104 protein-coding genes, 5 tRNA genes, 3 rRNA genes and 3 pseudogenes (2 of these 115 only partly in view) are annotated in these 115,343 nt (G+C 39.9%); 96 read left to right on the top strand and 19 right to left on the bottom strand.

What is annotated here, in order from left to right; genetic code table 11:
- The 8 genes from BMX69_RS20715 to BMX69_RS20750 form a co-directional block, all read left to right on the top strand.
- A 16S ribosomal RNA gene (locus BMX69_RS20715) occupies positions 1-273 on the top strand (it extends 1,259 nt beyond the left edge of the window).
- Positions 274-368: 95 nt separating this feature from the next.
- Positions 369-486, top strand: a 5S ribosomal RNA gene (gene rrf / locus BMX69_RS20720).
- 7 nt (positions 487-493) lie between these two features.
- Positions 494-567 (top strand) — tRNA-Ile (locus BMX69_RS20725).
- Between the two features lie 81 nt (positions 568-648).
- Positions 649-721, top strand: a tRNA-Ala gene (locus BMX69_RS20730).
- 278 nt (positions 722-999) lie between these two features.
- Positions 1,000-3,891, top strand: a 23S ribosomal RNA gene (locus BMX69_RS20735).
- Together the 16S, 23S and 5S rRNA genes with 5 tRNA genes alongside form the textbook arrangement of a ribosomal RNA operon.
- A gap of 79 nt (positions 3,892-3,970) precedes the next feature.
- Positions 3,971-4,043 (top strand) — tRNA-Asn (locus BMX69_RS20740).
- A 46-nt stretch (positions 4,044-4,089) separates the two neighbouring features.
- Positions 4,090-4,161, top strand: a tRNA-Glu gene (locus BMX69_RS20745).
- 13 nt (positions 4,162-4,174) lie between these two features.
- Positions 4,175-4,245 (top strand) — tRNA-Cys (locus BMX69_RS20750).
- A 95-nt stretch (positions 4,246-4,340) separates the two neighbouring features.
- Here BMX69_RS20750 and BMX69_RS20755 read toward each other — a convergent pair.
- Positions 4,341-5,126, bottom strand: a complete 786-nt coding sequence (locus BMX69_RS20755; protein WP_054792166.1) for a tyrosine-type recombinase/integrase — start codon at positions 5,124-5,126, stop codon at positions 4,341-4,343.
- Positions 5,127-5,240: 114 nt separating this feature from the next.
- Between BMX69_RS20755 and BMX69_RS20760 the strand changes: the two genes are divergently transcribed.
- From BMX69_RS20760 to BMX69_RS20805, 10 genes and pseudogenes are all read left to right on the top strand, one after another.
- Entirely contained in the window at positions 5,241-5,513 is a 273-nt protein-coding gene (locus BMX69_RS20760; RefSeq protein ID WP_054792165.1) for a hypothetical protein, read from the top strand.
- A gap of 294 nt (positions 5,514-5,807) precedes the next feature.
- On the top strand, positions 5,808-6,143 hold the full coding sequence (locus BMX69_RS24965; RefSeq protein WP_278280700.1) for a DUF5688 family protein: 336 nt from the start codon (positions 5,808-5,810) through the stop codon (positions 6,141-6,143).
- Positions 6,144-6,147: 4 nt separating this feature from the next.
- A complete protein-coding gene (locus tag BMX69_RS24970; RefSeq protein ID WP_054792163.1) occupies positions 6,148-6,453 on the top strand; it encodes a DUF5688 family protein in 306 nt (101 codons plus the stop codon).
- A gap of 671 nt (positions 6,454-7,124) precedes the next feature.
- Positions 7,125-8,237, top strand: a complete 1,113-nt coding sequence (locus BMX69_RS20775) for an HNH endonuclease domain-containing protein (protein WP_330387501.1) — start codon at positions 7,125-7,127, stop codon at positions 8,235-8,237.
- Between the two features lie 207 nt (positions 8,238-8,444).
- Complete coding sequence (locus tag BMX69_RS20780; RefSeq protein ID WP_054792162.1) at positions 8,445-10,091, top strand: DNA cytosine methyltransferase; 1,647 nt, start codon at positions 8,445-8,447, stop codon at positions 10,089-10,091.
- On the top strand, positions 10,057-11,352 hold the full coding sequence (locus BMX69_RS20785; RefSeq protein WP_100043397.1) for a hypothetical protein: 1,296 nt from the start codon (positions 10,057-10,059) through the stop codon (positions 11,350-11,352). Before BMX69_RS20780 ends, BMX69_RS20785 begins: the two co-directional genes overlap by 35 nt.
- A gap of 7 nt (positions 11,353-11,359) precedes the next feature.
- Positions 11,360-13,348 (top strand): DEAD/DEAH box helicase, encoded by a 1,989-nt coding sequence (locus BMX69_RS20790; RefSeq protein WP_100043398.1) that lies wholly within the window; start codon positions 11,360-11,362, stop codon positions 13,346-13,348.
- Positions 13,323-14,270, top strand: a complete 948-nt coding sequence (locus tag BMX69_RS20795; RefSeq protein WP_100043399.1) for a protein NO VEIN domain-containing protein — start codon at positions 13,323-13,325, stop codon at positions 14,268-14,270. Before BMX69_RS20790 ends, BMX69_RS20795 begins: the two co-directional genes overlap by 26 nt.
- Before the next feature lie 15 nt (positions 14,271-14,285).
- Complete coding sequence (locus tag BMX69_RS24830) at positions 14,286-14,552, top strand: very short patch repair endonuclease (protein ID WP_242941309.1); 267 nt, start codon at positions 14,286-14,288, stop codon at positions 14,550-14,552.
- 689 nt (positions 14,553-15,241) lie between these two features.
- A pseudogene (locus tag BMX69_RS20805) lies at positions 15,242-16,459 on the top strand (IS256 family transposase).
- A gap of 19 nt (positions 16,460-16,478) precedes the next feature.
- Here the strand turns inward: BMX69_RS20805 and BMX69_RS20810 are convergent.
- Positions 16,479-16,958: pseudogene (locus BMX69_RS20810) on the bottom strand (transposase); the annotation flags it as partial.
- 217 nt (positions 16,959-17,175) lie between these two features.
- Here BMX69_RS20810 and BMX69_RS20815 point away from each other — a divergent pair.
- The 8 genes from BMX69_RS20815 to BMX69_RS20850 all read left to right on the top strand — a co-directional run bounded on the left by BMX69_RS20815 (position 17,176) and on the right by BMX69_RS20850 (position 28,043).
- Positions 17,176-18,981, top strand: a complete 1,806-nt coding sequence (locus tag BMX69_RS20815) for a cache domain-containing sensor histidine kinase (protein WP_100043400.1) — start codon at positions 17,176-17,178, stop codon at positions 18,979-18,981.
- A 27-nt stretch (positions 18,982-19,008) separates the two neighbouring features.
- Positions 19,009-19,743, top strand: coding sequence for a response regulator transcription factor (locus tag BMX69_RS20820; RefSeq protein ID WP_054791071.1), 735 nt, complete (start codon positions 19,009-19,011; stop codon positions 19,741-19,743).
- 246 nt (positions 19,744-19,989) lie between these two features.
- Entirely contained in the window at positions 19,990-21,330 is a 1,341-nt protein-coding gene (locus BMX69_RS20825; RefSeq protein WP_100043401.1) for an ABC transporter substrate-binding protein, read from the top strand.
- A 90-nt stretch (positions 21,331-21,420) separates the two neighbouring features.
- Positions 21,421-22,323, top strand: coding sequence for a carbohydrate ABC transporter permease (locus BMX69_RS20830; RefSeq protein WP_242941310.1), 903 nt, complete (start codon positions 21,421-21,423; stop codon positions 22,321-22,323).
- A 1-nt stretch (position 22,324) separates the two neighbouring features.
- Positions 22,325-23,182 (top strand): carbohydrate ABC transporter permease, encoded by an 858-nt coding sequence (locus BMX69_RS20835; protein WP_100043402.1) that lies wholly within the window; start codon positions 22,325-22,327, stop codon positions 23,180-23,182.
- Between the two features lie 10 nt (positions 23,183-23,192).
- Positions 23,193-25,208: a glycoside hydrolase family 31 protein gene (locus BMX69_RS20840; protein WP_100043403.1), complete on the top strand. Its 2,016-nt coding sequence runs from the start codon at positions 23,193-23,195 to the stop codon at positions 25,206-25,208.
- 77 nt (positions 25,209-25,285) lie between these two features.
- The gene (locus tag BMX69_RS20845) at positions 25,286-25,933 is read left to right on the top strand and encodes a YesL family protein (protein WP_100043404.1); all 648 of its coding nucleotides are present in this window, start codon (positions 25,286-25,288) and stop codon (positions 25,931-25,933) included.
- 58 nt (positions 25,934-25,991) lie between these two features.
- Entirely contained in the window at positions 25,992-28,043 is a 2,052-nt protein-coding gene (locus tag BMX69_RS20850) for a glycoside hydrolase family 31 protein (RefSeq protein ID WP_100043912.1), read from the top strand.
- A gap of 151 nt (positions 28,044-28,194) precedes the next feature.
- On the opposite strand, the gene BMX69_RS20855 is transcribed toward BMX69_RS20850, so the two are convergent.
- Together BMX69_RS20855 and pdxR are read right to left on the bottom strand one after the other, a co-directional pair.
- Complete coding sequence (locus BMX69_RS20855; protein ID WP_100043405.1) at positions 28,195-29,298, bottom strand: glycerol dehydrogenase; 1,104 nt, start codon at positions 29,296-29,298, stop codon at positions 28,195-28,197.
- 329 nt (positions 29,299-29,627) lie between these two features.
- Positions 29,628-31,034: a MocR-like pyridoxine biosynthesis transcription factor PdxR gene (gene pdxR, locus BMX69_RS20860; RefSeq protein WP_100043406.1), complete on the bottom strand. Its 1,407-nt coding sequence runs from the start codon at positions 31,032-31,034 to the stop codon at positions 29,628-29,630.
- 114 nt (positions 31,035-31,148) lie between these two features.
- On the opposite strand from pdxR, the gene BMX69_RS20865 reads away from it, so the two are divergent.
- Together BMX69_RS20865 and BMX69_RS25150 are read left to right on the top strand one after the other, a co-directional pair.
- Positions 31,149-31,622 carry a pyridoxamine 5'-phosphate oxidase family protein gene (locus BMX69_RS20865; protein WP_054791066.1) on the top strand — a complete coding sequence of 158 codons (474 nt, stop codon included), beginning with the start codon at positions 31,149-31,151 and terminating at the stop codon, positions 31,620-31,622.
- A gap of 13 nt (positions 31,623-31,635) precedes the next feature.
- A complete protein-coding gene (locus tag BMX69_RS25150; RefSeq protein WP_054791065.1) occupies positions 31,636-32,046 on the top strand; it encodes a YbaN family protein in 411 nt (136 codons plus the stop codon).
- Positions 32,047-32,109: 63 nt separating this feature from the next.
- On the opposite strand, the gene BMX69_RS20875 is transcribed toward BMX69_RS25150, so the two are convergent.
- From BMX69_RS20875 to BMX69_RS24840, 4 genes are all read right to left on the bottom strand, one after another.
- Positions 32,110-32,904 carry a sirohydrochlorin cobaltochelatase gene (locus BMX69_RS20875; RefSeq protein ID WP_054791064.1) on the bottom strand — a complete coding sequence of 265 codons (795 nt, stop codon included), beginning with the start codon at positions 32,902-32,904 and terminating at the stop codon, positions 32,110-32,112.
- A 39-nt stretch (positions 32,905-32,943) separates the two neighbouring features.
- On the bottom strand, positions 32,944-33,981 hold the full coding sequence (locus BMX69_RS20880; RefSeq protein WP_242941311.1) for a YeiH family protein: 1,038 nt from the start codon (positions 33,979-33,981) through the stop codon (positions 32,944-32,946).
- Positions 33,982-34,079: 98 nt separating this feature from the next.
- A complete protein-coding gene (locus tag BMX69_RS24835; protein ID WP_100043407.1) occupies positions 34,080-35,033 on the bottom strand; it encodes a (4Fe-4S)-binding protein in 954 nt (317 codons plus the stop codon).
- A gap of 33 nt (positions 35,034-35,066) precedes the next feature.
- Positions 35,067-36,722 carry an FAD-dependent oxidoreductase gene (locus BMX69_RS24840; RefSeq protein ID WP_330387504.1) on the bottom strand — a complete coding sequence of 552 codons (1,656 nt, stop codon included), beginning with the start codon at positions 36,720-36,722 and terminating at the stop codon, positions 35,067-35,069.
- 99 nt (positions 36,723-36,821) lie between these two features.
- On the opposite strand from BMX69_RS24840, the gene BMX69_RS20895 reads away from it, so the two are divergent.
- From BMX69_RS20895 to BMX69_RS20930, 8 genes are all read left to right on the top strand, one after another.
- Positions 36,822-37,724, top strand: a complete 903-nt coding sequence (locus BMX69_RS20895; RefSeq protein ID WP_100043409.1) for a LysR family transcriptional regulator — start codon at positions 36,822-36,824, stop codon at positions 37,722-37,724.
- A gap of 130 nt (positions 37,725-37,854) precedes the next feature.
- Complete coding sequence (gene hemA, locus BMX69_RS20900; RefSeq protein WP_100043410.1) at positions 37,855-39,087, top strand: glutamyl-tRNA reductase; 1,233 nt, start codon at positions 37,855-37,857, stop codon at positions 39,085-39,087.
- Between the two features lie 48 nt (positions 39,088-39,135).
- Positions 39,136-39,621 carry a precorrin-2 dehydrogenase/sirohydrochlorin ferrochelatase family protein gene (locus BMX69_RS20905; protein WP_100043411.1) on the top strand — a complete coding sequence of 162 codons (486 nt, stop codon included), beginning with the start codon at positions 39,136-39,138 and terminating at the stop codon, positions 39,619-39,621.
- Between the two features lie 8 nt (positions 39,622-39,629).
- Positions 39,630-40,535, top strand: coding sequence for a hydroxymethylbilane synthase (gene hemC, locus BMX69_RS20910; protein WP_054791077.1), 906 nt, complete (start codon positions 39,630-39,632; stop codon positions 40,533-40,535).
- A complete protein-coding gene (cobA, locus tag BMX69_RS20915; protein WP_100043412.1) occupies positions 40,532-42,031 on the top strand; it encodes a uroporphyrinogen-III C-methyltransferase in 1,500 nt (499 codons plus the stop codon). Before hemC ends, cobA begins: the two co-directional genes overlap by 4 nt.
- 66 nt (positions 42,032-42,097) lie before the next feature.
- Positions 42,098-43,378, top strand: coding sequence for a glutamate-1-semialdehyde 2,1-aminomutase (hemL, locus tag BMX69_RS20920; protein ID WP_054791062.1), 1,281 nt, complete (start codon positions 42,098-42,100; stop codon positions 43,376-43,378).
- Between the two features lie 105 nt (positions 43,379-43,483).
- On the top strand, positions 43,484-44,713 hold the full coding sequence (locus tag BMX69_RS20925) for an MFS transporter (protein WP_100043413.1): 1,230 nt from the start codon (positions 43,484-43,486) through the stop codon (positions 44,711-44,713).
- 25 nt (positions 44,714-44,738) lie between these two features.
- Positions 44,739-46,040: an alkaline phosphatase family protein gene (locus tag BMX69_RS20930; RefSeq protein ID WP_100043914.1), complete on the top strand. Its 1,302-nt coding sequence runs from the start codon at positions 44,739-44,741 to the stop codon at positions 46,038-46,040.
- A gap of 391 nt (positions 46,041-46,431) precedes the next feature.
- Here the strand turns inward: BMX69_RS20930 and BMX69_RS20935 are convergent, their stop codons facing one another.
- A complete protein-coding gene (locus BMX69_RS20935; RefSeq protein WP_197678680.1) occupies positions 46,432-46,881 on the bottom strand; it encodes a LysM peptidoglycan-binding domain-containing protein in 450 nt (149 codons plus the stop codon).
- A 365-nt stretch (positions 46,882-47,246) separates the two neighbouring features.
- On the opposite strand from BMX69_RS20935, the gene BMX69_RS20940 reads away from it, so the two are divergent.
- Complete coding sequence (locus BMX69_RS20940) at positions 47,247-47,792, top strand: hypothetical protein (protein ID WP_100043415.1); 546 nt, start codon at positions 47,247-47,249, stop codon at positions 47,790-47,792.
- A gap of 179 nt (positions 47,793-47,971) precedes the next feature.
- Here the strand turns inward: BMX69_RS20940 and BMX69_RS24535 are convergent, their stop codons facing one another.
- The 3 genes from BMX69_RS24535 to dpsA all read right to left on the bottom strand — a co-directional run bounded on the left by BMX69_RS24535 (position 47,972) and on the right by dpsA (position 49,612).
- Complete coding sequence (locus tag BMX69_RS24535) at positions 47,972-48,121, bottom strand: amidohydrolase (RefSeq protein ID WP_166433217.1); 150 nt, start codon at positions 48,119-48,121, stop codon at positions 47,972-47,974.
- A gap of 67 nt (positions 48,122-48,188) precedes the next feature.
- Entirely contained in the window at positions 48,189-48,767 is a 579-nt protein-coding gene (locus BMX69_RS20945; RefSeq protein ID WP_025230955.1) for a dipicolinate synthase subunit B, read from the bottom strand.
- A gap of 11 nt (positions 48,768-48,778) precedes the next feature.
- On the bottom strand, positions 48,779-49,612 hold the full coding sequence (gene dpsA / locus BMX69_RS20950) for a dipicolinate synthase subunit DpsA (protein WP_100043416.1): 834 nt from the start codon (positions 49,610-49,612) through the stop codon (positions 48,779-48,781).
- Positions 49,613-49,732: 120 nt separating this feature from the next.
- Between dpsA and dapA the strand changes: the two genes are divergently transcribed.
- Positions 49,733-50,638 (top strand): 4-hydroxy-tetrahydrodipicolinate synthase, encoded by a 906-nt coding sequence (dapA, locus tag BMX69_RS20955; RefSeq protein WP_100043417.1) that lies wholly within the window; start codon positions 49,733-49,735, stop codon positions 50,636-50,638.
- A gap of 108 nt (positions 50,639-50,746) precedes the next feature.
- Here dapA and BMX69_RS20960 read toward each other — a convergent pair whose 3' ends face one another.
- Entirely contained in the window at positions 50,747-50,989 is a 243-nt protein-coding gene (locus tag BMX69_RS20960) for an HPr family phosphocarrier protein (RefSeq protein ID WP_100043418.1), read from the bottom strand.
- Between the two features lie 182 nt (positions 50,990-51,171).
- Between BMX69_RS20960 and BMX69_RS20965 the strand changes: the two genes are divergently transcribed.
- From BMX69_RS20965 to BMX69_RS21010, 10 genes are all read left to right on the top strand, one after another.
- The gene (locus BMX69_RS20965) at positions 51,172-52,101 is read left to right on the top strand and encodes an AraC family transcriptional regulator (protein WP_160117890.1); all 930 of its coding nucleotides are present in this window, start codon (positions 51,172-51,174) and stop codon (positions 52,099-52,101) included.
- Between the two features lie 90 nt (positions 52,102-52,191).
- On the top strand, positions 52,192-52,596 hold the full coding sequence (locus BMX69_RS20970) for a hypothetical protein (protein WP_100043420.1): 405 nt from the start codon (positions 52,192-52,194) through the stop codon (positions 52,594-52,596).
- Between the two features lie 24 nt (positions 52,597-52,620).
- On the top strand, positions 52,621-53,541 hold the full coding sequence (locus tag BMX69_RS20975) for a DUF2156 domain-containing protein (protein ID WP_100043421.1): 921 nt from the start codon (positions 52,621-52,623) through the stop codon (positions 53,539-53,541).
- Between the two features lie 2 nt (positions 53,542-53,543).
- Positions 53,544-54,593 (top strand): GNAT family N-acetyltransferase, encoded by a 1,050-nt coding sequence (locus tag BMX69_RS20980; protein WP_100043422.1) that lies wholly within the window; start codon positions 53,544-53,546, stop codon positions 54,591-54,593.
- 136 nt (positions 54,594-54,729) lie between these two features.
- Positions 54,730-55,719 carry an aldo/keto reductase gene (locus BMX69_RS20985; RefSeq protein ID WP_054791055.1) on the top strand — a complete coding sequence of 330 codons (990 nt, stop codon included), beginning with the start codon at positions 54,730-54,732 and terminating at the stop codon, positions 55,717-55,719.
- 49 nt (positions 55,720-55,768) lie between these two features.
- A complete protein-coding gene (locus BMX69_RS20990; protein WP_025230965.1) occupies positions 55,769-55,966 on the top strand; it encodes a DUF951 domain-containing protein in 198 nt (65 codons plus the stop codon).
- Between the two features lie 151 nt (positions 55,967-56,117).
- Positions 56,118-56,405: a 30S ribosomal protein S6 gene (gene rpsF, locus BMX69_RS20995; protein ID WP_054791054.1), complete on the top strand. Its 288-nt coding sequence runs from the start codon at positions 56,118-56,120 to the stop codon at positions 56,403-56,405.
- Between the two features lie 22 nt (positions 56,406-56,427).
- A complete protein-coding gene (locus tag BMX69_RS21000) occupies positions 56,428-56,883 on the top strand; it encodes a single-stranded DNA-binding protein (RefSeq protein ID WP_054791053.1) in 456 nt (151 codons plus the stop codon).
- A gap of 21 nt (positions 56,884-56,904) precedes the next feature.
- On the top strand, positions 56,905-57,171 hold the full coding sequence (gene rpsR, locus BMX69_RS21005) for a 30S ribosomal protein S18 (RefSeq protein WP_025230968.1): 267 nt from the start codon (positions 56,905-56,907) through the stop codon (positions 57,169-57,171).
- 556 nt (positions 57,172-57,727) lie between these two features.
- Positions 57,728-59,041 carry a DNA methyltransferase gene (locus tag BMX69_RS21010; protein ID WP_100043423.1) on the top strand — a complete coding sequence of 438 codons (1,314 nt, stop codon included), beginning with the start codon at positions 57,728-57,730 and terminating at the stop codon, positions 59,039-59,041.
- A gap of 12 nt (positions 59,042-59,053) precedes the next feature.
- Here BMX69_RS21010 and BMX69_RS21015 read toward each other — a convergent pair whose 3' ends face one another.
- Positions 59,054-61,858, bottom strand: a complete 2,805-nt coding sequence (locus tag BMX69_RS21015; protein WP_160117891.1) for an ATP-dependent helicase — start codon at positions 61,856-61,858, stop codon at positions 59,054-59,056.
- Between the two features lie 887 nt (positions 61,859-62,745).
- Here BMX69_RS21015 and BMX69_RS21020 point away from each other — a divergent pair.
- A complete protein-coding gene (locus BMX69_RS21020) occupies positions 62,746-63,018 on the top strand; it encodes a hypothetical protein (RefSeq protein ID WP_054791047.1) in 273 nt (90 codons plus the stop codon).
- On the opposite strand, the gene BMX69_RS21025 is transcribed toward BMX69_RS21020, so the two are convergent.
- Positions 62,987-63,280, bottom strand: coding sequence for a helix-turn-helix domain-containing protein (locus BMX69_RS21025; RefSeq protein WP_054791046.1), 294 nt, complete (start codon positions 63,278-63,280; stop codon positions 62,987-62,989). The genes BMX69_RS21020 and BMX69_RS21025 overlap by 32 nt on opposite strands.
- 218 nt (positions 63,281-63,498) lie before the next feature.
- Here BMX69_RS21025 and BMX69_RS21030 point away from each other — a divergent pair, with 218 nt between their 5' ends.
- From BMX69_RS21030 to BMX69_RS21105, 19 genes and pseudogenes are all read left to right on the top strand, one after another.
- Positions 63,499-64,023, top strand: a complete 525-nt coding sequence (locus BMX69_RS21030; protein ID WP_054791045.1) for a hypothetical protein — start codon at positions 63,499-63,501, stop codon at positions 64,021-64,023.
- Between the two features lie 150 nt (positions 64,024-64,173).
- The gene (locus tag BMX69_RS21035) at positions 64,174-64,692 is read left to right on the top strand and encodes a hypothetical protein (RefSeq protein ID WP_054791044.1); all 519 of its coding nucleotides are present in this window, start codon (positions 64,174-64,176) and stop codon (positions 64,690-64,692) included.
- Positions 64,693-64,760: 68 nt separating this feature from the next.
- A complete protein-coding gene (locus BMX69_RS21040) occupies positions 64,761-65,945 on the top strand; it encodes a hypothetical protein (RefSeq protein WP_054791043.1) in 1,185 nt (394 codons plus the stop codon).
- 724 nt (positions 65,946-66,669) lie between these two features.
- Positions 66,670-67,179: a hypothetical protein gene (locus BMX69_RS21045; protein WP_100043425.1), complete on the top strand. Its 510-nt coding sequence runs from the start codon at positions 66,670-66,672 to the stop codon at positions 67,177-67,179.
- Positions 67,180-67,292: 113 nt separating this feature from the next.
- Positions 67,293-67,694 (top strand): hypothetical protein, encoded by a 402-nt coding sequence (locus tag BMX69_RS21050; protein WP_100043426.1) that lies wholly within the window; start codon positions 67,293-67,295, stop codon positions 67,692-67,694.
- 116 nt (positions 67,695-67,810) lie between these two features.
- Positions 67,811-68,758 (top strand): DUF4365 domain-containing protein, encoded by a 948-nt coding sequence (locus tag BMX69_RS21055; RefSeq protein ID WP_100043427.1) that lies wholly within the window; start codon positions 67,811-67,813, stop codon positions 68,756-68,758.
- Positions 68,759-69,068: 310 nt separating this feature from the next.
- On the top strand, positions 69,069-69,236 hold the full coding sequence (locus BMX69_RS24540; RefSeq protein WP_166433218.1) for a hypothetical protein: 168 nt from the start codon (positions 69,069-69,071) through the stop codon (positions 69,234-69,236).
- A gap of 166 nt (positions 69,237-69,402) precedes the next feature.
- Positions 69,403-69,696, top strand: coding sequence for a hypothetical protein (locus BMX69_RS24545; RefSeq protein WP_054791038.1), 294 nt, complete (start codon positions 69,403-69,405; stop codon positions 69,694-69,696).
- A complete protein-coding gene (locus tag BMX69_RS21060; protein WP_100043428.1) occupies positions 69,657-69,884 on the top strand; it encodes a hypothetical protein in 228 nt (75 codons plus the stop codon). Before BMX69_RS24545 ends, BMX69_RS21060 begins: the two co-directional genes overlap by 40 nt.
- Positions 69,885-72,116: 2,232 nt before the next feature.
- Positions 72,117-72,737 (top strand): hypothetical protein, encoded by a 621-nt coding sequence (locus BMX69_RS21065; protein ID WP_054791035.1) that lies wholly within the window; start codon positions 72,117-72,119, stop codon positions 72,735-72,737.
- Positions 72,734-73,666: a DNA adenine methylase gene (locus BMX69_RS21070; RefSeq protein WP_100043429.1), complete on the top strand. Its 933-nt coding sequence runs from the start codon at positions 72,734-72,736 to the stop codon at positions 73,664-73,666. The genes BMX69_RS21065 and BMX69_RS21070 overlap by 4 nt, the downstream gene beginning before the upstream one ends.
- Positions 73,667-73,802: 136 nt before the next feature.
- Positions 73,803-74,003: a hypothetical protein gene (locus BMX69_RS21075; RefSeq protein WP_054791032.1), complete on the top strand. Its 201-nt coding sequence runs from the start codon at positions 73,803-73,805 to the stop codon at positions 74,001-74,003.
- Positions 74,004-74,084: 81 nt separating this feature from the next.
- A complete protein-coding gene (locus BMX69_RS21080; RefSeq protein WP_160117892.1) occupies positions 74,085-75,395 on the top strand; it encodes a tyrosine-type recombinase/integrase in 1,311 nt (436 codons plus the stop codon).
- A 281-nt stretch (positions 75,396-75,676) separates the two neighbouring features.
- A complete protein-coding gene (locus BMX69_RS21085; protein ID WP_054791029.1) occupies positions 75,677-77,218 on the top strand; it encodes a PIN domain-containing protein in 1,542 nt (513 codons plus the stop codon).
- 760 nt (positions 77,219-77,978) lie between these two features.
- The gene (locus BMX69_RS21090) at positions 77,979-79,166 is read left to right on the top strand and encodes a helix-turn-helix domain-containing protein (protein WP_100043431.1); all 1,188 of its coding nucleotides are present in this window, start codon (positions 77,979-77,981) and stop codon (positions 79,164-79,166) included.
- A gap of 353 nt (positions 79,167-79,519) precedes the next feature.
- Positions 79,520-79,762: a type II toxin-antitoxin system Phd/YefM family antitoxin gene (locus BMX69_RS21095; protein ID WP_100043432.1), complete on the top strand. Its 243-nt coding sequence runs from the start codon at positions 79,520-79,522 to the stop codon at positions 79,760-79,762.
- A complete protein-coding gene (locus tag BMX69_RS25055) occupies positions 79,759-79,917 on the top strand; it encodes a hypothetical protein (protein WP_330387509.1) in 159 nt (52 codons plus the stop codon). Before BMX69_RS21095 ends, BMX69_RS25055 begins: the two co-directional genes overlap by 4 nt.
- A gap of 12 nt (positions 79,918-79,929) precedes the next feature.
- A pseudogene (locus tag BMX69_RS25155) lies at positions 79,930-80,097 on the top strand (type II toxin-antitoxin system death-on-curing family toxin); the annotation flags it as partial.
- A gap of 264 nt (positions 80,098-80,361) precedes the next feature.
- Positions 80,362-80,880: a GyrI-like domain-containing protein gene (locus BMX69_RS21105; RefSeq protein ID WP_242941312.1), complete on the top strand. Its 519-nt coding sequence runs from the start codon at positions 80,362-80,364 to the stop codon at positions 80,878-80,880.
- Between the two features lie 408 nt (positions 80,881-81,288).
- Here the strand turns inward: BMX69_RS21105 and BMX69_RS21110 are convergent, their stop codons facing one another.
- Complete coding sequence (locus tag BMX69_RS21110) at positions 81,289-82,557, bottom strand: M20/M25/M40 family metallo-hydrolase (RefSeq protein ID WP_100043434.1); 1,269 nt, start codon at positions 82,555-82,557, stop codon at positions 81,289-81,291.
- Positions 82,558-82,574: 17 nt separating this feature from the next.
- Positions 82,575-84,473, bottom strand: coding sequence for a PfkB family carbohydrate kinase (locus BMX69_RS21115; RefSeq protein ID WP_100043435.1), 1,899 nt, complete (start codon positions 84,471-84,473; stop codon positions 82,575-82,577).
- Positions 84,474-84,724: 251 nt separating this feature from the next.
- Between BMX69_RS21115 and BMX69_RS21120 the strand changes: the two genes are divergently transcribed.
- The 22 genes from BMX69_RS21120 (at position 84,725) to BMX69_RS24245 (ending at position 106,067) form a co-directional block, all read left to right on the top strand.
- Positions 84,725-85,660, top strand: a complete 936-nt coding sequence (locus tag BMX69_RS21120; RefSeq protein ID WP_147297041.1) for a nucleoside hydrolase — start codon at positions 84,725-84,727, stop codon at positions 85,658-85,660.
- Positions 85,657-87,036 (top strand): MATE family efflux transporter, encoded by a 1,380-nt coding sequence (locus tag BMX69_RS21125; protein ID WP_054791026.1) that lies wholly within the window; start codon positions 85,657-85,659, stop codon positions 87,034-87,036. Before BMX69_RS21120 ends, BMX69_RS21125 begins: the two co-directional genes overlap by 4 nt.
- 39 nt (positions 87,037-87,075) lie before the next feature.
- Positions 87,076-88,230, top strand: a complete 1,155-nt coding sequence (locus BMX69_RS21130) for a BMP family ABC transporter substrate-binding protein (protein ID WP_100043436.1) — start codon at positions 87,076-87,078, stop codon at positions 88,228-88,230.
- Between the two features lie 66 nt (positions 88,231-88,296).
- Positions 88,297-89,847: an ABC transporter ATP-binding protein gene (locus BMX69_RS21135; protein ID WP_100043437.1), complete on the top strand. Its 1,551-nt coding sequence runs from the start codon at positions 88,297-88,299 to the stop codon at positions 89,845-89,847.
- On the top strand, positions 89,844-90,989 hold the full coding sequence (locus BMX69_RS21140) for an ABC transporter permease (protein ID WP_100043438.1): 1,146 nt from the start codon (positions 89,844-89,846) through the stop codon (positions 90,987-90,989). The genes BMX69_RS21135 and BMX69_RS21140 overlap by 4 nt, the downstream gene beginning before the upstream one ends.
- A gap of 19 nt (positions 90,990-91,008) precedes the next feature.
- Entirely contained in the window at positions 91,009-91,953 is a 945-nt protein-coding gene (locus tag BMX69_RS21145; protein WP_054791021.1) for an ABC transporter permease, read from the top strand.
- A gap of 3 nt (positions 91,954-91,956) precedes the next feature.
- Entirely contained in the window at positions 91,957-92,925 is a 969-nt protein-coding gene (locus tag BMX69_RS21150) for a nucleoside hydrolase (protein ID WP_054791020.1), read from the top strand.
- Between the two features lies 1 nt (position 92,926).
- A complete protein-coding gene (locus BMX69_RS21155) occupies positions 92,927-93,838 on the top strand; it encodes a ribokinase (RefSeq protein WP_100043439.1) in 912 nt (303 codons plus the stop codon).
- Positions 93,839-93,842: 4 nt separating this feature from the next.
- Positions 93,843-94,574, top strand: coding sequence for a purine-nucleoside phosphorylase (gene deoD / locus BMX69_RS21160; RefSeq protein WP_054791018.1), 732 nt, complete (start codon positions 93,843-93,845; stop codon positions 94,572-94,574).
- Positions 94,575-94,773: 199 nt separating this feature from the next.
- Positions 94,774-95,613, top strand: coding sequence for a GNAT family N-acetyltransferase (locus BMX69_RS24235; protein WP_157724443.1), 840 nt, complete (start codon positions 94,774-94,776; stop codon positions 95,611-95,613).
- Positions 95,614-95,637: 24 nt separating this feature from the next.
- Complete coding sequence (locus tag BMX69_RS21170; protein WP_054791017.1) at positions 95,638-96,021, top strand: hypothetical protein; 384 nt, start codon at positions 95,638-95,640, stop codon at positions 96,019-96,021.
- Positions 96,022-96,131: 110 nt separating this feature from the next.
- The gene (locus tag BMX69_RS21175) at positions 96,132-97,064 is read left to right on the top strand and encodes a GNAT family N-acetyltransferase (RefSeq protein ID WP_100043440.1); all 933 of its coding nucleotides are present in this window, start codon (positions 96,132-96,134) and stop codon (positions 97,062-97,064) included.
- A gap of 60 nt (positions 97,065-97,124) precedes the next feature.
- Positions 97,125-97,874, top strand: a complete 750-nt coding sequence (locus BMX69_RS21180) for a MurR/RpiR family transcriptional regulator (protein ID WP_054791016.1) — start codon at positions 97,125-97,127, stop codon at positions 97,872-97,874.
- A gap of 167 nt (positions 97,875-98,041) precedes the next feature.
- On the top strand, positions 98,042-99,448 hold the full coding sequence (gene ascF / locus BMX69_RS21185; RefSeq protein ID WP_054791015.1) for a PTS cellobiose/arbutin/salicin transporter subunit IIBC: 1,407 nt from the start codon (positions 98,042-98,044) through the stop codon (positions 99,446-99,448).
- Between the two features lies 1 nt (position 99,449).
- Positions 99,450-100,880, top strand: coding sequence for a 6-phospho-beta-glucosidase (ascB, locus tag BMX69_RS21190; protein ID WP_100043441.1), 1,431 nt, complete (start codon positions 99,450-99,452; stop codon positions 100,878-100,880).
- A gap of 332 nt (positions 100,881-101,212) precedes the next feature.
- Positions 101,213-101,866, top strand: coding sequence for a response regulator transcription factor (locus BMX69_RS21195; protein ID WP_054791076.1), 654 nt, complete (start codon positions 101,213-101,215; stop codon positions 101,864-101,866).
- Complete coding sequence (locus BMX69_RS21200) at positions 101,867-103,285, top strand: sensor histidine kinase (RefSeq protein WP_100043442.1); 1,419 nt, start codon at positions 101,867-101,869, stop codon at positions 103,283-103,285.
- A 130-nt stretch (positions 103,286-103,415) separates the two neighbouring features.
- Positions 103,416-103,817, top strand: coding sequence for a hypothetical protein (locus BMX69_RS21205; RefSeq protein ID WP_166433219.1), 402 nt, complete (start codon positions 103,416-103,418; stop codon positions 103,815-103,817).
- 71 nt (positions 103,818-103,888) lie between these two features.
- Positions 103,889-104,641 (top strand): hypothetical protein, encoded by a 753-nt coding sequence (locus BMX69_RS21210; protein ID WP_100043444.1) that lies wholly within the window; start codon positions 103,889-103,891, stop codon positions 104,639-104,641.
- Positions 104,642-104,923: 282 nt separating this feature from the next.
- A complete protein-coding gene (locus tag BMX69_RS21215; RefSeq protein WP_054791008.1) occupies positions 104,924-105,184 on the top strand; it encodes a GlsB/YeaQ/YmgE family stress response membrane protein in 261 nt (86 codons plus the stop codon).
- Positions 105,185-105,584: 400 nt separating this feature from the next.
- On the top strand, positions 105,585-105,722 hold the full coding sequence (locus BMX69_RS24240) for a hypothetical protein (protein WP_157724444.1): 138 nt from the start codon (positions 105,585-105,587) through the stop codon (positions 105,720-105,722).
- Positions 105,723-105,881: 159 nt separating this feature from the next.
- The gene (locus tag BMX69_RS24245) at positions 105,882-106,067 is read left to right on the top strand and encodes a hypothetical protein (RefSeq protein ID WP_054791007.1); all 186 of its coding nucleotides are present in this window, start codon (positions 105,882-105,884) and stop codon (positions 106,065-106,067) included.
- Positions 106,068-106,070: 3 nt separating this feature from the next.
- Here BMX69_RS24245 and BMX69_RS21220 read toward each other — a convergent pair whose 3' ends face one another.
- Positions 106,071-107,210 carry an ROK family transcriptional regulator gene (locus tag BMX69_RS21220; protein ID WP_100043445.1) on the bottom strand — a complete coding sequence of 380 codons (1,140 nt, stop codon included), beginning with the start codon at positions 107,208-107,210 and terminating at the stop codon, positions 106,071-106,073.
- A 107-nt stretch (positions 107,211-107,317) separates the two neighbouring features.
- Here BMX69_RS21220 and BMX69_RS21225 point away from each other — a divergent pair, with 107 nt between their 5' ends.
- Together BMX69_RS21225 and BMX69_RS21230 are read left to right on the top strand one after the other, a co-directional pair.
- Positions 107,318-108,388 (top strand): SIS domain-containing protein, encoded by a 1,071-nt coding sequence (locus BMX69_RS21225; protein WP_054791005.1) that lies wholly within the window; start codon positions 107,318-107,320, stop codon positions 108,386-108,388.
- 11 nt (positions 108,389-108,399) lie between these two features.
- Positions 108,400-109,323 carry a BadF/BadG/BcrA/BcrD ATPase family protein gene (locus BMX69_RS21230; protein WP_100043446.1) on the top strand — a complete coding sequence of 308 codons (924 nt, stop codon included), beginning with the start codon at positions 108,400-108,402 and terminating at the stop codon, positions 109,321-109,323.
- 172 nt (positions 109,324-109,495) lie between these two features.
- Here the strand turns inward: BMX69_RS21230 and BMX69_RS21235 are convergent, their stop codons facing one another.
- Complete coding sequence (locus tag BMX69_RS21235) at positions 109,496-110,140, bottom strand: GntR family transcriptional regulator (RefSeq protein WP_100043447.1); 645 nt, start codon at positions 110,138-110,140, stop codon at positions 109,496-109,498.
- Positions 110,141-110,451: 311 nt separating this feature from the next.
- On the opposite strand from BMX69_RS21235, the gene BMX69_RS24975 reads away from it, so the two are divergent.
- From BMX69_RS24975 to BMX69_RS21250, 4 genes are all read left to right on the top strand, one after another.
- Entirely contained in the window at positions 110,452-110,574 is a 123-nt protein-coding gene (locus BMX69_RS24975; protein ID WP_278280701.1) for a hypothetical protein, read from the top strand.
- A 144-nt stretch (positions 110,575-110,718) separates the two neighbouring features.
- Positions 110,719-112,125, top strand: a complete 1,407-nt coding sequence (locus tag BMX69_RS21240) for a tyrosine phenol-lyase (RefSeq protein WP_054791075.1) — start codon at positions 110,719-110,721, stop codon at positions 112,123-112,125.
- A 327-nt stretch (positions 112,126-112,452) separates the two neighbouring features.
- Positions 112,453-113,292: a BglG family transcription antiterminator LicT gene (gene licT / locus BMX69_RS21245; RefSeq protein ID WP_100043448.1), complete on the top strand. Its 840-nt coding sequence runs from the start codon at positions 112,453-112,455 to the stop codon at positions 113,290-113,292.
- A 211-nt stretch (positions 113,293-113,503) separates the two neighbouring features.
- Positions 113,504-115,343 carry the 5' portion of a beta-glucoside-specific PTS transporter subunit IIABC gene (locus BMX69_RS21250; RefSeq protein WP_100043449.1) on the top strand. Its footprint extends 32 nt past the window's final position, so only the first 1,840 of its 1,872 coding nucleotides appear in the window; the start codon lies at positions 113,504-113,506; its stop codon lies beyond the right edge, outside the window.

The raw sequence follows: 115,343 nt of genomic DNA on the forward strand, positions 1-115,343 counted from the left end.
TCTGGAGCAAACCCCAAAAATAACGTCTCAGTTCGGATTGTAGTCTGCAACTCGACTACATGAAGCTGGAATCGCTAGTAATCGCGGATCAGAATGCCGCGGTGAATACGTTCCCGGGTCTTGTACACACCGCCCGTCACACCATGGGAGTTGGTAACGCCCGAAGTCAGTGACCCAACCGTAAGGAGGGAGCTGCCGAAGGCGGGACTGATAACTGGGGTGAAGTCGTAACAAGGTAGCCGTATCGGAAGGTGCGGCTGGATCACCTCCTTTCTAAGGAAGAAGAAGTAAGGGTTTTATATACTGTTGAGTCTTAAGTTTTCAAAGAAATAAAAAAGAATATGGAAACACCAAGAAGACAAAAGATTTCTGGTGCCGATGCGCTTAGGGGAGACACCCGTTCCCATCCCGAACACGATGGTTAAGACTTAAGCGGCCGATGGTACTATGCTGGAGACGGCATGGGAGAGCAGGTGGGTGCCAGATTATTTATGGGCTTATAGCTCAGCTGGTTAGAGCGCACGCCTGATAAGCGTGAGGTCGGTGGTTCGAGTCCACTTAAGCCCATTGGTTTATGAAACCAGATGATAAACATATAAAAAGAATATAGGGATAGCCTTTACAGGGTAGACCCACATCCAAGTTTCTGGGGGTGTAGCTCAGTTGGGAGAGCACCTGCCTTGCAAGCAGGGGGTCAAGAGTTCGAATCTCTCCATCTCCATTTGGTGTAATTGCGAAGTTTATTATAATTAATAGCACTTCAGATTGCATCACGCATGTACCTTGAAAACCACATATTGAAATATATCTAGATAGAGTTTTTATATGTTAAAGTATAAAGACGACATCAAGACATCCGAGGTGTTACATCTAACGATGTAACCAAACAAAACTCGTTAAAGTAACCGTAACGTACGGTGAAATAACAAACCTAAGACCAGAGATACAACGCTATGTATCTTAGATAAGTAGCCCGCACCCGCAGGTGAACATCGAATTGGTTAAGCTAATAAGAGCGCAGGGTGGATGCCTTGGCACTAAGAGCCGATGAAAGACGTGATAAGCTGCGAAAAGCTTCGGGGAGGAGCAAATATCCTTTGATCCGGAGATATCTGAATGGGGAAACCCAACTGAGCAAACCTCAGTTGTCGTATGGTGAATACATAGCCATACGTCGGGAACCCGGGGAACTGAAACATCTAAGTACCCGGAGGAAAAGAAAGAAAACTCGATTTCCAAAGTAGCGGCGAGCGAAATGGAAGGAGCCTAAACCAGTATGCGTGCATACTGGGGTTATGGACTGCAATAAGTGAGACGATTTGTTACCAGAACGGTCCTGGAAAGACCGGCCATAGAAAGTGAAAGCCTTGTATGGGAAAGCAATAGTCAGCGAGCAGGATCCAAAGTACCACGAGACACGAGAAACCTTGTGGGAATTCGGGGGGACCACCCCCCAAGGCTAAATACTACTTAGTGACCGATAGCGCATAGTACTGTGAAGGAAAGGTGAAAAGGACCCCGGGAGGGGAGTGAAAGAGAACCTGAAACCCTGTGTTTACAAGCTGTGGAACCACGTTTAAGGTGGAACCGCGTACTTTTTGTAGAACGGTCCGGCGAGTTACCGTTACTGGCAAGGTTAAGCACTTAAGGTGTGGAGCCGAAGGGAAACCAAGTCTTAATAGGGCGTAGAGTCAGTAAAGGTAGACCCGAAACCGGGTGATCTACCCATGTCCAGGTTGAAGTTTCCGTAAAAGGAAATGGAGGACCGAACGCACATCCGTTGAAAAGGGTGGCGATGAGGTGTGGGTAGGGGAGAAATTCCAATCGAACCCGGAGATAGCTGGTTCTCCTCGAAATAGCTTTAGGGCTAGCCTCGTATTAGTCTGCCGGAGGTAGAGCACTGAATTTCCTAGGGGGCGTCAAAGCTTACCAAAGAATATCAAACTCCGAATGCCGGCCAGATGATGTACGGGAGTCAGACTGCACGAGATAAGTTGGGTAGTCAAAAGGGAAAGAGCCCAGACCACCAGCTAAGGTCCCAAAGTGCGTGTTAAGTGGAAAAGGATGTGGGATTTCACAGACAACTAGGATGTTGGCTTAGAAGCAGCCACACATTCAAAGAGTGCGTAATAGCTCACTAGTCGAGAGGTCCTGCGCCGAAAATGTCCGGGGCTAAAACACGACACCGAAGCTGTGGAATGTATATTTATATACATTGGTAGAGGAGCATTCTTAACGCACAGAAGCATTACCGTAAGGAGATGTGGAGTGTTAAGAAGAGAGAATGCCGGAATGAGTAGCGAGATGGAGGTGAGAATCCTCCAGGCCGAATATCTAAGGTTTCCAGAGTAAAGCTGATCTGCTCTGGGTAAGTCGGGGCCTAAGGCGAGGTCGAAAGACGTAGTCGATGGACAACAGGTTGAAATTCCTGTACCGCATATTATCAGAACTGTGGGGACACAGAACCGAAGAAGAACCCGGGAATGAAAAGACCGGGGCAAGCACTGGACTGGCTGGAATGGCAAATCCACCCAGCAACAGGAAGGTGTGACGCGTACCGAACATAAGTAGGGAAGTCTTCGTAGGGGCTGTCAAGAAAAGCCGCTATTGTGTAATATGTGCCCGTACCGTAAACCGACACAGGTGGATGAGGAGAGAATCCTAAGGCCGGCGGGAGAAGCATTGTTAAGGAACTCGGCAAAATGACCCCGTAACTTCGGGATAAGGGGTGCCTGGGAAACCAGGCCGCAGAGAATAGGCTCAAGCAACTGTTTAGCAAAAACACAGGTCTATGCAAAACCGAAAGGTGAGGTATATGGGCTGACGCCTGCCCGGTGCTGGAAGGTTACGAGGAGGGGTTAGCGGCAACGCGAAGCTCTGAATTTAAGCCCCAGTAAACGGCGGCCGTAACTATAACGGTCCTAAGGTAGCGAAATTCCTTGTCGGGTAAGTTCCGACCCGCACGAAAGGCGTAATGATTTGAGCGCTGTCTCAACAATGCACCCGGTGAAATTGAAGTACCAGTGAAGATGCTGGTTACCTGCGCCAGGACGGAAAGACCCCATGGAGCTTTACTCCAGCTTGATACTGGGATTCGGTACTGCATGTACAGGATAGGTGGGAGGCTAAGAAGATAGGACGCCAGTCTTATCAGAGCCGATGTTGGGATACCACCCTTGCGGTATTGGATTTCTAACCTGCAGCCATGACCTGGCTGGGGGACAATGTCAGGCGGGGAGTTTGACTGGGGCGGTCGCCTCCGAAAGGGTATCGGAGGCGCTCAAAGGTTCCCTCAGAATGGACGGAAACCATTCGAAGAGTGCAAAGGCATAAGGGAGCTTGACTGCGACACCGACGGGTGGAGCAGGTAGGAAACTAGGACTTAGTGATCCGGTGGTATAAAGTGGGATTGCCATCGCTCAACGGATAAAAGCTACCCTGGGGATAACAGGCTTATCACTCCCAAGAGTTCACATCGACGGAGTGGTTTGGCACCTCGATGTCGGCTCATCGCATCCTGGGGCTGTAGTAGGTCCCAAGGGTTGGGCTGTTCGCCCATTAAAGCGGTACGCGAGCTGGGTTCAGAACGTCGTGAGACAGTTCGGTCCCTATCCGGCGTGGGCGTAGGATATTTGAGAGGAGCTGTCCTTAGTACGAGAGGACCGGGATGGACTGACCTCTGGTGTATCTGTTGGCTATCAAAGCCATGGCAGAGTAGCCAAGTCGGGAAGGGATAAACGCTGAAGGCATCTAAGCGTGAAGCCCCCCTCAAGATGAGATATCCCATCGCAAGAGTAAGACCCCTTGAAGACGACGAGGTAGATAGGGCAGAGGTGGAAGCATGGCAACATGTGCAGCTGACTGTCACTAATAGGTCGAGGGCTTAACCAGGTTGGTTTAGGTAAGAGGAAAGAACGGATGAAAATAGATATGTAGCAATGTGTGGTTTTGAGGGTATATGCCTCAGTAATCCTCGATAGCTCAGTCGGTAGAGCAAACGGCTGTTAACCGTTGGGTCGTAGGTTCAAGTCCTACTCGGGGAGTTCGTGATACTCAGGCGAGACTATGAGGAAAACGAAATGCAAGTTAGGCCCCATGGTCAAGCGGTTAAGACATCGCCCTTTCACGGCGGTAACACGAGTTCGAATCTCGTTGGGGTCACTTAACAATTTATGGCGACATAGCCAAGTGGTAAGGCGTGGGTCTGCAACACCCTGATCACCAGTTCAAATCTGGTTGTCGCCTCTTCTAAGAAGTGCTTCAAATCCTTATTTTACAAGGGTTTGAAGCATTTTTTGTTTTTGATTTTTGGTATGTAGATGTATGCAAGGTACTTTTTACTATCCTAAAACAGCTTTCATGGCATTAACGGTATCCTCTTCTGGTGTGATATCTCTAAGATAGTGAAGTGTCATAGCCAAAGTGGAATGTCCTAACAAGCGTTGCAAGGTGGTTGGCGGAACACCATTCTTATAAAGCAGAGAAGCCACCGTAAAACGGATTTTGTGACTGGTACGGGGTTCAATGCCAACTGAATTGCAATAGGCCTTTAAATGCCTGTTAAATGTAATTGTGGTTAGCTGGTTACCCTCGTTCATTAAGATAAATTCACCGTTTGGATTGATGGCCTTAATACGTTTCAGCACCTGTTTTGCACCATCTGTCAATGGCATATAACGATAGCCATAATCAGTATTCCCTTTTATATGGGTAACATTTTCATATGTACGGGGATTAAATGTGAGGTCATCATTCATTGTTTGGTCATCTAAGAGTTTGTCGGGGTTATCATATACTCTTACTTTATGGATTCTTCTCATTAAGGCATAGTATGTTTCAGGCTGTTCTAAGCGGATATTATAATACTGATCTTCAAGTTTCCAATTGGATACGATATAGACGAAGTTATAACATGCTTGGCGGTTGTTATATCGAGCAGGAAGTTGTAGAGGGTATATATCAAGATAGTTTAGCACATTGCCGATAGGTAAATCGCTTCTGAACTCTTCAAATACAAGCACATCTTCCCCGGAATAAGTGTCAAAGGGGTGCTTATAGTCTGTTACTCGATATACATTTGAGTAGAGCTTATCCCGGACTATCCAGATGTTACTGTAGTCTGGCATTCGTGCGAATCGCATCCCAGACCGGATCGGTATGGCCCCCACAGTGTTCTGTGCATACAAGAATATTTTTATGCTATTAATCATGGAGTTGATATTTCAGAATACCATGAACGAATGTATCAGGCAGCTCTGAAAGAGCATATTGATATTGAACGTATTGATGTTCTTACTGAGTACGTCAGTGATCTGGTTGATGCAGATGACTTCCGGCTGTCACTTCAGCGGGAAACTTATCGCAGCAAGCTGGACGAGGCCAATAAGCTTGCTTTTGAAAAGTCTGGTGTATGGGCAGTTACTGCATATAGAATGGGAGCTTTAAAGCTTGATGCAGTTGAAAACGTGGGTATATCCAAAGAACAGATCCGGTATCTTTTAAAGAACCCCTGAATGTGAATTTTCTTGAAAACAGGGTTTTCTATTATAAAAATATAAATTATAGGAGACCTGAAAATATGTATGCTTCGTATGTAGCATTTCTGTTTTTCAAAAAGGCAATGCAGTTCGGAAAATTGTAAAATTAATGCCAATTGTCGTACTACCTGGACTACCATTCAAAATTGTATGCCCGAATTGTATGGATACAGGATTGCTATTAATTTGTTTGATTCATTATAGAAAGTGCATGAAACCTCTGCGGATTGGAAATTGAGACCAATCTGTTAGAGTGCTGGGTTTATATTTTTGTATAAATACGCTGAGACTTTTACCCATGGTATGTCAATGCAAGAAATTCTGGAAGATATTATATCTGCGTATAAAGAGAATAATGACGTGGTTTTGGGGGATATGAGAGAGCTTTTGGATTTTAGTAATGTAAGGGATAAGGTGGCTTTTAAGCTGATTCAGAGTGAAAAGAATAAGGAGCTTTTAAAGGATGTTCTATATATTAAATTTCTTGACTTGGCAGTGGTGTTCTATTTGGTTTTGGATGAACATAAAGGAGGACAAATGACGGCTTTGATTCATAACTCTCATAGAAGAGTAGAATACTCCCATTTTGCTGCCGCTGGAAATTAAAACGATGAAAGAGATTATGTGTGATATTTTGAAGAGGCATTTAGAGGGAGTGGAAATGGAGGAGATGGTAGATAATCTGCTGAATTTTGAATCACAGAACCCCCCCTTATATATGCTTTCGAATAAAAAGCAGATTAACGGAGCTGGGTGCATTTTATATGATGGGTGTCTGAAGGATTTCGCTGATTCTCAGAATTCAGATGTTGTTATATTGCCATCTAGTACACGCGAAGTTATATTGGTTCCTGATGATGGGAAGTTTGATTATGGGGAGTTGAGAAAAATGGTTGGTGTGATAAATGAAAGTTAAGTGCCGGAGGAGGATGTGTTATCGGATAGGATTTATAAGTAATCTCGGAATGATTGTAGAATTAGTCTTATTAAATAAAAGTGGATTCATTGTATGTCATTCATTGCTCCTATGGCTGAAGTCCATAGGGGCAATATGCAAATGGAGTTTATTTTTTATATAAGAAAGTAGATAGGATATTATTATTAAAGCGGGAAAAGTATGTTATAATGTCTACAGGCCATTAAGGAAAATGCAGGGGTTTATAGGGAGGTACATGTCGTTATTATAGGTTATCTTATACGGTTTGTACACCGGATAAGATAGGACAGGGAATAAAATATCTATGTTATTGGATAGAGAAAGAGTGAAACAAATATGATCCTATTACTTTTGCTGCAGCATTACATCGGAGGTTCATTTTTATCCCTCCATTTGAAGTTGGGAATTGGGGGCGACTAGGCTGCTGATGAATACGGCTTTAATACAAAAGGGGTATTTGCCTTGCGTTATCTCTCCTTTAAGAAATGACTATATTCAGGCTTTGAAAGGAGTGCACGCAGAGCCGGAGAAATTTATCCGGTTTATTGCAGAGGCGAGTTGGAGACAGAAAAGGACTTTATCAGGGCATTGGGGCTTGAGATGCCGGAACTGAAAGAAATTTAAGGGAAATAATTGCGGCGGAGAATACTATGATGCAGTTACCATATTCAGAAAATTTGAGTATTGAGCGTTTAGGAAGATTGTTTGATAAGATGAGTGAGTCTTATAAGATATTTTGGTTTCAGGCAATCGTGAATAAAGTGATATCCGGGAAAGAGACGCTAACATATCAAGAATTGATAAATGAAATGCTTGCAGACTCCTGGTATATGGTATCAGAGTATAAATTAAATCTGGGACCATCAGATACATTGGAAGCTTTAGTTCATTATATCTATGATATCAGCGGTCTGAAAGCTAGTGAAAAGAAAGCTAATATTATTAACTACCTGGAACAGTGTAAAAATAAGAGAGTGGTTAATATGAAGCGGACTTTGACTTATTTTGTTCCTTATCGTTTGCAGGCTCCTTTTGTTGAAACTTTTACAGGGAGTGAATGGAATATTTCAAAACAAAATCTTGTAGCGAGAATGAATCAGGAAAAAAGGCTGATGTATTATTATACTGATATCTGCGGACTGGATACTTCTATTTGTTTACGACCTGAATGGTGTATTTATATAAGAAAAAATCATGAGATTTTGAAGGGCTGGATTCAGTATAATTTGATTATGTACTTGCAAAGGCGAAATCCTAATATTCCAGGAATTTCCAATAAATTAGAGCCGCCCCAGGACAGGAAGCTGAATAAAGTCATTAAGTATTGGAAGACAATTATGGAGATTACTCCTGTTTCTGATATTTATGGAAATGAGATATTGATGCAAGAAACGCTTTCGATTGACCATTTTATCCCTTGGTCGTATGTGGCTCATGATGAGTTTTGGAATTTACATCCGACTACGAAAAGCATAAATAGCAGTAAAAGCAATAACCTTCCGGCTTGGGAGAGGTATTTTCCAGCATTGTGTGAGAAAGAGTTTTTTTCTTATCAGATGATGTGGAGGTATGATGTTGTGCATAAGGAATTTTTAAAATGTAGTAAGGAGCATATAAACAGTGGTGATGTGATGATGAAGCTATACCGGGAGGATATATCAGAGGTTGAATTTCGGGTAAATCTTGAAAATATTTTATTACCACTATATAATGCGGCTCGAAATGCTGGATTTAAAGATTGGTTTTATTTAAATACAAGGTGACATAAATGCAAGAAGCGTTGCTATTGATGAAGATGACAAAATAGTGGAGATAAAAACAATGATAAAAATAGATTGATTGTTTTGAACTCTTAGATATTTGACATCATTATATCATTATTATATAATTATATAAAATGTCAAATCGTAGGGATATTTTGTATCTTAAAAATTTTACTAACAGTAATACGTTAGAATGGAGTAACTTAAATGAGAGTAGCAGATTTTTTTTGTGGCGGAGGAGGGTTTTCAGAGGGATTTCGTCAAGCTGGTTTTAAAATAAGCTTTGCGGTTGATAAATGGAAGCCTGCGGTCGATACATTTAAGGCAAATAAACCGGAGGCAAAGGTTATTTTAGATGATGTGATAAGATTATCTAATTTACCAGAGGAAGAGTTTGAAGCCATTATACCCGATACAGAAGTAATAATTGGATCGCCTCCATGTGTTGCTTTTTCTAATTCAAATAAATCAGGTAATGGTGATAAAGAGCTAGGTATTAGTTTACTTGAAGCATATTTAAAAATTATTGCTCGCAAAAAGTTTAAGGAGAATTCTATACTTATTTATTGGGCATTAGAAAATGTTCCTAATATTAAAGAGTACATAAAGTATGAATACAGACCATCTGACTTTGGACTTACTGGGGATTGGGTATTAAGACCTTTAAATGATTTATCAAAAATATATAATGCAAAATATTATGGAGCACCTACAAATCGAAAGCGATTTTTATGTGGAGAATTCCCAGAATTGGTTGAGACTCATAATGATGACACAGTAGTTCCGCTAAAAGCTGTATTAGAGAGTTTAGGTGATCCAACAGATTTTGAAGATATAATAATTTGGGATTGTAATTATCCAGAATTGGGTATAAATTCGCATATGATATCAGATCATCATTATGAACATGTTTTACAAAGATTTGAGTGGGAAGCAGCAAAAAGGCTTAAGCAAGATAAGGGTTATATGGGACGAATGTCTTTTCCGGAAAATCCCGATAATCCAGCTAGAACAGTTATGGCAACTCTTTCTTCTAGTTCACGAGAATCAATGATATTAGGTCGGAAAAATGGTGGATATAGATTACCTACGGTACGTGAAGTTGCTTGTATGATGAGTTTTCCAAATGATTATCGTTTTTGCGGCACAACAGAGGGTACCAAATACCGGTTAGTAGGAAATGCTGTTCCTCCAAAGCTTTCTTATGCATTAGCGAAAGCTATCATGATAGATTTGGGAGAATCTGTTCCAAGTAATTATATTAAAATAAAGTATGACTTAAAAGTTCCATTTGTTGATCTTAATAATGCGAATATACCTCCTAAAACAGAGTGTTCAAAAAGAGCAACAGCAAAATTTAAATATCATATTCCATATTTAATCTATTCAGCTTATAGAGTCGAATTAACAAATTATAATTCTGATTTTAAGAGCTTACAATTTAAATGGAATGTTGAAATTCATTATAGTCAAGGGAAAAAAAAGGCTAATAAATTTATGCCTGTTCCTAATATAGAATTTCTTGATAATTATAAAAAGGAGAATATAGAAAAGTTCATAAAGTCGATGCAATCAGAACTTGTCGGTTATAATGATTTTCAAAAGAGATATTGTATGACCTCCTTAGAGAGAAATAATATGTTAGGTCCATATGAATTGCTTTCACGAGTGAGAGAATTTATTGATGAAGTATATCCGACAGATGAATTTAGGGCTAATATAATAAGAATTTCAGAAATGCCATATGAGTTGCCTATATCTATAGTAGTGGGATACTATATTCTTTGTAGATTAGTAGAAAACATGGGGGATAAAATTGATGGATACAATGACAAGGAAAGCAAAACTTATTGAACTCAAGCAGAATCAAAATAATGTTGCAATGACAGGTATTCCACTTCGATATCGTGGTGAAACACGTACAGAGGAGGTATATCGTATTCCTTTAGATTTTTTGATATATAATAAATATAATGGACGTATTGGTAGTGAAGTTTTATCTTTTGAAAGACAAAATGGAAATTTAGATGCTGAGAAAGAACACGATAAAGAACTAATAGAAAGATTTTTGTATGAATCTAAAAAGGATCGTAATCAAACGACCATGACTAATCTACTTATTAATGGGCAGCAACGATATGGGATTGTCACTGCAGATGGAATAATTGTTGATGGAAACAGGCGTGCAATGCTTTTAAATAGATTGTTTTATAAGCATGAAGAACTTGGTTATTCATTTGCTCAAGTTGAACGCTGTCAATACTTTTTGGCAATTATTCTTCCTGATGATGCAACTGAAAAAGATATTCAACAACTCGAAACTATATATCAAATGGGAGAAGATGATAAGCTAGATTATAATCCAATTGAAAAATATTTGAAGTGTAAAGAATTAAAAAGGTTAGGTTTTTCAGATCAAGACATAGCTGGATTTATGAGTGAAGAGCCTGGTCAAATAAGAAAATGGCTTGAAATACTTCAGTTAATGGAAGCATATTTGGATGAATACGAATATAATGGAATTTATACTAGGCTAGAAAAAACAGAAGGCCAATTTGTTGATTTACAAGGATATATTGATTCGTATAAAAAGTGTGGTTCGAATGTACAGAAGGTTGATTGGTCTTTTACTGATTCAGATATATCTGATTTGAAAACGGTTTGTTTTGATTATATTCGCGCAAGGTATGAAGGTAAAGAGTTTCGTGATATTGCTAAAACTGGGAAAGATGGGAGTATTTTTTTCTATAAAGATTTATGGGAGGCTTTTTTTTCGGCGCATGTGGATAAAACCCCTAAAGATGAGGAAACTGTTGATGAATTGAGGGAAAAATATCCAGATGAGGATTTAAGTAAATTACTTAAAAGAAGAGATAATGAGTGGGTTGAGCGTTCTAAAGGGCAAATTAAAGGCAATTTACAACGTTATACAAGGAAACTTGAGGATAAAAGAGCGTCAAATAAGCCAGCTGATTTGCTTGATCGAGCACTCAGTTCTTTGCAAGCGGTAGACTGTGAACAACAGAGCTTTTTGACAGATCCTAATGTGAGGGATTTGGTAAAAAAAATAAATGCTATTATATGGGATATGAAGAAGTGCTTAGATCGGGGGTGAACTATCTATGCCAACAATTTCAATAGATCTTGATGTTATGAATAAAAAAATTTTTTTGTATGGAGATATTGAAAAATTAAAAAGTCATAGATTTGCATGGAGATATATAAAGGATTATTTGAAGCCACTAGTTGAAACGGATAAAATAGTTATCCCAATTAGCGAGAAAGATACCATTACATTACTGTCCGATATAAGGGAAATGTTAAAAAAGTATGGATTTAATGAGAAACAGAGTAATACATCTGAACAGGCGCTATTGGATTTTTATAAGGAAGAAGAAAAATTTTCAGAATTTTCAGAAAAAGCCTTTGATATTAGAAACAATAAATGCGTATTTGAAGAATTCAAAAGTTTTAGTGATTCTGTAGCAATCAGGTTACCTAATAGGTCTCTTTATCCGCTTCAGTTACTTTCGGCCTATCACCTTGCTTTTGCACAAAATGCGTGTAATTTTTCTGTGCCTGGCGCTGGAAAAACTAGTATTGTGTATGGTGCATACGCTTATTTAAAACATCTTCCAGAAGGCGATTTAAAAAAGATAGATAAGTTATTGATCGTTGGACCATTAAGTTCTTTTGGACCCTGGGAGCTTGAATATGCTGAATGTTTTGGAAAGAAACCAAATGCTAAGAGACTTATAAGCGGTTTATCACATGAAGCAAAAACTGATTATTTATATTCTCGCAATACAGCAGAAATTACATTGATTTCTTATGCATCTCTTGTCCCATTAAAGAATGAATTAGAATTTTATTTGAAATATAATAGAGTAATGATGGTTCTTGATGAAGCACACAAAGCAAAAAATACTTCTGGAGGTATCACTGCAGAAACGGTATTATCTCTTTCTAAAAATTGTTCTGCACGAGTTGTTTTAACAGGCACCCCAGCTCCAAATGGTTATGAAGATCTTTATAACATGTTTAAATTTATATGGCCCAATAAGAATATAATTGGATTCCAAGTCAACCAGTTAAAAGATATGACTTCACGAATTAATGATTTACGAGTTGATCGTCTAATAAATAATATAGCTCCTTTTTTCATGCGTATTAAAAAAAGCGATTTAAATATTCCTTTAGCAACTGTTCATCCGCCAATTGAGGTCGAAATGGGTCCTATACAACGAAGAATTTATGATTTTGTTGAGAAAAAGTACATTAATTCGTTGCTTAATGATGGAATTCCAGATACATCTTCTAGGTTTAAATCTCTTCTTGCCCAAGCAAAGGTACTAAGGTTAATGCAAGTTGCTACAAATCCTGCTATGCTTAAAGAACCATTATGCGAATTTCTGCAAGATGATGATTGCTGTCAGGAGGTATATCGGTCGGTTGATGATGTTGATGTGCTTAAAGAAATTGGCGAATATGAAATACTAGAAACTCCATCAAAATATGTGGCTGCAAAAGAGTTAATTGAAAGAATCATTAATGGGGGTAGTAAGGTTGTAGTATGGGCTACATTTATTCATACTATACATGAATTTAAAGATTATCTATCAATTAATGGTATTGCTTCTCAAGAATTGTATGGAGCTATACCCGTAGAGCAAGAGGGGATAGAAGGTGAAACAAACCAGCAAATTGTTACTCGAGAAAAAATAGTAGCAGAATTTCAGAAAGAAGATTGTCCATATAAAGTAATAATTGCAAATCCCTTTGCTGTTGCAGAATCTATTTCTCTTCATAAGGCTTGCCATAATGCCATATATTTGGAACGGTCGTTTAATGCTGCTCATTTTGTCCAATCAAAGGACCGCATACACAGATATGGTTTGAAACCCGGAACAGAGACTCATTATTTTTTTATAGTTTCAAAAGACTCTATTGATGACACAATTAATGAAAGATTAACTGAAAAAGAACGTAGAATGACGGAAATAATGGAGAATATGCCTATTCCATTATTTGATAATATTTCTTTCGACCTAGGTGATGAAGATATAAAGGCGTTGATTAAAGACTATGTTAGAAGAACTAAAAAAAATTAACCGTTTAGGTGATAAAGGTGATATAATTTTATTCCTAAAGTCTGTAATTGGAAGGCAGAGATTATACCGTAAGGATATTCAAAAAATTTGTGAATATTCTTCTGAGAGGATATTTCAAAATATTAATTCAATATTATTATATTGTGAATATTTAGAACTGATTATTGTCGAAGAGAAAATATACATTTCTCCAGTTATTGGAAGGGTACTTGATGATCCAATTAAATTGAATGATACTATTATTTCAAATACCATATCGAAAATGTTTAGTGTTCAAGCATTTGAACAGAATATGTTTATATTTGATGTATTAGAAAAGCGTTTTATATTTAAAAATGAAAAACTATCGTTAGATTATTTTATTTTTAGAAATTTACTTATCAGTCAGGGATTTTTTGAAGTTATTCGCACTAATACGAAATTTAAGTTTTTTGTTGCCTCTCAATATGAAGTGCTAATTTCTTCTTTTTGTAAAGAGAGAAATAAAGCTTTTACTATTGAGCAATTACGGAAAAAGCTTGAAGAAAACGAATTAGCAGGCGAAATGGCTGAATGTTTTGTTTTATCGTTTGAAAGGAAAAGAATAACGAATGTGAATTTGAAAGATTTGATTAAAAGGATATCAGATATAGATGTAGGTGCGGGTTATGATATCGTTTCTTTCAACTCTAATAATTCGGTAAGTATTGATCGATTTATAGAAGTAAAAGCAATTTCAGATTTAGAATCTTTTTATTGGTCAAAAAATGAATACGATATTGCAAAACTAAAAGGTAATGAGTATTGCTTATATCTTGTTGATTTAAAAAGAATTACTGATAATGAGTACATTCCCATGATAATAAAAAATCCTGCTAATACATTGTTTAAGTCCGATGATTGGTTAGTGGAATCTCAATCATTTCATGTTTGGCATGTTTGATTAGGAGTAAGTTAAATGAAGCATCCTAAATTTAGTACTACACCTGAAGTATCTTTACGGATGTCAAAGGTACATCTCAAAGGTGGGAAAGCAGAAGATTTATTGGTTAAAGCCTTATGGCATAAAAAAATTAGGTATCGTAAAAATTATAAGCCTCTTCCAGGGTCACCTGACATAGCTATTACAAAACATAAAGTTGCTGTTTTTGTAGATGGAGAGTTTTGGCATGGATATAATTGGTCGGAACGCAAAGAGAAGATTAAATCAAATAAAGAGTATTGAATTGAAAAAATTGAGGAAAATATTGCACGTGATAGAAGAAATGATATATTATTAGTTGAAAAAGGATGGATACCAATTCATTTTTGGGAGAAGGAAGTCATAAAAAATGTAAGTGAGTGCTGTAAAATAATTTTGGAAAAATGCAGACACTCTGATACTTTCTGAAAGATTCAAGATAAAATCATGAATTAATCAATGGTAATGGGCATAAGCAAACTCCATGAGTATCTTTGGAGAAATCAACATCTACGGTCTAATTAAGTAAAATGTATTAAGGTATTCTCAAGGCTGTTTTAATATTCATATAATTAAAATTACTGCAGTTTATGTTTTGGTGTTTAGTGTTTGTCCCTCGATGCGCAGCCCCCTCCCGGCACGCCAAACCCTCCTTTTTCCTACATTTTTTAGGCGATCTCCAGTTCAAATCTGGTAGTCGCCTCTCTTATGAAAGCCTCAGAAACCTGATAGAATAAGGGTTTCTGGGGTTTTTACTTTGTGTTTTAGGTGTTTGTGCTTGTTTGCGTGGGCATTTTTTGTGTTTTAGAGGATGATTAATCTAGGATTGCCCTCATTTTTGGATAAGGTATAATTAATTTCGCAAATTCAATTTCATAATAAATAGACATGGTCTATAGCCGTTTGGTAGAATTAAGTTACCACACAAAACCCATCAAAGGAGGCTATAGAACATGTCTGATAACATTATACAATTAAATCAGGAACTTATCCATAATGAATTGAAAGATTTAGTACGCAACAGCGTTGAGGAAACCCTCAATGCTTTGCTCGATCATGAAGCAGATGAACTCGTCAATGCTGAAAAATATGAGCGCTCGGGTGATCGCAAAGGGTATCGTTCCGGCCATTACAACCGAAACTTTCAGACCACATCTGGCGAGGTCAACCTAAAGATGCCCAAGCTAAAGGGGGTTCAGTTTGAAACCGCCATCATCGAACGCTATCGTCGCAGAGAATGCTCTGTAGAAGAAGTACTCATTGAAATGTATCTTGCGGGTGTTTCTGTTCGCCGTGTTGAGGACATCACCAAGGCATTATGGGGAACCAAAGTTTCTCCTGGAACAATAAGTAACCTAAATAAGAAAGCTTAACAGCACATTGAAACATGGCGAAGCCGCAAACTTACCAGTTCTTATCCATATGTCTATGTTGATGGTGTCTACCTAAAGCGAAGTTGGGGAGGTGAGATCCAGAACGTCTCAATCCTGGTCGCCATCGGCGTCAATGAAGATGGTTGTCGCGAAATCATAGGTGCTGCTGAAGGAATGAAAGAAGATCGAGAAAGCTGGAAGACATTCTTTATATGGCTAAAAGAACGTGGGCTTTCAGGAGTCCGCCTCATTGTCGGCGACAAGTGCCTTGGAATGCTGGAATCCATTCCAGAAGTATTTCCAGAAGCTATGTATCAACGGTGTACCGTTCACTTCTACCGTAATATTTTTTCCGTAACACCCCGGAACAAAATGAAGGAAGTATCTATGATGCTAAAAGCCATTCATTCCCAGGAATGTAAATCATCTGGTCGCGAAAAAGCTGCACAGGTAGCAGAAAAACTACGTGAAATGAAGCTAACATCAGCTGCCAAAAAAGTTGAAGATGGTATTGAAGAAACCCTGTCTTATATGGATTTCCCATTTCAGCACTGGACAAGAATCAGAACTAATAACACGATCGAACGTCTCAATCGTGAGATCAAACGAAGGACAAGAGCGATCGGGGCTTTTCCCGATGGTCAGAGTGCCTTAATGCTAGTATGTGCTAGGCTCCGTCACGTAGCGGGAACCCAGTGGGGAATCAAACGCTATATGAATATGAACCATCTCCGAGAAATGGATATCCAGAAAAAGTCTGATATCATAGCCGGCTACCTAACGGCAAATTCATTTTAGCCATTTGGTTACCAGATAGTTAACCGGCTATGTGATCTGCTTCTTCAGCAGATTGCATTTGATCAAGATGTTTCATATTCATATATAGTTTAGCCCCCCACCAGGTCCCTGCCACATGGCGTAGACGAGCACATACTAGCATTAGGGCGGATTGGCCATCCGGGAATGTCCTACTACTTTTGTGCGTCGCTTTATTTCACGGTTCAGACGTTCTATGGTATTGTTTGTTCTTATACGATTCCAGTGTTAATAGGGAAAGTTCATGTATGTTAATGTTTCTTCAATTCCATTTTCCAGTTTTTTAGCTGCCTATTTAAGCTTCATTGTACGGAGCTCTTCTATCACCTGTTTTGCTTTTTCGTACTACTTCGTGGGGGGGGGCAGAAAATATGTTTCGATAGAAATGTACGGTGCAGCGCTGATATTTGGCATCTGGAAACACTTGTGGGATTGATTCTAACATTCCAAGGTTTTTGTCCCCAACAATTAAGCGGACACCTTTAAAGACGATATAGTGCCTCATTGACACCTATAGCTATCAGAATGATTTTTTACCTGTATGTGATATACGTTCTTCATAAATTGATCCCATGGCGGAATATGCCTGTATTGACAACCGCGGGCCGGCGGACCTATAATTTAGGCAGACATCCCTTGAAATATGAAAAAATGGACAAGCCTGGAAAAAGAAAAAAAGGAAACGGGTAATCGTACAGATGAGCAGAATAAAACTGTTTTTGCACTATTTAAGAACCCATATCTGGATACAGATAAGCTTTATTTTTATGATGTCCCTGGTGATGATTATTTTCTGTTATCAGGTCTATATGAGAAAGGCTTATGAGAATTTCCTGGTGAAAAAGAACCATCTGATGGAATCTGCTGTGCTGGACGCTATGCAGATGAATATTGACTATACTATGATGGAATATATCAATATGGGGGTTCAGATTGCGGTTGCCCCGGCTGTTTATGATCTGGCCGGCCGGCTGACGGGGACACGGGAAGACCCGGAACGGGATTTCATGATACTGAAAGCAACCTTTGCAAACATGGCCAATTATTCCAAGAATGTGATTAATATTTCCGTTGCTTCGGAAGAGGGAGAAGTCTATCAGTATGACCGTCTGTATCAGATTGATGCCATCATGTGGAGGCCGAAGGACTCCGGTTTTTTAAAAGAGATGTATAAGAAGATCTATGAGCGGGCCAATGACAGCATAGTGCCTAAGTATCTGGTGAGTACAGAACATGGCAGTCATCCGACGAACAAAGAACCGGTATTCCATATTTTCTATCCGATTGTTGGTAAGGAGAACAGTTTTTCCAAGATGCACGGGATGCTCTGCGTGACTTTTCGGCTCGATATGCTTCAGCCCTTTATGGATATTTTATCAGGGGAGGAGGGGACATACTCGCAGGCGTACGTGACGGAAGAGGGAGGAAGGATCATCTGCCACTCCAATCCAGAATATACGGGAAAACCGGAGTCGGTGTATCGGGAGGATGGAATGCTGTTTATCCTGGACAAACCTCTGGAAAAGGTGAACTGGCAGCTGCACGTTTCCCTTGATAAGGATCAGCTAGACAGAAGCGTGATGGGAATTATTGCTCAGGGTATGGGAGTTTATGTCTTTCTACTCCTTGTGGTGGCTGGGATATTTTATCTGATTATCAGAAAAGTGAATAAGCCGCTGCGCAGTATTGAGACCGCTATGGAGCTGACCGCCTCTGGCAGTGAAAAGCTACGCAATAAAGTTGTTGTGGAAGGCGAACACGAAATCTGGCAATTGGCCATAGGATACAACGATATGATAGACAAGCTGGTAAAGCAAGAAAAAGAGGTGGAGAAGAATTATCAGTTGTGCATAACAGCAATGGAACGGCAGCATCAGGCAGAGCGGGAAGCCCTGGAGACACAGATCAACGCTCATTTTCTGTGTAATACCCTAGGGACAATCAACTATGAGGCCATGGAGTGCGGCAATTTTAAGGTCTCAGAACTGATAAAGAAGCTGTCAAATATTCTGCGTTACACATTTGACCAGAAGTGCCAGAATGTATACATGTACCAGGAATTTGCTTGGATTGAGCAGTATTTATTCCTGCAGAAGGCGCGTCTTGAGGATGCCTTCGATTATGAGGTGGAGTTCCCGGAAGAATGTGTCAACTGGAGCTGCTGCAAGCTGATGCTTCAGCCATTTGTGGAGAATGCCATCCTACACGGGTTTGAGGGCAGAGAGAGCGGCGGGACGCTGTCCATTCAGGCCCGAAAAGAGGGGGAGCGGCTGACTGTTTCCATCAGGGATAATGGCTGCGGTATCTCTCCGGATAAGTTGGAGCGGATTCGGAAAGTCCTGACGGGGGAAGAAGGGGTGGAGATGAAGGAGATCGGAATCGGAATACGGAATGTGGCCGCCAGAATGCGTCTGTTTTATGGGGCCGGAATTTTGATGGAGGTCACTTCGGTAGAAGGGGAGGGGACTGAGTTCCGGTTCTTTATCCCTGAAGTAAAAAGGTAACAGGCAAAAGCGGGGAGGTATATAGCCATGAAGCTGATGATTGTTGAGGATGAACAGCGGGCGAGACGGGGACTGAAGAATATTATCTTATCTATTTCACAGGAAGATGAGATCGTGGCAGAGGCAGCTAACGGAAGAAGCGCTTTGGAGCTGATTAAGACTGTGAAACCGGATGCGGTATTTACGGACATTAAGATGCCGTTTATGGACGGACTCACACTGATTAAAGAAGTGCGGAAACTGGGAATGGGCACAAAATTTGTGATTATAAGCGCCTATGAGGAATTTGAATATGCAAGACAGGCGATTACGTGCGGCGTATCCGAATATCTGGTAAAACCGCTGATTATGGAAGACATCCGAAAGGCTCTCGACGCCGTCCGCGACAGGGGGGAACAGGATAACTGCAAGGTAAGTCTGTCTGAGTGCTATCCGGAAGTCCATCCGATTATCTTAAAGGCATTGCGAAAGATTGAAAATGAGTATTTGACACCAATGAACCAGAAGGATATGGCAAATGACTTGGGGATCAGCCCGGAATATTTTTCAGGGCTGTTCAGCAAAAATATGGGAGAATCTTTCGTACATTTTCTGAGAAATTACCGTATTGAGATAGCAAAATCCCTCTATCTCCACAGTGACATTCCGAGAGAGGAAGTACCTTTTAAAGTAGGATTTGTAGATGAGAAGTATTATAACCGGGTTTTTAAGAACGCTACAGGGATGAGCGTAGGGGAATATATTCGTGAAAACAGAAGATAGCAGTGTAAGGAGAAGAGATGGATTCCTGATTCAGGGGATCCATTTTCTGATTTATGGGGGAAATCAGGAGAAAGTTACATTAAAATCATGCTAAAATATTAAAATTTTATCTTAAAAATGGGGCCGAATCTTAAAGATATCGGTTAATTTTTTTTCTGCGATTGTTTATAATGGTCATATCGATAAAGTGACGGTCACAAAAAGTATTCCGGAGACATCCGGCGGCAGAAAAGGAGGAAATAAGACATGACAACAGGTTGGGGAAAGTTGGCAGCGGTTTTGACAACTGGGGTGCTGGCAGCAGCAGTGCTGGTTGGATGTGGCAGCAAAAGCAGTAACAGCAGCGACGGCGTGACAAGCGCGGCTTCAGGAGGAAAAAGTACGGAGCAGGCAAAGGCAGAAACGAAAGGCAGTGGAGACCGGAAAGAGATATCCATCTGGCATTATTTCGAACATGAGGCGGCAGCTTTGGAAAAGGTCGCGGATAAATATAACGAGTTGCAGGATGATGTCCACATTACATGTACGTATGTATCCCGGGATGAGCTGATGAACCAGTACACGATCGGCGCGGTATCAGGGGAACTCCCGGATATCGGTATGGTAGATTCTCCGGACATGGCTTCCTATATATCTCTGGGAGTTTTTGAAGATATCGACGACGAATTGAAGGCATGGGGGGATTTAGACCAGTTTTATGAGGGACCTCTCAACAGCTGTCGGGATTCCGAAGGAAGGCTGCATGGTATTCCCAATAATTCCAACTGTCTGGCGCTGCTTTGCAATATGGATATCTTAAATGCTGCGGGGATCAAGGAAACACCGACCACCTGGGACGAGTTCTATGAGGTGTGTAAAGCGACCACAAATCCGGCGGATTCTGTATATGGATTTGCAATGTGTGCGGTTGGCAATGAGGAGGGAACCTTCCAGTATATCCCCTGGCTCTATGCGGCGGGCGCAGACGTGACGACCCTCACTTCCCCGGAGGCGGCCGAATCCCTCGATTTTCTCGCAAAGCTTGTGAGTGAAGGATTGATGAGTAAGGAAGTCGTAAACTGGGGACAGGGGGACGCGCTGAACGCCTTTGCGGCGGGAAAAGCTGCGATGCTGGAATCCGGTACCTGGCAGATCGCTCAGTTTGATAGCGGGGATGTAAAGCTGGATTGTAATTACCAGTACGCCATGCTTCCTAAGGGCAAGCAGAACGCCTCGGTTATCGGCGGCGAGAATTTCGGCGTTTGTACCGGTACAGAAGCCAAAGAGGAGTGTGTGGAGTTCTTAAAATATATGATGACTGCGGAAAATAACGCAGACTGGTGCGAGATTGCCGGCAAGCTGCCAGTAAGGGGTGACGCCACAAAGCTGAAGGATTTCTGGACGGAGGACGCCCGATATGCGGTATTCAATGAATCCATGGATTATGCGGTAGCGCGAGGCCCTCATGAGTCCTGGCCGACCATATCAGAAGCGATCTATACGGCTGAGCAGTCCGTACTTCTGGGAGAGAAGACGGGCACGGAGGCCATGGCCCAGGCAGCAGGAATCGTGGATCCAATTCTGACTGAAGTCCCTATTGCAAAATAGAAGACAGTAGCAAATGATCGTTACAGGGGGCGTTTCTGCGCCCCCTGTATGAAAATGGCATAAAAGTTTGAGAGAAAGGAGTGTGCGGTCTTGAATAGAAAAAAGATGACAATAGCCGAAAAGAAGACGCTTGAGGGCTATGGTTTTATTCTGCCTGGATTTTTTTACGTCATGTTGATTCTTGGCTATCCGCTTGTCTATAACGTAATTCTGAGTTTGAAAAACACGAACGTTAAGAATTTTGCGAAGGGAACCTCTGAATTTGTGGGATTTTTGAATTATATCACACTGTTCCACGATCCTACGTTTTTACTGGTCTTAAAAAATACGTTTGTTTTTACGGTGTTCTGTCTAGTCATTCAGTTCACCATTGGATTCATGTTCGCCCTGTTCTTTTCCCAGCAATTTACGCTGTCGGGGCCGATTCGCGGATTAATTCTGGTTGGATATATGATGCCGATGTCTGTCACCGCCATGCTGGGAAAGAATTTATTCGGGGTATCGGAGGGCGTCATCAATGATCTGCTCTTAAAGACCGGATTGATTCAGCAGCCGGTGGAATGGCTGGTGGGAGGAAGCACGGCTCTTGCCGCGGTTATCGCGGTCAACTGCTGGGTCGGCATTCCATTTAATATGCTGCTACTGACCTCGGGCCTGACTGGAATTTCACAGGATGTTTATGAGAGTGCTTCCATGGATGGGGCGAACAAAATTCAGCGTTTCTTATACATAACACTCCCGCTTATGAAGTCTTCTATTTTAGCAGTGCTGATGTTAGGATTTATCTATACCTTTAAGGCGTTTGATTTAATGTTTATTATGACAAGCGGCGGACCGCTGAACGCCACGGATGTCCTGGGGACATACGCTTACAGCCTGTCATTTACTAAATATGAATTTTCGTTGGGTTCTGCAGCGGCTATGGTGCTGTTTGCCTGTCTCTTCGTCATCGGATTGTTCTATCTGCGGCTGATAACAAAGGAGGATGATTAGTATGGGAGAAAAAATCAGATATGCCGTGTGTACAAGCAGCGGCAGAAAAGATATTTTAAACTGCCTGCTGGCAATATTCATTGCAGTGATCTTCCTCTTCCCGATCTACTGGTTGCTGTCCATGTCCTTCAAGACAGACGGGGAGTCTTTCGGGAAAATAGTGACGTATTATCCCCACACATTTACGCTTGAGCCATGGATCAAGAACTTCTCCGACAAGGATTTTCTGTTCTCTTTAAGGAACAGTTGCCTGATTGCCTTGCTGTCTATGACGATTTCTATCTGCTTCGGTGTACCGACGGCGTATGGGATGGGGCGGTATAAGGTGCCGGGAAGCAAAGGCTTTCTGCTGGCCTTTCTGGTGACGCAGATGATGCCTGCCTCCCTGATGCTGACTCCCATGTATTTAATCTTCAACAAAATCGGTCTTTTGGGTACGTATTTAGGCCCTGCGCTGGCAATCTCTTCGGGATCAATCCCATTTATTGTGGTGACACTGAGACCGTATTTCAAGGGGGTTCCCAGGTCTCTGGATGACGCTGCAAGAATTGACGGCTGCGGTGTGGTCCGCTCATTTTTTTCTATCATGATACCGGCGATCAAGACCGGTGTGATCACAGTGGTAATTATCTCGTTCCTGAATGGCTGGAACGACCTGGTCTATTCCATGACCTTTAACGTCAAGCCGGAGATGCGTCCGCTGACTGCCAATATCTATAAGTTCCAGAGCAAATACGGAACAAAATGGAACTGTATCATGGCGTACGGCGCGATTCTTGTCATACCGGTTGTTCTGCTGTTTGTATTTCTGCAAAAATATATCGTCAGCGGCTTAACAGCCGGAGCGGTCAAAGAATAGGAGGAAAGAAATGCTGAAACAGATTGGAAATGCAGTTATAAGGAGGCAGGAAAAAGAAATCCTGCAGATTGAGCCGTGGGGGACCAATGCCCTAAGGGTCCGCGCTACCCAACTTTCTGCAATTAGGGAGGAAGAATGGTCGGCTCTGTTGGAACCGGAAAATGAGGAATTAAAAATCAGCATCGTGCTGGACGGCATGGGTGCCAGGATTGAAAATGGAAACATTCGATGTGAACTGATGGCTACCGGGAAGTTAAAATTTTATAACCGGAGAGGCGAGCTGCTTTTGGAGGAATACGACAGAAATCGTTTCCGCAAGGAGATTGAGGGGGAATTTAACAGCGCTCTGGAAATTGATCCCAGGACCTTTGAACCAATCACGGGTACGGATAATTACCGTCTAAAAGTCCGGTTTGAACCGAGTGACGGAGAGAAAATCTACGGCATGGGCCAGTATCAGCAGCCGTATCTGGATGTGAAGAACTGCCGTCTTGAGTTGGCGCACCGCAATTCCCAGGCAAGTATCCCCTTCGCACTTTCCAGCCGCGGCTACGGATTTTTATGGAACAATCCAGCCATCGGCAGCGTTACATTCGGAAAGAACGTCACGGAATGGACGGCGGAGTCCACAAAAGTGATGGACTACTGGATTGTGGCCGGGGATACTCCGGCTGAAATCGAGGAGGCTTACGCGAATGCGGTAGGTAAGGTACCGATGATGCCGGATTACGGCATGGGCTTCTGGCAGTGCAAGCTGCGCTATCAGACGCAGGAAGAGCTATTAGAAGTAGCGAGGGAGTATAAGAAGAGGGGCATTCCACTGGATGTCATCGTCTGCGACTATTTTCACTGGCCCAATCAGGGGGACTGGAAATTTGATGAGGATTACTGGCCCGACCCTGAGGGCATGGTGCGTGAACTGAAGGAGATGGGGGTCAGGCTGATGGTGTCTGTCTGGCCAACCGTTGAGGAAAGCAGTGAGAACTATCATAAGATGGTCCGGGAAGGATATTTAGTCCGTAGCGAGCACGGAAAAGCGATCGGTCAGTTGGGAAATGCGGCATTTTTTGACGCCACGCATCCGGACGCGCGCAGCTTCGTGTGGGAGAAACTGCGTCGGAATTATTATGACAAAGGTATTGAGTTGTTCTGGCTCGATGAGGCGGAGCCGGAATTTACCGGATATCAGTTCTCTCACTACCGGTATTATCAGGGAACCGATTTAGAGACAGGTAATATTTATCCGAAGGAATATGCCAGAATGGCGTATGAAGGCCTCCGACAGGCGGGACAGGAAAACATATTGAGCCTGCTGCGTTGTGCATGGGCCGGAAGCCAGAAATACGGGGCGCTGGTGTGGTCGGGAGATATCGATTCATCTTTCCGCTCACTGCGCAGCCAGCTGGCAGCCGGGCTCAACATGGGACTGTCCGGAATTCCATGGTGGACGACAGACATTGGCGGATTTCACGGAGGTAATATACACGACGAAGGATTTAGAGAAGTGTTTGTGCGCTGGTTTGAATTTGGCGCCTTCTGCCCTGTCATGAGGCTGCATGGATACAGAGAACCGATCAAGGAGCCGATCGGTACTGCCGGAGGAGGAAAACACAACAGCGGAGCGGAGAATGAGATCTGGTCCTATGGGGAAGAGATTTACGCTGTCTGCAGGAAATATATTTACCTGCGGGAGAAGATGCGGCCATATATTACGGAACTGATGCGGGAGGCCCACGAAAAGGGAACACCATTGATGCGCCCTCTTTTTTATGACTATCCGGAAGACGGTAGATGCTGGGAAATTGAGGATGAATACTTATTCGGCCCGGACGTTCTGGTTGCACCGGTTCTCTGGGAGGCTGTGACGGAGCGGAAGGTCTATCTGCCGGCCGGCCGCTGGAAAAACTTAAATGATGCTTTGGTATATGAGGGGGGAAAGGAAATTATAGCCGCGGCCCCCATTAACGCTATCCCGGTGTTCGTAAAGGAAGGGACGTTGGACTATCTGTTCGAAACCGCAAAGTGATGCGAAACTGCGGGGAATTATTGTAAGAGTATCACATGGGACTACGTGGAAAGCAGCGATGACGGAGGAGATAGGATATGGATAAAAGCAGAAAAAGGGTTGGTTGCAAAGGGTTATTCTCCTACGGAGGAGACTACTTTTACTACATGGAGAAGATCTTTGATACGGCGGCGCTTAACCTGCTTTGGCTGCTGTTCTGCTTGCCTGTGATTACCATCGGTGCTTCTACCACGGCGCTGTATGATACGGTCCATAAACAGGGAGTGCAGGATGAGGGGTATGTCGTAAAGGTGTTTTTTCAATCCTTTATGCGGAACTTCAAACCTTCCTGCGGACTATGGGGGATTCTTGCGGGTGCGGCTATCATTTTTCAGCTCAATCTTGGAATTGTTTCGGCAAAGATGGAGGGAGACGGGGCTGTTTTTCTGCTGCTTTTGTACAGTATGTGCCTGCTTTTTGTAATAGGGACGCAGCTTTACGCATTTCCTGCTCTTTCCCGTTTTTCCATGCCCGCGGGGTGGATTCTGAAAGTATCGATTTATATGTGTTTCCGTCATTTACCGCGCACCATACTCCTGGTACTGGTTACGGCGGTCAGTGTCATGCTTGTCTGGTGGTGTCTACCGCTTGTTCTGATTCTGCCGGCCCCTGTCCACAGGATATACCATTGTCTGATGGAACCGGTACTAGCGGAACACACACCGCAGAGTAAAAAAATTCATTAATATTCAGTTAAGTAAAAGGAGGAACACGCAGATGGACCAAAAAGAGGAGATGCAGAAAATGGAGAAAGCCGGAGATTTCCGTTCCGATAACCGGTTTTTACTGGGGTATTTTGAAGAGAAGGACGGGGCGCTCTATTATCGCTATGACGCGGAACGCTTAATTGTGGAGCCGTGGGGGACCAATTCTCTGCGAGTGCGTGCGTCAAAGATGGCGCAGATGCCGGAGGAGCTTTGGGCGCTGGAAGGAAAGCCGGAGTTGTCAGGATCGAAGGTGACAATTCATGATTATACGGCGGAGATCACGAATGGAAAAATTAAAGCGGTTATCAATAATATTGGAAAGCTTTCTTTCTATAACCAGAAAGGGGAGCTGCTTCTGGAAGAATACATACGCAACCGGGAGGATATGTTTGCCGATACGTGCAGTTCCCTGGAGATGGAAGCTCGAGAATTTAAGCCGATTATCGGCGGGGATTACGCTTTGACAATGCGCTTTGTATCTGACCCTAAGGAGAAAATCTACGGGATGGGGCAGTATCAGCAGGATTTTCTGGATTTGAAAGGTGCAGACCTGGAACTGGCGCACCGAAACTCCCAGGCCAGTGTACCGTTTGCCCTTTCCTCGCTGGGGTATGGTTTTCTGTGGAATAACCCGGCAGTCGGGCGTGTCAATTTCGCCAGAAATATTACCACATGGGAAGCGAAGTCCACGAAAAAGCTGGACTATTGGATTACTGCGGGAGACTCTCCTGCAGAGATTGAGGAGGCGTATGCGAACACCGCGGGGAAGGTGCCGATGATGCCGGAATATGGTCTTGGATTCTGGCAGTGTAAGCTGCGCTATCAGACACAGGAGGAACTTCTGGAGGTCGCCAGAGAGTATAAGAGACGGGAGCTTCCCATCGACGTGATTGTCGTAGACTTCTTCCACTGGCCCAAACAGGGGGACTGGAGGTTTGATCCTACGTACTGGCCGGACCCGGACAGCATGATTGCGGAACTGAATGATATGGGGATCGAACTGATGGTATCCGTATGGCCAATGGTCGATTATTTAAGTGAGAATTTCGAGGAGATGAAGGCGAAGGGGCTGCTGACTCGGGTGGAGAAGGGCGTGCGTATCGACAATGTCTATATGGGCAACACGATCCAGTATGACCCCACAAACCCTGAGGCGCGGGATTATGTCTGGAAGAAATGCAAACAGAATTATTATAATAAAGGTATAAAGATATTTTGGCTGGACGAGGCAGAACCGGAATATTCCGTCTATGATTTTGAAAACTACCGCTATCATTTGGGGCCGAATGTGCAGATCGGGAATATTTACCCGGCGATGTACGCGAAGACCTTCTTCGACGGGATGCGTGGGGAAGGACAGGAGAATGTGGTAAACCTTCTGCGCTGTGCCTGGGCGGGCAGCCAGAAATACGGGGCGCTGGTTTGGTCCGGCGATATACATTCCAGCTTCGACAGCATGAAAAATCAGGTTGCAGCCGGACTCAACATGGGTTTGGCGGGTATTCCATGGTGGACTACGGATATAGGAGGATTTTTTGGAGCCAACATTACCGACGAGAAATTTCATGAGGTGCTGGTACGCTGGTTTGAATATGGAACCTTCTGCCCTGTTATGCGGCTTCACGGTTATCGGATGCCGTATCAGCCTCAGCAGGGGACTACCGGAGGGGCAGCATGCGTGTCTGGCGCGCCCAATGAGATCTGGAGCTATGGTGATAAGGTGTACGAAATTTGTAAGAAGTACTTATGGATTCGTGAAAATATGCGCCCCTATACGCGGAAATTGATGAAGGAAGCTCATGAAAAAGGAACCCCTGTGATGAGGCCGCTGTTCTATGATTTCCCAGAGGACTGTGCGTGCTGGGAGAAAGAAAATCAATATATGTATGGCCCGAATGTCATGGTAGTACCGGTTATGGAGGCAGGAGCTGAAAAGATCGGAGTTTACCTTCCAAAAGGTGCAGTATGGATGAATGTCTGGACGAAGAAAACTTGGGAAGGCGGCCAGAGTATCGAGGTAGAGACGCCGCTGGATCAGATGCCGCTCTTTGTGAGGGACGGATTCGTTCTGGATGTTTGTGAACCATAAAACCGGTTTTTCCTGAAAGTAATTGAATCATTATATGAAACCCGGGAGGGGAGCGGTTTAAGAAAAATCATGACCGTTCCTCTCCTGTTTTCAGTTCCATATGCATTTAGACAATGGAAGATTTAGATTTATTTCAGTAAAGGGCCTTTAATTAAAGCCGCTTTGCTTTATAATAATGACCCAGCTTATCTGTGGCAATAATTGCATCACAAACGATTTCAGGTGTTAATGTTAATGGCATGTTCCCCATTGTATCATTAGGGCTGCATGCTAATTCTGCAACTTTCATTATTTCATCTATTTTAATCTCATGAATTCCAAGATCCTCCAGAGTTGTTGGCAATCCGACATCTAAACAAAAATTTATCACTTCTTCAAATTCTTCCGGAGAAGCATTTTCAAGTACTAATTGAGTTAAGGTACCAAAAGCCACTTTCTCACCATGATAACACTGATGTGTTTCATGGATAGCTGTAAATCCATTATGAATCGCATGGGCTGCTGCGATACCACAGCTTTCAAAACCAATACCTGAAAGATATGTATTTGCTTCAACAATATTTTCCAGTGCTTTTGTACATACTTTCGCTTGCGCAGAAACAAGAGCCTGAATACCGTTTGCAAGTAATGTATCATAACATAATCTGGCAATTGCCATAGAGGTGATGGTATAGTAGCCGCCAATAAAATTAGGACTGTTTGACTGCTTACATGCACGGGCTTCAAAATAGGTTGCCAATGCATCTCCCATACCGGATACAAGTAAACGTGCCGGAGCAGAACTAATTACCTCAGTATCGACCAAAACCATGTTTGGATTTTTAGGAAGAAAAAGATAATCTTCAAATGCGCCGTCGTCTGTATAGATAACTGATAAAGCACTGCATGGAGCATCTGTTCCGGCAATGGTAGGAACGATTACTACAGGAGCTTCTGCGTAAAAAGCAAGAGCTTTTGCTGTATCGTGGATCTTTCCTCCTCCAATTCCAACAACTACATCACAACCAGATTCCTTATATACGTTCACTAAGCGGTCAATTTCATTACGAGAGCACTCACCTTGAAAGGTTTCGAAAAATAGTTTTGTATTATATTCTTTTGCACTCTTTTCGATAGGTTCTTTAACACGTCCCTTACCAGATTCGCTAACTAAAATAAAGGGCGCCTTTCCTATATTTTGCAAATGTTTACATAGCTCACCTAATATCCCTCTGCCTTGAACGTAACGTTCAGGACTGCCAATTATATTAGCCATGTTAATTCCTCCTTAGATTGTTAGATTGTTTGTTTGATAATTATATATCGATAATTATTTACCGATATAATGTATTATATTTTTATTACACATAAATGTCAATCCAGATAAGCAATTATAGTTAATTTTTTGTCAAAGGATATTAGGGATCCAGGACTAGCAGCAGTTTTACAGACAGTAATTAAGCGTGATCCTTTGCCAGGATTGGTTCAATAGCATTCCCTTTATTTTGTTCCTTGCTCTCCGGGGGGATTTTTTTATTCCAAGCATCGCAAACGCTAATTTATTCTATAGGCAGTGTTTGGCTTTACTTTTATTTTCAATATATTCTAAAACCAAGCGGAGGATAGCCGGGTGATACCGTCCACAATTTCTTCTTCTGTTAAACTGCTGTATCCCATGAGAACCAAATTATCCGAGTAGCTTTGCAGGTTCATCCAATAATCGGATACCGGATAAACTCCAACCCCCGCCCTTTGTGCTGACGCAATGAGTTCTTTTTCAGACATCCCATTATAAACCTCCAGCAGAATGTGCAGACCGGCATTTTTGCCATGGATGTATACCCTCCCTGCCATCTGACTTTGGATTGTGCTGATTAACATATCATGCTTTCTTTTATTGGATACAGAGGATTTGTTCAGCATCCGATTCCAATGTCCCTGCTGGATAAAGTGATACATGACTTTCTGCTCCAGCCAGGGAATAGAACAATGATAATTTGAGAAATTAGCATGGTATTGCTTCAGTAATTCCTCCGGCAAAACGAGAAACCCCATTCTTAGGCCGGGAGCAAGCACTTTGGAAAAGGTGTTGACATAAATCACCCGTTCATTCTTGTCGAGGGAATGGATAGAGGGGATTGGTCTGCTGTTATAACGAAGCTCACTGTCATAATCGTCCTCGATAATATAAGCGTGATTCTGTTCCGCCCATTCTAACAGCTTGAGCCGTTTGTTGATTGACATGACAATACCTGTTGGAAACTGATGGGAGGGCGTGGTATAGACTAGCTTTGTACCGGAAGCCGAGAGTTTCATCAAATCAATGCCATCAGCCTGTAATCCAATAGGCATCACATCATAACCATGATTGATGAAGGTTTCTCTGGCACTGTCATAGCAGGGATCTTCCACAGCGACAATGTTGGTTTCCTGCATGAGCAACTGGCAGACTAAACTCAGGGCTGACATAGCTCCGGAGCAAAGAATAATTTGTTCCGGACGGCAAACAACCCCTCTGGAGTTGGTGAGATATTTCATAATCTGTACCCGAAGTGCCGAATCTCCCTTTTTCTCATGATAATCAGCGATATGCCCAATTTCATCGGATAGCAATACCTGATTCAGCAGTTTACGCCAGATACGAAGGGGAAAATTCTTAATATCAAGTCGGCAGTATTTGAAATCATACTGTATGGTATATGTTTCTTCTGATTCTTGTGTAATGGGCTTTTCAGAGTCAGTTTGTTTTATATGGGACGGAGCAAGGCTGTTTATCGCTATTTTCTGCACTTTATAGCCGCTGCCAACCTTGCTTTGAACATAACCTTCGGAACAAAGCTGCTGATATGCACTGTCAACCGTATTTTTTGCAACTAAGAGTGTACTGGCCAATGTTCTGATAGGTGGGAGAATGCTTCCCTCACATAACTCTCCGGATATTATCTTTTCCCTTAGTTGATGATAAATTTGCATATATAACGGTTCATCTGAATGCCTGTCTATGATTAACATATGCTCTCTCCTTGATTGTACCTATTAAATATTTGATAATTGTCGCTTTTGATAGATACAATTATACGATATACTTGATAAGAAATAAAGTATCTTATTATGGAGGAATAAATCATGCAACACAGAATGAAAACACATATGATGACCAAGGACAAGATGGAGGATTTGCTGAATCGGACTGCAACGTGTAGTCTTGCTATGCTGAATGAGGATAGTACACCGTATGTCATACCAATGCACCATGTCTATCACAATGGCTTTATTTATATGCACGGCTTACCCAAGGGTAAAAAAATCAACAACATCAAAGCAGACCCACATGTGAGTATCACCGCTTATGAAATGCAAGACTTACTCCTTGACCCGGACGGCAAGGCTTGCGATACCAACACAAAATACGAAAGTGTGATACTTTCTGGTATGGCTACCTTGGTGGATGATATTGACCTGAAAAGGGAGGCTCTGATGGAGGTTGTAAAAAAATATACCCCTCACCTATCAGGGACTACGCTGCCTGAAAATATGGTAAGAGGTACAGCTGTCATTCAGGTAGAGATTCTTGAAATGACAGGAAAATACTACGATTAAGGATATGCCGCACATGAAGAAAATCCTTAATCTCGTCTTTTTGTTCATTGGGCTTCTTGCGGTTGGCCTGGGAACGGTTGGCATTATCCTTCCGATTTTGCCAACCACCCCGTTTTATCTGATGGCTTGTTTCTGTTTCGCAAAAGGTTCGCCACAGTTTCATAAGTGGTTTACAGGCACGAGGTTATATCAGAAATACTTGGCGGAGTTTGTAAGAACACGAGCCATGACGCTGAAGGCAAAGCTCGGCCTGTGCATTCCGGTGAGTTGTATCCTAATCATTACCTTGGTGCTCATTTCGTCATGGACTCTCCGAACAGGAATTGCTTGTATTATGGTATTCAAATGGTGGTATTTTACTTTCAGAATCAAGACAATACCAAGCAAAATACCACCTCATAAGACAGTGCAGGAGGACACATAAAAAAACAGAAATCAAATCACAGTAGTTGAACGCAAGGGTAAATGGGATGCCACAGTTTGGGGATTAATAAAGTAAATTATCTTTATTAATTTGTATTAGAAGCTGATCTATCAATATTTGCTGAATGATAGGCTCATTTCCAAGTCCAGACAGAACGCAGTCTACTTTAAAACCTGCTGCAGTTAAAATAGAATATAAAGATTCCTGATGCTTGCCGGCCATGTCGTGAAAGACGTGATAGCCGGCAAGCATTAGTAATGGAATTAACCGTATATATTTTATGCCTCTTTTATGTAACATTGCAATAAAGTCACCTATATCCGAAAGAAAATCAAGAGTTAACACATAATAATTTATGTGATGATTATTATGAAAGTATGTCTCAAGTTCATTGTAATAAATACTGGATGAGTGGGAACTGCCATGCCCTAAGAATACAATTACCTCATCATCATTGTGAATTGGATATAGGGTTGCAAGGGAAGTAGAAATTGGGCCATAGCATTCTTTCGCAGCCAGTAATGGTTTGCAAATGTTGATCTCATTAAATAAATGTTGATGATCAGCCAGAGTTTGTTGCATTTTAAGAAAACTATGACCAGGCAGTAGGAATGTTGGTAGGACAAGAAGTGTAGTTATTTTATTATAATATAGCTGTTCCAGCACCTTAAAGAGAAAAGGCAGGCCCGTGGAATCCTTATCCTGTCCATGGCTAATGATTGCTGGATATACAGCATAGTCTTGTAAGGCTGATTTTAATTGTTTTTCTAGTGCTAAGATAAAGCTGTTACCGGTACTTAAAGAATTTTTACCATAACTTACAATTAGAATCGCTTTTTTTGATTGATGCAGATCCATAGTGATAGGGCTCCTTTCCTCTTAAAATGTCTTTTTAAATTAACCTATAAATTCTGCAAACAAATGAATGAATATCATCGAGGAAGCAGCAACAGCTAACCAAGTGCATCCACCAAGAATAATAGGCTTAATACCTTTCGTTAATAAATCTTTGAATTTGATCTTGAATCCCACGCCTGCTAATGCAATGGTAATAAATAATTTATAACCGGCTTTTAAGTATTTGTCCAGTCCGTTAACTAAATCGAATAAACCTACTGTATTAAAAATTGCCATTATTAAAAAGCCAAGGATAAACCATGGGAATACTTTTAATACAGTTTTTGAAATACTTGTTTGCTCCGCATTTGCAGAATTGTTCTTAGATTGTTGACGAACTGTGATGATAGTGAAGATTACTGCTAATGCAATGAGCATAGTAGTACGTGTAAGCTTTACTGTAATTGCTAGATTTAAGTCTAAACCATTTATTGCATTATATGTAGCTTCCGATGCTGCAACACTTGATGTATCATTGATTGCAGTGCCTGCAAGAAATCCAAATTGATTGGAAGTTAAATTAAGTGCACCTGCTAAGTATGGGTATACCAGAGCTGCCAATATATCAAAAAGAAAGATCGCTGTCATAGCGTAAGCAATCTCAGTTTCCTTTGCTTTAATAATAGAAGCGAGAGTAGCAATGGCCGTACCGCCGCAGATACAGGTTCCTCCACCAACTAAAGTGCAAGTATTCCAGGATTGTTTTAATTGTTTACCAACGAAATATGCTACTGTAAAGGATAAGCAGATATTTATAATAATTAATGGAAGCGCTTTCGCACCAAATCCTAAAATTTGAGCAAAATTGAGTGTTCCGCCTGCAAGGATGATACCTAAGTTTAAGCACTTTTTACCTGCAAAAGTTGTACCTTTTTTAAAGTCTTTGTCTATGCTAGGTAAGATGTTTACAAGAAGCATTCCGATAAATAGACCAATCATTGGTGCACCAATAATATTTTGAAGTTTTCCAAGATAAGTTGCTATGATTGCAATAACAACGCAAGTCCCAATCGCTAAGTAAGATTTTTTGTTCATCATTTGTAATGTCCCCTCAAAAGTAGTTAAATTTTTAACGATAAAGCCCGAAATAATAACCGATAGAGCTTTTACTCTATTCGGTTATTATAAAGCCTATATTAACAAGTTGCGCCGCCTACTAAGTGAAGTTTAGCGTCTAAGATTTCCTGTTTGCGGTCTAGTAAATCATTTGCGTATAACTGAGCTTGAACATTTTCAAAACCAATACGGGAAATTGTATCGGATAAACGTTCTCCGGTTTGTCCCTGCTCTCTATAGAGAAGAATTGTTTTTTCAATGATTGCTAAAGCTTCCTCTTTGCTGGTGAATACACGATCAAGAGAAATTCCGTGTGCTACTTTTTTACCCCATCTGCCACCTATGTAAATCTTGTATCCGCTTATGCCATCTTCGATGCAATCAAAATGACATTTACCGACGCAACGGCCACAGTTATTACAGACATCTTTATCAATCGTAGGAACACCATCTACTAACGTTGCAGCAGCCATAGGACATGATTCTACAACAGAACATTTTTTACAAGCATTACAATTATCTTCATCATAGTTAGGAATTAATTGACCGATAATGCCTAAGTCGTTTAAGTCTGGCTTTACACAGTTATTAGGGCAGCCGCCTACAGCAATTTTAAATTTATGAGGTAATTTTACGCTTGCATAGCCATTATAAAAACGTTCGTGAATTTCTTCTGAAAGTTCAAATGTGTCAATAAGACCATATTGGCAAGTGGTTCCTTTGCAAGATACAACCGGACGTACTTTTGAACCGGTACCGCCGGTAACAAGTCCTTCCTTTGCAATATATTCACGGAATTTCTCAATGTTATCGTAATGAACGCCTTGGCATTCAAGTGTTAATCTTGTTGTCATAGTAACGATACCGTTACCATAAATTTCAGATGCCTCAGATAAGCATTTGTTCTGAGCTGCAGTAATTTTACCATTTACAGTAATAATTCTTGCTGAAAAGTTATCAGTTCCCTTGTTTCTAAGAAACCCAAGGGCCTTTACTCTTTTTTCATCTTCTGCAGTTACTTTTAATTGTGTCATGTTTTTCCCTCCATAAAATTAGTTAACTTCTATCTATAACTCAATTGAATTAAATATAGATCCACCTTCAAGAACCAAAGTATTTGTATATCCGAAGTGTTTCAGGCGATTTTGTAATAAATAGGCTCTTTTACCTTTGGAACAGGCCAGTAATAGTTTATCATCCAATGAATAGTCCGCAACTTTGCCGGTAACCTTTGTTAAATCCATATAAGGAGCACCTGCAATGGATGGGGCAATAGAGGCATCAATTAATTTGATACCTTCAGCCTTACCAGCCTTGTAATCTGTTGGAGTGATACTATTAAAAGCACCACTTATTTTATTTAAAAGAACATTCACCGTATGGGATAATGGATGAATTGCTGTAGAGAATGGAGGTGCATACGCTAAATCCATGTTCTCGATATCTTCTAATGTTGCCTTCATCGTAAGGGCTGTAACTGCGATATCAATCATTTTATCAACGCTGCCTTTACCTAATACTTGAAGACCTAATAATTTCTTTGTAGTTTTATCAGCAATCATTTTTACTATAAAATAAGATGCCTGCGGATAGTAGTGTGCTTTATCATCCACTACAGTAACAACACTAACAGCATCATAGCCAGCCGCAATTGCCCCTGCTTCTGTTAAACCAGTTCTTCCAACATTAAGTTCTGGTAATTTACATACACCGGTTCCAAGTACACCGTGATAGGATATGCGGCCTCCGGCTATATTTCTGGCAGCAATACGACCTTCAATATTAGCGGATGAACCCATAGGGGACCAGGCGCTTTCTTTCGTTAATGCATTGGATACACAAGCACAGTCTCCAACTGCATAGATATCAGGATCGTTTGTCATAAGAAATTCATTTACCTTGATTGTCTGATTTTTCATGAATTCCAGACCAGTGTTTACAGCAAAGGATGTGTTAGCACGAATACCCATTGCAAGAATTACTGCATCACATTTGATAGCACGTTTTCCGGTTTGAACTTTCTCAACTTTCTCTTCACCAAGAATTGCTTCTAATCTGGTATTAGTCATTGCCATAATACTATGGTCAGCCAAGTGATTTTCAACATACTCTGCTAATTCAGGGTCAAAACCAGGTAAGATATGATCTGCCATATCCAGTACAGTAACGCGTACGCCTTGGAGGCTTAAGTTCTCAGCGACTTCAAGGCCAATAAAACCACCACCTACAACGACTGCACGTTTGATCTTTCCTGCTTCTACTGCTTCCCGAAGACCAATGGCATCTTCAGGAGTTCTCATGTAATATACGCCATCTAAATTAACACCATCAATCGTTGGTTTTATTGGGCTTGCACCGGAAGCAATCACTAACTTGTCATAGGAATATGTAGATTGTTCGTTTGTTGCCAGGTTCATTGCTTCTACAGTTTTTTGATCTCGGTTCATTTTGATAACTTCAGTCTCAGTCAATACTGTGACACCAGTTAACGCTGAAAAACTAGCTGGTGTGTTGACTATTAATTGCTCGCGTTGCTCGATTACGTTACCCACATAGTAAGGCAATCCACAACCAGCGTAGGAAATATCCTTGCTTTTGGTTAGAATCGTTACGTCATAGTCGCGGTTTTCACGTTTTAACTTTGCTGCAACCTTAGTACCTGCGGCAACGCCGCCAATAATTAAAATCTTCACAGCTACACCCCTTTGTTTATTTTTTAACATATGTTTAATATAGCACTTGTTTTAATATAATAAAAGTGATAATATCTTATCCAAGTCATAGGTAAAACCTATGATAGAAAATAAAATAGAGGTGATTCCATGACGATACGCCATTTGAGAATATTTAATGAAGTAGCACAAAGTGGGAAGATGAGCATTGCTGCGGCTAAGTTTTATGTATCCCAGCCAACCGTAAGTCAAGCGATTAAGGAGTTAGAAGATCATTATGGGGCGCTATTGTTTGAACGGTTATCGAAAAAACTATATATAACTGAAAAGGGAAGACAGTTGCTTTCATATTCTAAGCAGGTGGTAGAACAATTTGATTATTTAGAAAGTAAAATGTTTGAAGCAACTGGGTATCAAAAGCTTAAAGTTGGTTCAACGATTACAGTAGGAAGCTGTCTTACAAGTGATATATTGAATTCATATCAAGAGTTAAATAACGAAGTTGAAATCTATTCTTACATAAACAATACACATCATATCGAAGAGAAGATATTGAATTCTGAGTTAGATATTGGTCTTGTAGAGGGGAGAGTGAAGAGTCCGGATTTAGTGACGATACCTGCTGTAGACGATTACTTGGTTTTAGTATGTAGTGCTAATCACCCATTTGCAAAGAAAAAGAGCTTTACATCAAAGGATTTAGCCGGAGAAAAATTTGTAATGCGGGAAGAAGGCAGTGGAACACGAGAGCTATTTGAAAACTATTTAAAAGAACAGGGTGTATCCATAAATATCAGCATGGTTGCAAATTGTCCAACAGCAATGATCCGATCTGTGATTGATAATCATTGCCTGGCGGTACTATCCATTCGGCTTGCAAAAGAGCAGATTGAAAATGGCAGGATCGTTGTAATTAAAAATAGAGATACTACTTGGAATCGCTCTTTTAGTATTGTATATCATAAAAACAAATTTGTATCAAAGCAAATGGAAGAATTCATTGATCTGGTTAAAAAATATAAGTATGCAGAAATCTTCGATCGTTTGCTATAGTGATATAGGTAAATCTTATGATTGTCTTAGAAGATTCTTATTTGTATCAATATAGGTGCTGTGTTATGTTAAAAGTAACGATACTTGGAGTTTCGATTCTTAAGTAGAATGAAAAAGTGAGGATATAAAAATGAACATCAGCATGGTGGGGATTGACTATAATACCGCTGGTATCGAAGACAGAGAGCATGTTTCTCTAACATTTGAAAAACAATTAGAAATTGCAAAAGCAATAAAAGAGAGATATCACTCGAGCGGTTGTATCATAGTATCTACCTGCAATCGAACCGAAATCTGGTTTAGTGAATTAGGTACATCTGAAGTAGAATGCTTTAGTCAGCTAGTAATAGGAGAAAATGCCAAAGAGACTTTGCGTAGCTTTTGTGTTTGCAGGCAGGGGGATGAGGCAGTAAATTACTTAATGGAATTAGGTTGTGGTATTCACTCCCAGATATTTGGTGAAGATCAGATTTTAACTCAATTAAAACAAGCTCTGCAGCAAGCAAGAGAGTATCAATATATAGACTCCGTCTTAGAATGTTTATTTCGAATTGCTATTACAGCTGCAAAAAAAGCCAAAACAAATATTCAAATAGCAAAGAGCAATACTTCCCTGCCTCGTACAATTGTAGAACAGCTGGAAAAAGAACAGGGTGATTTAACAGGGAAATCTTGTTTAGTAATTGGTAATGGGGAAATGGGCCGTTTAATGGCTCAAAATTTATTAGAGAAGAAGTGTGAGGTGTGGATGACCCTTCGCCAATATAAAAAAAGTAAAGCAATCATACCGGAAGGCAGTGGAGTGGTATTATATGATGAGAGATATGAACATATTGCTGCTATGGACTATATTTTTAGTGCGACGAAAAGCCATCATTTTACCATAAATAGGAATACGTTTGAGAATAAAAGACGGAAAGGAAAGAATTATTATCTGATTGATATGGCAATCCCAAGAGATATCGAGCCAACGGTAGAAGAACTTGATGATGTAAGTGTATTCAATATGGATTACTTTACTCAGGAAGCAAATGGCAGAGAACAAGTATTAGAAGAAACAAGGGAACTGTTATCTGAGTATGCAGATGAATTTAAACAGTGGTATCAATTCCGAAATCTTGCATCAACGGTTGATGGCATCAGTGATATTGTTAGTGAAATTACAGATGCTAAGTTAACAAAAGTCTATAAATCAATTGATATATCGAAGGAACAACAAGAACTATTGCAATCTAATGTTCAAATGGCTACTAAAAAAGCAGTATCTAAGATTATATTCGGACTTCGTGATGTCTTACAGATTGACCAATGTGAAGAAGTTCTAAAAGCGTTGGAACAATCAGCAATGTACTGCGTTAAGTAAACAAGTCTTGTAATTACATAAGTTTTCGAATTAGGTGGGAGGAGAGATTTGAAGTTTCCAGTATTTATTGATTTACAGGATAGAAAGATTCTAGTGATTGGTGGAGGAAATATAGCTTTAAGAAGAATACAAACGTTGCTTCCGTTTGGCGGTGAGATAACGGTTATTTCACCTGACTTGCATGAAGGTTTACTCGATTTATTTCATAACCATCAGATTGGCTGGTTACAAAAACAATATGCAAAGGGTGATTGTAAGCAAGGATATATGGTTTTAGCATGCACCAATGATAGAAACGTTAATTATTCCGTTTATAAGGAAACAAAAGAAATGGACTGTTACCGTAATATTTGTGACTGTAAAGAAGAGAGTAATTTCTATTTTCCTGGTATTGCAAGTAAGGGAGAGATTGTAGTTGGAATAACAGCCAGCGGTACGAATCATCGTTTAGCAAAAAATGTGACAAGGAAAATACAACAGGAATTAGAGACAAATGCCTGGGAGACAAAGTTTTCAGATTATGGAAAGGCGTAATTATTAATATGAAAAAGAATAAAATTGTAGTGGGCAGTCGAGATAGTAAATTAGCTGTAATGCAGACTGAATTAGTAATGAAAGAGATTATGCGCTACAACCCGGATATAGAGCTAGAGTTAATTACGTTAAAGACTACCGGTGATTTAATATTAGATCAGAGCTTAGATAAGATTGGCGGAAAAGGCCTCTTTGTTAAGGAATTAGACCAAGCATTGCTAGATGGTAGAATTGATATTGCAATTCATAGCTTAAAGGATATGCCGATGGAAGAGAATGAAGAACTTCCAATTGTGGCGTTACCAAAGCGAGGGGATGCAAGAGATGTATTAGTGCTCCCAAAAGGATGTGAATTCGCAGAAAATGAAGATAAGGCTTTATACTATCAAAATATCGGTTCTTCTAGTGCAAGAAGAAAGTTACAAATAAAAAAAATAATTCCAGATGCGTGTACAAATATTGTTCGCGGAAATGTTATTACAAGACTGGCTAAATTAGATAGGGGAGAATATTCCTCTTTGATTTTAGCAGCAGCAGGGTTACAAAGAGTTGGATTACCCCAACGTATTAGTCACTATTTTTCGGCGGAAGAGATGATTCCGGCAGCAGGTCAAGGCATTCTTTCCATTCAAGCCAGAAGAGATTTAGATGTCGAATTCTTAAAATACATAAAGGATGTTAATACCACATATGCAGCCTTAGCAGAAAGAAGCTTTGTCCGCACTTTAGATGGAGGCTGTTCTTCTCCAATCGCAGCGCATGCAACGGTAGAAGGGGAATATATAAAGTTAATCGGCTTGTATTATAATGAGATAACTACAGAACATAGAGTTGCCGAAGTTGTAGACCGCAAGGAAAGAGCAGAAATAGTCGGAGAACATTTAGCATTACGCTTAAGGGGTGAGATTGGATGATGGCAGGAAAAGTGTGGTTAGTCGGCGCAGGACCATCGGATCCCGGATTGCTTACGATAAAAGGAAAAGATGTTTTAGAGCAAGCGGAAGTAGTGGTATATGATCAGTTGGTGGGACAAGGAATTCTTCAGATGATACCAAAGTCTGCTAAGAAGATAAATGTTGGAAAATATTCAGGAAATCATACGGTAGTACAAGAGCGTATTAATGAAATTCTGTTAGAAGAGGCTTTAGAGGGAAAAAAAGTAGTAAGGCTAAAAGGCGGTGATCCTTTCTTATTTGGCCGAGGGGGAGAGGAGCTTGAGTTGCTTTGTGAACATGGTATTCCTTATGAGATTGTACCAGGTATTACATCTGCGATTTCTGTACCTGCTTATGCAGGGATACCGGTGACTCACCGTGATTTTACCTCCTCTTTGCATATTATTACCGGACATAGAAAGAAAGGATGCCAGGAATCCATAGATTATAAAAGTTTAGCAGCGCTTGGAGAAACAACACTCGTGTTTTTGATGGGGGTTGCTGCATTATCTGATATTTGCAGAGGATTAATAGAAGCAGGAATGGCTGGAACAACTCCTGCAGCAATATTAGAACGTGGTACAACCGCAAAGCAGAGAAATGTTATTGCTACTATTGCTACTTTGCCAGAGGAAGCCATAAAGAAGAACATAGGAACACCTGGAATTATTGTAGTAGGCAAAGTGTGTTCTCTTTCTCAAACCTTTGCTTGGGCAGAGAAGAGACTGCTTAGCGGAGCAAGAGTGGTTGTAACAAGACCAAAAGATAAAGCATCCTCACTTGCAGCAAAGCTATATGATCTTGGAGCAGAGGTGGTCATGCTATCAGGAACTTCTGTAAAGCCAATTCCGGATAACACCCAATTGATAGAGGTACTTAATACAATCAAGGATTATAAATGGATTCTGTTTGGAAGTGAAGTAGCTGTAGATATATTTTTTGATCGTTTATTTCAACAGCATATAGATATTCGAAGCTTATGGAATTGTCATTTTGGAGCAGTAGGACCTGCTACCCGTAAGGCAATAGAGAAAAGAGGTATTCGTGTAACCTATATGCCAGAGAAATACTATGGAACGGAACTGGGAAAAGGAATTGCAGCAATGGCCCAGCCGGAAGACAAAGTGCTTGTATTAATACCCAATGAAACAGACAGCGAACTTGCTAATTATCTGTCTACTACAAATGTTCATATAAAGGCTGTTCCGGTGTACGATATTATTTATGAAGAGAATGAACAAGTATGTATCGAGGAAACAGATATTGTAACATTTACAAGTGCTTCAACAGTTCGCAGCTTTGTCAAAACAATGAAGGATATGGATTTTCATAAGGTTCAAGCAGTTTGCATTGGTGAGCTGACGGCGAAAGAAGCAGCATTGTATGGAATGAAAATTACAGTTGCAAAAGAAGCTACTATTGATAGTTTAATTGAAAGTGTTATAGAAATAAATATGAGGGGATCGTGTCACTGATTCGTACAATGACAATAAACATGCAAAGGAACTTGCTAAAATTATTAAGGATGGGAGAATTGGTTAATGACTAAATCAGAACAACTATTTGAACGAGCAGTAAAACATCTTCCAGGTGGAGTAAATAGTCCGGTAAGGGCATTTTTATCAGTAGGCGGAAGTCCCCGTTTTATTGAGTCGGCAGATGGGGCTTATATCTATGATGTAGATGGAAATAAATATATTGATTATATAAATTCATGGGGGCCGATGATTCTTGGTCATAATCATGAAGTTATCCGTAAGGCAGTGATAGAAGCAGCACAAAAAGGTTTAAGTTATGGTGCTGCTACAGAAGTTGAAGTTGAAATGGCAGAACTATTATGTGAAATAGTTCCATGCTTTGAAATGGTCCGAATGGTAAACTCAGGAACAGAAGCAGTAATGAGTGCCATTCGAGCTGCAAGAGGATATACAAGAAGAAGTAAAATTATTAAATTTGAAGGCTGTTATCATGGTCATAGCGATGGTTTATTAGTAAAAGCAGGGTCTGGAGTAATGGTTGCTGGAATTCCAGACAGTTTGGGAGTTCCAAGCAATATTGTAAAAGACACATTACAAGCAAAGTATAATGATCTGGATCGTGTTATCGAGTTATTTGAGCAGAATAAGGATGAAATCGCTGCGATTATTGTAGAGCCAGTGGCTGCCAATATGGGAGTTGTATTACCACAAGAGGGATTTTTGCAAGGTCTAAGAGAGTTATGTACGAAACATAGAGCACTTCTGATTTTTGACGAAGTGATTACAGGCTTTCGCCTTTCTTTAAGGGGAGCACAAGGCTATTATAATATCATGCCAGACTTAGCTACATTTGGAAAAATTATTGGTGGTGGTATGCCGGTGGGGTGCTATGGTGGACGACGCGAAATTATGGAAATGGTGGCACCAGTTGGTCCGGTATATCAAGCAGGAACCTTAAGTGGGAACCCGGTTGCTATGGCAGCAGGTATGGCACAGCTTAAGTATTTGAAGGAACATCCGGAGGTTTATACTAAGATTAATGAACTTGGAGAGTATTTTAGGAATGAGGTAGATAGGTTACTTGGCAGGTATAATATAAAGTGTCAAGTGACTGGGATAGGTTCACTAGCATGCTTTTTCTTTGCTAATTCTAAGGTTACGGATTATGAGACGGCAAAGATGGCAGATACGAAGGAATATGCAAGATATTTTAGATTTATGTTAGAACATGGAGTATATATAGCACCTGCTCAATTTGAGGCAATGTTCTTTTCTTATGCTCATACTCGTCAGGACGTTGAAGACACTCTTCTTGTTATTGAACAATATTTAAAGTCAATATGATAATAAAAAAGCAGAAATCCTGATGCACTTTTACAATGTTTTTACAAGACGATGCTTAACGTTATGATATAATTGGATTATAAAGGCTGGAAGGAGTATTCAATTATGAAATTAAGCAGAGAAGAGAAATCATGGATATTGGTTGATTGCGGCAATTCGGCTTACTCAATGGCTGTCACCACTGCATTACTGCCGATTATTTTCGGAATGTTTGACAATGTGAAATACAGCATGGATCTGGGGTATTTTAACTCCATTGCCAGTATTCTAGTGGCGGTTTTAAGTCCGGTTTTAGGTGCTGCCGCCGATTATAAAGATAAAAAGAAACGGTTTTTTGTATTCTTTACCTGTCTGGGTGTCCTTGCAACCGCTTCGCTGGCGTTTATTCCTCCCTCCAGCGGACAATGGCAGCTTTTAATTCTTTTTTTTATCTTATCGGCAATTGGATTTTCAGGATCCAATATTTTCTATGATGCATTTATCGTTGATGTTACCAGTGATGAGAGAATGGATAAGATTTCTTCCCTTGGTTTTGCGTTCGGCTATATATCCAGTGTCATACCTTTTGGCATCAGTCTGGTGCTCATATTTCTTTTGGGGATGGACAAGTCAATCGGATATCAGATTGGATTTATCATTACTGCTTTATGGTGGGGACTCTTGACTTTCCCGATGATAAAAAATGTAAAACAGATTCATTATGTGGAACCCGAACAACATCCGGTAAGAAACAGTTTTAAAAGACTGGCGGCAACGTTTAAACAAATCAGGCAGTATAAAACCGTATTCTACTTCCTTGGTGCATATTTTTTCTATATTGATGGTGTGGATACCATAATTAAAATGGTAGTTCCTTATGCCACCGCTGTCCTCGGAAACTATACACTGGATACATTCTCATTGCTGGGAATCTTACTGATTATACAGCTGATCGCCTTTCCCTGTGCCATTTTATATGGAAACCTGGCGAAAAGGTTTTCTGCCAGAACCATGATTATCATCGGTATAATTACTTATATAATTACCTGTATTGCTGCATTTTTTTTAGATTCCCTGTGGCATATTTTCATTCTTGGAGCCATGATCGGTTCTGCACAGGGAGGGATTCAGGCCCTAAGCCGGTCCTATTATGCAAAGATTATTCCCAAGGAAAAATCCAATGAATTTTTTGGATTTTATAATATATTCGGCAAATTCTCAGCCATTATTGGTCCAACGCTGATGTCCCTTACAACAGCCATTACCGGCAATGCCAGATGGAGTATTTTGGGAATTATTCCTCTTTTTTTAATTGGATTAGTTATTTTTATAACACTTCCTAAAGAACAAAAATAAGATGAAAGATAATGGAGCTGGAAAAATGAGCAACGGAAAAGCAAAGCATTTGGTAGTGATCTCCTATGATGCATTTTCAGAAGATAACTGGGAAAAGGCAAGTCGGCTTCCCAACCTTTCCCGATTAATAAAAAGCGGAGCGTTCAGTACAAAATTAAAAAGTGTCTATCCGACTCTTACCTATGTAGTGCATACCACTATGGTGACCGGCGTTTATCCTGATAAGCATGGAATCTATCATAATACCCCTCTCCAGCCTTTTATTGATGAAGAAGAACAGGCGTGGTTCTGGTTTAAAAAGGATATTAAGGCACCTGCTGTGTATGATGCTTTGAGAAATTGTGAAATGAAATCAGCCGGAATCCTTTGGCCTGTTACCGGAAAGGCCTCCATTCGCTATAATCTTCCGGAGATAAAGGCAATCGGACGTGAGAATCAAGCGCTTAAGATCTTAAAAAGCGGAAGTCCATTTTTTTGCATGGGGCTTGAGAAAAAATATGGAAAGTCAAGAAAAGGGATTGAACAGCCTTACCTGGATGATTTTACAGCCATGTGCGGAAAAGATACCATTCTAAGCAAAAAACCGGAACTTCTGATGATGCATTTCATTGAACTGGACGATGCGAAGCATCATTATGGGACAGACAGTCCTGAGATTGACAAGGTTCTGATCCGGATGGATGAAAGAATCGGTAAGATTATCGAGGCAGTTCGGGAAGCAGGCATTTTTGAGGAAACGGTTTTTCTGGTGTTGGGAGATCATGGGCAGAAAAATGTAAGGTACAAGGTGAAGCTGAATCAATTGTTAAAAGAAGAAGGCCTTATTTATGAAGAAAAAGGGAAAATGTTTTGGAGAGCCTATATACAGTCTGCAGGAGGGTCTGCCTATTTGCACTTAAAGGAAAATGACGAGGATGCGAAGCATCGTGTACTACAGATTCTTCTAAAAGCGGCAGAAGAGAAGAACTTAGGTATTGAGAGGATCTATACCAGAGAAGAACTGGAACGTTTTCATGCGTTCCCGGTTTCGGGGTATATGCTGGAAGCAAAGACTGGTTACTGTTTTGATGACAGCCTTACCGGGTCCCTTGTGACTGACTTGGAGAAAGAGAATAGAAAGTATGCAACTCATGGGTATTCTCCAGAGAAACCAGAGTATCGATGTGGCTTTGTAGTATCAGGAAATTGTATTAAGAAAGAATACCAGTTGGGAGAAATCCAGATGGTAGATATAGCTCCTACGGTTGCAGCAATTCTTGGCATTGATTTCGGTCCTTGTGACGGCAGAGTGTTGGATGAGATATTCAGAATTAATACGAAATCGTAAACCTGGGAAGAAGTATGCCTTTTCGGCATTATTTTTACTCGCTCAAGGCGTGTGGAGTGACGATGGCTCAGCCCCAAAATTTTATATTTAGAAGCTCGATATAGCTGGTTGAGAACTGCCGCCTGATTGTGGAAAACAAACAGCGAAAGTTGTCCAGACGTGGATAGTGCATCATCCTATAGCCCGGAGGCCTGATAAAACCATGCAAAAATTGCAACTTAAGAAAAATACTCCAACTTTCAAACCTTGATTGAAAGTTGGAGTTAATTTTGTAAAACGTTTCCGTTACCTGATAATGCTGTTCACCCACCTGATATACAGAAAGACAGGATATATGCGAATTTCACGGCTATGAATTTCATCACACATTCTGAAATTACTGAAAAAGTAGTTATTGCGTATCGCTGGAATCAGTAGTATAGGAATATGTTTCTTCCGGATAGTAGGTCATATCCCTGTTGTCAGTCATTTTCTCCGGAGAGAAATCCTGGACATCCATGGAACGGAACCAGAAGGGTAGATTGGACAGGTTGAATCCGGCCGGGATTAAGATTACCTGACCTTCTCTCAGATTGCCGGGAGTTAAGCCGCGATTCAGAGCCATAATGGTATCTACGGTGGTGCAGTATCGATGAGCAAGAAGCCATAACGTATCATTTCTCTGAACGACATGGGTTCGAAGACCTTCTGGACAGCGGCTCGGTGGAGTTGGAACCGGAGGACGGGGAGCTCTTCTTGCCGGGACGCAAATGGTCTGCCCCACTGTTAAGTTCTGTGGATTTAACCCTGGATTTGCCGCTCTAATAGCAGCAACGGAAGTATAATAACGTTGTGCAATCATCCATAGTGTATCACCGCGTCTAATGGTATAAGGAAACAGTCCTTGAGGACAAGTAGCCATAATATTACTGCCTTTCAATAAAACAATTTGTCTTATGTTATGCTTAGAAAACGGAAAAGTACCTGTCATTCTTGGCCAAATTTCAATTTATTTGACGGACAGGACTCCATTCGATGGGAGGTCATATCCTGCTAGATGAAATTGATTTAGTACAAAATAAAAACATGGTAATATTTTTTTGCCCAAGCTATTATGATAATACCAATATAATAATTCAAAAAAGCTTACCAGCCATTACCTGTCTCATGAGCCATGAATCATGAGTTTGTTAACAGGCAAATGACTGCAGGCAGTCTGGAGGACATATGGTATTAACTGAGGACTTAATTGGTAAAGGATTTTCCTTACAAGATACGGTTGAAAATGACATGGAAAAATACTTAGATATAAAAAGGACCTGCCATAAGAAATACATAGATGAATACAATGATGGCTGGATCGATGATATACAAATTATATTAAACACAGCTGGTTTTCATAGAATGTTAACGTATAGTTGCTTCAAAAAGATACTGCGATCCAATACAATAATTGGCTTTTTCGCATTTAATGAACTACCGGATAAGATTTGTGAGATATCCCTTTACCTCACCGGACCTGCTCAGATGAAAGGGATAGAAGCATTTTATCTAAAGCATATTACGACCCTTTCCAAACAAGTAAACAAACCGATATTTTTATATGTTTATAAATCCGATCCAGTTCAAGAAGTATATAAACAATTCGGATTTAAAATATATGACCAATCAAGAGCACAATATATAATGAGTTTTAATCAAGGTGATACAAATGATATAAATAAATCATATGATACCAGAAGCTACATGAACCGCCTTTTTATAAATGGATAGAAAGAAAAGGATATCGAAAAGTGTAAATAAAAAACAGCCAGCCTTTTATATTAAAAACAAATATTAAAGGCTGGCTGTTATCGGTAAATTCCTTATTCACTGCATTTCATGCCACGATTCCCACCTAATGAGATCCATCAAAGCAGACGCAAGAAGCTCCTCTGCTTGGTTGGCGGTTTCTAACGGGGGAATATCTCCGGCGGAATCGCGCTCACAAAAGGCTTGCCGTTTGAGCTTCTTATATGTTCTTCTTTTGCTTTATTTATAATCTCAGGGTTCTCCAAAAGATCAGGAGCGGTCATTGCAATGATCTTTCCGGCAGTGATCATTCCCTTATGTGCAATGCATGATTTACCGGTGGCAACCAGCTCACATCCCCTATGCCTGTTACAGAGATTAAAAAATGACTGGCTGAATCTGTTTCCCGTCTAAAGCATATTCCAGCGTATCTGCAATGAGTTCCGTGTGCGCAATCATGGAATTGGGCTTTTTTACCGGGTCATCCTGACCAAAGGGAACAAAATAGATATTTTTTACATTAAACAATTCACCCACATTCTTAAAATTAATTCCAAGGGCGTCATTGGTGGAGAGAGAGATCACCAGGGGTTTGGAATTTCTTAAGTGTGCTTTGGCTGCCATGAGTACTGGGGTATCCGTGATGCCGTTGGCCAGCTTAGCCAGGGTATTACCGGTACAGGGGGCGATGATCAGGATATCCAGATAGCCTCTGGGGCCGATAGGCTCCGCTTCCTCCAGGTTCAGGATGGGCTTATTACCTGTCATGGCTGAGATCCGCTTCATGTATTCCCCGGTATCTCCGAAACGGGAATCCGTTGTCTGCACATTGGTGGAAAAGATCGGGTATATATCGGCTCCTTTGTCAACCAAAACCTTTATTTCTTTTTCTATTTTATCAAAAGTACAAAAGGACCCGGTGATTGCCAGGCCTACTTTCATTCCTTCCAGCTTCATATGACACTCCTTTATGACAGAGATTTAACAATTGCTTCGTATAAAATTTCCGCAGATGACTGGGGAGCGTAGATTCCAGGCAGTCCCAGGCTAAGCTTGGCACGGATATTCTGCTGCTTGCAGAAATCAAAATCAACGCCGCCGGGGGCGGATGCGATATCAATGATCGTTACGTCCGGATTCATGGAGCGGATCAGATCTTTTTCAATGACAAGGGCTGGGATGGTGTTAAAGATAAACTCATAATCCCCTATAACCGGGGACAGGTCGCAAAGTGCTCTGGCATGAAATCCCATGGAGGCCGCCTGGACAAGCTGTATTTCCTTTCGGCCGGCAATGGTTACTTCAGCATCCAAGCCCTTTAATTTCAGTGCCAGGGTTTTTGCACACCGGCCAAAGCCGGTCACAAGACATTTGCTTTTGTGAAGGCAGCCGGGACTTAACCGAATGGCTTCGGCAATGGCGCCTTCTGCGGTCGCAATGGTATTTTTTACGATGATATCCTCCATGTCCATATAGTCAAAACATGCAATGCCGTTTTCCCTGGCATATTCCTTTACATAGGCAGGAATGCTTCCGCCGAAAAGGGTATGGTCCGAGGTTAAAAGGTTTAACAGATTCCCGATACCAAGATCAGTCATGCTGTTATCGGAAACCAGGTTGATTTTGTCCCTGGTAAATGGGATGGGGCAAAGTATGACATTGCTGTTTTTTATAGCTTCTTCCATGGAAAATGAGGAATCCTCACTGCTATTGTGAAGGGTTGTTTGAAAGCCGTTTTTGGTTAATATCTGGTTTAAATAAAGCTGCCTGGAATCGCCGCCTAAAAGAAGAAAATTATACATATGGTCATCACTCCTTATAATGGTTTATATGATGAAAAAAATGATTTGTGTATGGTACCAATAGGGGATGTTTGTCATACTTTTGTTAGTATGAACCTCTAATTTTGGGAATGAGTGCCTATGAAAGATGCGATTTTTAAAGGCTCAGCGGTAGCCATCGTTACGCCTATGGATAGCCATGGAAACCTGGATTTTAAGGCAATGGAAAAATTGCTGAAATTTCAGCTGGAAAATGGCACGGATGCCATTGTGGTCAATGGGACCACGGGGGAATCCGCTACGTTGGAAGAAAAGGAAAAGCTGGAACTGATCGAATTTGTGGTGCATTATGTAAATCATCGGGTCCCCGTGATCATGGGAACCGGAAGCAACTGTACGTCCCACGCCGTGCGCTTGTCCCGAAAGGCCCAGTCCTTAGGGGCGTCCGCACTTTTGCAGGTGACTCCGTACTATAACAAAACCTCCCAGCATGGGCTGGTGGAGCATTTTACGGCAGTGGCAGACAGCGTGGAGATCCCCATCATACTTTATAATGTCCCGACCCGTACCGGGGTTAATATTAGTCCGGAAACCTATTTAAAGCTTTCGGAACACCCTAATATCCGGGCTGTTAAGGAGGCAGGAGGAAATATTTCCAGTATTGCAAAAACTGCTGCTCTCTGTGGTGACAGGCTTGACCTTTATTCAGGGAATGATGACCAGATTGTACCCATCCTTTCTCTGGGGGGCAAGGGCGTGATCTCTGTTTTAGCCAATATCATGCCATTTGAAACTCATATGATATGTCAGTACTTTTTTGAAGGTGAAATGGAAAAGAGCAGGAATATGCAGCTGGAGCTGCTTGCTATGATGAATGCCCTGTTTATGGACGTAAATCCTGTGCCGGTTAAGGCGGCTCTTTCCCTTCTGGAACTGTGTGAGGAAAGCTACAGGCTTCCTCTTACCTGTATGAAGGATAAGGATAAAGAGACGTTAAAGCAGGTCATGAAATCTTATTTCCCGCATTTACAGGATAGAAGTCTGTAAGGGTAAGTATAAAGATTTTGTTATAATTTCAAATTATAATAAGGAATCATAAAAAAATGCCCGGTAAATCGTTGGATTACCGGGCATCTTTTTATACCTATGTATTGTTTATGCTGTTTTTTGGTCTAGCAGAAAATCGGACAAAGAGTCCAAAATTTCTTTGTGATCACTGTTATAAATAATAAGCTCCAAATCGGCATCCGGACAAATGGTCATAAGGCCGAGGATGGACTTGGCATCAATGATAACACTTCCTTTGCATAAATCCATATCACAGTCAAACTGACTGACTGTTTTGACGAATGTTGTCACTTCGTCAATACTTCCTAAGCGGATAGGGTATCTTTTCATGTGGATCACCTCGTAAAAAAGATGGTTATATTATAATGAAATTCCAAGCTGATTATATGTAATATGTAACAAATAAGCCATGTCGAAATTTGTATAAAAACCGTCCTTTCTTGCAAATAATGAGGAGATGGTGGTATAATAGTCCGGGGAAAAGCATTAGAATTTGTCATTTGGAGGGAAATATGAAAAAAGAACTTCTGGAATATTTAAGGAGCGCATCAGTAGGCAATAATGATATAAGGAGAGGCCTGGCTGATGGGGATGCTGCTATGGGCCAGAGAAAGCTGATGGACATGTGCTGCCAGCCTCACGAGGTTCCGATTCCGGATCATTGCCATAATTATATAGAGCTGGTTTATATGTGCAGCGGATCTACGGTTCATGTGATCAATGGCAGTAGTATTGTTCGGCTGGATACCAATGATCTTCTGCTCATAAAGCAGGGGACAAGACATGCCGTTGAACCTGCAGGCAGGGAGGATATTGCTGTACATTTCACTCTGCTGCCGGAATTTTTCTTCCATCTGGAGCTGACAGTAGAGGACGGAGGTGTTCTGCGCCGCTTTTTTACCGGGGCTCCATCAGGAAAGCATTCTGTGGCGGATTACCTTCATTTTCATTTGCAGGATATGCTGCCTGCGAAGAATCTGCTGGAGAATATGATCTGGTCGCTCATGGAAGATAAAAAGGGCAGAGAGGAAATTAATCAGGCTACCATGGGAATACTGATCATGGAGCTGTTTCATAATGTAGATAAGGCAGAATTGCATGATATAGCCCAATATGAGGAAAAGATCGCAATGACTGCATATCAATATTTAGAGAACAACTATCCAACCGCAACCTTAGAAGAATTTTCTACCCTGTCCATGCAGCCGTCGTATTATATCAGCCGTTTGTTTAAACGGCATTATCAAGTGACATTTACGGAATGCCTGCAGCTAATCCGGATGATGAGGGCGGCAAATTATCTTACCTCCACGTCGAAGCCAGTGGAAGAGATCATTGCAGAAGTGGGTTATGAAAACAACAGTTATTTTCACCGGTTGTTTAAAGAACGGTATGGTCTGACGCCCAAGCAGTACAGGGATATGACCAAGAACCAATTCTGAAAATATTATGAAATATTTACCAGGGACATTGACTTTCAGCCAATACGTTATTATAGTTAAGGCAAAGTGAAAAGAGGCGGCAGATACAGGATGAGTGGATTTAGAGAACGTTTTGCGCGTTTTATGATCGGAAGATACGGTATGGACAGGCTGGGACAGTTTTTAAACGCCGTAGCTTGTGTTTTTCTTGCGGCCGGATTGTTCAGCCGGAGTAGTTGGGTGAACATTGCGGCTTTGGTTTTTTTATTTTTATGCTATTTTCGTGTGTTTTCAAAAAATATCGGAAAGCGTTTCGAAGAAAACCAGAAGTTTGAACGCATTTGGTTTCGAATCTCGGAAGTATTCCGAAAATGGCGTTTTAAGCTTCAGCAAGGCAGGAAATATCATATTTACAAATGCCCAAATTGCAGGCAGAAAATCAGGATTCCCAGGGGAAAAGGGAAGATCAGCATTCATTGTCCAAAATGCGGCATCGATTTTATAAAAAAAAGTTAGCAGTAATTATAGAAGGGAACGACTATGAATTTACAATTTAAGCCGATAGAGGCAGAGGACATAAAGAAAATAACGCCTTTTTATGCCTTACGGCCCAACAGAACCTGCGACAGTGTATATTTAGACAGTTTTATCTGGAGAAATTATTACCATGTGAAGTATGCCATAAGTGATGATAAGGCATTGTTGTTTTTGATGGAAAAGGACGGAGAGCCATTTTCTGCAATGCCTATGTGCAGGGAAGAGGATCTTCCTCATTATTTTCAGGAAATGGTAGATTATTTTAATCAGGTTTTAAAAAAGCCTCTTCGCATCTATCTTGCGGATGAAGAGGCAATTAATTTCTTAAAGCTGGATCCAGAAAAGTTTGAGGTCACAGAACAGGAAGACTTAAAGGATTATCTTTATGATGGAGATGCCATGAGAACTCTGGCAGGGAAAAAGCTCCATAAGAAGAAAAATCATTTAAACTCATTTTTAAGGGAATATGAGGGCAGGTATGAGTACCGGACCCTTTGCTGTTCGGATCGGGATAATGTGCTGGAATTTCTGGATGAATGGTGGGAGAATAAGGTGGAAGCCGCAGAATTCGTCCGGCAGCTGGATTATGAAGTAATGGGCATCCATGATATTTTGAAGAACTGTTCTATGCTTAACGTAAGGATGGCAGGCGTATATATCGATGGAACTTTAAAGGCCTTTACCATCGGCACTTACAATCCTTTTGAAAACATGGCAGTCATACACATTGAAAAGGCTGACCCAAATGTGAAAGGGCTTTACCAGTTTATTAACCAGCAGTTTTTGATTCACGCATTCCCGGAAAACCCGGTGCTTATCAACCGGGAGGATGATGTTGGAATGGAAGGCCTTCGAAAGGCCAAAATGTCTTATTACCCCATTGACTTTGCTAGGAAATACGGAGTCGTTCAGAAGGGCTTTTAATTATGATACGGTATTTGAAGCAGGAAGAAAAAGGCGAGAGCCGGGCGTTGTGGGAAAAGGTTTTTTCTGAAGATTCCCAGAGCTTTATAGATTATTATTATTCGGACAGGGTACGGAAGAATAAGATTCTCACTGCCTGGAACGAGGACCGGGTGGTAGCCATGCTGCACCGCAATCCTTATGAGGTGGTGGTCAAGGACCGTTTATGGAAGATTGATTACATTGCCGGTGTTGCTACGGATCCGGATTGCCGCCATCAGGGATATATGAGGCGGCTTTTGAGCCGTTGTTTTTCCGATATGTATATGGAGCGGATGGGATTTTGCTTTCTGGTGCCCGCTAATCCGGCGATTTACTTCCCTTTTGATTTTACCTATATCTGTGATCTTCCGGAAGTGGCGCTGAGCGAAAAAGGACGGATGCACCTTAGCCGCCGTGCTTTTGTGGAGCGGTCGGATGAATGCAGGGAAGCTGCAAGATTTGTGGGAAGGCAGTTGGAAAAGAAGTATGAGGTCTATGCACTCAGGGATGAGGAATATTATTTAAACTTAAGCAGGGAAGTCAGAAGCGACAGAGGAGATCTGATTCTTCTTTTCACACGGGATGAGAGAGAAAGACTGGCCGGTGTGTGGGCTTATTATGGAGAGACAGCGGAAAATCAGCGGGAGCTTATTTGCCTGCCTGATTTTATAAAGAAAACAGGTCCCTTAAAGCCGGCTGTCATGGGCAGGATCATTCATCTGGAACAGTTTGTTTCCGTGATACGTTTAAAAGAGGAGTGCCCCATCAGCGAGATGGAACTGTTGATTGAGGTAAAGGATGACTTTATCCGTCAGAATGACGGAGTGTTCCGGTGGAAGCTGGGGCAGGACGGTTCCTCCCTTATTCCGGTTAAAGATGGATCCGGGATCAAACCTCATTTGTCCATGGGGATCAGCGAAATGACCTCCTGGCTGTTTGGATATAGTATGCCGACGGTGCCTGAGGACAGAAGATCTCTGGTTGAACGGATCAGGCCTTTAAAGGGAGTCTTTTTTGACGAAATTACTTAAAAGTTTTCGTTTAAAGGAGTATGAAGCAGGTTGGTTTTGGCGGGTTCGCTTGAATCCGCCTTATATTTTAGAAAAAAACGGCATCGGAAATCGATGCTGGGCAAAGCATAAAAAATAAATAAGAGGTGAAACAGGTATGTATCAGGCAGCAGAAGACAGATATGAGAAAATGGAATACAAGCGTTGCGGAAGAAGCGGAGTGTTACTTCCCATGGTGTCCCTGGGTCTATGGCAGAATTTTGGCATGGAAAAGCCTTTACAGGAGCAGCGGGAGATTCTTTTAAGGGCATTTGACATGGGAATCACCCATTTTGATCTGGCCAATAACTACGGTTCTCCGGCATTAGGAAAAGCGGAGGAGAATTTCGGAGAGATTTTAAAAAGCGATCTGGGAAAATACAGGGATGAGCTGCTTATTTCCACCAAGGCCGGATTTGATATGTGGCCGGGACCGTATGGAAACTGGGGCTCCAGAAAGTACTTAATGGCCAGCCTGGATCAAAGCTTAAAACGGATGGGGCTGGAATATGTGGACATTTTCTATCACCACAGGCCGGATCCGGGGACCCCATTAGAGGAAACCATGGGAGCACTGGCTGATATTGTGAAGCAGGGAAAGGCACTTTATGTGGGAATCTCCAATTACGGAGATCAGGAAGCAAGAGATGCGGTTCTTATGTTAAAAGAAATGGGAGTTCCATGCCTGATCGATCAGCCAAGATATAACATGTTTGAAAGAGGGGCGGAAGATGGACTGTTTTCCACTCTGCTTGAAAATGGCGTAGGCTGCATCTGCTACAGTCCTCTGGCCCAGGGAGCCCTGACTGACAAATACTTAAAGGGCATTCCTCAGGAATCCAGAGCGGCAAGGCAGGGGACGACCGTAGGCGGGCGTTATCTGTCAGAGGAGAAGCTGGATCAGATAAGGCAGTTAAATGAACTGGCCCTGGAGCGGGGACAGACACTTGCCCGTATGGCTCTTTCCTGGGTACTTCGGGAAGAGGCGGTGACTTCCGTTCTGATCGGAGCCAGCAGTGTGAAACAATTGGAGGACAGTACGGCTTGTCTTGATAATCTTAAATTTACACAAGAAGAATTGGATAAGATTGATTCTATTTTAAAATAACCAGGCAGCAGGGGAAATTTATCATGGACGGAAGGGGCAGGCGAAGGATATGAATTACGAGGTTGGAGATATTGTGAAACTTAAAAAGCCCCATCCCTGCGGAAGCCAGGAGTGGGAAATATTGAGAGTCGGTGCGGATTTTCGATTAAAATGCATGGGCTGCAGCCATCAGGTCATGGTGCCGAGAAAGCTGGTGGAGAAGAACACCAGGGGCTTAAAAGGGCAGGATGGTCTGCCAAAGACCTAAAATACTGGAAATCAAAGGAAAAAGTTCAGGAAAATGAGAAAAGGACTTGCTTTTGTCAGATGTTTCCGGTATAATATTAATCCGTGACATATAGATTCCTTGCTCCTGAAACTGAAAGCAGGGGCCAGAGACCACAAGGAGGTAAAGAAGCATGAACAAGTATGAGTTAACCGTTGTTCTTAACGCAAAGCTCGAGGATGAAGAGAGAGCTGCAGCCATCGAAAAAGTGACAGGTTATATCACTCGTTTCGGCGGTGCTGTAACAAACGTTGATGAATGGGGTAAGAAGAGATTAGCTTACGAGATTCAGAAAATGAAAGAAGGATTCTACTACTTCATCAAATTTGATGGCGATTCCACAACTCCCAACGAGTTGGAAGCACACATTCGTATTATGGAGCCTGTCATCAGATACTTATGCGTAAGACAAGAGGCATAATAGATAAAGAAAGCGTGATCGTATGAACAAAGTAATCCTTATGGGCAGATTGACCCGTGATCCAGAAGTAAGATATTCCCAGGGAGAGCGTGCTATGGCAATCGCAAGGTATACCCTTGCAGTTGACCGCAGAAGCCGCAGGAATCAGGACGGCAATGAGCAGACGGCCGATTTTATCAATTGCGTTGCATTTGACAGAGCAGGTGAGTTTGCGGAGAAATATTTCCGTCAGGGCATGAGAGTACTGATTTCCGGAAGGATCCAGACTGGAAGTTATACGAATAAAGACGGCATTAAGGTTTATACAACAGATATCGTTGTAGAAGATCAGGAATTCGCAGATAGCAAGGGCGGAGCTCCCGGAGAAGGCGGCGGCGGTTATCAGCCAGTCTCCAGACCGGCACCCTCCAGTGCAATCGGCGATGGATTTATGAATATTCCGGATGGAGTCGAAGACGAAGGGCTTCCATTCAACTAAATCTAACAGGAGGTAGTACCAATGGCATATAATAGGAATGATAAACCTGATGGCGCTAAGTTCAAAAGAGGCGGCATGCGCAGAAGAAAAAAAGTATGCGTATTCTGCGGAGAGAAGAACGGCGTTATTGATTACAAGGATGTAAATAAATTAAAAAGATATGTGTCTGAGAGAGGAAAAATCCTTCCTAGACGTATCACAGGCAACTGTGCAAAGCATCAGAGAGCGCTTACTGTTGCAATTAAGAGAGCAAGACATATCGCTCTTATGCCTTACACAATGGAGTAAATCCTTATTTTATAAGGATTTGTGAGTAGGGTAAGGGAGTTTTACTCAAAATTTACTCAAATCGGGATGATTTTTTCGGACGAGATATTGGACGGGAAGATAGTTTCGTGATATAGAAAGACTTCACATGAGAGTGTGGGGTCTTTTTTATGGAAATAAATAGGCTGAGTTGTTGAGGAGAGGGAGACGGTTTATGGGGAATATTTCGGTTTAAGATGGAAATAGAGATTAATTTAGTATATAATAAGTTATTAGCAAAGCATTAGCTGTTTATATACATTATAGCGATTATGCGAATTTAGATCACATTGATGGAATGACTGATGATTTTGCTCCTGCCACTTATAAAATGTTAGAAGACATCAGTATTTATAAATATTGAAATCCTGCAAATGGAACCGAGTAATGGAAGTGCAATTTTAGGTGTACATAACTATAAAAGTCCAGTAGATTTCTAACAATTGACAAATCAACAGGAAGCATATTTTTTAAGAAATATCATAAAAAGTATATATAATCGGAGAAAAATATTATATAATGACAAGGAGGTGTGCCTATGCAGATAATCATCGATAAAATTAAAGAAAAAACTGAATTAGATAAAGATTACTGGGACTTCAAAGATAAAAAGGATATTGATTCTTATGCGTTATCCCAGATTATGAAGTACCCAGCTGTGATGGTGTCAGATATGCAAAGAGAGCTTATTGATATTATTGCATCAACGACAGAAGTGAATACGATGTTGGATCCTTTCTGTGGATCGGGTACAACACTAATTGAATCGCTTAAGTATGATATACAACCATATGGAATAGATATTAACCCTCTTGCATACTTACTTGTAATGGTGAAGTCGACTAAATATAGTATTAAAACTCTGACCAGAGTAGTAGCAGATATCGAGAAAAAATTAGATGATGACTTTGACTTCGAAGTACATAATTTTGATGGTATTGACAAGTGGTTCAGAGAAGATATAAAAATCGGACTATCAAGGATAAGATCATTGATTTTAGCAGTAGAAAGTATTCGCTTAAGAAGATTTTTATGGGTTATTCTATCTGACACTGTTAGGGATAGTTGTAATTCAAGGTTATCAACCTATAAATTGTATATTAGAAAACCTACTCAAATTAAGAATTTGCCAGGGAATGTAGAAAAACAGTTTATTCGAAAAGCATACGCAGCAATCAATGAATTTCAGAGATTTTATTCTGATAATAAAAGTCAAAAAAAAGTAAAAGTACTTTATGGAAATGTGCTAGATATCCTAAAAGATAAACGTAGATTTAAAAATGATTGTTTTGATTTGATCTGCACATCTCCTCCGTATGGTGATAACAGTACTACAATCACTTATGGTCAATTTTCTATATTGCAGCTTCGATGGATCGATGTCTTGGATATTGATCAAAATATTGATAGGAGTATTACTGATACTCAAGGAGCAATAGACAGAATTAGTATGGGTGGCACATTATATACACTTGATCAAATAGACACTTCAAGACTATTTGAAAAAACACTTTCAGCATTATCATTCCACGAGTTTTTAATTAAGGAAAAGAGAGTGGATAAGGCTAGGAAAGTAAGTAGTTTCTTAGTGGATTATGATAAGTACTTTGAGCAATCAGTACGTGTACTTAGAAGTGGTGGATATCAAGTAATCACGCTTGGAAATCGTACAGTAAATGATAAGGTATTACCATTTGATCAAATTACTTTAGAACTTGCTGATTACTATGGAATGGAATATGTTTGGAGTTTTAAGAGAAACATAAGGAATAAGCGAAGGCCTAAAACGGTCAATAAGGATAATACTCAAACGATCAATCAGGAGATAATCATAATCTTAAGAAAAGAATAGAGCCGTGAGGCTCTATTCAATTTTTGCACAAATATCTTTGAAATTACATTCGGAGCAAAAAGCTGTATTATTGCATTTGGGGTAGTTATTCGATTTGATCATATGATATGCATCATTAATCTGCTTCTCAACTTTCTCTATATCTTGATTCTTAACAGGAGACTCATGTGGTTTGTTGTCACGTAGGTTATACGACACAACGGCAGTCGGATAATTTCCAGTTAACTTATGATAGCCCAATGCATAAATTAGGAGTTGCTTTTTCCTAAGATCAGGTGATAGAGTACTCGAATCACTTTTAAAATCTATGATTTTTATATCCCCAGATTTAGCATTTACAATTAGGTCAACACGTCCATTAATAAATACTAAATCGTTTAGCTTATAGTCTATAGGCGCTTCAATATATTCAACAAAGTCAAACATTGGTCTGTTGATTTGAGTATAATCATTAATAATACCCTTCGCTGAAGCACGCATACTCTCATATAAGCTACCTCCTGGTGGTGCCAACGGAAGATGCATATGAGTACTTAGCGTATCATAGTCTTTTACAGTTTGATTTTCCAAATATGACGTATGTAGGTCATCTAGCATATTATGAAGTGATCTACCGTAACCCATTCGTACATTTAATGGTGTGTTGAAGCCAAAAACTGATGAGAACTGGAACTTTCTGGGGCATTCAAATATGTCCTGTAATGTTGAAAAGTCAAATACCAATTGCTCAGGTTCTGCGGCATTATCATCGGCATATTCCATATCTCTTCCAAGAAAAACGTCACCATCTGGTACATAGTATGCGGAACTAAATATATATCGTAGTTGATTTGTCATATCTCTATAAAGTCTGTTTCCCATGGGTTTAGTATACTCAACCGATTTCGTCATGAACAAGAACTTCATACTCCGCGTAACTGCCACATAAAACAGGCGAGCATAGGCGTCTTCATTTTTATCATAGTTTGCCAGCTTACGTTGTACTGCATCATCAGCATACCTTAAAATTCCCTCTTTAGATTTTCCTCTTCCCGGCTGAGACGGGAACATGAAGTTCCTGCATAAGTGAGGCATGAAGACGACTGGAAATTCGAGACCTTTAGCACTATAGATTGTCATGATTTTAAGAGATTTTGTCTCGGTGAATTTTGGTGAGAGCCAGCCTTCTGGATACATTTCTTCCTTTGCATCATATGATAAGAACCGTACGAATTCCTTTATACGTGAACTAAATTCATCTAGGAAATATATTTTTTCGAAGTCATTAATGATTTCTGTAAATACTGCGTAATTATAGAGTATTTTTTCCCTAGTTGCCTTTTCATATTTATTAAAATTATATAACTTAATCAAATCAAGAAAGAACTGCTGAAGAGTGTTCTCATATCTGTCTTCAAGATTAGTGCTGTACTTATAGAAAATTGCATTTATAGATGAATATGACCTAAGTTTTTGCACATATGCTTCATCATAAAAAGTGATTCTAGAGGTTGGCTGAAGTCCACAAAATTCTATTGCAAAGAGCAGTAATAAATCAGAGATCGTCTGGATTTCCTTGGTTTCAAATAGCTGCTTTGTACCATCAATTATATAATCAATGTCATTCTTTTCGAGGAGTTCCAGAAGCTGCTGATTAAATTTCCTTAAGTTTTTTGTTGAGTCAACCAGTATTGCCATATCACGATAGTCTATTATGGTTTCTGTACCATCAGACTTAATTAGCTTACTTCCTTTTAGTTTGAGAATTGAATTAATAATAAACTCATTTTCGGAGTCAATATCGGAAAAGTCTGTTCGCGTAACTATGTCGCCTCGTTCATACTGAAAAGAATCACTGCATCTAAATTCCTTATCCACTCGATTGTTAGGATTAATGCTTCTGGCAACACTTTCTGCTATTTTAACTATACCTACCGAGGAACGATAATTTGTTGTAAGCTTTATTGTTTTTACATTGGTGAACTTTAATGGGAAATTCTTAAATACACTTAGATTACTACCACGCCATTCATATAGAGTTTGATCATCGTCTCCAACAACACAAACGTTTAGGCTGGGATTAATTTCCTTCATCTTGAGGATTATGGCCTCTTGAATTGTGTTGGTGTCTTGGTACTCATCAACTGTAATATACTTTAATGCTTTCACCTGCTTTTGAAGATCACTATTAACACTAAGTTGATCATAGTAAGCTTTTTGAACATGAGCAAAATCCAGCATGCTTCTTGTATTTAGCAGTTTAATATACTCGTTATAGAATTCTCTTAGGTTGGGATCTAAAGTCGAAATATCGATAAGCTCGTTTATTGCAAAATCAATTGTATCGAGAACTAGTCCGATATCACTTAAGACATAACCTTGTAAAGGCTGACCTAACTCATAATTATCTTTCTTTTTGCCCTTCTTATAATATGGGATTTTAAAAATGAGTGATTGATCAAGCCGTCGCTTAACGAGAAGTTTTCTTTGTACATCTGTTACTATTTCATATTTCTTATATTCAGGAACGTAATTCTGAAGCTGATCAAGACAAAATCCATGGATAGTACCAATGTACATTTCTGCTAAACCAAGAGTTGAACCAAATTCTTTTTCAAAATAGGAATAGATTCTTTCCTTCATTTCGTTGGCAGCCTTTACAGTAAATGTAATAGCGACCATCTCAGAAGGTAACGCCAGCTTTTGTTCTACAATATAAGCACTGCGGCCAACAATTGTACGGGTTTTTCCAGAACCAGCACATGCAATAGCCTGAAGATCTTTGTCTGTAATAAGAATACATTGTTGCTGTTCTGGGTTGTAACTACTTAAATCCATATATTCACCTCTTATCTTTTCTAATATTCTTCTCAACATCATCTATAGCTTGTACTCCCAATTAGCTGTGTCAAGGCTTACTTTCTCGAGAACTTTTCATTTGGATTATTGCGTACCTCAATGATAACATTATTCACTAGTAATTACAATATATGTCAAAGACAAAGTGGTTTTAAACAAGCTTATTAGGCATGCGGAAAAGAGATAAAATGACTAAAAGAAAGCGATGTACTAAATAGACTGGGGTATGAGGTATTATGAATTTTTTACATTAAGCGTTGCAGTCAATATGAGGGTAAGAAACTTATAATAATATAAAATATTATAGAGATATTGAAGAAAGATTTTACATAAAAGTGTAAGGCCTTTTTTGTTGCAATTATTCTAAAAAAAATATTGAAATCTAGTTATATTTTCTGCTGATTTTAAGGAATGAAGGCGTTATAATTGCTGACTGTAGAACTATTAGTTATGTTTATGAGTTTTAATGATGAAGTAGTTAAAAATGAGGCGGAGTAAGAAATTATTGTGGCTTATAAAGTGATTTTTCCAGTTTATATGCTACTTTTAGAATGAAAAAAGTAATACCACTAATACCAGTTTTTCATGTGCTTTACCAATTCATTTACTTTATTGATTTAATATTTAGCATATGGTAATTTTGCAAAACATAAGGGTAGATAAGATTGTCTGCAATTCCTAACATACAAATGATTATAATTGCCAATAGACAAAATAGGTCAAGAGTAAAGGTAATAGGGGAACCGTTAATTAAAGAACAAATTAAAGGATACTAAATGCTTTAGTTAGATGAGAGATTCATTCCATAGACTAATGAAACGCTATAATCATCATTGATTGAAATTATTCAGCGAGGGGGGATTAATTTGGCAGAATCAGAAGATAGTTTAATTATAGTCAAGGATAATATGATTGAATTACATAGACGTATGAAATCATTACAAGAAATAATCATTATTTTGGAGAGCGGGTTCGAGGCTATTAATGATGATAACTGTAATTATGTAATATCATCATTCATGGTAGTAGAAGAGCAATTAGTAAGCATGGTAAGAGACCTATCGGATAATATAGATGCAATAGCTTCTATGATAAAAGCTAAAGGAATTAATTGTCCTTATTCTTTAATGAATTTATGATGGTGATAATGGCCTGGACTTCATTGGAGGATAAGCCATCTAAATTAACAGGTTCTTTAGCCTTGATTCCTAACAGATAATCTGTTGAAACTTTAAAATAGCTTGCAAGTTTTATAAGTGTTTCCAGACTTGGAGACCTTTCACCTTTTTCGATAGCAGAAATAAGGGCATTTGTTACTCCAATTCTTTTGGAAAGGTCTGTTTGAGAAATATGCTGGCTTGTTCTTAAATTCCGTAAACGCTCACCAAGATTTTCTATCATGATCTACCTCCATATTACATGTATTAACTCATTGTAAATGGAATTAAACAATTAGTGGTTGAATATTATAAACTAATAGTTTATAATCTCTTATAGAAGTTGATTACTTATGAGAAAGTATACGGGTAAAGTGTCTGGTAAGTAATTAATACCATTAATACCACATTCAAAGTATTATGAAATAAATGGTTTATCAATGTAAGTAGAGGAGGGCAGATATGAAAAGAACAGTGATAATAGCAGGAACTATATTAAGTATGTGCATGGTCAATCAGATAGGGATCATCACTTCTTATGCGGTAGGCCCTGGGGATGGCTTAACAGCAAAGCAACCAGAAATTGAAACTTACTATCAGGATACAATACGAACCTTAGGTAACTGGGAGCAGCAGCAGCCAGATGGGTATTGGAGATTTAAGCAGGTAACAGGCTCTTACCTTACAAATAGCTGGGTAGAGAGCTTAACAGTACAAGGAAGTTTTTACTTTGTTAACTCTGATGGTTATATGATGACTAATGTAACAGCTCCAGACGGAAGATATGTAGATGCAAGTGGATTATGGAAAACAACAGCAGTGCCAAATCCGAACGTACCAACAGCCCCATCAGCACCTAATAATTCACCAAGTAATGGAAGTAAGGATATAAGTAATGTAGCCGGAAGATACGCGTATCTATTTGATGAAGAATATCAAAAAGATTTGAATGAACACCCTATAGATACGGATCACAGTCTTAATTAGTTGTTTATAAAGTAATAAACTAAAGATAAGTATGGAGGCGTACTCAATATAGCAAATATGTGAGTATGCCTTAATACATAAATATGATAATTATCTTCAATGCAAACTTGAATGATTATATTGTATATCCCAAATAAGGAGAAGTAAGCAATGAAAAGAAAAACCAATGAAGTAATCCTTATAGCTACAACAATCATACTGGTTAGTTTAAATGGAATAACATCATATGCAAAGGGGCCGGGAGAGACTAGCAGTGTTGAAAGTAAAAAGGTTAATATTATAACCTATTATCAAGATACGGTCCGATCTCTTGGAAATTGGGAGCAACAGTCAGGCGGTTATTGGAAATTTAAGCAGACAGTGGACGGAAGTTACCTCACTAATAGTTGGATAGAGTCGTTGAGTGAAGAGAGGGCATTTTACTATGTGAATGAAAACGGTTTAATGGTAACAAGCTGCACGACTCCTGATGGTTATGTTGTAGATGCAAGAGGGTTATGGAGGGCAACTAGTGTATCAAATCCAAACGTATCAGCAGCACCAAGTACTGGAAGTGATACTAAAGTAGCTCCTAAAGATTATGGCAGGTATGCTTGGTTGTTTTATGACGAAGATTATAAACAAGATTTAAGAGATCACCCTATAGACACAGATCACAGTTTAAATTAATCTATACTTCTGATATTGATGTAAAATTTTATTTTAAAATAAAGTGTAATAGCATAGGAGGAACGTGTATGAAATTAGCAAGAAAAATCATGATATTGGGTCTAACTGGTGGTTTAATTGTAGGTAATTGTATGTCAGCATTTGCAAGTGAGTCAGGTGCATACCTATACGGGCAAGAGTTGACCAAAATCAATAATAAAGATCAAAAATATTTTGCAATCGTAGTTGGAGATGTTGATGGCGTGATTGATAGAAATGAATTAACATTTGATAAAGGCAATTATTCGTATCAATTATGGGGTCTTTCAATTGGAATAGATGGGTATCAAAATGAAAGTTCAGATTCGCCAGAACACTACGGAAAGCCAATTCCAGAATTAAGGAAAACAAATGGAGTTTGGGATAAACCTGAGGATTTACTGAATGAAGGTAACGGATTTAATAAAGAAGATGCTCTTGAGTTTTTAATTGCTAAGTCATCTGGTATGAACAGTTTATTAGGTATTGTTAAACTTCCAGATAATGTAAATGTCTCAGAACTAAGTTCCAATTTAAGAAAATATGTGATTTATGCTCAAGAAATCCCCCAAAATAAGAAAGGGTGGAAGAGTGATGCCGTAGGTTGGTGGTATAGTAATGGAGATGGTACATATCCGGTTAATGAATGGAAAGAAATAGACGGTAAACGTTACTTTTTTGGAAAAGATGGTTATATGCTCCATGATACAACAACACCTGATGGGCGTAAGGTTGGATCGGATGGAGTAGAAATAGCTGAATATCCATACAATGCTGAACAGTTCTCCGCAATAGAAAGATATAAGCAGTCAGTAGTGCAGAATACGAGAGTAAAAGTGGAAACAGAGTTTTATCTTCAGAAGGACTTAAAAAAGTCTAGCGGTTGGATGCAAAATTCGGATGGTACCTGGAGTTTCAGAAAAAATGACGGAAGCTTTGCGACAGATGCCTGGGTTCAGAGTTCTACAAAAGAAACTGATCATTATTACGTAGACAGCACTGGAAAAATGCTTATCAATGGTTGTACACCATATGGTTTTGTTACAGATTCAAACGGATTGTGGACGGGGACAGTAGCAAAGGCAGAGATTGATTATACCGGTGATGCAGATAAGTACTATAGTGATATAGCTGAGACAGTAGCCCATGATCCGGAATATCAAAGGGTATTAACGGAGAATACTGCTAAATGGGTTAATAGTGATATGGGAAATTGGACTTCAAATGCTCAGTAAAATGGTAAAGTGGAATACAGTCTCTTCTATATTCATGGAGAAATCAAATAGATGTAGCAATAATAAAAATACCAGTAATACCATTTTTATAAGTTTAACTGTTTTTAAAGAGCAAATGATAAAGATAGGGGAGCCAGATTGTGGATCCCCTATCTTAGTTAAAACAGTATTTATATTGAATTGCAATTTAAAAGTACACCTTCTCATAATTATTCAGCTTACCTTAAGGTGTAAATTACACGTAGAGGTTTATCTGAATTAAATTATAATACAGTAATCAAAAATAATAAAAATTTAAGTGTTAGCATGTTTAGTGTGACATATAGGGAAATGAAAATAACAAGGCTGCCAATTTTAAACCAATTAGATATAGTTTTTAAGTGTGAGTAAAAATGTAAAAGTTAAGTAATAAATTTTAGTCTGAAAAAATAGTTGGATTTGCTTTGAAAATTTTAATGTTACCGAGATAAAAAAATGTTATGAGCATGTATGAAAAAATCGGGAGACAGTCAAGTGCCAAGAATGTGTTGAAAATGGTAAAGAAAATTAGAGTAGAAATGTGAAGGGGGAAGGATGAAGCGGATTTTATATAAAAAGTGAGTGAGAGATAATTCTATATATTCCCTAAATTCTTTTGGTAAAATTTGTACAATTTCTCTACTGGCAAAAATAAGTGTTGGCGGTATGATGTTGTTTACCAAATGAAAAGGAGAAAATATAAAAAATGAAAACGGAATGCGTAGAAGTAAATGATGGTTTAGCGGAAGGTGATATACTCTTTTCCATGGAAACAGATGATGAAAAGAAACTTCTCGAAAAAATCTTCCTTAGTGTTGTAGGCGGATACATAAATGTTGATTTTGAAAAGGTTAGACCTTATGTAAAGACAGACTTAGAAATTGCTCTGATAGAAAACGGGAATGGAAATGAGTACCAGTATATGCAAATGTCTAAACCAACAGATAGTGACTTCGGGACTGTATCTGTAGTTTTTTCCGTACTTGAGCTTATAACAAGTGCTAAAGAGATAAAATTTAGCCTTAAAGGGAAGAAGAAGTTTTACTTGACAATGTTGACTGAGAAAGGAAAAATCACCTTTGAGACTTGTGAAGAGAAAAAGAAGATAAATGAAGCATTTGGTGTCTATGATGAGAATGATGTTCATATTGTAGCTCATGATACTGGCTGTCCAGCATATTATATGGAACAAGGATTTAAAGTGAGTTGTATATAAACAATAGATAAGGAAGTAAATGAGCCTCTGGATTTGAGTATTCAGTGGCTCATTTTTGCTAATAGAAACAGAATGTTAAAAATTAAATTCAGAAAAGAGGAGAATTACATAAAATGAAAAGTTTAAATGCAGAAATTAAAGGTATCATAAAAGAGACTTTAGAGGTTGGTGCTTGCAATAGAAAAGAAATTATAAATGTTGTAAAGCAAAGGTTGCATGATAGAAAATCGTTAACCCATGGTAAAATCACAGGTGTAATTAAGACCATGAAAGAGAGCGGTGAAATAGAAACTGTATGTAGGGGTATCTATCAGAAAGGCAGCAGTAATAACAGTACTAGAATTCGTAATAGAATAAAAAGCATTATGATTCAGTTATTGTTTGATCTAAAAAAGGCGTGTACTGTTAATCTCTTACAGTTAGATGAATTTGATAAGGACTTAATTATGAAGATTCAGGCTATTATTGATGAATTAGAAGCGAAAATCAATGCCGTTTTTTCAGAGGAAGAATAAGTAGTTATGGATAATCGTTACTATGTTTTTATCCTATTATATGCTATAATTAAGCAGACGGGAATTTTAATTTTTTTAAAATAGAGAAAATGGTGCTAAAAATGGAGGTTATGTAAATGATAACTGAATTTCCCCAAAGACCAAAGCAACATGAAATTGATACAAGAGGTTCGAATTTATTATCATATGTTCTGCCTAAAGAATATATTTTTCGTTTTTTGGGAGAAAGAGATTATGGTATTGACGGATTAATAGAATTAGCCTTAGGTGGACAGGTTTCTGGTGTGTTTTTGTCTGTTCAACTAAAATCATCAGAAAATGTACATTGGACAAAAGACGGCACTGTAAAAATAAACATACCTAAAACAACTTGCAATTATTGGATGCAAAATACTATGCCTGTTTTATTGTTTTTAGCTGATTTATCAACGCAAAAAGTTTATTATGGTGATGTAAAGGCACAACTTAAAAAAAGATATGTGGATTATATTACGAATAACAGTTTTTCGTTTATACTTTCGAATAAAAATGAGTTGCATTTTCCTATACAACAGAATATCCAAAACGAAGACGATTATATAATTGCCTATGGCTTTCAATTTCGATTTATGGCATTTGTGCTAAGTATGGTGAGGCGTCCTACATTTGAAGCTAATTTAAAAGAATTTGTATCAAACTGGAGGAGATATTTTGAACATCTTAAACATCAAGGCGCTGATCCCTTTTTATTGCAACCTATAAGTTTTTATGAGCAAACAATTCATATCCATAATTGTATGCTCTATATTTCAAGTGAGCTTAACCTAGAAATGCAGGGTATTGATTTTCAAACAATTAAAAATAACTTGGAAGAAATGTATGAATATTATGAAGCTATACCTAGATATGAAGTTCTAGAACATGAGATCACTGTTCTTCATTCTCAGATTCAGGAATACATCGAAATCATTATACTTGGTATTAAAAATCATGTTTTAATTATAGAAAAAGATTTTTGGAGGTTAAAATTTTCAAATGTATACCAAGAAGCAAAAAAGATGGATTGGAACTCCGGGGAACACTGATGTGATTCCCACCTCTATTTTTAGTATTATTTCATAACAGATGGATTATTAAATTCTCTAAAGTACCATTTATCTAATGTAAACATATATGCTACTTTTGCATAATTGAAAAAAATAATATGTTTGTCAACAGTCTGAGGCTATCTGGTTATATGATAGCTTTTTATTTGTTTATAGGAGGATTTGTAATGGAGAAATTATTAACTTATGAAATCATTCGGTTAGAAATATTTAGATGTACTTATAACGATATTACAGATATTGTAATTGATGCATTTATAAGGTAAGTTTGCTATTCTTTTTAGAACTAATGCAGGTAGCAAAAGTATGTACATCAGGCTTAGAATATACTATTGAGGAATTTATTGATTCCTTAACCAGGAGCATTGCAGAAGAGGATAATGAGTTGTTAGAAAGAATGGAGGCATATGAATACTACCAGAAATACCAGCTTTTCGCATTTAGAATACGTGATTAAGAGTAATTAGTTAATATTGCTATGACATATAGATACTATTACCTGGACAATACGTGCTGATGAAAATAGAAATGTATTCGTAACAAATACTACCGGAGTAAATGTAAGCATAAACAGCAAGCAATCTTCCAATGATTTACTTAATAAAAATGCCACTCTACGTACCATGGATAACAGAACAAAGGCAGTATCTAACTTTGTAGCCTGTCTTGAAAGAAATAAGGGAGCAGATAGAAATGGTCAGCCATGGTATAATGAAGGGTTTGAAAGCATCACAGTTATTGAACATTACAGTGCCTACAAACTAGGATTTACAGGAAGTGGCGGAAGCGTTAGAAGTAGTGCTCTCGATCCAAAGCTCACTGGATATTTAAAAGACAGAGCAGATACTTTAGATATGGTGATGAGGATTATTATAAGATGGCAAAGTCAGGAAAGCCACTTTCTAGTAGTGAAATAAAAGATATCATGAGTAATAAGATAAGAGCAAGTGTATTTAAGACAAGTGCTGTGAGTGAATCCAATACATCAGTTGAAGGATACATCGGAACATTTGATGGATATTCAGTAACAGTTGGAGATATGGACTTCTTCTTATTCAGCAAGCTATTTTACATACCGAATGCAACGGTAATGGATTTGAATTAAAAATAAGGTTTAGTAGAGATCAAAGCAGGTATTTCATTTAAGTATAGATGAGAATACCTGCTTTTTTATTTAGTTCTTTTAGATTGAGAATTATAATGTGGCGAAAATATAAAGGTTTAAAAATATGAATATTGATAAAAGCGACCAGAATGTATTTACAAGGGTTTTATGGGTGGGATGGTATTCCCTATATAGATGAAGTTAGAAAGGGGAATAGGGGTGTTTTTGCATGTTTAAATGGGGGGATATATAAAGAGTGAGTTAAGATTAATTGGCGGCCATGAGGGACAATTAATAGTTAATGGCGTTGCTGTATCAGGTATTGGGATTAATGACATTAGAAAATAATGACAACATATTTTAAATGCGAAGGTTTTTTATAAGTGGAAAGGATTTTAAAATAATATTGAGTTTTCTAAATCAGAAAAGTACCCTGTATGGAAACAGATGGATCAATTTTTTCAAATAAAGATCAGGACAATAGTGAGGGAATCGTACTTTAAGAGAATAATTCTCTTTATTGTAATGATAAGAAAAAAATGTATAAAATATTTTAAACTGTATTTATACCAGTATAAGATAATAAAAAGCTAATATTTATGGGACATGACCAGGATAAAAGGTATTTAATCATATTATTAATTAGATAGTGATTTTGCTTTATATTGGGGGATATGGGATAGTGAAAATGTCTTTAAGTGGGTGGATATGGGTTCTGTCACGGTGTGAAAATTAATGTAAAGAACTTATCCCAGAATTGTAAAAGTAGTGATATAAGGGTTTTTTGGTTGGGTTTTGGAGGTAATATAAGGGGTTTTGGTGGTTGCCAAAGTATAGTACTTCCTTTAAATGGGGAGATATGGGATAAAAAGAGAAAATTAAGTGAAATATTTTTATGGTTTAATGAGAAATGTTAGTGGAGTAAATTCTGTTAAAATCAAAGTGTTTTTTTAAAATAAGGCATTAGTATAAGTGATTGTGATTTGAATATGCAGGTTTAATAGATCATTTTTTGCAAGGGAGTAAAACATTTAGATACAGTTATACGGCAAAAAAAGGGACAATTGGTGTAAATATTCTATGGAATGATTGAAAAGATAATAGTCTTTAATGCTACCATAGTGAAAATGTATGTTTCATTTATTATTAAAGGTAGTGGCATAAGGTAAATAGAGAATTAAAAAAAGGTACTGAGCAATTATGCAAGAAAAATAAATTACTAAAGAAAGATTTTGCATCTCATGTAAGCTGCCAGTATAAAGAACGTAAGGCCTTCTGGTATATTATAATAGCAGAACAAGTGGAAATGAGTATTAAGGCAGTAGTTACTTATGAAGATGTAAGCTAAGTTCTATTTATGTCATCTTTTATATATCCAGTGTAAATTTGCAAAGGCGATTCATAGATAGCGGAAAAGCATTTTAAGAATGGGACCGATCATAAAAACTATGATGTCGTTAGGCTATGTATATTAATATAGAAGAAACAGAAAATGGTATACTGTATTGCAACCAGTATATAAGATGGAAAGCTTGCTGTTACTATTCTTATAAAAATAGAATTATAGCTATTTTGTTCAGCATAAATGTAACAGGTGTGAATTATGAAATAAAGAATAAAATAAAAAAAGTGTTGATGTTATTCTCCTATTAGCAGCCAGGGTATATATGATGATTACAAAATGCTCATAAGAAGTTACATGCCTGATAGAAAGAAAAATAAAATTATAGTCGTATAAGAAATATGAAATAAAAATGGTTTGTATTAAAGATGGTTTAAGGGAAAGAGGCTTATTAGCATTAGATTTATATTTTAGAGTTAAGGAAAATTAGGTACTGAGCCTGGGGGATAAATATATTGTTTAAGGGAAGAAGTGATGGCATTAATATTGTCTGTTGCATATTTATTGTCTAAGTTTAAGGGAAATAGAAGTGAGATCATGGAAATAAGAATAATGTTATATGGTAGTTAGAGTTATTGATTCAGTATAGTCGTAAAAAATCCGCATGAAAAAATATGCTTAAAATATGATGATATTAATCGTAATTTTCTGTCAAAATATCATATTATTATAAGGCGAACTTGAATGATGCCAATTTTGAGATGTATTTATTGATAATATTCGTCATGTTGTCCACTAAAAAAAACCGTCTAGACTATATAATAGGATGTGTAAGGCTATCAGATATATAAAGATGCTTTATAAAGATTAGACAACACTAAGGAGAAATTATGGGAGCTTTCAGATTTGAAAACAGAGCAGATGATTTAAGGGTGATATGCAATAAGGTGTGTAATCAAGGAAAAAGTACTGGCGTTGATATAACGTTTATAAATAAAAGTCATAATATTTTTGCACCTATTAGAGTTACCAAATCAGAATTATTAAATCCACAAAAAAAGTTTGGCAATTTGTTTGAAGATTTTGATTTTGATTTGACAGAAGTAGAAATTGAAAAAGTCATTAATATTGCAAGAGATTCATTAATGAATGATGACGCATATGAAACGAGTGGAAAGGATAATATTATAGATGTTATAAAAAGCTTTCATGAAAAAGCAACTAATAATCCATCGGAAGAAACAGCTTTTAGAAGAGAAGATAATCTGTATATTGCCGCTGAATTTTTGGATGAACTTTTGAAAGGGACAGGCTGGAAGAATTTAGAGTTTAAACGGCAGTTAAGGAATCTTCGTCTACTTATTACAAATGAAAGTAGAGGTTATGATATCCTGGTAAATGCGAGTAGAGTTCAAAATACAACTAAGAAATATACCTGCATAAAGTTAAAAAGTAACCCGCATGATTTAATTGACATTGAGGCGATGATTACAGGTGTGGAGGTAGCATGAACGAGAAATATAATGTGGCTAGAGCATGGGGATATTACGGTGGAAAGGCAAAAGTGGTTGACAGGATTTTATCCTGTCTCCCATTAGAGTATACTTCATGGCATGAATTGTTCATTGGAGGCGGGAGTATTACATTTAGCAAAGAGAAGCCTGCTTGCTGCCATAAAGAAGTAATTAACGATTATGATAGAACTATTTCCAATTTCTACAGGGTTTTATCAGATAAACAGATGGGCAAGCGTTTAATGGATGAGTTGTTGCATCAGGGCATGAATAAAGTCACTTTCATGAAGGCCAGGGAATATGTGTTATATAACAATAATAGAATGTATGACTTTGAATTAGCTGTTTCAACTTATATTGAAATATCCCAAAGCTTTTCGGCACTGAGAAATAATTATGCAGTTGGAAGAAAAGAGAGTACATATGAAAATGCAATTAAACATCACTTACCAAGAGTAAGGGAGAGATTATTATCTGGAATTGATATAAAAAGCGAAGATGCCATCATGCTTTTAGATGGTATCAGGGAGGATTATGGGGCAATGGTATATTTGGACCCTCCATATAGAAGTGAACTAAGAAATGGCAGAGGGTACCGATGTGAATTAAACACATTACAACAGATACGCTTACTAAGAGTTTTACAAAAGTGTAAATGCAGAGTAATGCTGTCTGGATACCGGGATGAAATTGGCCCTGACCTGTATGATTCATATTTGCTCCCGTATGGCTTTAAACTTTATAAGCTTAGCGAAGTTGTAAAGAGTTGTCAGACTAAGAAAAAAAAGGATAAAGCTGTAGAATATATATGGTGTAATTATGAGTTACCAAGTGGGGCATTGGTTGAGGGAGAAATCACTCCTAGATATAAATATGTACAATATGATGAATATTTAGATGATAAAATCATTAAAAAAGTTAGTTAAAAATTGCGTTAATTTCCACAAAACAAGAAGATGTTTTTGTGTAAAAAACGCCATTGAAATATAAGAAATTCAGCGTTAGAGTATCCAGTATATAGTGATTTGTGTAGTGCTAAAATTATGAGATGAGGTTGATTAAATGAATAGAACAAAAAAGAATGAAAATATTAAGACAGAAAAGATACTGGTAGATATGGAAGAGTTAAAAGATATGCTGACATGTGGGAGAGAGACGGCAATAAAGATCGGAGAAGAAAGTCAGTCAAAGGTTATGATTGGACGGCGTGTATTATGGAATGTGCAAAAGATTAAAGAGTATTTGTATAATATTGCAGCATAATAATTACATATAAACATTATGGAAAGTGTGCCAGTTATATCATGGCACACTTTCTTAGTTAAAAGGAGCAGCGTAGATAATATGGTTAAGAATAGCAGAAAAAGAGAAGGTGTAAGGCGTGATGATAAAGGGCGTATACTACCTAAGGGAATTAGCCAAAGAGCCGATGGTCGGTATATCTGGAGATTTACACATGATGGGTTCACTTATCCTCCTGTTTATAATAAGGATTTGAAGAGCTTAAAGGATATTGTTGCAGTCAAAAAAGCTGATATTTTGCAAGGAACTTTTAATATGCCAAATAAGATGACGCTAAACCAGTATTTTAAGCATTATATGGAAAATTACAAAAAGGGAAACATAAAGGCGGTATCTTATGAAAATATACTTGATTACTGGAGGTGGTATGTTCAGGATAGCTTAGGAGTTCGTCAAATACAGAAAATTAAAAGGATTGATTTTATTAATCTGTATAAGAAATTGCAGACTAGGGAAATAAAACCTATATCATGGGGAACTGTGTGTATGATAAATAACATAGTCTTTAATGTATTGGAAAAAGCATACGTGGAAGATATAATCCCAAAGAATCCGGCTCATAAAGTGTTAGAGGATGTTCGGCAAATGACAAAGGTAAAAGAGAGAGAAGCTCTTACAGTAGAACAAGTAAATCTGTTTCTTGATTATATTGATAGTCACAGATTTTATAAGTATCATAAGAACTTTTTCACTGTTCTATTGGGGACCGGAATGAGGGTAGGGGAATGTTGCGGTCTATGTGAAGATGACGTGAATTTTGAGGAAGGTTATTTAAAAATTTATAAAACACTATATTATAGAAACTCTGATGGAGCGGGTAGAAGGAAACTTATGGGTGGGACAAAGAGCAGGTCTGGAACTAGAACGCTACCACTTTTAAAAGGTGTACGTTGTGCACTGGAAGATCAGCTGGAATGGAAACAAAATACGAAGCTAAAATGTAAAGAAACAGTGGAATCTGTTATTGAAGCTGGAGATGTGGTGAAATTACAAAATAAATATTCAAAATTTATTTTTCTGACACAAGATAGGACGGCATACACTCCTGATTATGTGACTCAGATTATTAAAAAGGTAGTTCGTTCCTATAATAGAGATGAAGAACGTAAAGCAAAAGAGAAAAATAGGAAAGCCATAAAACTTCCAGAGTTTTCCGCACATTATACTCGGCATACTTTTGCAACCAGAGCGGAGGAGAATGGAGTAAGTATTGAACGAATAGCTCTTTGGTTAGGGCATTCCAAGAACGAGGGTGGCCAAACAACAAGGAGATATGTACATAAAAATTGGGAGGATGGCTGGAAGGAATTGAAGGGTGATGAAGAATTGTTGGATAAGGTACGAGTGGTATAGTAAAGTAGAGTTAATTAATTTAAATTTCTATTGAAGAGATGGTGTTTATTCGATATAATTAGTATATAAGTCGGAATGAAGACGTAAAACTCATCTCCATTGCAGAATAACTGCAAAAATAGTAAAAGGATGGCTTATGTCATCTTTTTTATATTGTAGAAAAGTTGATTTTAGTATGCTTCCAATATTTACCATAAATATTTTGTTTTGAGTTTTAACGTAATCTTTGTTAAGTTATAATAATTGTAAATATAGTATACAGTATAAGGGGGAAGGGTTAAATGAAATATGTTTTGTTGGATACTAATATTGTTTTAGATATGGTTATTGATAGAAGAAACCAAGTCACTGACGCAATATTATCTAGTTTCATTAAGCTACTCGATTATAATGAAATCAGGTTAATCGTGCCTGAAATTGTTAAGGTTGAGACAAAGAGGCATCTTGATGAAGAGTTGGCTCTTGTTGGCAAGCAGTTACATAAGGTCATGAAAAATATTGATGATTTATATGGAGTTGCTACATATACTATTGATGGTCTTGATATTAGGGAATACAAAAAGCATTCAAAACAAGAATTGGCTAAGGCATATGAGATGTATGAAAGAAATGAGGCGGAGTATAAGAAGGAATTGGTGAAAACTATTGATATGGTATTTGAACATAGTAATAGTTTGGTAATTACTTGTGATGATTTTTTAAGTAATGCAGTTACAAAACGAAGAATTTTCAAGCGGGCACCGTTTCATATTGAAAAGAAAGAGTCATATGGTGATGGACTAATTGCAGAAATCCTTATTAATCTTGGACGATATGTTCCGTTAAAATCTTCTGATGAGATTTTATTTGTTACAGGGAATTATACTGATTTTTGTGTCGGAAAGAACGCAAAAACAATACTTCTGTCTGATATAGTTGATGATATTAATGCGGCGGGCGTGCCTTGCCCGGTGAATTGTATAAATAATTTTGGCCAGCTTATTGGGAAGGAGCTTAAGGATAATGTTGAGGCTGCAAATTTAAGCGCTGAATTCGCTGAAGAGCTACTAGAGCAATATGAAGAAGAGATGGAACAGCTTGCAATGGAAGTTCGGGATATGGATAGAGAAAGCGCTGATCTTACTCCTATGGCCGGATATTCTAATAAATTAGGAGAAGATCTTATCGATAGTGACTTTGTGGCCGATGTTGTAAAAGCCTTTGATGAACTCAACAAAATATATAGCACCCTCGAATATGAATGCTGTGATGCTCTATATGAGGAGCTAAGCGAGAAGATTAAATATGCATCTATCCTAGAAATACCTGAAATATTAAATAAATTCAAAAAGGTATTTGATATGTTTTCTTTTCTTCCTTGTATTGGTAACGACACAGTTGAGGATTTTACATTCGAAGATTTGGCAACGGTTCTTGAATGGCTTGATAAACAACAAAAATTGATGCAGGATATATCAGCTATAGATTGTTTGCCCGATAGTATATATTATGGTGATACAATCGATATCGAGAATAGTGAATTAAAGACATTGAAATTTAGTCTTGATGATTTATTTCTTGATCCAGAAGAAGGCTCTAGTGAAGATATTGATATGAGGCTTTATGATTCTGATGGAGAAATCTTGGCCACAGGTTGTGTAAGTGTTACATATGGATTTATTGAGTTTGATGAAGATGGTGGTGTTGGCGACGGACTTTCAGATGATATTTCTTACAATTATAAGGATATTATAGATGCATTAAGAGATGTAATAGATGAATGGAGAGAATTTGTTATTAAACAGGTTGAGATCACCAATCTACTTATGGAAGAATTAAACTAGTTTGGTAAATTACAAATAACTTAATAATTTTTATAAGATTGCAGTTGCTTGATATGTATTTAAGTTATAAGTAATAAATTTTAATGCATAGCTGGATTTTACTCAAAAAAATTTATGTCAGATACCTTTTACTCAATATTTTACTCAAATTTGTGAGAAATTTGATGGATGCTGATGAAATTAGACGGGAAGTAGGAATGGTAAAAGTCCTGTAAAATAAAGGAAGATAGAGCCAGATGGAAGTAGTTGAAGAGTTTGTTCGTCAAATCGCTCTTATGCCTTACACTATGGAGTAAATCCTTATTTTATAAGGGTTTGTGAATAGGGTAAAGGATTTTTACTCAAAATTTATTTGGATCGGGATGATTTTTTGTGGCTGGTTTTCAGCCGAGAAGAGAGTTTCGTGATATGGAAAGACTTCGCATGTAATGCGGGGTCTTTTTAATTTATAAAAAGCGATTTCCACATTATGGTAAATAGTATATAATTACTTTTAGTAGAACATTTGAATATATAATTAAACTCAATGCAATATAGCAATTTATGAAGTCATACTAGAAGTGCTGAAGAGAATATAAAAAACATGGAACTTAATGAAGGCGCAGAAAACTTAAAAATAGTACATTTTGGTGACGAAATTGAGTTAACGTTAACAGGAATTTATAGTATTTACTTGTATCATCTGCATTGCATTAAAATACACCTAATGCAATGATTCTTTCCTAAATTCTTGATATATTTGTAACGAGGAGGTGAGGTAATGGATTGGCAGAAGTGCATGAACCAAGCACTTGATTATATTGAAGATAATTTATCTGGTGAAATAGATTACTGTGCGGCAGCAAAAATCATGAACTGCTCAGAGTGGGAATTTCGCCGAATTTTTTCTTTTTTAACTCAAATTCCACTATCCGAATACATTCGTCGCAGACGATTAACTATGGCTGCTATAGATGTAAAAATGGGCGAAAAAATAATTGATGTTGCTATGCGATATGGATATGATTCTCAGGCTGCTTTTTCAAGAGCATTCAGTCGATTTCACGGAATAGCGCCATCTTTAGCCCGGTACGATAGAATAGCGCTAAAAACATTTCCATGCCTGACCTTTAAACTTATATTAATGGAGGGAAACGGTATGAAAAGGAATCCTAATCACAGAACTAACATTATAGGTGCTGGTGAAGTTGGTTATGCTATTACAGTAGAAATGGATAAAAACAACATTCATAAAACTAACAGTTCTTTTTGGGATACGAAAGGTAATGAGGTTATAGGTACAACGTCACTTCCCAAGTATGGAGCATTTGTTTCTGAGGAAAAATGTCATCTTTTTGGTGATGTGTCCGGAAAAAAGTTGTTAGAAATAGGCTGTGGAACCGGGCATTCTCTAAAATATCTTGGGGATCGCAAAGCTTCTGAACTATGGGGGATAGATATTTCTGAAAAGCAAATAGAAAAGGCCGGGGAATATTTATCATCGTATGATATTCCGGCAAGATTAATCTGCTCACCAATGGAAGAAGACTGTGGAATACCTGCAGATTATTTTGATTATGTTTATTCGATTTACGGCGTGGGTTGGGCTACTGATCTTGATCGTACTTTTTGCAGGATTTCTTCTTACATTAAAAAAGATGGTTTCTTTATTTTTAGTTGGTCTCATCCGATACATAAATGTGTTGCTATTGAAAATGATTCTCTTTCTTTTAAAAAAAGTTATTTTGATGAATCGTGGTATACGGTATCTCTTGAGGGAGGTGCAATCTCTTTATCGGATCGCAAGCTATCAACTTATATCAATGCATTAACAAAAGCGGGATTTGCCATTGAGGAAATGATTGAAGAATCTGATGATGAGATTATCCAATTATATAAGGATAGTGATTTTGCTAAAAAAGCCAAAATGCTTCCTGTAACATTTGTAATCAAAGCAAGGAAATTATAACGATTTATAGTAATCAAAATAGTTAAGATTATTTTTAATAAGGATAGAATCAGACGGTAAGTAGAAAATTATAAACCCAGTAAAATAAAGGAAGATTAGCCAAATGGAAGCAGTTGAAGAGTTTGTTCGCCGCTGTAAATGTAATGTTATAAAAAAATTACATATTCCGATGATGTTGGAAAAGTGCTGATTATTGAACTATAAGAAAGCTTAAACTGGAAAAATAAGCCTGTAGATTTGCCGCACTCTGAACTTTTGCGTTATATTATGTGTAAGATTTAAATAAATATATAAAAATAGGTTGTATTTATCCTAGAATGAGCATATGATATATCTGGAAAGGATGTGATTGTATGCAGGTAAATTTAAAAAACTTAGTATCCATGACAGAAGCAAATCAGAACTTTTCAAAAGTTGCTAAACTAGTAGATGAAAATGGCGTGGCAGTTATTTTAAAAAACAATGCTCCTAGATATATTGTTATTGAATACAGCAAGCTTCAGGAAAATGAAAATGCAGATGACCAGATGGTTGAGGATGTTGCAGCGCAGATTCTTGCAAAGCATATGAAGGCCTTTGAGGAGCTGGCTAAATGATTGTTTTAAAAAAGGAACAGGTTATTTCAATTCACTGCATTTTGATAAAAAAGTCAGGTGGGCTAGATGGGGTGAGAGATAACAATTTGTTGGAATCGGCATTGCAAGCACCTTTTCAAACATTTGGAGGAGATGAACTATATCCCACAATTTAGAAGAAGGCAGCATGTCTTTGCTATGGTCTGGTTAATAATCATAGTTTTATTGATGGAAACGAGCGGATCGGAATATTGGTCATGATGACGTTTTTACAACTGAATGGGTTGTCGCTGGATTGTACTGATGACGAATTGATTCGATTAGGACTGGGATTGGCTTCTGGGAAGGTGAGCTAGGAGGAGTTGTTTAAATGGATCGTTACCCAAATTGATAAATAGAAGTTTAATGTTGTATAAGTCGTTTCATGCCTACGCTATGTAGTAAAACTTATTTTATATAGATTTTTTGATAGATAAGGATTTTAAACAGATATAATAAATCGGGGATTCAAAGAACATCATAGGATTACACCTTTACAATCAAAACTCGGGCCTACAAAACTCAATGATAACCTTCCGATTAACTTTTCAGATATGATATTTATTGGAGGAAAACGAATTATGGCAGAAATGAAAAAAATCATCTACAAGGAAGCGGACGAACGCCTAATGGTTGGTATGTTCCGGGAAACCTCTTTTTCAAATGCTGGTCAAGTATGGCAGGACTTTTTTCAAGGAGATACAATTGAGAAACTTAACGGGCTATCAGATGTTAAATGCTGTGATGATATTGACGAAAATGACGGGATAGGCTTCATGTATGATTTTAGTGATAAACAGAGCTTCAATATCATCGTAGGTGACTTTGTACAAACCAATACAAAAATACCAGAAGGGCTGTTTGCTAAACATATTCCTAAAGGTTTTATCGCGCATGTTCAAATCGAAGGCGATAATATTTCAGATATACTAGATTCAGCATATTTGTTGATTACGGGAGCTATTGAAAAATCCGGTGGAGTAATTGACTATGAAAATTTCTATTGGTGCGAAGTTTATACACGTCAACGTTATTCAGAGCCGCTCCAACGGGGTGAAAAGGTTATCATAGACTACCTTATGCCCGTTAAAGAAAAGTAATTGGGCTTAATTTTAAGTAGTTGGGTGATAGAAAAGGACCTTACATGAGAGCGTGGGGTCCTTTTTTGCTGACTTTATTTATGGTTGCATTGATTAGCTGTTTGGCTTGTTAGCGGTAGTGGGTTAACTGGGAAGGAGAATATGGCAATTAAGATCAATTTTATATACAATGACTAGTTAATACGCATTTGGTTTTTATATATCCATAATTGTGGTAATTGCGGTATGTCTGAAAGAAGGAGATTCTTGTATGGAGAACAGTATCATAGCTGATTTAAATTATGGGGATTCCTTATTATGCCCCTAATGTGTCTTGCCAAATTATTAGCTATACTGATTTTATATGCAAATAGTCATCCCAGAGATGAAGACAGGAAAACTATAAGGAGATATGTACATAAGATCTTTTTAAATCCCCAGCCAGTCCGTTAAGTATGCATTTTTACGAATGTCGTAATCATCATATTTTATCTGCAGTTCTTTCTTAGTCAGTAGATCATAAATAGTTCCTAAAACCACTTGAACCACATTTGTGTAGACACTTTCTTCATCGCGAATCGTGAAATTGGCACTGTGGATCTGTCCCTCAATACCGGAAAATCCGAATTGCACGGAGGGGATGAGGTAACTCAAATCACCAATGTCACCAGAGGCCCCGGAAACTTGATTTTTAAGAATCTGTTCGGATGGGCAAACGTTGAGCATATTCTGGAAAACAGCTTTAATCAGCGGCTCAGACTGTTGAAGCGGCAGATATCCAGTCTGATTTTCGATTGAATTTTTCAGCTTTAGTGCAAGGGCGCAATGGTTGGCGCAATCATCTAGCGACTGACAGGCTTCAAGAAGGCTGCTGAGTGTATTGGCCCGGATATAGGTTTCTAAAACAGCCTGGTCTGGGACGGTGTTGACACTGCCGCTGCATGCTGTGATAATCGGAGCAATATGAATTCCTTTTTCTGGTGGAAACTGTTCTTTTAAAAAAGATAATGCATTCATAAATAACGCGGCTCCATGCATGGCATTGCGCCCCTGGTGTGCCAATGCTCCGGAATGTGCTGCCTGTCCGGTAAAAATAATTCTCTTTTTAGTAAAACCAGTAAGACTGCTGCCGATATCAAAGAGGGTATTCTCTTCGCTATTAACATGAGCTGATATAATGCAGTCAATGTCATCAAAGAAACCATCTGCAATTAGATTCTGCTTTCCTGAAAAAAAACGAACTTTTCCTGCCTGGACAAGGGCTTCCCGATAATCAAGATCAATAAATTCTTCGGCCGGAGTGGCGATAAAGGTAACGCTGCCCCCGGTTTCATCCAGCAGTCCGCTTTCTTTTATCAGTTTCATGGAAAAAGCCATATCGGCAACCTGGATGCTGTGGCCGCAGGCGTGAATCGCTTGTTTATTATCACCGCTGCCGGCATAAACGGCATCCATATCGGCGACCAGGGCAATATGATAACCGGAGCCATTACGCTCTCCAATATCTGCGCGGACACCGGTCAGGGATTGATTGCCCTGACAGGAGATGCCATTTTTCTGAAAAAATGACAGGAGATGGGCGGAAGTCTTTTCTTCCCGGAATCCGACTTCGGGACAGGCAAAAAGTGTCCGGCCCAGCTCTTTTAGTTCTTGCTTTTGTTTTTCTAAGGAATCGGTCAGCATCTGTTTCTTTATCATGTAAATTCCTCCCTATTTCAGAACTGAATAATGTTGGGTTCCACTTTTTTGATGTAAGCTTCCAACGAATTGCGATCGATCAGTGCAGGTATGACGCCTTGTCTGGCAACGCTGAAGGCGGCAGCATAGGTAGCGATTCGGGCAGCATGCTCAATCGGATATCCATCAGTTAAGTAAGCTGCCAATGCACCAATGAAAGCATCAGCGGCTCCGGTGGTATCAATTGTCGAAAAATGAACCGCAGGCAGGTAGCCGGTAAAAGTCGGATCTTTGATATAGCATCCTAAATGTCCGAGGGTAATAATAACGGATTTTGCACCATGCCTGATAAATGCTTCAGCTTTTCCCTCGATTGTGGTTTCTTCCGGGCATAGCAGCTCTGCTTCTGTCTTATTCGGTACAAAAATATCTGTGTACTTCATTATTGACGGGTGCAACCGCTTCATGACTGCTGGTTTCAGGATTGTTTTTACACCGCATTCGTGAGCTAGATGGGCGGCTGCTTCAACGGCATTTTCCGGGATTTCCGTTTGTAATAAGCAATAGCTGGTATTTTGGAAGAGATCCTTATGCATCAGGATTTCTTCCGGGCTTAGGGTTTCATTGGCGCCGTTCAAAATTGTAATCGTGCTTTCCCCGTTGTCCTGCAGGTGGATATATGCTTTGCCGGTCTCGGCCTGGGGATCTCGTAGAATTCCCAGAGTGTTTACGTGGTTTTCTTCTATGATCGAATAAACGAGAGCCGAGTCGTAATCGTTACCTACTTTTCCGATCAGGGACACTTGATGTCCCAGTTTGGCGACCGCGACGGCCTGATTGGCACCTTTTCCGCCGGGGCTGGTAAAGCTGGTATTCGTACTGGCAACCTGGCCTGGCTGTGGCAGTTCGGTTACATTCAGGATTACATCTATGTTAATACTTCCAACTACAACAATCTGCTTGGTCTGGGAGAAATAAGGAACATCCAGGCTATGTGTGTTCTCTAACGGATAAGCGGTTTGGAAATTTTCTGTATTGAGCTGCCTCTTCTCGCATTTTTCAATGAGACGTTCACAAACAAAAGAACCAAATTCATAATTAGGAATACGAATACTGGATATTTTCGAAGGCTGGGTAATTCCTCGCAGATCATCTCTTAAGCTGATTAGTGAAAGGTTGTATGGCATCTGAAGCCTTTTCTTTTCTAAATCCTCAACCAGCAATTGAGCGGAAGTAAAATGGGTACTGATAATGCCGGTCAGTAAATGTGCAAAGATCTGATTTTGCCATTCATCGTTTTCCTCGGGTAGAATCATGTTATCTCGAAAAGGAATCCCATGTTCGAGAAGACATTTTTTGAAACCTTCAAGGGCTAATTTTGAACGGATACTGCCGCGCCTGATCAGGCATCCTACTTTTGTATGACCATAGGAAAGGAGGAGTTTAGTCGCCTCATAGCCGATTTGGGTAAAATCGATAAAATAATGACTCGAGTCAAATGGGGCATTAATGCGGCAGACTTCAATTTTATATTTTTTAAAATATTGCTCATGTTCTTTGCTTTCGTAATTCACCGGTTCCCAGATTACGCCGTCTACCTGACTTTTACATAGTGTAGTAATGTTTTTTAGTTCGGTTTCCAGTGAGCCCAGACTGTCGTAGACCAGAAGTCCATAGCCGTTTTTTTGAGCAACAGCAATCGCGCCATTCAAAAACAGGCTCGATCTGGTGAAGGAATTAAGTAATACCCCCAATACAAAAGTCTTGGCCTCGGAAACAAGTTTGACACTGGCATAAGGCGTATAGTTGTACTCTTTTACAATCTCGAGAACACGCTCCCGGGTTTTTTGATTAATGCTGTCATCCTTGCCGTTTACGATTTTTGATACGGTTGATATTGATACACCCGCTAATTGGGCAATTTCTTTGATTGTCATGAGAACTCTCCATTTCATTGTTATAAATGAATTATGATACAGAAAGATATATTTGTCAACGACGAAGATAAGGGAAGATGTAAAAAAGTACATAATAAATAGTTTTCCTAAAGTATATTTTTATTAAAATTACATAATAGTAATTGACAAATAGAAAAAAAGTGATATTATTTAATAAAATAAACACTTTCGGAAAGTGTTATCCTATTAAAAAAGATCAAAGGCATAAGAGGAAAGCGAGGTTGACGGCAATGGCAAAGAGAACATTTATTATTGACTGCGATACGGGTACTGATGATGCAATTGCGATTATAGCTGCTTTATACAGCCCGGAGATTGAACTGGCTGCAATTACTTCGGTAAATGGAAATGTATCGCACCAGTACACCTCACAGAATAATCTGAACCTGATGGAGTATCTTAGCGCTGATATTATGGTTGCCCGGGGAGCTGAGAAGCCCCTGTTTCTAAGAGCGCCGTACTATGGTGATACTCACGGTCAGACAGGGCTTGGCGATATTGTACTGCCAACTGCTGTTGCTAGTGATTTTGCAAAAGAAAATGCAATTGAGGTGATCCGTCGGAAAGCAGAAGAACTGAATGGTGAGTTGGAACTGCTTGTCATTGGTCCGATGACCAATATTGCTATTGCTCTTTCGCTTTATCCTGATATTGCAGAAAAGATCAAGCACATCTGGTTCATGGGCGGCGCGGTAAAAGGCGGGAATGTTTCCGCCACGTCTGAATTTAATATCTGGGTGGATCCGGTAGCGGCCAGGCTGGTTTTAGCATCAGGGATTCCTTGCACGATGGTCGGTCTGGATGTGACGGAACTGGCAATTATGAATCATCAGGATGCGGAAATTTTAAGAAGTATAGGAACGAGAGCTGCGCTGCTGACAGCCGATATTCTGGATTATATGTTCAGACGGCATGAAAAAGGCGGCGAGGATGCGGTGATGCACGATGCCCTGGCCCTGGCGGCGGCGTTGTGTCCCCAGTGTCTGGTCTGTAATGATTACTTTGTTGATGTTGAGTGTATGGATTCTTATGCAGTAGGACATACGGCAGTAGATTTGAGAAATAAACTAGGCCATAAGCCCAATGTGAAAGTAGCAATGGATATCCATGTCGATTTATTTAAGGAGTGGTTGATTGGCTGCATTGGCAACAGCCGTGAACTATGAGTTTAGTAAAAAGAAAAGACGTTCCAATTATTAGGGAGGCTCAGTTTTATTCCAGGATCCTAATGTTAGCAGTACCCATCATTCTGCAACAATTTCTGAGGGTTAGTGTTGATACGGCAGACAGCATTATGCTGGGACGAATTAACCAGTTGCAAATGTCGGCAGTTTCCCAGGCGCAGCAGATATTCTTTATCTTTTATACGTTATGCAACGGCTTTTCAGCCGGATGCTGCGTACTGATTGCTCAATATTGGGGGCGCCAGGGCAAGGAAGAGATAAGAATACTATTTGCGACAGGTATTCGGGCGGTTGCTGTTTTCGGAACAGCGGTTTCACTTCTGGTACTGACATTTCCACAGATATTTATGCGGATTTACAGCAGTGACCCTTCGATCATCGAACTGGGGGCTTCTTATTTGCGGATCGCGGCTTTCATGTATCTTCCCTGTGGTATGAGTACTATGATGTTTGCTTGCTGCCGGGGGATTGAACAGGTTAAGATATCGTTTATTGCCAATGTGATTTCATATCCGATAAATATTTTGCTGGATTATTGTCTGATTTTTGGTAAGTTCGGGTTTCCTTGTATAGGGATTCAGGGGGCGGCCCTGGGTGCCGTGATTGCCAGATTGGTGGAATTTACTATCCTGGTAGTATTTGTCTTTAAAAGGGAAAAAAGAATTCAGATGAAAGTAAGAGATTTGCTGAAATCGGACAAACGGTTAAGCAGGAATTTTTACCTCATTGGTATTCCGATTGTTATCCATGAGCTGATCTGGTCAACGGGGACGACAGCGGGAAGTGCTATCACCGGGCAGATGAGCATCAGTGTAGTCGGCGGATATAATATTGCAAATACATTCTACCAATTGGTTGCCTGTGTTATGAATGGAATTTTGCAAGCCTGCAGTGTTGTGATCGGTAAAGCGATCGGTTCGGGTCTAAAGAAGACGGAGATTAAAAAGCAGGCTTACAGTGTCCTGGTTCTTGGATTTGCCGGAGGAACGATACTGGGGATGATAATGATTCTGTTTGGGATACCGTTTACAAAGCTTTACCGGCTGACCGATGAGACCCGGGCTTATGCCATACAATTTATGGCGATTCTGGCACTGATCTGGCCGTTTTCCGGTGTGGAGATGACCGGAATCATTGCCACTTTGCGGGCCGGGGGAGACGGGAAGACAGGGCTGGTCACGGATATCTTCACGATGTGGCTGATTACCATACCGCTTGCATCATTAGGCGCTTTTGTTTTCGATTGGCCGGCTGCTGCGGTGATTGGAATCATTAAAATTAATATTGTATTAGAAGCACTGGTGGGAGTTTGGCGGATTCGATCCATGAAATGGATTCGCAACCTGACGTCGTGCTGAAAATAAACAAGAAATCAAACAAAAAAGAGGAGGTTTTATATGAAAAAAAGTGTAAAGAAAGTAATCGCGGTTGTGATAGCCACGGCAATGGCAGCAGGTCTTACAGCTTGTGGTTCGGGAGGAATAACAAAATCATCAAGTGCAGTTGATACCGGAAATCAGGAAACGAAAACCGAAAGTGGAACTCCGGCTGCCAAAGACGGCGAAAAGGGGCGGATTGCCTATATTGTAGGAAATCTGGGGGACAAGTCTTTTAACGATTCCGGTGAAGAGGGAATGAAAATGCTCCGTGCGGAAGGTTGGGATTGTAAGACGGTTGAAGCCGGCGATGAGACAAAAGCGGATAAATGGGAAGATGCCATGCTGGATACCATTGACGAAGGCTATGAATATATCGTGGCATCCTCTACGTATCGTGATATTTTGATCCGCTTGGCGAAGGAATATCCGGAGGTTAAGTTTGTATGTTTTGATGATTCTATGGATGAATCTGAGATACCGGAAAACCTGGCTCTTATTTTCTACGCCCAGAATGAGGGCTCTTATATGGTAGGACAGCTGGCAGCCGGTATGTCTAAATCAAAAGTTGTGGCAGTTAATGTGGGAATGGATAATCCGGTTATTGCTGACTTTGTTACCGGTTTTGTAAATGGTGTTCAGGATTACGATCCGGAGTGCAAAGTTGTTAAGGCAACCGTTGGTTCCTGGACGGATCCGGCCAAGATGAAAGAACTTTGCCTTTCTCAGGCAAGAGATAAAAAAGCTGATGTATTCTATCAGGTGGCCGGCGGAGCCGGCGGCGGTTTGTTTGAAGCATGCAAAGAACTGAACACCTGGGCAATTGGAGTGGATTCCGATCAGTATCAGTATTATAAAAATTCCGAGAATCCGGAACTAGCCGATGTAATTTTAACCTCCATGCTGAAAAATGTCGGTGATTCTTTTGTATCATTTTTCCATGATGTTGAAGCTGGAAAAGATGTATGGAAGAAAGTAAACCGTCTGGGTCTGGCGGAAAGTTCCGTTGGATATGTTGATAATGATTTCTTCAAAGAATCCGTTCCGGAAGAAGTGCGTCAGAATATGAAAGAGGCACAGTCTAAGATCGTCAGCGGCGAAAAGTCAGTGAAATCTTACTATGATTTTGCGGATGAGGCCGAGTATCAGGCAATGCTTGACAGTGTAGCACCTTAACAGAACAAAGCGTAAACTGCCGGGATTTTTTACAGAAATTTCGGCAGTTTGCCGTAGGAGGAAGATATGTCTGGTGAAGTTTTGAGAATGGAGAACATTACTAAGATTTACAGTAATGGATTTGTCGCCAATAAGGGCATTACCTTTTGGCTGAATGAAGGAGAGATTCTGGCTCTGGTAGGGGAAAACGGAGCAGGAAAAACGACGTTGATGAAAGTTCTCTTCGGGTTGGAAAATGCCCAGTCCGGACGTGTTCTGGTACAAGAGCAGGAGGTTCAGATTCAAAATACACTGGATGCCATTGATAAAGGCATAGGAATGGTACATCAGCATTTTATGCTGGTGCCGTCACTGACTGTAGCGGAGAATGTGGCTTTGGGAATCGAACCAATGAAAAAGGGAACGTTTGATTACAACAAAGCAGTGGAGATGACCAGAGAAGTAGCAGAAAAGTATAATTTTAATATTGATCCCAAGATGAAAGTGATGGACCTTTCGGTTGGTCAGATGCAGAAAGTTGAGATCATGAAAGTATTGATTCGCGGAGCAAAAATTATCATTTTGGATGAACCGACGGCGGTCCTGACACCTCAGGAGACAGATGAATTGTTTGAACAGCTGATTCTGTTAAGGAAGAGCGGGCATTCGATTATCTTTATCTCACACAAGCTGGAAGAAGTAAAACGTATCTGCAGCCGTGTTACGGTTCTGCGCCATGGTTTTTGTCTGGGTAGTTATGAACTGGAGGATATGAGTGAAGCCGATATCTCGAGACTGATGGTTGGCCGGGATGTCATACTTAGGATTGATAAAGAGCAGCCGAAGCCCGGGGAAGCTGTTGTACATATCAAAAATCTGATCAAGATCAACGAAATGGGAAAGACCGTACTAGATGGTGTCTCTCTTGATATTCGAGCGGGTGAAGTAGTAGGTATTGCCGGTGTAGAAGGAAATGGCCAGAGTGAACTTTCTGACGTATTATCAGGACTTGGTATTTTCTCTTCCGGTGAAGTATCCATTAACGGAACCAGCATATCAGGAAAAACTGTTCACCAGATCCGGCAGTTGGGGCTGGCATTTATTCCGGAAGACAGAATGGATTTTGGCTGTGCCGGAGATATGTCAATTCGGGATAATATCATTTCAGACCGCTATTTTCAGCCGCAGTACCGGAAGGGCCCTTTTATTAACCGAAAATATATTGATCAGATTGTTGACCAGTGTATAAAAGATTTTGAAATAGCCTGTGATGACAGAAACCAGCCGGTACGGATGCTTTCCGGTGGTAATATCCAAAAGGTGGTGGTGGCCAGAGAGTTTACTTCCGGCAGCAATTTTATTCTGGCCAATCAGCCGACCAGGGGAATTGACGTTGGTGCAGCGGAAATGATTCGTAAGACAATTGTCCGTAAATCAAGGGAAGATAAGACGGCTTCCCTGCTGATCTCAGCCGATTTGAATGAAGTGCTGGAGTGTTCTGACAGGCTGCTGGTTATGCGGAAAGGGAAGGTCGTAGCAGCATTTAAGCAGGCAAATCTCGTTTCGGAAGATGAATTGGGGGAATATATGCTGGGTATTAAGACAATGACAGCAAAAGAAATGGAGGATGTGCTATGAGCAAAACAAGGCGAATAGAAACAACAGTCGAATTGGTACGCATCCTTGTTGCTATCGGCATTGCTTATGGAATTGCACTCGTTACACTGTTTGCCATCAGTGATGATCCGGTCTACGTTATCAGGCAATTTGTATTGGGTCCGTTCTCTTCCGTGCGGAGAGTCGGAAGCATAATTAATCTGGCCATTCCGTTTACATTTACCGGATTATGTTTTTGCTTTGTGTATGCAGTAAATAAGTTTAATCTCTCCGGTGAAGGCATTTTTATGTTTTCGGGGTGTATTGTTTCTCTGACTGCTATTTCATTAGGCGGAGCGGGCCTGCCGACGCCGGTTATGCTTTTGATCCTGCTGGCAGTTGGTGCAATCGTCGGGTTCTTAGTTTCCCTGATTCCGGCATGGTTGGATGTTAAGTTTAAGGCCAATATTGTGGTTGTCTCCCTGATGCTTAACAGCATTTTAGCATTTTTATCGATCTGGGTGCTGAAGTATTTTATGCGGGATCCGTCAATTGGTTCGCTGGGATCCTATATGATTCCGGAGTCGGCAAAGCTTCCTATGATCTTTGGAAAGTTTCGCGTTCAGTCAGGATTCTTTGTGGCTTTGATCGCTGTGGCTTTCGTTGGAGTTTTGTTCTATAAGACCATTTTTGGATATAAGATGCGGGTTGTTGGAAGCAATCCGAATTTTGCCAAGGCTAGCGGTATCAATATGAACGGTACGATTATTCTGGCTCAATTAGTTGGCGGTATTTTCGCCGGTATGGGCGGTACGTGTGAGATTCTGGGCAATTATGATCGATACAAATGGGTCGTTAGTACCCAGCATGGTTTTGATGGTCTGATGGTTGCCGTTCTGGCCAGAAAGAATCCGATTCTGGTTCCGGTAGCGGCGATTCTGCTGGCATATATCCGGATCGGTGCTGATGTTGTTAACTCCAAAGGTGATATTCCGATTGAGTTCATTACTGTTATCCAGGGAATCGTTATTCTTCTGGTAGCGGCTGAAGAATTCATGGGAAGATATAAGAAAAAACTAATCTATAAAGCAGCCCAGAAGGACATGAAAATGGACCGGGAAAGAGAAGCAAAGGTAATTTTGGCAGAAAATGCAGCAGAAGCCGGAAAGGAGAGCGTGGAGTAAGATCCATGCAGGAACGCATATGTTTACAATAGAATGGTTTGCAAATTTTGGGTTTTCAGTACTGCGTTTGTCAACACCGCTGATTTTTGTAGCATTGGCAGCGGTCATTAACCGGAAAGCCGGAATGCTTAACATGGCACTGGAAGGAATGATGCTTTCGGCAGCACTGGCAGGTGTGATTTTTGCCGGTCTTTCCGGGAATGTGTGGATCGGCTTGCTTGGAGCGGTTATCTTTGGTGTACTTTCCGGCGGGGTACTGGCAGTGTCCAATTTGTCCGGTAAAACAGATCTTTATCTGACCTGTATAGCGTTTAACCTGGTTGCCAGCGGCGGCACAGTATTTGTCATGTATTTGCTGACCGGAGAAAAGGCGGCTACATCGGCAGCGATTAAGGCCTATACGATTCCCTCGGTGGTAATACCGCTGATTGATAAGATTCCGTTTTTAGGGCAGGTACTGTCGGGGCATAACCTGCTTACTTATCTGGCATTCCTCGGCATCTACCTGGTATGGTTTTTCCTGTACCGGACCCGGCTGGGACTCAGGATGCGGGCAGTTGGGGAAAACCCGCAGGCAGCAGCATCGGTGGGAATTAATGTAAAAAAGATTGGTTATATATCATTTCTGGTTTCGGGAGTGCTTTGCGGTTTTGCAGGAGCTTTCATGTCGATGGGATGGGTTAGCTTCTTTATGAAGAATATGACAAACGGCAGAGGCTATATCGGTTTGTCAGCCATGAATATTGCCGGTAGTAATCCGATCGGAACCGCGGTAGCAGCAGTTTTCTTTGGCTTTTCGGATGCCCTGGCTACTACGCTGAAAAGTCAGGGAACTAATTTTCCAACGGAATTTATTGAAATGATTCCCTATGCGGCAACGATATTTGCCCTTGTATTGATTAATATGATACGAATCAATCAGAGGAAGCGGATCGAAAAAGGATTGAAGAGAGAAGGTGCATAAACGATGGAAACGAGTAAGAAGGTATGGATTGACTGTGATCCGGGAATTGATGACAGTTTTGCACTGCTTCTGGCAATGAAGCATCTTTCTGTTGTCGGGATTTCGGCGGTTGGGGGAAATACCGGACTTGATCATACGTTTCGCAATGCCAGATATGTGACGGAGCTGGCGGGGTATGGAGACATTCCGGTTTATGCCGGCTATGATATGCCGATGTTTGCAAAACCTGAACGGGCAGAATATGTTCATGGCAGCAGAGGATTAGGGAATATCATGGTTCCGGGCCTGAAGGGAGAGCCGCAAAGGGAACATGCGGTGGATGCGCTGATTGATGCTTTTTGCTGTCAGACAGACATGACGCTGGTGACGTTAGGACCATTGACGAATGTAGCACAGGCGCTATTAAAGGAGCCGGAGTTAAAACATAAGATTCCGGAAATCATTTCCATGGGGGGCTCGGTTACAACTGGAAATTATAATGCCTGTGCAGAATTTAATATAGCTGTGGACCCGGAAGCAGCAAAAATTGTATTTGAGTCCGGAATTCCGATCCGGATGGTTGGGCTTAACCTGTGCCGCCAGAATTCCATGACAATAGCTGAGGTGGAACAGCTTAAGGCGCTGCCGGGACTGGTAGCGGCAACGGCAGCAGATTTACTGGAATATTCGGTCAATCAGGGTCGGCAATCGCAGCTGTGTGATGCTTGTGCGATAGCCTGGCTGATCGATCCGGCGATTATTACCTGTGCACTGCCAATGCATGTAGATGTGGAGACAAAGGGAGAGTTTACAAGAGGAATGACTGTCTGCGATTACCGTGATTATATAGGCACGGCGCCAAAAGAGGATATCGGAAGAGAAGTCTGCTATCCGGTAGATGGCAGTAAAAAGAATGTGCTTGCCGCGATGGAGTTTAATAAAACCCGTTTTAAAGAATTGCTGATCCAAACCATAAAAAGCTACGAGGTATAATATGAAGCTATTAAATTTTGGCTCTATGAACATTGATTATGTATATAAAGTAGAACACTTTGTGCGCAAAGGAGAGACCATATCTTCAGAATATTTAAATGTGTTCAGCGGCGGGAAGGGGTTAAATCAGTCGATTGCCCTGGCCAGAGCGGGGGAAGAAGTATATCATGCCGGAGCGATCGGGAATGAGGGCGAATTTTTGCTGGAGGTCCTTAAACGGGCAGGAGTGGATACCGGCTGTATTACAGTCCTGGGCGAAGTGCAGACCGGCCATGCGATCATTCAGAATGACAGTGAGGGGGATAACTGCATCATTCTTTTTGGCGGAGCGAACCAAAGGATTAGTAAAGAACAGGTTGAACGGGTTTTGTCCGGTTTTTGCGCTGGGGACTTTGTTGTTCTGCAAAATGAAATCAGTGAACTGGGATATATCATCAGCAGGGCACATGAAATAGGTATGACGATAGTACTGAATCCTTCTCCAATGGATCATAAGGTTTTAGAATTACCGTTAAACCTGGTAAATTACTTTCTGGTGAACGAGGTGGAAGCAGCGTCTTTAGCTGAAACATCGGGCGAAAGTGATGAAGAAGTGCTGGTAAAGCTGGCGGTGAAATTTCCTGATGCCAAAATAGTCATGACACTTGGGGAAAAAGGGTCTCTTTACTGGGAAGGACAGCAGATTTACCGCCAGGAGGCGGTAAGAGCGGAAGCGGTTGATACAACGGCGGCAGGAGATACATATACAGGATATTTTATCTCGGGAATCATGAGAGATGATAAGATTGAGGATGTTTTGCATCGGGCGTCGGTTGCCTCGGCCATTGCAGTAACAAGGCCGGGAGCGGCATCATCAATTCCGGAACGAAAAGAAGTAGAAGAAATAGTAAAAAACAAAAGGGAAGGGAGATAAAAGGATGAATGAAAATAATGCTATGAAACACACACCAACTCCTCATATAGATGCAAAACCGGGTGATATTGCAGAATCAATTTTGCTTCCAGGCGATCCTCTGCGGGCGAAGTTTATTGCTGAGAATTTTCTGGAAAATGTAACACAGTTTAATAAGACAAGAGGAATGCTGGGATATACCGGTTACTTTAAGGGAAAACGGATATCGGTAATGGGAACTGGAATGGGCTGCCCGTCAATAGGGATCTATTCTTATGAGTTGATTCATTATTACGGCGTGAAGAATTTAATCCGGATCGGAACTGCCGGATCGATGCAGCCGCAAGTAAAACTGCGGGATGTAATCATTGCCATCGGCAGTTGCACGGAGACAAACTATCTGGCAACATACCAGTTGCCGGGAGATTATTCCTGTACAGCGAGTTACAAATTGCTGCGTCAGGCAGTACAGTGCGCGGAAGAGATGGATCTTCCGTATCATGTCGGCAATATTCTGTGCACAGATGCATTTTATAAACCGGATTTACCGAAAACAGGTGTATCATGGGCAGATATGGGGGTTCTTGCGTGTGAGATGGAGTCTACTGCTCTTTATGCGAATGCGGCCTATGGAAAAGCAAATGCATTATGTATTTTAACGATTTCAGATTCCCCATTTGAAGAGGAAGAAATCTCTGCTGAAGGCAGGCAGAATTCTTTTACCAGGATGATGGAACTGGCACTTTCTATTATTTAATGAAATAAGAAATATCTGAGAAGAATCCACAAAATCATGAATTATAATGATTTTGTGGATTCTTTGGGTATTCCATTGGTTTTCTTTATGTTATAGTAATAATAAAAAGCTCAATATATGATAATTCAGAAGCTATAGAGAAGAATTCAGAGGGTTCTGGCACTGGATATGGGTTCTGCTTCATTTTAGGAGACAAAATATGGAGAACAATACAAAAGTAATTCAGGCGATAGAAGAATACTGTTTAAGGCACCCAAGTGCATATGAGGCAAGGCCATTTGGCGATTACCCAATCTGCTATAAGGTTATGGGAAAGATCTTTGCACAGTTTAATCCTGTGGAAAAGTTTTACAAGATAACGTTAAAATGTGTGCCGGATAAAGCAAGTCTTTACCGGCAGCTTTATCCGGGGATTGTAGTACGCGGATATCACTGCCCGCCGGTTCAGCAGCCCTATTGGAATACCATTAACCTGGATGATTTCTTCGATCTGGACATGCTGTTTCAGATGATAGATGAAGCTTATGATGCTGTAATAAATAAGTTCAGCAAAAAGGCAAAAACGGAGTTGTTAAATCTTTCTGAATTGGAGTTTAAGGATACGGATGGGGAAGATCAGGATTTTGCAATGCTTTGCAATCGATTGGACAGTGCCCTTGATGAGATCGTTGGGGGTAAATTTCAAAGAAGTCAGTATGAACAATACAATCAAAGAGATGGTATCCATGACGTGATTGTGGCATATCGGGAAGGGAAACCGATTGGGTGTGGTTCCTTTAAAATGTATGATGAAGATCATGCAGAGTTAAAACGAATTTATGTGGAACCATCGTATCGGAATATGGGATTTGGTGCTGAAATGGTTCGGAGATTAGAGGCAAAGGCAAAGATCAAAGGATATCGATGGTGCATTTTAGAGACCGGTAAACCGTTAGAAGCAGCCTGTTATATGTACAAAAAGGCAGGATACAAAATTATGCCGAACTATGGGCTGTACGCGGATATGCCGGATTCCATTTGTATGGAGCGAAAAATCTGATGGGGAATTTGGGGGTGTTATTCTATGGAGAAGTATGAGCTTGGTTTGAATAAAAAATCTTTTTCCTTATTTTATAATGGCGGAGAAGTTTGGTGCGAACATTTGGATTCCCTTTATGGTGAAAAAGAACTGTTAAAGCAGAAATTTATACGGGATCTGATAGAAATCAGCAGACCGTCAACCAGCGCCTTTCTTGTAGTTGTTCTTGATGATACGGAAGTTGACAAAGAAATTTTAGAATGGATCGTTGATCGCTTTGTTATTTTAAAGAAGCCGCTGCGTAAAGTAGTATTTGTTGGCTTGGATTTAAAAATGAAGAATTATATTAAAAAGAAAAAAACAGATATTTCATTTATGATGACCTGTATTGATGATTTGGAAAAGGCGAAAGAGTGGCTTATTTCGTAAAGATAAGAACAAACCGAGAGATTCATGCAACGACCCATCTGGCTTATTTACCGGAAATAATTATTACAATGAGATGAAATTTTATTCATATATAAAGAAAGGTGATTCAGTTGGCATATAAATTTATATATTATACGGATGAATATTTTGATCAGATAGAAGAACTAATACTTAATAGCTATTCAATTGGATTTCCGGCTTATCAGTTTAATTATTTGCAATTTGATAGGGGCATTCATTCAGCATGGGCTAACAACACAGCCAATTGGGAGCAAACAACAGGGTTGTGGTTTGAAGAGCAGAAACTTGCCGCAGCGGCTATAAGTATCGGGGCGTGGCAGGGAGATGCTTTCTTTATTTTTGACAGCCACGGCCGCACGGAAGACAAGGAACTTTTAACAAAAATGTTTCATCATGCAGAAACCCATATGTCTTGTTTTAAGGGAAATGCACCCTACGAGGACAAAACAAGGTACCTTGAACTTACCATTCCACCCTATTTAAATCTTGTAAAAGAAACGGCAAAAGAAAGAGGTTTTGTAAAAGCAGATTCTGTTAGTAAGATAAACATCCTGCCTTTTGACGGAACTTTATTTCATATGGAACTCATTGATGGTTATTCATTTGCAGACGGATACACGGTTCCGCCGTTTTATTCGGCCAATGCTCATATGTTTTCGTTCAATTATACGTTACCTACTGCAAATAATATAAAATCTGGGTTTGAAGATTTAAAAAGGATGAAAGGGTATGATCCTGAATTGGATTTGGTTGTTCTTGATCTGGAAGGAAAACCAGTGGGACTTGCTATCGTATGGTATCATGAGGCGATGCAATTTTGTGAACTTGAGCCGTTGGGTGTGGCATGGTGGTGCAGGCGTAAAGGCATTGCCAGGGCTTTGATTTATGAATTGGCTAATAGAGTCATGAAAAAATACCCATTATGCAAAGGTATGGTTGGCGGTAATCAACAATTCTATTGGGATCTGGGATTTTTGACAGAAGCTGAAAACGAAGTCTGGAAATGGGAAAAGAAGTTTTAGAGGATAGACAAAGAAATGAAATAGGCCAGGAAAGAGTATTTCGTAGAAGGGAGAACAGGGATGTTTCGTGTGGAGCAGGTTAAGTCACTGAATGACCTGGAAATGGAAGTATATCAATATGTGACGAAAAATTATGATAAAGTGAAGTACATGAGAATTCGGGAATTGGCTCAGGAAGCCCATGTTTCCACTTCTACGGTACTGCGCTTTTGTAAGAAAATGGATTGTAACGGCTATGCCGAATTTAAGGTAAAGTTAAAGCAGCATTTTGATAAGGGAAAAGAAATGTCTGCTACGGACGATGTGACGGAAGTCATTGACTTTTTAAAGAAAACAACTTCGGAAGAATTTGAGAAAAAGCTGGATATGCTGACAGAAGTGATTGTTCGTGCAAACCGTATTATTTTTGTAGGCAGCGGCATGTCCGGGATTGTGGCAAAATATGGGGCAAGGTATTTTTCCAGTATGGGAAAGTTTTGTCTTTATATTGACGAACCTCATTATCCCACGGAGAGCAGATTTTTTGAAAATGCTCTGGTCATTGTATTCTCAGTTTCTGGAGAGTCGAATGATACCATTGGTCATGTGATCCGTTTTAAGGAACAAAATTGCCAGATTTTCAGTGTGACCAATACGGAGAATTGTACTGTGGCGAAGTTATCGGACTATAACATTGCTTATTATGTGACTTATACGCGTCTGAAGGTGTATGATATTACCACTCAAATGCCTGCAATCAGCATTGTAGAACGTCTGGGGAAGAAGCTGTACCGGTATACTTCCGAAGAAATGGATCATAATTCAAATTAGGAAAGTTGTGAATTAAGAAAACGTACTGTTACGTATAAAAAACAAGTGAGAATTGACGTCACTTGTTTTTTTGCGCCCTGGAACTAATGACAAGAAACTTGATAAACAGTATAATCACAATCAGCTTAATTATACGAATTCATTAATTTATAAGAGAGGAAAGAAAAATGGCAAGAGATTATGCGGTTGTATCAAAAGCTATTGTGGAAAATATTGGGGGAATCGATAATATTTCCAGCCTTACCCACTGTATGACCCGTTTGAGATTTGTCTTAAAGGATGAAAGTAAGGCAAATGAAGCGGCGGTCAAAGCCATTGACGGCGTTATGGGAGTTGTAAAGCAGGGAGGGCAATTTCAGGTTATTATTGGAAATCATGTTGGAACTGCTTATCAGGAGATATTAAAGTTAGGCGACTTTGGAGAAGAAAGTAAAGTTGCAAGGGGAGAGAAGAAAGAGCCTTTGACCCTTAAAAAAATCGGAAATAACATTTTAGACGCCATCGTTGGAACCATGTCTCCGTTAATTCCGGCAATTATCGGCGGCTCCATGGTAAAGTTGTTAGTTATGTTATTGGCTATGGCAAATATACTGTCTGCTGACAGCGACACTTACAAGATCATTAATTCCATTGGTGACGGCGCCTTTTATTTCCTGCCTGTCATGGTAGCAGCATCTGCTTCTAAGAAATTTAAAACGAATATGTTCCTGGCCATTGCTATTGCAGGAACGTTAATTCACCCGGATTTTCGTAGTTTAATGGAGGCGGTAACGGTTGGAGAAACAGCGGCCCATTTCCTGGGAGTTCCAATTGCGTCTGTAAAATATACTTATACCGTAATTCCGGCAATCTGTATGACCTGGATTTTATCTTATATTGAGCGGGGAGTTGACAGAATTACACCTGCCGTAACGAAAAACTTCTTAAAGCCAATGTTGATTTTATTAATTGCTGCTCCTATTGCGATCTTAATCATTGGACCTGCAGGGATTTTAGTTGGTACGTCGATTTCTAAATTTGTATTCTTTGTACAGGCAAAACTTGGTTTTCTGGCAGTTGGTATTATGGGAGCAATTTGGCCTTTACTGGTTATTACAGGTATGCATAGGGTGTTTACTCCTACGATTCTGCAGACGATCTCTGATACAGGAATGGAAGGAACCGTTATGCCGTCTGAAATAGGCGCGAACCTTTCCCTGGGCGGAGTTTCACTAGCAGTAGCTTTAAAAACAAAAAACAGAGAGCTTCGTCAAACCGCCCTTGCAGCAGCATCTTCGGCTCTGATTGCAGGAACTACGGAACCAGCTCTTTATGGTGTTGCCGTTCGTTTAAAACGTCCTTTGATTGCTTCTTTGATTACAGGATTTGTTTGCGGCTGTTTGGCTGGAATTGGAGGGCTTGCCAGCCGTTCCATGGTCTCGCCCAGTGTTTTAACCGGAGTACAGTTTATTGACCCGGAACGTCCGGGTACCAGCATTGCATGGATTGCAGGTATTACGATTTTATCGATTGTATTATCGTTTGTACTGACTTTGGTGATTGGTTTTGAGGATATACCGGAAGAGGAGGAATAAATTGAGCGATTTTCAATTTCCTGAAGATTTCCTTTGGGGAGGAGCCATTTCCGCCAATCAGGCGGAAGGCGCCTTCCGTGAAGGAGGCCGGGGATTAAGTAATATTGACGTACTTCCTCATGGTGTACGAAGATTAGAAGTAAAAACAGGGAATGTTCCCCAACCCCAATTGCAGAAAGAAGAATATTACCCCAGCCATGAGGGAATTGATTTTTATCATTATTATAAAGAAGATATTGCTTTAATAGCGGAAATGGGCTTTAAAGTATTCCGTACTTCTATTTCATGGTCACGGCTTTTTCCTGACGGAGACGAAGAAAAGCCCAATCAGGTGGGAATTGATTTTTACCGTAGTATGTTTTTGGAGTGTAAAAAGTATGGTATTGAGCCTTTGGTAACGTTGTGCCATTTTGATGCTCCCATGGGACTGGTGGAAAAATACGGTTCATGGAGAAACAGAAAGGTCATAGATTATTTCCTTCGCTATGCGGATACCTGTTTTAAAGAATTTTCAGGGTTAGTAAAATATTGGCTGACGTTTAACGAGATTAATATTATTTTACACAGTCCTTTTTCCGGTGCAGGAATTGCGTTCCAGGAAGGGGAAAATAAAGCTCAGACTACTTATCAGGCAGCACATCATATTTTAGTAGCCAGCGCTTTGGCGACTAAGCTGGCTCATGAATATGATCCGGGCAATCAGGTGGGCTGTATGCTTGCAGGAGGCAGTTTTTACCCTTACTCCTGTAATCCTGAGGATGTTTGGGAGTCAGTGAAAAAAGAACAGGAAAATTTATTCTTCATTGATGTACAGGTGCGGGGGGCTTATCCCTCTTATGCCCGTAAGCTCTTTCATGATAAGGGAGTCAGTCTTATTATGGAAGATGGTGACTTGGAGATATTAAAAAATACAGTGGATTTCGTTTCCTTCAGTTATTATGCCAGCCGCTGCGTAGCTGCAGATATGAATGATAAAACAGCAAATGAGGGCAATATTATCCGTTCTGTGAAAAATCCTTATTTACAAACAAGTGGGTGGGGCTGGAGCATTGACCCGCTGGGACTTAGAATCACCATGAACCAGTTGTATGACCGTTATCAGAAACCTCTTTTTATCGTTGAAAATGGTTTGGGTGCAAAAGACGAGATTGATCAGGCTGGAAGGATACAGGACGATTACCGCATTGATTACTTAAGAAGCCATATTCAGGCAATGAAAGAAGCCATGGAGGATGGTGTGGAGTTAATGGGGTACACGGTCTGGAGTTGTATTGACATTGTTTCTGCTTCTACCGGAGAGATGAGCAAACGATATGGATTTATTTATGTGGATCGGGCAGACGACGGAAGCGGGACGCTGCAGCGGAGAAAAAAGAAATCGTTTGATTGGTATAAAAAAGTAATTGAAACCAATGGAAATGATATAGACTGATAGAGGAATTGCGGACTACGTAAGAAACTCATAGTAAATTTGAAAAACCGGGATAATTTTTTCGGCTGCATTTGCAGCCGGAACGAGAGCTCTGTGATTAAAAGGACTTCACATGTAATGTGGAGTCTTTTTTTATGTTGTAATTAATAAAGTAACGTATTATATTTGACTATGTTGTTTGCTTTTTACAAGATTGATACATCTATATGTTTTTTTATATAGTAAGGCGAACAATATGAAATAATAAGAAGATAAAAATTAATAGATATCCTGAATCAAATTCAGGACCTGGCTTATTAATGATAAAAGGGAGCTGGATAGAAAGGAAAAAAATGCATAATATTTTAATTGTCGAAGATGAAAAACCTATATCTGATTTTATTAAGCTAAGCTTGAGAGCGATGGGATATGATTGTGAACAGGTCTATGACGGGGAAGCGGCTGCAAATAAAGTTTTGGAAAAAAGGTATTCGCTGATTCTACTGGATATCATGCTGCCAAAGGCCAATGGATTTGAATTAATGGAATTTATCCGCCCTATGGAGATTCCGGTAATATTTTTGACTGCAAAAGGAAGTTTGCAGGACAAAGTTAAGGGCTTCAAGTTAGGTGCGGATGATTACTTGACAAAGCCCTTTCAGATAGAGGAATTGCAGGCTAGGATTGAAAACGTGCTCAGGCGGTATTATAAAACAGATGAAATCTTGTCTTACAGAAATATTTCTGTGAATGTATCATCTCATAAGGTGACAAAGGACGAACAGGAGATTACATTAGCAGAGAAAGAGTTTAAATTACTGGTGCTATTTATTAAAAATAAGAATTTGGCATTATTCAGAGAGCAGATTTATGAGAGAGTATGGGAAGGGGAGTATACTGGAGATAGCAGAACGGTTGATATGCATATACAAAGACTGCGTAAAAAATTAGATCTATATGATCAATTGGTATCTGTATTTAAAATTGGATACCGTTTGGAGGATTAAATGAAACTTTCCTGGAAGATTTTTTCAAATACATTTCTGGTCGTTCTATTTGCATTGACATTAGAGGGCGTTGTACTGCTGTCAATGACATTCCATAAAGCATATCTGCTGGAGGTTGAGAGGGAAAAAGAAAATATCGAAAGCATACATCGGGATCTGGTCACGCTGCTTGCGAATGATAGCAGTACATTGTATAAGGAACCTACAAAAAGTATTGAGGAAGCAATTGATATTTTGAAAAACAATTGGAAGGGTGAATCTTATAGAATAAGCGATGAAAATGGGAAGGTATTGTTTCAGAACGATGATGCAGGGTTTTTAGATAAAAAGAGTAGTAATTTATCTCTTTACAGGATTGTATATCGAGTAGAGAAAAATGCTAAGGGTTATTTTTTACAAATGTCAGTTCTGACAGAGCTGCTTAGACGACCTATTATAATTGAGGTTCATAAAGATCTTACGCAGATATTTTTAGAGAAAGAGGAGCAGCAAAGAATATTTATAATAACCATAATTGCTGTGGGGGCCATAAGCGCATTGCTAAACGCTGTCAATGTTATAAAGTTAACGAAACCAATTCATAAATTGATTTATGCGGTGAAAAAGATCAGGTCAGGAGACTACACGGAAAGAGTGGAATATAAGGAGAAAGATGAAGTTGGTATTTTGGCAGCCGATTTTAATGGTATGGCGGAACAATTAGAAGAAAAAATAAAGCAGCTGAAGGAAACGGCAAAAAATCAGGAAGAACTGGCAGGCAGTTTGGCACATGAAATCAGAACACCTCTTACTGCCATGATAGGATATGCAGATTTAATAAAAAGAAGCAAATTGGAGGAACAGGATTTCCTATATGCCGTGGACTATATTATTTCGGAAGGAAAGAGACTGGAAGCACTTTCTAACAAGATGATGCAGTTACTAATAGAAAAGAATGCAATACCTAATTATACCGTCAGTACCGTCCAGAATTTATTGGAAGATGCTCTGGAAGCAATGAACCCTGTTTTTGACAAAAAGAAAATTGCCGTGAAAAAGTCTTCTATTAATTTTCCGATCAGAGCAGATATGGAGCTTATGAAAAATGTTTTATTAAATATATTAGATAATGGTGGAAAAGCGGCTGGCGTAAATGGCGAGATTACGATAGAAACCGGCTGTAAGAGCGGTAATGTATGGATCTCAATAACAGATAACGGGATGGGTATGCCAAAAGAGGAGATTTCTAAAATTCAGAAAGCCTTTTACCGGGTGGATAAATCCCGTTCCAGAGCAGATGGGGGAGCAGGCCTGGGATTAGCAATTTGTTCTAATATTATGAATATTCATAAAGGGGAAATACTGTTTGAGAGTGAAGTGGGCAAAGGAACTACAGTGACGTTGGTATGGAAAGGAAGTATCGATGAACAGGACATTTAATTATGTATTATATCTGACCAAGATAGCTGTCTCAGGTTTGGCAATCTTGATCTTTCCATATCTTTATTTTCAGTATCAGGACCGGAAGCTGTTAAGTGAGACAAAAGAAATGGATATGAATGTTTTTCAGATGGATATAATAGAGAAAAATACGTTAACACTAGAGGAAAAAATGAGGCTGTTAACTGACGGTAATGCAAATCTAAAGCTTATTGAACTTAAAACGGGAGACAGGTTTAGTCTATATGAGGCGCGCAGGCAATGCTTTCGGGAACTTGGCAAGATTCCTGTTTTGGAGATTACGATATATGGTCCCATATTAAGAGAGATTGATATAACTCCTTACCTGTTAATTGACTCAGAGACACCGTCGAGTTCCATGCTTATATGGAAAGGATATCTGACAATAAAGGATATCAAATATCAAATCACTTTGGAAGAGGAAAGCGGAAAGATATTATTCATTCAGCCAGTGGGGGAAAAAGATGATATTTTGAACATGCAGTGGGAAAAATATTTAAAAAACCCGTAGGCATAATACAAGTTTGTTACATTTATTAGAGAGAATACAGTATAACCTAAAAACAAATGGAGGATATTCAGATGAAAAATAAAAAATACGGGATGCTGCTATTAGGAAGCCTTGCAATTACAGTAACACTGTCCATAAGTGCTTGCGGAAACAGAGCATTAAACACGCAAACGGATACTGGATCTGCAAAAATAACAGAGGAAGTAACCCAGAAAGAGCCGGCCCAGTCAGAAACTACATATTCTGAAACTACTGGCTCAAAAGAAACATCGGCTGCCAATAACAGCAGAACTGATGAAGTGCCAATGTTAAAGTTACCGGAAGGCATAACAGGCATGAAAGCAGAGTCAAAACCTTTGAAAGAGCTAAGAGATCTGATAATTGAAGACATGGAGGTACCGGAGGAATATTTTGAAACGACAAATTATTTTTATAACTATATTGATTTAAATGATGATGGTAAGGATGAAATATTTGTTATGGTAACAGGTCCTTATACCAGCGGCTCCGGTGGAAGCAGTGCATTGCTGTTATCTGAAAATGGTGGAAAGCTGCATGTTGTTCAGGAATTTACATTAATCAATGAACCAATCATTGTCAGTGATAAGTTAGACAATGGATATCATGAGTTAATTGTGCCGTATTATAACGAAAACAAAGCTCAGTATTCTGTACTAAAGTATAAGAACGGTGCTTACCCTAATGTACCGGATGGAGAGATAATAAATAGTCTGGAGGGAGTAAAGGGGAAAGCAATCATTGCCAATGACAGGATAAATGAAGTGCAGGCAGGAATCATGGGAATAAATCTTAGCAAAGAGTAAATAATGAGATCAAGCGGTCTCTAATAATCCAAAAGGTACTGGAAACAGTACCTTTTCTTACGCTATGTATAAAAAATACAATTATGGTACAAACTAACTATAAATACCTGGTGAGGACAAAAACTTATACTTGGTATCCCGTATGTCTTACGAGGATGCTTATTTGGTTTTATAATAATTCAAAAAGATTTGTTTTATTTTGAATTTATTGACTATCAGGTTTTTACACAAATAATGATGAATTTCATTATAAATAATTCTTTTAAAGAGAGGTAATAAACGATGGGAATTATAAGTTGGATTATTATTGGTGCTCTTGCCGGTTGGATTGCCAGTATGTTCACTGGCAATAATAAAAGTATGGGCGCTGGCGCCAATATCGTGGTAGGGATCATCGGCGGTTTAATCGGCGGTTTTTTGATGGGCCTCCTGGGAGGAACCGGCATTACCGGATTTAATGTTTGGAGCTTGATCGTCTCTATCGTTGGTTCCATTATTTTATTATGGATTGTAAATGCAGTGAGAAGACAGAAGACTGAGTAAAATAATTTACATGGCTGTTTATGCCATAAGAAAAAATATCCTGAAGCGATCTGGATACGCTTGCATAATCAAAAGGGGTATGTCAAATAGACTGTGTTACACAGTACAGGCTATTTGATATATCTCTTTTTGTATGTTCTTTTAAGAATTCGACAATGATTCAAATATTTAATAAACTTTAAAAATAGGAAAGATCAGATGAAAATTTCTTGGCGAACAGAATGAAAAAAAGTTATCAGGTACATATGTTATTGTGCACTATACACATGAAAATATAAGAACAATCATAAAAAATTACTATAATCCTCAACTTGAATTTCCATTTTGCCTATGTTATACTGTTGTCAACACATAATTAATAAACAAAGTTTAATAATAAAATTCACCCTGGAGTCCCTGGTTGGCAGCAAATGGGATTATGGAAGAATCCGGCTGGGAGGGACCAGCCATGGCCTTATGCCTGATCGGGCTTCCTGTCATTGCACTTCTTGAATATGCTTCAACAGAAAAGAACAGTTCCCGCATCATACAACAGTAGAGCCATGGTGGCAGGGAGAAAATGTCAGGATCGCTTCCTTATCGGCAGCGGCCAGAGTCCTTATAAGGGTTACGGGTGATGAGGATTTAGGATCAGCTGGAGTATTTTGCAGATAATCAGATCAACTGGATCATAGGCTTAAATCCCTTTGATTCCTGTATGATGGATGGCTACAATTGCCCGGGGGGTATCTGCAATGGAATCACAAGCGATGAGAATAATGAAGAAGGAATCGCATTTATCCGGGAACCAGGAGGCGCAGTGAGTGATAACTGGCGCTGGGCGGAACAATGGATTCCTCATGTATCATGGTTTATTCTTGCACAAGCCTTTAAACGGAGATAGAAGTTAATCTTTAAACAGAGCTTCCAGACGTTTGTTAAACACTGTGACGGCGGCGCCGATGATCCCTGCGTCACGGCTGATGGAAGGCTCAATTAAGAGGGTGTTTTGTGTCAGGGTGGTGCGGAGCGTATCTTGTATTTTCTGAAGCAAGCCTTCTCCTAAAGCAAGAGGTACAATTCCTGTCAGTACGCAATGCTGGATATCCAAAAGATAGGATATGTTGGACAAAGTAAAGCTTAAATAGGGACAGAGATAATTAATGATATCTTCCCGTATGGACTCCGGCAGGCCGGGATTTTGCTGCAGGCTGATCTGAAAATGCTTATATATGGCATTTAAATTAATAAGCTGCTCAAATGGGGTTGGTTCAGGCACCTCTGTTCCCGGTATCTGACAGGAGCTGATCATCATGTTTCCGATCTCTCCTGATTTATGAGTGGCACCGTACCACAGCTCCCCATTCATCATATAGCTGACACCACAGCCTGTACCCAGAGTGAAATATATAAGATCCTGGTATTCCGGGTTCTTGCGGCGTAGGAAGGCCTCCCCCTGGCAGGCAAACTTTACATCATTGTCAAGGAAAAACGGAACTGTCAAAGTTGAGGCAAATTCCGAAAATGCATCTACAAATGGAACTTCATGTTCAATATTCATTCCTGACATATGAATGATGCTGTTTGTTTCCGGGTTAATCATAGCGGGAAAACCGATTCCAATACCCAGAACCGGAATGTGGTCATTGTCAGCCAGGGTCATTAAGGTATTGATTTCTTTTGTCAGCTTAGATAATTTCAGGGTATGATTCTGAGCGGGAAGATAAATGGATCTGCAGTACTGGCAGGTGCCCAGCATATCAACCAGACCCAGATGAACAACCTGGCCTTCGAATTCAATGCCAATGGCATAACAGGCTCTTGGGTTAAACTTAAGGAGATGACCTTTCCGCCCGGCTCCGGAGCTCTGCTCTGTCTCTTCTAACTCAATGACAATGCCCAGCTCCAGCAGTTTATCTACAATTTTTGAGACAGTGGGGAAGCTGATGCCTGTGATACGGACCAATTCCGCCCGGCTCATAAGATGCTGGTTTCGGAATAAGTCAAAAATCATCATACGGTTTTTTGTTTTAAGATATCTTGGCATGTATTGGTTCAAGGCAAAGCTCCCTTCTGCGGTATCATTATACTAGAATCATAGCATTAGAACTACAGTCAGTCAAACAATTTTCAGCTTTCTATAAGGAGGAACACATGGCACAGAAAATGATGGAATACATTAAGGAACAACCTGCAATATGGGCAAGAATGGCAGAGGAAAGGGAGGATATTTTCCGGGAACTGAAGGAATTTGAATTGAACCCTGTAAAACGGATTCTGATCATTGGTTCAGGCAGCTCTTACATTGCAGCAATGGCAGCAGCAGACTTTATGGAGAAGATCCTTGGGATAGAAACAACTGCAGCAGTACCTACCCGCTTAAATGGTTTTATAAAGATTTTGAAGCCTGAAGATACCATGGTCATAGCGGTATCCCAGTCAGGAAAAAGTACTTCTACCATATCGGCAGTAAAAGAATGGAGAGAAAAAGGATTTACAGTTATCACTGTAACATCAGATATAAAGTCACCTGTCGCTTTACAAGGAAACCTGCATCAGCTTATCGCATGCGGGGAAGAAACTGTGGGGCCTAAAACAAAAGGAATGACTGGAACGGTTCTAACTTTAAGCTTCATGGGATTGGTACTGGGGCAGCGATGGGATCGGGTGGAGGAAGATCAGTTTACTCATTTCCTGGATGAATTAAATAAATCCATAAAGGCAGCGCCTTCCAATATAGAGGCCTCCATGGAATTCTGTAAAAGAAATGAAGATCTGCTTGCGTCCATGCAGCATTTTACCCTGATATCAGAGGACGCCGGATACTATACGGTTCAGGAAGGGGCTTTGAAAATTCTGGAAACCTTATACGTACCTGCTTCGGCTTATGAATTTGAGGAGTATTTGCATGGAATTAATAACACCATTGAGCCTGGACTTTGCAATCTGTTTTTACCTGCAGGAACTCATAATTCAGAACGTATGGCAGTTTTAGAGAGATATTCCAGGGAAAAGGGCTGCATTAATTTTGTCATAACCTCTCTGGATTGGGAGAGCGGCAGTCATGTCTTGAATCTGTCAGGAAGCCAAGAACCGTACTTTTCCATGTTCCAGGCTTTGCTCGCTTTTCAGATCATGAGTGTTTATGGATCAGAACGTAAATGCATTGAATGTGATACCCCCAAATTTCATGATTTTTACAAGGTAATGAACACAAAGGCATAATTCAGGAGGGTATGATGAAATACTATGCTGGTTTAGACATAGGCGGATCTGTCGCGCGAATGAAGATCGAATCTGCTGAGGGCAATGTCATAGGAGAGTTTTATGGTACGGGAGGTACCATGAATACAGATGGGTTTGAGCTATGCAATGAAAAGTACCGTAAGTTTATTCTGCCGGTGCTGAAAGAAAATTACTTAAAAGCAGAAGATTGTATACGGATTTGCATTGCTGCCAGCGGAATTGATTCCAAAAGGCAGGAAGAGGAATGCCTGAGATCTTTCACAGGAATGGGTTTTAACTGGGAAAGCATAGCAGTCCATAATGATTGTGAGATTTTTCTTCATATGTCCTCAGGACCGGCAATTGTACTGATAAGCGGCACCGGTTCCATTGCATTTGCCAGAGGGGAGTCCGGAGAGATTACGCGCTGCGGCGGCTGGGGCCATGTGCTAAGTGATGAGGGAAGCGGCTTTCATATGGGAATGAAAGTAATAAAGGAAGCTGCCGGCCATATTGACGGAAGACAGGACTGTCCGGTTCTTTATAAGTTATTCGCAGAAAAAAGCGGCTTAACAACATTAGATGAGATTAATGTTTTTGTTAATGACAAGCTGATGGAGAAGGCGGAAATTGCCTCTTATTCAATTCTTGCAGAAAAGGCCTGTATTATGGGAGAGGAAGCGGGATTAAAGATCATCAGGGAGTGCAGGGATGAATTGTTTTCTCTTGTCAGAGATGTTTATAATAAAGCCGGGCTTCATAAGTATAAGGGAGAAAAGCTCGTAGAACTATGGTATTGGGGAAGTGTGCTGTTAAAAAATAAGATTTTAAGGGATGAATTGTCTCATATCATTGATCGTGATTTTCCAAAGATCATCATTAAAATTCCTGAATTATCAGCACTGGATACGGCTTTGGAGTTAGCGAAACGTTAAGTTCCATAGGAACCATCATTGTTGTATGTGGAAAACTTAAGAAATAGAATATTTCAGCAGAGAAAGAGGGGGCTGCCACACTAAGTGATTAGTGTGCAGCTTCTTTTTGTGTGCGTCCAACGTTGGGATCTAAATCAGTTATGCAGTCCGGTATCTGACGGAAACGGCATTCTTATGGATTGTATCCTTTAATCAGTGAAAGGCCGTGAATATAGTGCTGCTTAATAAGCTCGGAGGCAAGGTCAAATTGGCCGGAGCTGTAGGCCTTGACGATATCCCCGTGCTGCTTGGTGGAACAGGACCGGTCCTCAGCTGTGCGGATAGCAAACTTTATTAGAAGGAAACGGATAAGATTGTATCTCTTATAGGTTTCTTTCAAGAACTGGTTGCCGCAGAAGTCAAAGAATGTCTTATGAAAATGGAAGTCTGCATCAAAGTAGGCATCGTCATCCGAAGCAATTGACTGCTTTTTTAAATATTCTTTCAAATACTTTGTCACTTCCTTATCGGTACCCTTGGCAATGGTCATATTGAGAGCTACACAAGAGATGGACGCAATGAATTCATTGATTTCTTCCGCATATCCATAGTCAAAGTTGATTACCTGGGCACCTGTTTTTGTAACCTCTTTTACGAGACCGTCCTGATAAAGCTTGTTGATGGTATCCCGCACCGGTGTGGAGGAAACCTGAAAGCGTTCCTGCAGTTCTCTGTTTGTTATTTTGCTTCCCAGAGGAATGGTTCCGCTCATGATTTCATTTTTTAGGATGTTGTAGATCTGTTCGCTTAAGGTCATTTTCACAAGAGTACTCTTCATCTTCTTCTCCTTCCTGGTTGTTTAATTGTATTTTTCATTTTACTATAAATCTCTCTTAAAAGCAATAAAAGGGACAATTGTCGATCGGACATGACAACATATCTCCCAGAACTGTAAGAATAAAAATATTAAAAAACAGTCTAAATAATATTGACAAAGCGCTTTTTTATTATATAATATAACCAATAGATGTGATGCATCATACATAATGCATCACAATCCGAGCTTAAAAGCAGAATAAAAAAATGAAATACGTGAAGGCGGATAGGAAATACAACTATTTGAATGGCTGTTGCTTTACATCGTAAAGATTGTCTTTGCTGGTTATCCTGCTGATTTCTGCAGTAGGAAGGCTTGGCAGCGGCCATATCCTTTGGTGGCGCAGGCGTGGTATTGCCAGCGGAATCGCTGCATATAGCTTTGTATGGGATTAAGAAGGCCTTGGAACAGGGCTTATGACCATTTTTAATATGCCGGCAACCATTCCGCTGTCGGCCCAGGCCATTGCATCACTTAAGGATTTTGAAAAGATTTTTCCAATTAAGAAAAAAATAAAAATATTTTCAGGAGGAATAGTAATGGATATGATGAAATTTGCACCGGAGCCTTTCAAAATTAAGATGGTAGAGCCTATGGGCAACTTAGACAAAGAAGAAAGAAAAGAAGCCATCAAGACCGCAGGATATAATACGTTCCTGTTAAAATCGGAGGAATGTTTTATTGACCTTTTGACAGATTCTGGAACAAATGCAATGAGCGACAGACAGTGGGCAGGACTGATGTTAGGTGATGAAGCCTATGGCGGCTCCAGAAACTTTTATCATCTGGAAGAGACTGTACGCGAACTTTTTGGATTCCAATATATAGTTCCAACTCATCAGGGGCGGGGCGCAGAGAACATTCTGTCTTCTCTTACCATTAAGCCAGGAGACTATGTGCCAGGCAACATGTATTTCACCACAACCCGCTTCCATCAGGAACACAATGGAGCCACCTTCCGTGACGTGGTTATTGATGAAGCCCATGATCCAAACGCAATCCTGGACTTCAAGGGCAATGTAGACTTAAATAAGTTCCAGGCTCTTATTGACGAAGTCGGCGCAGACAGGATCCCATATATCTGCCTTGCAGTTACTGTAAACCTGGCAGGCGGCCAGCCTGTTTCCATGGCTAACATAAAGGCCGTATCCGAAATGGCCCATAAGTATGGCATTAAGGTAATGTTTGATGCTACCAGATGCGTGGAGAATGCATATTTCATCAAGATAAGAGAAAAAGGCTATGAAGACAAGACCATCAAGGAAATTGTTCACGAATTGTTCTCCTACGGCGATGGCTGCACCATGTCCGGAAAGAAAGACTGCCTGACCAATATCGGCGGATTCCTGTGCATGAATGACAAAGATTTATACATCCGTGCAACTGGAATGGTAGTACAGTATGAAGGTATGCCTACCTACGGTGGAATGGCAGGAAGAGATATGGAGGCTATGGCAATTGGTCTTAAAGAGTCAATGGAATTCAACTACATCAGCCACCGTGTCAATCAGATCCGTTACCTTGGCGAGAAGCTGGATGCTGCAGGAGTTCCTATGGTTAAGCCGAGCGGCGGCCATGCAATCTTTGTAGATGCCCGTGCATTCCTGGATCATCTGGATCAGAAAACGGACTTCCCGGCAGAGGCTCTGGCAGCAGCTGTTTACGAGTTTTCCGGTGTTAGAACCATGGAACGCGGCATTATCTCCGCAGGCAGAGATAACAAGACAGGAGAGAACCATGTGCCGAAGCTGGAGACCATCCGTCTGACCATTCCGAGAAGAGTTTATACATATGCTCACCTGGATTATGTTGCTGACGCAATAATCCAGCTGTATCAGATAAGACATGACATCAGCGGTCTGAAATGGGTCTATGAGCCAGAAGTTCTGCGCTTCTTTACCGGACGCTTTGAGCCTAAGAATGGAGAGTTAATTAAGGGATTCTGAAACTTAGAATGAAACAGATCGCTTAGTTTTGAAATAAGGGAAAATGCTGTTTTTAGCCTGGAAGGGCTGGAAACAGCATTCTTCTTATATGAGCTACAACATTGATGCGCTGTTAAGATTGAAATTATACATATTGCACAAAAAACATTTATTTAATTAAACAAATTTGCAAATAGACATCTACAAAGATCCGTGATATACTGCGTTTAGAAAATAGATGTGTAGTTTGTGACTGGTAAGGCAGGCAAGGTCTACAGGGTTGTTATCACATATCCTAGTTATGTGATGGTCCTCGTAGCTTGTCTTTTTTTATTACTGGAAGGGCTTATGAAAATTGAAAAAGTTTTGAACAATAACATGGTATCAGCTTATAATACCGAGGGGAAAGAAATCATACTGAAGGGTAAATCCATTGGCTTTGGAAAGAAAAAGGGCGATGAGGTGGACCGGAAGCTGGTGGAGCGGGTATTTGTACAGAATGATAAGCGGGATGCCCGTCACTTTGAAGAGTATTTCGCAAAGCTTCCCCAGGAATACTGGGATATCAGTGAACAGACTGTTGATTACGCCAAAAGCGAGTTTGGAATGCAGCTGGATTCCCGGATCATCCTTCCGGTGTGTGACCATATCGCCGGTGCGGTAGACCGTTATAAAAACGGAACCATTCTACGAAATGCCATGCTTTGGGAGGGGAAACGGTTTTATCCCAATGAATTTCAAGTGGGTCAGTATGCGGTCGACTTAATTCGGAGAAGGCTTAATATTTCCATGGAAGAGGATGAAGCCATGTTCCTGGCGTTTCATTTTGTTTATGGACAGTTAAACCGTCAGGAAACCGATGATTTGGGGATAATTACGGAAGTTATTAAGGACATTGTGGATATTGTGGAGGCCTCCTTTCAGATCAGGCTGAATACTGAGTCCTGGGATTACAGGCGTTTTGTGACCCACATCCGTTTTTTTGCCCAGCGCATGCTGCAGAATAAGCAGTATGAGGCAACCAATGAAGAGTGGTATCAGCTGCTAAAGGATAAGTACCGCAGAGCCTATAACTGTATCATTAAAATAGCAGATTATATACACGACCGGTATTACTATGAAATAGACCGGGAAGAAATGATGTATCTGATGATTCACATAGAAAAAGTTACCAGAGAACTGATTTAAAACAGAGGGCTGGGATTGTTACCGGACAGGAAATATGGTCCGGGCAGGACCCTGCATGGAGAGTAGGCTGCAATGGTTATATTATTTGCAGGCTGCTTTTCGGCAGGGTCCTTTTTATATATAAAATTGAATGATAAGGCGTTATATGATAGCCGGCAGACGCCTTTTCAGATAGATAACAATGAGTAAACCTTAATAAGGGGGAGTTAATATGGCATTTGATTATGCAAAGACCGCACAGACCTTACTTGAAAAGGTTGGCGGAGAAAATAATGTGAGCGGGCTGTCCCATTGTATGACACGCCTGCGGTTTGTACTGAAAGACAGTACAGTTCCTAAGGATTCTGAAATTGAAAAGGTGCCGGGTGTGATCCGGGTGGTCCGCCAGGGCGGACAGTTCCAGGTAGTTATCGGCAACGAGGTATCAAATGTATTTAAGGAACTTATAAAGCTTGGACATTTTGAAGAGAGCACCGGGAATAAGGATGAAGGTCCTAAGGAGAATTTGTTTTCACGTATGTGCAGCTTTGTAGCCGGCTGCATGACCCCTCTGCTTCCCGCCATGCTTGGCTGCGGTATGATCAAAGTAGTGCTGACACTTCTGACCACCTTTTCGTTAGTGGATACGTCCGGAAGCACGTATGTGATTTTATCTGCAGTAGGAGATGCTTTCTTCTACTTCCTGCCCATTTTGCTGGCCATGACCACAGCAAAGCGTCTTGGCTCCAACATTTATCTGGCTATGGTAGTAGCGGCTCTTTTGATCCATCCTGATATTACGGGTCTGCTTGGCCAGGGAAATACCACATATTTTGGATTGCCTGTTACGGCTGCCGTATATAGCTCCTCCGTTCTTCCTATTTTCCTTATCGTTCCGATTATGGGATATATTGAACGGTTTGCTGATAAGGTTTGCCCCAACCTTTTAAAGGTATTTTTGAAACCGCTATTAGTCTTATTTATTACCGTGCCCATTGCATTAGTTGTTGTTGGACCCCTTGGAAGCATTCTCGGAAATTATCTGGCAGACGGTATCAATTTCTTATACAGCAAAGCAGGCTGGCTCACCATCATGCTGATCTCTGCTGCCATGCCGTTTATCGTTATGACAGGAATGCATTATGCATTGATTCCTATGTTCGCCATTAGTATGGCGACCTTTGGATTTGATGCAATTGTACTTATTACCATGTTCTGCTCCAACCTGGCTCAGGGAGGCGCATCCCTGGCTGTTGCAGTCCGCTCCAAGGATGAAAATGTAAAGTCTACCGCATCTGCCTGTGGAATCTCAGCAATTGTCGCAGGCGTTACAGAACCTGCTATGTATGGTGTGACATTAAAATACAAAACACCCATGATAGCAGCGGTAATCGGTGCAGCAGCATCAGGTCTTTATGCCGGAATTACCCATCTGGTAGCCTATTCCATGGGCGGTTCTCCCTCTACCTTGACCTTAATTACCATGATCGGCGGTGAGGGATTCGGCAATTTGATAAATGGTGTGATTGCCCTTGTTATCTCTCTGGCCGTATCCTTTGTCATGACTCTCATTCTTTATAAGCCGGAGGAGAAGACAGGGGAGCCGGAAACTTCCGGGAGTGCTCCTTCTGAAGAGAAAAAGCCGCTGGTGGAAACCATTGAACTTGCAAGCCCCCTTACAGGAAGGGTAATTTCTTTAACAGAGGTAGAGGATCCGGTATTTGCAGGCGGAGTGTTAGGAGAAGGGGTAGCCATAATCCCGGACGAGGGAAAGGTATATGCTCCTGCAGACGGAACCATCAGTGCTGTGACTGACACTAAGCATGCGGTTGGCATCACTACGGATACAGGAGCTGAGGTTATGATCCATGTAGGGCTTGATACGGTGCGTCTTGGAGGAGAAGGTTTTACCCTTCACTGCAGACAAGGGGACCGGGTCATAAAGGGAAGCCTGCTGCTGGAATTTGATATGGAGAAAATTAAGGAAGCAGGCTTATCGCTTACCACTCCTGTGCTTGTATCTAATATGAACAACTTTGTAAGCTTAAAGGCAGGAAGTAAAAAGCAGATCG

This window comes from Lacrimispora sphenoides JCM 1415, from assembly GCF_900105615.1.
GTDB lineage: Bacteria > Bacillota > Clostridia > Lachnospirales > Lachnospiraceae > Lacrimispora > Lacrimispora sphenoides.

What these genes read in the sequence shown, in the direction of transcription:
- BMX69_RS20755 (WP_054792166.1), bottom strand. Translation starts at nt 5,126, where the DNA reads ATGCCAGACTACAGTAACATCTGGATAGTCCGGGATAAGCTCTACTCA.
- BMX69_RS20760 (WP_054792165.1), top strand. Translation starts at nt 5,241, where the DNA reads ATGTATCAGGCAGCTCTGAAAGAGCATATTGATATTGAACGTATTGAT.
- BMX69_RS24970 (WP_054792163.1), top strand. Translation starts at nt 6,148, where the DNA reads ATGAAAGAGATTATGTGTGATATTTTGAAGAGGCATTTAGAGGGAGTG.
- BMX69_RS20775 (WP_330387501.1), top strand. Translation starts at nt 7,125, where the DNA reads ATGATGCAGTTACCATATTCAGAAAATTTGAGTATTGAGCGTTTAGGA.
- BMX69_RS20780 (WP_054792162.1), top strand. Translation starts at nt 8,445, where the DNA reads ATGAGAGTAGCAGATTTTTTTTGTGGCGGAGGAGGGTTTTCAGAGGGA.
- BMX69_RS20785 (WP_100043397.1), top strand. Translation starts at nt 10,057, where the DNA reads ATGGATACAATGACAAGGAAAGCAAAACTTATTGAACTCAAGCAGAAT.
- BMX69_RS20790 (WP_100043398.1), top strand. Translation starts at nt 11,360, where the DNA reads ATGCCAACAATTTCAATAGATCTTGATGTTATGAATAAAAAAATTTTT.
- BMX69_RS20795 (WP_100043399.1), top strand. Translation starts at nt 13,323, where the DNA reads ATGTTAGAAGAACTAAAAAAAATTAACCGTTTAGGTGATAAAGGTGAT.
- BMX69_RS24830 (WP_242941309.1), top strand. Translation starts at nt 14,286, where the DNA reads ATGAAGCATCCTAAATTTAGTACTACACCTGAAGTATCTTTACGGATG.
- BMX69_RS20815 (WP_100043400.1), top strand. Translation starts at nt 17,176, where the DNA reads ATGAGCAGAATAAAACTGTTTTTGCACTATTTAAGAACCCATATCTGG.
- BMX69_RS20820 (WP_054791071.1), top strand. Translation starts at nt 19,009, where the DNA reads ATGAAGCTGATGATTGTTGAGGATGAACAGCGGGCGAGACGGGGACTG.
- BMX69_RS20825 (WP_100043401.1), top strand. Translation starts at nt 19,990, where the DNA reads ATGACAACAGGTTGGGGAAAGTTGGCAGCGGTTTTGACAACTGGGGTG.
- BMX69_RS20835 (WP_100043402.1), top strand. Translation starts at nt 22,325, where the DNA reads ATGGGAGAAAAAATCAGATATGCCGTGTGTACAAGCAGCGGCAGAAAA.
- BMX69_RS20840 (WP_100043403.1), top strand. Translation starts at nt 23,193, where the DNA reads ATGCTGAAACAGATTGGAAATGCAGTTATAAGGAGGCAGGAAAAAGAA.
- BMX69_RS20845 (WP_100043404.1), top strand. Translation starts at nt 25,286, where the DNA reads ATGGATAAAAGCAGAAAAAGGGTTGGTTGCAAAGGGTTATTCTCCTAC.
- BMX69_RS20850 (WP_100043912.1), top strand. Translation starts at nt 25,992, where the DNA reads ATGGAGAAAGCCGGAGATTTCCGTTCCGATAACCGGTTTTTACTGGGG.
- BMX69_RS20855 (WP_100043405.1), bottom strand. Translation starts at nt 29,298, where the DNA reads ATGGCTAATATAATTGGCAGTCCTGAACGTTACGTTCAAGGCAGAGGG.
- pdxR (WP_100043406.1), bottom strand. Translation starts at nt 31,034, where the DNA reads ATGTTAATCATAGACAGGCATTCAGATGAACCGTTATATATGCAAATT.
- BMX69_RS20865 (WP_054791066.1), top strand. Translation starts at nt 31,149, where the DNA reads ATGCAACACAGAATGAAAACACATATGATGACCAAGGACAAGATGGAG.
- BMX69_RS25150 (WP_054791065.1), top strand. Translation starts at nt 31,636, where the DNA reads ATGAAGAAAATCCTTAATCTCGTCTTTTTGTTCATTGGGCTTCTTGCG.
- BMX69_RS20875 (WP_054791064.1), bottom strand. Translation starts at nt 32,904, where the DNA reads ATGGATCTGCATCAATCAAAAAAAGCGATTCTAATTGTAAGTTATGGT.
- BMX69_RS20880 (WP_242941311.1), bottom strand. Translation starts at nt 33,981, where the DNA reads ATGATGAACAAAAAATCTTACTTAGCGATTGGGACTTGCGTTGTTATT.
- BMX69_RS24835 (WP_100043407.1), bottom strand. Translation starts at nt 35,033, where the DNA reads ATGACACAATTAAAAGTAACTGCAGAAGATGAAAAAAGAGTAAAGGCC.
- BMX69_RS24840 (WP_330387504.1), bottom strand. Translation starts at nt 36,722, where the DNA reads ATGTTAAAAAATAAACAAAGGGGTGTAGCTGTGAAGATTTTAATTATT.
- BMX69_RS20895 (WP_100043409.1), top strand. Translation starts at nt 36,822, where the DNA reads ATGACGATACGCCATTTGAGAATATTTAATGAAGTAGCACAAAGTGGG.
- hemA (WP_100043410.1), top strand. Translation starts at nt 37,855, where the DNA reads ATGAACATCAGCATGGTGGGGATTGACTATAATACCGCTGGTATCGAA.
- hemC (WP_054791077.1), top strand. Translation starts at nt 39,630, where the DNA reads ATGAAAAAGAATAAAATTGTAGTGGGCAGTCGAGATAGTAAATTAGCT.
- cobA (WP_100043412.1), top strand. Translation starts at nt 40,532, where the DNA reads ATGATGGCAGGAAAAGTGTGGTTAGTCGGCGCAGGACCATCGGATCCC.
- hemL (WP_054791062.1), top strand. Translation starts at nt 42,098, where the DNA reads ATGACTAAATCAGAACAACTATTTGAACGAGCAGTAAAACATCTTCCA.
- BMX69_RS20925 (WP_100043413.1), top strand. Translation starts at nt 43,484, where the DNA reads ATGAAATTAAGCAGAGAAGAGAAATCATGGATATTGGTTGATTGCGGC.
- BMX69_RS20930 (WP_100043914.1), top strand. Translation starts at nt 44,739, where the DNA reads ATGAGCAACGGAAAAGCAAAGCATTTGGTAGTGATCTCCTATGATGCA.
- BMX69_RS20935 (WP_197678680.1), bottom strand. Translation starts at nt 46,881, where the DNA reads ATGATTGCACAACGTTATTATACTTCCGTTGCTGCTATTAGAGCGGCA.
- BMX69_RS20940 (WP_100043415.1), top strand. Translation starts at nt 47,247, where the DNA reads ATGGTATTAACTGAGGACTTAATTGGTAAAGGATTTTCCTTACAAGAT.
- BMX69_RS24535 (WP_166433217.1), bottom strand. Translation starts at nt 48,121, where the DNA reads ATGATCACTGCCGGAAAGATCATTGCAATGACCGCTCCTGATCTTTTG.
- BMX69_RS20945 (WP_025230955.1), bottom strand. Translation starts at nt 48,767, where the DNA reads ATGAAGCTGGAAGGAATGAAAGTAGGCCTGGCAATCACCGGGTCCTTT.
- dpsA (WP_100043416.1), bottom strand. Translation starts at nt 49,612, where the DNA reads ATGTATAATTTTCTTCTTTTAGGCGGCGATTCCAGGCAGCTTTATTTA.
- dapA (WP_100043417.1), top strand. Translation starts at nt 49,733, where the DNA reads ATGAAAGATGCGATTTTTAAAGGCTCAGCGGTAGCCATCGTTACGCCT.
- BMX69_RS20960 (WP_100043418.1), bottom strand. Translation starts at nt 50,989, where the DNA reads ATGAAAAGATACCCTATCCGCTTAGGAAGTATTGACGAAGTGACAACA.
- BMX69_RS20965 (WP_160117890.1), top strand. Translation starts at nt 51,172, where the DNA reads ATGAAAAAAGAACTTCTGGAATATTTAAGGAGCGCATCAGTAGGCAAT.
- BMX69_RS20970 (WP_100043420.1), top strand. Translation starts at nt 52,192, where the DNA reads ATGAGTGGATTTAGAGAACGTTTTGCGCGTTTTATGATCGGAAGATAC.
- BMX69_RS20975 (WP_100043421.1), top strand. Translation starts at nt 52,621, where the DNA reads ATGAATTTACAATTTAAGCCGATAGAGGCAGAGGACATAAAGAAAATA.
- BMX69_RS20980 (WP_100043422.1), top strand. Translation starts at nt 53,544, where the DNA reads ATGATACGGTATTTGAAGCAGGAAGAAAAAGGCGAGAGCCGGGCGTTG.
- BMX69_RS20985 (WP_054791055.1), top strand. Translation starts at nt 54,730, where the DNA reads ATGTATCAGGCAGCAGAAGACAGATATGAGAAAATGGAATACAAGCGT.
- BMX69_RS20990 (WP_025230965.1), top strand. Translation starts at nt 55,769, where the DNA reads ATGAATTACGAGGTTGGAGATATTGTGAAACTTAAAAAGCCCCATCCC.
- rpsF (WP_054791054.1), top strand. Translation starts at nt 56,118, where the DNA reads ATGAACAAGTATGAGTTAACCGTTGTTCTTAACGCAAAGCTCGAGGAT.
- BMX69_RS21000 (WP_054791053.1), top strand. Translation starts at nt 56,428, where the DNA reads ATGAACAAAGTAATCCTTATGGGCAGATTGACCCGTGATCCAGAAGTA.
- rpsR (WP_025230968.1), top strand. Translation starts at nt 56,905, where the DNA reads ATGGCATATAATAGGAATGATAAACCTGATGGCGCTAAGTTCAAAAGA.
- BMX69_RS21010 (WP_100043423.1), top strand. Translation starts at nt 57,728, where the DNA reads ATGCAGATAATCATCGATAAAATTAAAGAAAAAACTGAATTAGATAAA.
- BMX69_RS21015 (WP_160117891.1), bottom strand. Translation starts at nt 61,858, where the DNA reads ATGGATTTAAGTAGTTACAACCCAGAACAGCAACAATGTATTCTTATT.
- BMX69_RS21025 (WP_054791046.1), bottom strand. Translation starts at nt 63,280, where the DNA reads ATGATAGAAAATCTTGGTGAGCGTTTACGGAATTTAAGAACAAGCCAG.
- BMX69_RS21030 (WP_054791045.1), top strand. Translation starts at nt 63,499, where the DNA reads ATGAAAAGAACAGTGATAATAGCAGGAACTATATTAAGTATGTGCATG.
- BMX69_RS21035 (WP_054791044.1), top strand. Translation starts at nt 64,174, where the DNA reads ATGAAAAGAAAAACCAATGAAGTAATCCTTATAGCTACAACAATCATA.
- BMX69_RS21040 (WP_054791043.1), top strand. Translation starts at nt 64,761, where the DNA reads ATGAAATTAGCAAGAAAAATCATGATATTGGGTCTAACTGGTGGTTTA.
- BMX69_RS21045 (WP_100043425.1), top strand. Translation starts at nt 66,670, where the DNA reads ATGAAAACGGAATGCGTAGAAGTAAATGATGGTTTAGCGGAAGGTGAT.
- BMX69_RS21050 (WP_100043426.1), top strand. Translation starts at nt 67,293, where the DNA reads ATGAAAAGTTTAAATGCAGAAATTAAAGGTATCATAAAAGAGACTTTA.
- BMX69_RS21055 (WP_100043427.1), top strand. Translation starts at nt 67,811, where the DNA reads ATGATAACTGAATTTCCCCAAAGACCAAAGCAACATGAAATTGATACA.
- BMX69_RS24540 (WP_166433218.1), top strand. Translation starts at nt 69,069, where the DNA reads ATGCAGGTAGCAAAAGTATGTACATCAGGCTTAGAATATACTATTGAG.
- BMX69_RS24545 (WP_054791038.1), top strand. Translation starts at nt 69,403, where the DNA reads ATGGATAACAGAACAAAGGCAGTATCTAACTTTGTAGCCTGTCTTGAA.
- BMX69_RS21060 (WP_100043428.1), top strand. Translation starts at nt 69,657, where the DNA reads ATGGCAAAGTCAGGAAAGCCACTTTCTAGTAGTGAAATAAAAGATATC.
- BMX69_RS21065 (WP_054791035.1), top strand. Translation starts at nt 72,117, where the DNA reads ATGGGAGCTTTCAGATTTGAAAACAGAGCAGATGATTTAAGGGTGATA.
- BMX69_RS21070 (WP_100043429.1), top strand. Translation starts at nt 72,734, where the DNA reads ATGAACGAGAAATATAATGTGGCTAGAGCATGGGGATATTACGGTGGA.
- BMX69_RS21075 (WP_054791032.1), top strand. Translation starts at nt 73,803, where the DNA reads ATGAATAGAACAAAAAAGAATGAAAATATTAAGACAGAAAAGATACTG.
- BMX69_RS21080 (WP_160117892.1), top strand. Translation starts at nt 74,085, where the DNA reads ATGGTTAAGAATAGCAGAAAAAGAGAAGGTGTAAGGCGTGATGATAAA.
- BMX69_RS21085 (WP_054791029.1), top strand. Translation starts at nt 75,677, where the DNA reads ATGAAATATGTTTTGTTGGATACTAATATTGTTTTAGATATGGTTATT.
- BMX69_RS21090 (WP_100043431.1), top strand. Translation starts at nt 77,979, where the DNA reads ATGGATTGGCAGAAGTGCATGAACCAAGCACTTGATTATATTGAAGAT.
- BMX69_RS21095 (WP_100043432.1), top strand. Translation starts at nt 79,520, where the DNA reads ATGCAGGTAAATTTAAAAAACTTAGTATCCATGACAGAAGCAAATCAG.
- BMX69_RS25055 (WP_330387509.1), top strand. Translation starts at nt 79,759, where the DNA reads ATGATTGTTTTAAAAAAGGAACAGGTTATTTCAATTCACTGCATTTTG.
- BMX69_RS21105 (WP_242941312.1), top strand. Translation starts at nt 80,362, where the DNA reads ATGGCAGAAATGAAAAAAATCATCTACAAGGAAGCGGACGAACGCCTA.
- BMX69_RS21110 (WP_100043434.1), bottom strand. Translation starts at nt 82,557, where the DNA reads ATGATAAAGAAACAGATGCTGACCGATTCCTTAGAAAAACAAAAGCAA.
- BMX69_RS21115 (WP_100043435.1), bottom strand. Translation starts at nt 84,473, where the DNA reads ATGACAATCAAAGAAATTGCCCAATTAGCGGGTGTATCAATATCAACC.
- BMX69_RS21120 (WP_147297041.1), top strand. Translation starts at nt 84,725, where the DNA reads ATGGCAAAGAGAACATTTATTATTGACTGCGATACGGGTACTGATGAT.
- BMX69_RS21125 (WP_054791026.1), top strand. Translation starts at nt 85,657, where the DNA reads ATGAGTTTAGTAAAAAGAAAAGACGTTCCAATTATTAGGGAGGCTCAG.
- BMX69_RS21130 (WP_100043436.1), top strand. Translation starts at nt 87,076, where the DNA reads ATGAAAAAAAGTGTAAAGAAAGTAATCGCGGTTGTGATAGCCACGGCA.
- BMX69_RS21135 (WP_100043437.1), top strand. Translation starts at nt 88,297, where the DNA reads ATGTCTGGTGAAGTTTTGAGAATGGAGAACATTACTAAGATTTACAGT.
- BMX69_RS21140 (WP_100043438.1), top strand. Translation starts at nt 89,844, where the DNA reads ATGAGCAAAACAAGGCGAATAGAAACAACAGTCGAATTGGTACGCATC.
- BMX69_RS21145 (WP_054791021.1), top strand. Translation starts at nt 91,009, where the DNA reads ATGTTTACAATAGAATGGTTTGCAAATTTTGGGTTTTCAGTACTGCGT.
- BMX69_RS21150 (WP_054791020.1), top strand. Translation starts at nt 91,957, where the DNA reads ATGGAAACGAGTAAGAAGGTATGGATTGACTGTGATCCGGGAATTGAT.
- BMX69_RS21155 (WP_100043439.1), top strand. Translation starts at nt 92,927, where the DNA reads ATGAAGCTATTAAATTTTGGCTCTATGAACATTGATTATGTATATAAA.
- deoD (WP_054791018.1), top strand. Translation starts at nt 93,843, where the DNA reads ATGAATGAAAATAATGCTATGAAACACACACCAACTCCTCATATAGAT.
- BMX69_RS24235 (WP_157724443.1), top strand. Translation starts at nt 94,774, where the DNA reads ATGGAGAACAATACAAAAGTAATTCAGGCGATAGAAGAATACTGTTTA.
- BMX69_RS21170 (WP_054791017.1), top strand. Translation starts at nt 95,638, where the DNA reads ATGGAGAAGTATGAGCTTGGTTTGAATAAAAAATCTTTTTCCTTATTT.
- BMX69_RS21180 (WP_054791016.1), top strand. Translation starts at nt 97,125, where the DNA reads ATGTTTCGTGTGGAGCAGGTTAAGTCACTGAATGACCTGGAAATGGAA.
- ascF (WP_054791015.1), top strand. Translation starts at nt 98,042, where the DNA reads ATGGCAAGAGATTATGCGGTTGTATCAAAAGCTATTGTGGAAAATATT.
- BMX69_RS21195 (WP_054791076.1), top strand. Translation starts at nt 101,213, where the DNA reads ATGCATAATATTTTAATTGTCGAAGATGAAAAACCTATATCTGATTTT.
- BMX69_RS21200 (WP_100043442.1), top strand. Translation starts at nt 101,867, where the DNA reads ATGAAACTTTCCTGGAAGATTTTTTCAAATACATTTCTGGTCGTTCTA.
- BMX69_RS21205 (WP_166433219.1), top strand. Translation starts at nt 103,416, where the DNA reads ATGGATATAATAGAGAAAAATACGTTAACACTAGAGGAAAAAATGAGG.
- BMX69_RS21210 (WP_100043444.1), top strand. Translation starts at nt 103,889, where the DNA reads ATGAAAAATAAAAAATACGGGATGCTGCTATTAGGAAGCCTTGCAATT.
- BMX69_RS21215 (WP_054791008.1), top strand. Translation starts at nt 104,924, where the DNA reads ATGGGAATTATAAGTTGGATTATTATTGGTGCTCTTGCCGGTTGGATT.
- BMX69_RS24245 (WP_054791007.1), top strand. Translation starts at nt 105,882, where the DNA reads ATGATGGATGGCTACAATTGCCCGGGGGGTATCTGCAATGGAATCACA.
- BMX69_RS21220 (WP_100043445.1), bottom strand. Translation starts at nt 107,210, where the DNA reads ATGCCAAGATATCTTAAAACAAAAAACCGTATGATGATTTTTGACTTA.
- BMX69_RS21225 (WP_054791005.1), top strand. Translation starts at nt 107,318, where the DNA reads ATGGCACAGAAAATGATGGAATACATTAAGGAACAACCTGCAATATGG.
- BMX69_RS21230 (WP_100043446.1), top strand. Translation starts at nt 108,400, where the DNA reads ATGATGAAATACTATGCTGGTTTAGACATAGGCGGATCTGTCGCGCGA.
- BMX69_RS21235 (WP_100043447.1), bottom strand. Translation starts at nt 110,140, where the DNA reads ATGAAGAGTACTCTTGTGAAAATGACCTTAAGCGAACAGATCTACAAC.
- BMX69_RS21240 (WP_054791075.1), top strand. Translation starts at nt 110,719, where the DNA reads ATGGATATGATGAAATTTGCACCGGAGCCTTTCAAAATTAAGATGGTA.
- licT (WP_100043448.1), top strand. Translation starts at nt 112,453, where the DNA reads ATGAAAATTGAAAAAGTTTTGAACAATAACATGGTATCAGCTTATAAT.